The sequence below is a fragment of the Arthrobacter sp. NPDC057009 genome, from assembly GCF_042673905.1.
In the GTDB taxonomy this organism is placed as follows: domain Bacteria; phylum Actinomycetota; class Actinomycetes; order Actinomycetales; family Micrococcaceae; genus Arthrobacter.
Genome location: NZ_JBHUSB010000005.1, coordinates 114392 through 226472 on the forward strand (window position 1 = coordinate 114392; position 112081 = coordinate 226472).

Annotated in this window: 110 protein-coding genes and 1 pseudogene (2 of these 111 cut by a window edge); 60 read left to right on the forward strand and 51 right to left on the reverse strand. The window is 66.3% G+C overall.

Translation table 11 applies throughout. The annotated features are described in order from the left end of the window. From ACFTR6_RS07295 to ACFTR6_RS07320, 6 genes are all read left to right on the forward strand, one after another. Positions 1-216: the final stretch of an ABC transporter ATP-binding protein gene (locus ACFTR6_RS07295; RefSeq protein WP_377957489.1), read on the forward strand. It extends 1518 nt beyond the left edge of the window; the window shows 216 of its 1734 coding nt (coding positions 1519-1734); its start codon lies beyond the left edge, outside the window; it ends in the stop codon at positions 214-216. Continuing rightward, positions 213-2273: an ABC transporter ATP-binding protein gene (locus ACFTR6_RS07300; protein ID WP_377957392.1), complete on the forward strand. Its 2061-nt coding sequence runs from the start codon at positions 213-215 to the stop codon at positions 2271-2273. Before ACFTR6_RS07295 ends, ACFTR6_RS07300 begins: the two co-directional genes overlap by 4 nt. A 56-nt stretch (positions 2274-2329) precedes the next feature. Then, a complete protein-coding gene (locus ACFTR6_RS07305; RefSeq protein WP_377957393.1) occupies positions 2330-2758 on the forward strand; it encodes an acyl-CoA thioesterase in 429 nt (142 codons plus the stop codon). 32 nt (positions 2759-2790) lie between these two features. Next, the gene (locus ACFTR6_RS07310) at positions 2791-3033 is read left to right on the forward strand and encodes a hypothetical protein (RefSeq protein ID WP_377957394.1); all 243 of its coding nucleotides are present in this window, start codon (positions 2791-2793) and stop codon (positions 3031-3033) included. Between the two features lie 54 nt (positions 3034-3087). Next, on the forward strand, positions 3088-5319 hold the full coding sequence (locus ACFTR6_RS07315) for an McrB family protein (protein ID WP_377957395.1): 2232 nt from the start codon (positions 3088-3090) through the stop codon (positions 5317-5319). Between the two features lie 142 nt (positions 5320-5461). After that, positions 5462-6664 carry a restriction endonuclease gene (locus ACFTR6_RS07320; RefSeq protein ID WP_377957490.1) on the forward strand — a complete coding sequence of 401 codons (1203 nt, stop codon included), beginning with the start codon at positions 5462-5464 and terminating at the stop codon, positions 6662-6664. Here the strand turns inward: ACFTR6_RS07320 and ACFTR6_RS07325 are convergent. Then, a complete protein-coding gene (locus ACFTR6_RS07325) occupies positions 6661-7080 on the reverse strand; it encodes a hypothetical protein (RefSeq protein WP_377957396.1) in 420 nt (139 codons plus the stop codon). The two genes, ACFTR6_RS07320 and ACFTR6_RS07325, sit on opposite strands and share 4 nt — an antisense overlap. A 347-nt stretch (positions 7081-7427) precedes the next feature. Between ACFTR6_RS07325 and ACFTR6_RS07330 the strand changes: the two genes are divergently transcribed. Beyond that, entirely contained in the window at positions 7428-7976 is a 549-nt protein-coding gene (locus ACFTR6_RS07330; protein WP_377957491.1) for a TetR/AcrR family transcriptional regulator, read from the forward strand. 54 nt (positions 7977-8030) lie between these two features. On the opposite strand, the gene ACFTR6_RS07335 is transcribed toward ACFTR6_RS07330, so the two are convergent. Next, positions 8031-9698: a sensor histidine kinase gene (locus ACFTR6_RS07335; protein ID WP_377957397.1), complete on the reverse strand. Its 1668-nt coding sequence runs from the start codon at positions 9696-9698 to the stop codon at positions 8031-8033. A 101-nt stretch (positions 9699-9799) separates the two neighbouring features. On the opposite strand from ACFTR6_RS07335, the gene ACFTR6_RS07340 reads away from it, so the two are divergent. Further along, positions 9800-10555, forward strand: a complete 756-nt coding sequence (locus ACFTR6_RS07340; protein WP_076798683.1) for a response regulator transcription factor — start codon at positions 9800-9802, stop codon at positions 10553-10555. A gap of 21 nt (positions 10556-10576) precedes the next feature. Here ACFTR6_RS07340 and ACFTR6_RS07345 read toward each other — a convergent pair whose 3' ends face one another. Then, entirely contained in the window at positions 10577-11002 is a 426-nt protein-coding gene (locus ACFTR6_RS07345; protein ID WP_076798682.1) for a very short patch repair endonuclease, read from the reverse strand. A gap of 26 nt (positions 11003-11028) precedes the next feature. Continuing rightward, positions 11029-11463, reverse strand: a complete 435-nt coding sequence (locus ACFTR6_RS07350) for a pyridoxamine 5'-phosphate oxidase family protein (RefSeq protein ID WP_076798681.1) — start codon at positions 11461-11463, stop codon at positions 11029-11031. Between the two features lie 183 nt (positions 11464-11646). Between ACFTR6_RS07350 and ACFTR6_RS07355 the strand changes: the two genes are divergently transcribed. The 15 genes from ACFTR6_RS07355 to ACFTR6_RS07425 all read left to right on the forward strand — a co-directional run bounded on the left by ACFTR6_RS07355 (position 11647) and on the right by ACFTR6_RS07425 (position 25688). Then, a complete protein-coding gene (locus ACFTR6_RS07355; RefSeq protein ID WP_377957398.1) occupies positions 11647-12327 on the forward strand; it encodes a DUF6318 family protein in 681 nt (226 codons plus the stop codon). 39 nt (positions 12328-12366) lie between these two features. After that, positions 12367-13233: a hypothetical protein gene (locus ACFTR6_RS07360; protein ID WP_377957399.1), complete on the forward strand. Its 867-nt coding sequence runs from the start codon at positions 12367-12369 to the stop codon at positions 13231-13233. Positions 13234-13329: 96 nt separating this feature from the next. Then, the gene (locus tag ACFTR6_RS07365) at positions 13330-14403 is read left to right on the forward strand and encodes an alkene reductase (protein ID WP_377957400.1); all 1074 of its coding nucleotides are present in this window, start codon (positions 13330-13332) and stop codon (positions 14401-14403) included. Positions 14404-14588: 185 nt separating this feature from the next. After that, positions 14589-15110 carry an alternate-type signal peptide domain-containing protein gene (locus tag ACFTR6_RS07370; protein ID WP_377957401.1) on the forward strand — a complete coding sequence of 174 codons (522 nt, stop codon included), beginning with the start codon at positions 14589-14591 and terminating at the stop codon, positions 15108-15110. 87 nt (positions 15111-15197) lie between these two features. Then, on the forward strand, positions 15198-15800 hold the full coding sequence (locus ACFTR6_RS07375; protein WP_377957402.1) for a hypothetical protein: 603 nt from the start codon (positions 15198-15200) through the stop codon (positions 15798-15800). Continuing rightward, positions 15787-16434: a signal peptidase I gene (locus ACFTR6_RS07380; RefSeq protein ID WP_377957403.1), complete on the forward strand. Its 648-nt coding sequence runs from the start codon at positions 15787-15789 to the stop codon at positions 16432-16434. Before ACFTR6_RS07375 ends, ACFTR6_RS07380 begins: the two co-directional genes overlap by 14 nt. Continuing rightward, positions 16431-16907: a hypothetical protein gene (locus tag ACFTR6_RS07385; RefSeq protein ID WP_377957404.1), complete on the forward strand. Its 477-nt coding sequence runs from the start codon at positions 16431-16433 to the stop codon at positions 16905-16907. The genes ACFTR6_RS07380 and ACFTR6_RS07385 overlap by 4 nt, the downstream gene beginning before the upstream one ends. A gap of 52 nt (positions 16908-16959) precedes the next feature. After that, positions 16960-17691: a GntR family transcriptional regulator gene (locus tag ACFTR6_RS07390; protein WP_377957405.1), complete on the forward strand. Its 732-nt coding sequence runs from the start codon at positions 16960-16962 to the stop codon at positions 17689-17691. Between the two features lie 286 nt (positions 17692-17977). Further along, complete coding sequence (locus ACFTR6_RS07395) at positions 17978-18973, forward strand: sugar phosphate isomerase/epimerase family protein (RefSeq protein WP_377957406.1); 996 nt, start codon at positions 17978-17980, stop codon at positions 18971-18973. 52 nt (positions 18974-19025) lie between these two features. Continuing rightward, positions 19026-20801: a dihydroxyacetone kinase subunit DhaL gene (gene dhaL, locus ACFTR6_RS07400; protein WP_377957407.1), complete on the forward strand. Its 1776-nt coding sequence runs from the start codon at positions 19026-19028 to the stop codon at positions 20799-20801. After that, positions 20798-21280, forward strand: a complete 483-nt coding sequence (locus ACFTR6_RS07405; RefSeq protein WP_076798672.1) for a ribose-5-phosphate isomerase — start codon at positions 20798-20800, stop codon at positions 21278-21280. Before dhaL ends, ACFTR6_RS07405 begins: the two co-directional genes overlap by 4 nt. Before the next feature lie 2 nt (positions 21281-21282). Next, positions 21283-22251 (forward strand): 3-hydroxyacyl-CoA dehydrogenase family protein, encoded by a 969-nt coding sequence (locus tag ACFTR6_RS07410; protein WP_076798671.1) that lies wholly within the window; start codon positions 21283-21285, stop codon positions 22249-22251. Between the two features lie 171 nt (positions 22252-22422). After that, positions 22423-23190 (forward strand): SDR family NAD(P)-dependent oxidoreductase, encoded by a 768-nt coding sequence (locus tag ACFTR6_RS07415; protein ID WP_076798670.1) that lies wholly within the window; start codon positions 22423-22425, stop codon positions 23188-23190. 209 nt (positions 23191-23399) lie between these two features. Further along, positions 23400-24803, forward strand: coding sequence for an MFS transporter (locus ACFTR6_RS07420; RefSeq protein WP_377957408.1), 1404 nt, complete (start codon positions 23400-23402; stop codon positions 24801-24803). Positions 24804-24860: 57 nt separating this feature from the next. Further along, a complete protein-coding gene (locus ACFTR6_RS07425; RefSeq protein WP_377957409.1) occupies positions 24861-25688 on the forward strand; it encodes a triose-phosphate isomerase family protein in 828 nt (275 codons plus the stop codon). Between the two features lie 52 nt (positions 25689-25740). Here the strand turns inward: ACFTR6_RS07425 and ACFTR6_RS07430 are convergent, their stop codons facing one another. From ACFTR6_RS07430 to ACFTR6_RS07440, 3 genes are all read right to left on the reverse strand, one after another. Further along, a complete protein-coding gene (locus tag ACFTR6_RS07430; RefSeq protein ID WP_377957410.1) occupies positions 25741-26421 on the reverse strand; it encodes a hypothetical protein in 681 nt (226 codons plus the stop codon). Beyond that, positions 26418-27389: a hypothetical protein gene (locus ACFTR6_RS07435; protein WP_377957411.1), complete on the reverse strand. Its 972-nt coding sequence runs from the start codon at positions 27387-27389 to the stop codon at positions 26418-26420. The genes ACFTR6_RS07430 and ACFTR6_RS07435 overlap by 4 nt, the downstream gene beginning before the upstream one ends. Positions 27390-27479: 90 nt before the next feature. Next, on the reverse strand, positions 27480-27776 hold the full coding sequence (locus tag ACFTR6_RS07440) for a hypothetical protein (protein ID WP_076798665.1): 297 nt from the start codon (positions 27774-27776) through the stop codon (positions 27480-27482). Positions 27777-27946: 170 nt separating this feature from the next. On the opposite strand from ACFTR6_RS07440, the gene ACFTR6_RS07445 reads away from it, so the two are divergent. From ACFTR6_RS07445 to ACFTR6_RS07455, 3 genes are all read left to right on the forward strand, one after another. Next, complete coding sequence (locus ACFTR6_RS07445) at positions 27947-30643, forward strand: Tex family protein (RefSeq protein WP_377957492.1); 2697 nt, start codon at positions 27947-27949, stop codon at positions 30641-30643. Between the two features lie 97 nt (positions 30644-30740). Then, positions 30741-32648, forward strand: coding sequence for a gamma-glutamyltransferase family protein (locus ACFTR6_RS07450; RefSeq protein ID WP_377957412.1), 1908 nt, complete (start codon positions 30741-30743; stop codon positions 32646-32648). A gap of 117 nt (positions 32649-32765) precedes the next feature. After that, positions 32766-33086 (forward strand): hypothetical protein, encoded by a 321-nt coding sequence (locus ACFTR6_RS07455; protein WP_076798662.1) that lies wholly within the window; start codon positions 32766-32768, stop codon positions 33084-33086. A 132-nt stretch (positions 33087-33218) separates the two neighbouring features. On the opposite strand, the gene ACFTR6_RS07460 is transcribed toward ACFTR6_RS07455, so the two are convergent. From ACFTR6_RS07460 to ACFTR6_RS07470, 3 genes are all read right to left on the reverse strand, one after another. Continuing rightward, positions 33219-35273 (reverse strand): DUF222 domain-containing protein, encoded by a 2055-nt coding sequence (locus ACFTR6_RS07460; RefSeq protein WP_377957413.1) that lies wholly within the window; start codon positions 35271-35273, stop codon positions 33219-33221. A gap of 136 nt (positions 35274-35409) precedes the next feature. Then, positions 35410-36270, reverse strand: a complete 861-nt coding sequence (locus ACFTR6_RS07465) for an SDR family oxidoreductase (RefSeq protein ID WP_087874447.1) — start codon at positions 36268-36270, stop codon at positions 35410-35412. A gap of 7 nt (positions 36271-36277) precedes the next feature. Continuing rightward, on the reverse strand, positions 36278-37252 hold the full coding sequence (locus ACFTR6_RS07470) for an MSMEG_6728 family protein (protein WP_377957414.1): 975 nt from the start codon (positions 37250-37252) through the stop codon (positions 36278-36280). A 166-nt stretch (positions 37253-37418) separates the two neighbouring features. On the opposite strand from ACFTR6_RS07470, the gene ACFTR6_RS07475 reads away from it, so the two are divergent. Further along, positions 37419-38045, forward strand: coding sequence for a hypothetical protein (locus ACFTR6_RS07475; protein WP_377957415.1), 627 nt, complete (start codon positions 37419-37421; stop codon positions 38043-38045). A 237-nt stretch (positions 38046-38282) separates the two neighbouring features. Here ACFTR6_RS07475 and ACFTR6_RS07480 read toward each other — a convergent pair whose 3' ends face one another. Further along, positions 38283-38951 carry a transglycosylase family protein gene (locus ACFTR6_RS07480; protein ID WP_076798657.1) on the reverse strand — a complete coding sequence of 223 codons (669 nt, stop codon included), beginning with the start codon at positions 38949-38951 and terminating at the stop codon, positions 38283-38285. Between the two features lie 226 nt (positions 38952-39177). Beyond that, a complete protein-coding gene (locus tag ACFTR6_RS07485) occupies positions 39178-41829 on the reverse strand; it encodes an ABC transporter (protein ID WP_377957416.1) in 2652 nt (883 codons plus the stop codon). Positions 41830-41979: 150 nt separating this feature from the next. Between ACFTR6_RS07485 and ACFTR6_RS07490 the strand changes: the two genes are divergently transcribed. After that, the gene (locus tag ACFTR6_RS07490; protein WP_377957417.1) at positions 41980-43002 is read left to right on the forward strand and encodes an adenosine deaminase; all 1023 of its coding nucleotides are present in this window, start codon (positions 41980-41982) and stop codon (positions 43000-43002) included. A gap of 189 nt (positions 43003-43191) precedes the next feature. Here the strand turns inward: ACFTR6_RS07490 and ACFTR6_RS07495 are convergent, their stop codons facing one another. Then, the gene (locus ACFTR6_RS07495; RefSeq protein WP_076798654.1) at positions 43192-44085 is read right to left on the reverse strand and encodes a glucose 1-dehydrogenase; all 894 of its coding nucleotides are present in this window, start codon (positions 44083-44085) and stop codon (positions 43192-43194) included. A gap of 315 nt (positions 44086-44400) precedes the next feature. On the opposite strand from ACFTR6_RS07495, the gene ACFTR6_RS07500 reads away from it, so the two are divergent. Further along, the gene (locus ACFTR6_RS07500) at positions 44401-44682 is read left to right on the forward strand and encodes a DUF2630 family protein (RefSeq protein WP_076798653.1); all 282 of its coding nucleotides are present in this window, start codon (positions 44401-44403) and stop codon (positions 44680-44682) included. Positions 44683-44801: 119 nt separating this feature from the next. On the opposite strand, the gene ACFTR6_RS07505 is transcribed toward ACFTR6_RS07500, so the two are convergent. Next, complete coding sequence (locus tag ACFTR6_RS07505) at positions 44802-45101, reverse strand: hypothetical protein (RefSeq protein WP_076798652.1); 300 nt, start codon at positions 45099-45101, stop codon at positions 44802-44804. 269 nt (positions 45102-45370) lie between these two features. Between ACFTR6_RS07505 and ACFTR6_RS07510 the strand changes: the two genes are divergently transcribed. Then, a complete protein-coding gene (locus ACFTR6_RS07510; RefSeq protein WP_377957418.1) occupies positions 45371-46246 on the forward strand; it encodes a glycosidase in 876 nt (291 codons plus the stop codon). 73 nt (positions 46247-46319) lie between these two features. Here ACFTR6_RS07510 and ACFTR6_RS07515 read toward each other — a convergent pair whose 3' ends face one another. Next, complete coding sequence (locus tag ACFTR6_RS07515; protein WP_377957419.1) at positions 46320-47516, reverse strand: mechanosensitive ion channel family protein; 1197 nt, start codon at positions 47514-47516, stop codon at positions 46320-46322. A 223-nt stretch (positions 47517-47739) separates the two neighbouring features. Between ACFTR6_RS07515 and ACFTR6_RS07520 the strand changes: the two genes are divergently transcribed. Both ACFTR6_RS07520 and ACFTR6_RS07525 read left to right on the forward strand, forming a co-directional pair. Continuing rightward, positions 47740-48507, forward strand: coding sequence for a hypothetical protein (locus ACFTR6_RS07520; protein WP_236783115.1), 768 nt, complete (start codon positions 47740-47742; stop codon positions 48505-48507). Between the two features lie 81 nt (positions 48508-48588). Further along, positions 48589-48891 (forward strand): acylphosphatase, encoded by a 303-nt coding sequence (locus tag ACFTR6_RS07525; RefSeq protein WP_377957420.1) that lies wholly within the window; start codon positions 48589-48591, stop codon positions 48889-48891. A 30-nt stretch (positions 48892-48921) separates the two neighbouring features. Here ACFTR6_RS07525 and ACFTR6_RS07530 read toward each other — a convergent pair whose 3' ends face one another. Together ACFTR6_RS07530 and ACFTR6_RS07535 are read right to left on the reverse strand one after the other, a co-directional pair. Then, entirely contained in the window at positions 48922-52707 is a 3786-nt protein-coding gene (locus ACFTR6_RS07530) for a TM0106 family RecB-like putative nuclease (protein WP_377957421.1), read from the reverse strand. A gap of 134 nt (positions 52708-52841) precedes the next feature. Beyond that, positions 52842-53144 carry a DUF1540 domain-containing protein gene (locus tag ACFTR6_RS07535; protein ID WP_076798646.1) on the reverse strand — a complete coding sequence of 101 codons (303 nt, stop codon included), beginning with the start codon at positions 53142-53144 and terminating at the stop codon, positions 52842-52844. 328 nt (positions 53145-53472) lie between these two features. On the opposite strand from ACFTR6_RS07535, the gene fdhA reads away from it, so the two are divergent. Next, positions 53473-54684 carry a formaldehyde dehydrogenase, glutathione-independent gene (gene fdhA / locus ACFTR6_RS07540; RefSeq protein WP_076798645.1) on the forward strand — a complete coding sequence of 404 codons (1212 nt, stop codon included), beginning with the start codon at positions 53473-53475 and terminating at the stop codon, positions 54682-54684. Between the two features lie 144 nt (positions 54685-54828). Beyond that, positions 54829-55125 (forward strand): hypothetical protein, encoded by a 297-nt coding sequence (locus ACFTR6_RS07545; RefSeq protein WP_377957422.1) that lies wholly within the window; start codon positions 54829-54831, stop codon positions 55123-55125. Between the two features lie 25 nt (positions 55126-55150). Here ACFTR6_RS07545 and ACFTR6_RS07550 read toward each other — a convergent pair whose 3' ends face one another. After that, a complete protein-coding gene (locus ACFTR6_RS07550; RefSeq protein ID WP_076798643.1) occupies positions 55151-55885 on the reverse strand; it encodes an HNH endonuclease family protein in 735 nt (244 codons plus the stop codon). 336 nt (positions 55886-56221) lie between these two features. On the opposite strand from ACFTR6_RS07550, the gene ACFTR6_RS07555 reads away from it, so the two are divergent. Further along, a complete protein-coding gene (locus ACFTR6_RS07555) occupies positions 56222-56767 on the forward strand; it encodes a YceI family protein (protein ID WP_377957423.1) in 546 nt (181 codons plus the stop codon). A gap of 103 nt (positions 56768-56870) precedes the next feature. On the opposite strand, the gene ACFTR6_RS07560 is transcribed toward ACFTR6_RS07555, so the two are convergent. After that, entirely contained in the window at positions 56871-57602 is a 732-nt protein-coding gene (locus ACFTR6_RS07560; protein WP_377957424.1) for a GntR family transcriptional regulator, read from the reverse strand. A gap of 148 nt (positions 57603-57750) precedes the next feature. Here ACFTR6_RS07560 and ACFTR6_RS07565 point away from each other — a divergent pair, with 148 nt between their 5' ends. From ACFTR6_RS07565 to ACFTR6_RS07600, 8 genes are all read left to right on the forward strand, one after another. Continuing rightward, positions 57751-59160 (forward strand): MFS transporter, encoded by a 1410-nt coding sequence (locus tag ACFTR6_RS07565; RefSeq protein ID WP_377957425.1) that lies wholly within the window; start codon positions 57751-57753, stop codon positions 59158-59160. Next, entirely contained in the window at positions 59157-60182 is a 1026-nt protein-coding gene (locus tag ACFTR6_RS07570) for an L-idonate 5-dehydrogenase (protein ID WP_377957426.1), read from the forward strand. The genes ACFTR6_RS07565 and ACFTR6_RS07570 overlap by 4 nt, the downstream gene beginning before the upstream one ends. Before the next feature lie 95 nt (positions 60183-60277). Next, positions 60278-61489 carry a D-mannonate dehydratase ManD gene (manD, locus tag ACFTR6_RS07575; RefSeq protein ID WP_377957427.1) on the forward strand — a complete coding sequence of 404 codons (1212 nt, stop codon included), beginning with the start codon at positions 60278-60280 and terminating at the stop codon, positions 61487-61489. Positions 61490-61527: 38 nt separating this feature from the next. Next, on the forward strand, positions 61528-62484 hold the full coding sequence (locus tag ACFTR6_RS07580; protein WP_377957493.1) for a PfkB family carbohydrate kinase: 957 nt from the start codon (positions 61528-61530) through the stop codon (positions 62482-62484). A gap of 86 nt (positions 62485-62570) precedes the next feature. Further along, on the forward strand, positions 62571-63956 hold the full coding sequence (locus ACFTR6_RS07585) for a mannitol dehydrogenase family protein (RefSeq protein WP_377957494.1): 1386 nt from the start codon (positions 62571-62573) through the stop codon (positions 63954-63956). Then, entirely contained in the window at positions 63949-64575 is a 627-nt protein-coding gene (gene eda, locus ACFTR6_RS07590) for a bifunctional 4-hydroxy-2-oxoglutarate aldolase/2-dehydro-3-deoxy-phosphogluconate aldolase (protein WP_377957428.1), read from the forward strand. The genes ACFTR6_RS07585 and eda overlap by 8 nt, the downstream gene beginning before the upstream one ends. A 101-nt stretch (positions 64576-64676) precedes the next feature. After that, positions 64677-64874, forward strand: coding sequence for a hypothetical protein (locus ACFTR6_RS07595; protein WP_076798641.1), 198 nt, complete (start codon positions 64677-64679; stop codon positions 64872-64874). Positions 64875-64909: 35 nt separating this feature from the next. Further along, the gene (locus tag ACFTR6_RS07600; RefSeq protein ID WP_377957429.1) at positions 64910-65980 is read left to right on the forward strand and encodes a serine hydrolase domain-containing protein; all 1071 of its coding nucleotides are present in this window, start codon (positions 64910-64912) and stop codon (positions 65978-65980) included. A gap of 110 nt (positions 65981-66090) precedes the next feature. Here ACFTR6_RS07600 and ACFTR6_RS07605 read toward each other — a convergent pair whose 3' ends face one another. From ACFTR6_RS07605 to ACFTR6_RS07620, 4 genes are all read right to left on the reverse strand, one after another. Then, entirely contained in the window at positions 66091-67287 is a 1197-nt protein-coding gene (locus ACFTR6_RS07605) for a TerC family protein (protein ID WP_377957430.1), read from the reverse strand. Between the two features lie 143 nt (positions 67288-67430). Next, positions 67431-68183, reverse strand: coding sequence for an ArsR/SmtB family transcription factor (locus ACFTR6_RS07610; protein WP_377957431.1), 753 nt, complete (start codon positions 68181-68183; stop codon positions 67431-67433). A 170-nt stretch (positions 68184-68353) separates the two neighbouring features. After that, positions 68354-70138: a RecQ family ATP-dependent DNA helicase gene (locus ACFTR6_RS07615; RefSeq protein ID WP_377957432.1), complete on the reverse strand. Its 1785-nt coding sequence runs from the start codon at positions 70136-70138 to the stop codon at positions 68354-68356. Positions 70139-70320: 182 nt separating this feature from the next. After that, on the reverse strand, positions 70321-70641 hold the full coding sequence (locus ACFTR6_RS07620) for a DUF1508 domain-containing protein (RefSeq protein ID WP_076798639.1): 321 nt from the start codon (positions 70639-70641) through the stop codon (positions 70321-70323). A 165-nt stretch (positions 70642-70806) separates the two neighbouring features. On the opposite strand from ACFTR6_RS07620, the gene ACFTR6_RS07625 reads away from it, so the two are divergent. From ACFTR6_RS07625 to ACFTR6_RS07655, 7 genes are all read left to right on the forward strand, one after another. After that, a complete protein-coding gene (locus tag ACFTR6_RS07625) occupies positions 70807-71223 on the forward strand; it encodes an ester cyclase (RefSeq protein WP_076798638.1) in 417 nt (138 codons plus the stop codon). A 400-nt stretch (positions 71224-71623) separates the two neighbouring features. Next, positions 71624-72697 (forward strand): TM2 domain-containing protein, encoded by a 1074-nt coding sequence (locus tag ACFTR6_RS07630; RefSeq protein WP_377957433.1) that lies wholly within the window; start codon positions 71624-71626, stop codon positions 72695-72697. 720 nt (positions 72698-73417) lie between these two features. Continuing rightward, entirely contained in the window at positions 73418-75397 is a 1980-nt protein-coding gene (locus ACFTR6_RS07635; RefSeq protein WP_377957434.1) for a hypothetical protein, read from the forward strand. Positions 75398-75884: 487 nt separating this feature from the next. Next, positions 75885-76658: an SDR family oxidoreductase gene (locus ACFTR6_RS07640; RefSeq protein WP_377957435.1), complete on the forward strand. Its 774-nt coding sequence runs from the start codon at positions 75885-75887 to the stop codon at positions 76656-76658. Between the two features lies 1 nt (position 76659). Further along, positions 76660-77775, forward strand: a complete 1116-nt coding sequence (locus ACFTR6_RS07645) for an L-idonate 5-dehydrogenase (RefSeq protein WP_377957436.1) — start codon at positions 76660-76662, stop codon at positions 77773-77775. Continuing rightward, a complete protein-coding gene (locus ACFTR6_RS07650) occupies positions 77775-77996 on the forward strand; it encodes a hypothetical protein (protein ID WP_087874464.1) in 222 nt (73 codons plus the stop codon). The genes ACFTR6_RS07645 and ACFTR6_RS07650 overlap by 1 nt, the downstream gene beginning before the upstream one ends. After that, entirely contained in the window at positions 77980-78528 is a 549-nt protein-coding gene (locus ACFTR6_RS07655) for a hypothetical protein (RefSeq protein WP_076798632.1), read from the forward strand. The genes ACFTR6_RS07650 and ACFTR6_RS07655 overlap by 17 nt, the downstream gene beginning before the upstream one ends. A gap of 23 nt (positions 78529-78551) precedes the next feature. Here the strand turns inward: ACFTR6_RS07655 and ACFTR6_RS07660 are convergent, their stop codons facing one another. The 10 genes from ACFTR6_RS07660 to ACFTR6_RS07705 form a co-directional block, all read right to left on the reverse strand. Next, positions 78552-79157, reverse strand: coding sequence for a TetR/AcrR family transcriptional regulator (locus ACFTR6_RS07660; protein WP_087874465.1), 606 nt, complete (start codon positions 79155-79157; stop codon positions 78552-78554). A gap of 25 nt (positions 79158-79182) precedes the next feature. Beyond that, positions 79183-79791, reverse strand: coding sequence for a TetR/AcrR family transcriptional regulator (locus ACFTR6_RS07665; RefSeq protein WP_377957437.1), 609 nt, complete (start codon positions 79789-79791; stop codon positions 79183-79185). A gap of 5 nt (positions 79792-79796) precedes the next feature. Then, positions 79797-80969, reverse strand: a complete 1173-nt coding sequence (locus tag ACFTR6_RS07670; RefSeq protein ID WP_157365108.1) for a pyridoxal phosphate-dependent aminotransferase — start codon at positions 80967-80969, stop codon at positions 79797-79799. Between the two features lie 125 nt (positions 80970-81094). Further along, positions 81095-81892, reverse strand: a complete 798-nt coding sequence (locus ACFTR6_RS07675) for an SDR family oxidoreductase (protein ID WP_377957438.1) — start codon at positions 81890-81892, stop codon at positions 81095-81097. Positions 81893-81984: 92 nt separating this feature from the next. Next, on the reverse strand, positions 81985-83013 hold the full coding sequence (locus tag ACFTR6_RS07680) for a biotin-dependent carboxyltransferase family protein (protein WP_377957439.1): 1029 nt from the start codon (positions 83011-83013) through the stop codon (positions 81985-81987). Further along, a complete protein-coding gene (locus tag ACFTR6_RS07685; protein ID WP_377957440.1) occupies positions 83000-83773 on the reverse strand; it encodes a carboxyltransferase domain-containing protein in 774 nt (257 codons plus the stop codon). Before ACFTR6_RS07685 ends, ACFTR6_RS07680 begins: the two co-directional genes overlap by 14 nt. A 45-nt stretch (positions 83774-83818) precedes the next feature. Then, the gene (locus ACFTR6_RS07690; protein WP_076798626.1) at positions 83819-84622 is read right to left on the reverse strand and encodes a LamB/YcsF family protein; all 804 of its coding nucleotides are present in this window, start codon (positions 84620-84622) and stop codon (positions 83819-83821) included. A gap of 101 nt (positions 84623-84723) precedes the next feature. After that, positions 84724-86073 carry an MFS transporter gene (locus ACFTR6_RS07695; protein ID WP_087874470.1) on the reverse strand — a complete coding sequence of 450 codons (1350 nt, stop codon included), beginning with the start codon at positions 86071-86073 and terminating at the stop codon, positions 84724-84726. A gap of 48 nt (positions 86074-86121) precedes the next feature. Next, a complete protein-coding gene (locus ACFTR6_RS07700) occupies positions 86122-86754 on the reverse strand; it encodes an RraA family protein (RefSeq protein WP_377957441.1) in 633 nt (210 codons plus the stop codon). A gap of 158 nt (positions 86755-86912) precedes the next feature. After that, positions 86913-87458, reverse strand: coding sequence for a gluconokinase (locus ACFTR6_RS07705; RefSeq protein ID WP_377957442.1), 546 nt, complete (start codon positions 87456-87458; stop codon positions 86913-86915). A 142-nt stretch (positions 87459-87600) separates the two neighbouring features. Here ACFTR6_RS07705 and ACFTR6_RS07710 point away from each other — a divergent pair, with 142 nt between their 5' ends. Together ACFTR6_RS07710 and ACFTR6_RS07715 are read left to right on the forward strand one after the other, a co-directional pair. Then, positions 87601-88551 (forward strand): 2-hydroxyacid dehydrogenase, encoded by a 951-nt coding sequence (locus ACFTR6_RS07710; protein ID WP_377957443.1) that lies wholly within the window; start codon positions 87601-87603, stop codon positions 88549-88551. A gap of 207 nt (positions 88552-88758) precedes the next feature. Then, positions 88759-89118: a LuxR family transcriptional regulator gene (locus tag ACFTR6_RS07715; RefSeq protein WP_377957444.1), complete on the forward strand. Its 360-nt coding sequence runs from the start codon at positions 88759-88761 to the stop codon at positions 89116-89118. Positions 89119-89146: 28 nt separating this feature from the next. Here ACFTR6_RS07715 and ACFTR6_RS07720 read toward each other — a convergent pair whose 3' ends face one another. The 3 genes from ACFTR6_RS07720 to ACFTR6_RS07730 all read right to left on the reverse strand — a co-directional run bounded on the left by ACFTR6_RS07720 (position 89147) and on the right by ACFTR6_RS07730 (position 92051). Then, the gene (locus ACFTR6_RS07720; protein WP_377957445.1) at positions 89147-89701 is read right to left on the reverse strand and encodes a hypothetical protein; all 555 of its coding nucleotides are present in this window, start codon (positions 89699-89701) and stop codon (positions 89147-89149) included. A 269-nt stretch (positions 89702-89970) separates the two neighbouring features. Continuing rightward, complete coding sequence (locus ACFTR6_RS07725) at positions 89971-90402, reverse strand: DUF3592 domain-containing protein (protein ID WP_377957446.1); 432 nt, start codon at positions 90400-90402, stop codon at positions 89971-89973. 77 nt (positions 90403-90479) lie between these two features. Then, positions 90480-92051, reverse strand: a complete 1572-nt coding sequence (locus ACFTR6_RS07730; RefSeq protein WP_377957447.1) for a serine hydrolase domain-containing protein — start codon at positions 92049-92051, stop codon at positions 90480-90482. 130 nt (positions 92052-92181) lie between these two features. Between ACFTR6_RS07730 and ACFTR6_RS07735 the strand changes: the two genes are divergently transcribed. Then, positions 92182-92784 carry a GNAT family N-acetyltransferase gene (locus ACFTR6_RS07735; RefSeq protein WP_377957448.1) on the forward strand — a complete coding sequence of 201 codons (603 nt, stop codon included), beginning with the start codon at positions 92182-92184 and terminating at the stop codon, positions 92782-92784. A gap of 89 nt (positions 92785-92873) precedes the next feature. Here the strand turns inward: ACFTR6_RS07735 and ACFTR6_RS07740 are convergent, their stop codons facing one another. The 3 genes from ACFTR6_RS07740 to ACFTR6_RS07750 form a co-directional block, all read right to left on the reverse strand. Next, a complete protein-coding gene (locus tag ACFTR6_RS07740) occupies positions 92874-93245 on the reverse strand; it encodes a glycerophosphodiester phosphodiesterase (RefSeq protein WP_377957449.1) in 372 nt (123 codons plus the stop codon). A gap of 136 nt (positions 93246-93381) precedes the next feature. Then, a complete protein-coding gene (bfr, locus tag ACFTR6_RS07745; RefSeq protein WP_377957450.1) occupies positions 93382-93873 on the reverse strand; it encodes a bacterioferritin in 492 nt (163 codons plus the stop codon). Continuing rightward, positions 93860-94063: a bacterioferritin-associated ferredoxin gene (locus ACFTR6_RS07750; RefSeq protein ID WP_076798617.1), complete on the reverse strand. Its 204-nt coding sequence runs from the start codon at positions 94061-94063 to the stop codon at positions 93860-93862. The genes bfr and ACFTR6_RS07750 overlap by 14 nt, the downstream gene beginning before the upstream one ends. Positions 94064-94464: 401 nt before the next feature. Here ACFTR6_RS07750 and ACFTR6_RS07755 point away from each other — a divergent pair. The 3 genes and pseudogenes from ACFTR6_RS07755 to ACFTR6_RS07765 all read left to right on the forward strand — a co-directional run bounded on the left by ACFTR6_RS07755 (position 94465) and on the right by ACFTR6_RS07765 (position 96744). Continuing rightward, positions 94465-94872 (forward strand): annotated as a pseudogene (locus ACFTR6_RS07755) (Tn3 family transposase). A gap of 350 nt (positions 94873-95222) precedes the next feature. Beyond that, positions 95223-95576 carry a metal-sulfur cluster assembly factor gene (locus ACFTR6_RS07760; RefSeq protein ID WP_253250609.1) on the forward strand — a complete coding sequence of 118 codons (354 nt, stop codon included), beginning with the start codon at positions 95223-95225 and terminating at the stop codon, positions 95574-95576. 634 nt (positions 95577-96210) lie between these two features. Further along, positions 96211-96744 carry a flavodoxin domain-containing protein gene (locus ACFTR6_RS07765; RefSeq protein WP_377957451.1) on the forward strand — a complete coding sequence of 178 codons (534 nt, stop codon included), beginning with the start codon at positions 96211-96213 and terminating at the stop codon, positions 96742-96744. Positions 96745-96763: 19 nt separating this feature from the next. On the opposite strand, the gene ACFTR6_RS07770 is transcribed toward ACFTR6_RS07765, so the two are convergent. From ACFTR6_RS07770 to ACFTR6_RS07790, 5 genes are all read right to left on the reverse strand, one after another. Next, on the reverse strand, positions 96764-97714 hold the full coding sequence (locus ACFTR6_RS07770) for an SAM-dependent methyltransferase (protein ID WP_087874480.1): 951 nt from the start codon (positions 97712-97714) through the stop codon (positions 96764-96766). Between the two features lie 52 nt (positions 97715-97766). Beyond that, on the reverse strand, positions 97767-97916 hold the full coding sequence (locus ACFTR6_RS07775) for a hypothetical protein (protein WP_157365107.1): 150 nt from the start codon (positions 97914-97916) through the stop codon (positions 97767-97769). A 143-nt stretch (positions 97917-98059) separates the two neighbouring features. Beyond that, the gene (locus ACFTR6_RS07780; RefSeq protein ID WP_076798614.1) at positions 98060-98923 is read right to left on the reverse strand and encodes a sugar phosphate isomerase/epimerase; all 864 of its coding nucleotides are present in this window, start codon (positions 98921-98923) and stop codon (positions 98060-98062) included. A 9-nt stretch (positions 98924-98932) separates the two neighbouring features. Further along, entirely contained in the window at positions 98933-99751 is an 819-nt protein-coding gene (locus tag ACFTR6_RS07785; protein ID WP_377957452.1) for a potassium channel family protein, read from the reverse strand. Between the two features lie 30 nt (positions 99752-99781). Next, the gene (locus ACFTR6_RS07790) at positions 99782-100819 is read right to left on the reverse strand and encodes a helix-turn-helix transcriptional regulator (protein WP_377957453.1); all 1038 of its coding nucleotides are present in this window, start codon (positions 100817-100819) and stop codon (positions 99782-99784) included. A 201-nt stretch (positions 100820-101020) separates the two neighbouring features. Between ACFTR6_RS07790 and ACFTR6_RS07795 the strand changes: the two genes are divergently transcribed. The 3 genes from ACFTR6_RS07795 (at position 101021) to ACFTR6_RS07805 (ending at position 103002) form a co-directional block, all read left to right on the forward strand. Next, positions 101021-101419, forward strand: coding sequence for a DUF1304 domain-containing protein (locus ACFTR6_RS07795; protein ID WP_377957454.1), 399 nt, complete (start codon positions 101021-101023; stop codon positions 101417-101419). Positions 101420-101606: 187 nt separating this feature from the next. Continuing rightward, positions 101607-102224 carry a DUF1326 domain-containing protein gene (locus ACFTR6_RS07800; protein ID WP_377957455.1) on the forward strand — a complete coding sequence of 206 codons (618 nt, stop codon included), beginning with the start codon at positions 101607-101609 and terminating at the stop codon, positions 102222-102224. After that, entirely contained in the window at positions 102202-103002 is an 801-nt protein-coding gene (locus ACFTR6_RS07805) for a DUF2182 domain-containing protein (RefSeq protein ID WP_377957456.1), read from the forward strand. Before ACFTR6_RS07800 ends, ACFTR6_RS07805 begins: the two co-directional genes overlap by 23 nt. A gap of 47 nt (positions 103003-103049) precedes the next feature. Here the strand turns inward: ACFTR6_RS07805 and ACFTR6_RS07810 are convergent, their stop codons facing one another. The 4 genes from ACFTR6_RS07810 to ACFTR6_RS07825 form a co-directional block, all read right to left on the reverse strand. Beyond that, positions 103050-104129, reverse strand: a complete 1080-nt coding sequence (locus ACFTR6_RS07810) for a hypothetical protein (protein WP_377957457.1) — start codon at positions 104127-104129, stop codon at positions 103050-103052. Positions 104130-104158: 29 nt separating this feature from the next. Then, complete coding sequence (locus ACFTR6_RS07815) at positions 104159-105106, reverse strand: DUF1524 domain-containing protein (protein ID WP_377957458.1); 948 nt, start codon at positions 105104-105106, stop codon at positions 104159-104161. Positions 105107-105528: 422 nt separating this feature from the next. Continuing rightward, positions 105529-106974, reverse strand: a complete 1446-nt coding sequence (locus ACFTR6_RS07820) for an SLC13 family permease (RefSeq protein ID WP_377957459.1) — start codon at positions 106972-106974, stop codon at positions 105529-105531. Positions 106975-107003: 29 nt separating this feature from the next. Next, entirely contained in the window at positions 107004-108122 is a 1119-nt protein-coding gene (locus ACFTR6_RS07825; protein ID WP_377957460.1) for a PrpF domain-containing protein, read from the reverse strand. Between the two features lie 241 nt (positions 108123-108363). Between ACFTR6_RS07825 and ACFTR6_RS07830 the strand changes: the two genes are divergently transcribed. Beyond that, complete coding sequence (locus ACFTR6_RS07830) at positions 108364-109302, forward strand: LysR substrate-binding domain-containing protein (RefSeq protein WP_377957461.1); 939 nt, start codon at positions 108364-108366, stop codon at positions 109300-109302. 1 nt (position 109303) lies between these two features. On the opposite strand, the gene ACFTR6_RS07835 is transcribed toward ACFTR6_RS07830, so the two are convergent. The 3 genes in view from ACFTR6_RS07835 to ACFTR6_RS07845 are tightly spaced (each overlapping or abutting the next) and all read right to left on the reverse strand, a layout consistent with a single transcriptional unit that may run on beyond the window. Next, positions 109304-110116 (reverse strand): ABC transporter ATP-binding protein, encoded by an 813-nt coding sequence (locus ACFTR6_RS07835; protein ID WP_377957462.1) that lies wholly within the window; start codon positions 110114-110116, stop codon positions 109304-109306. Further along, a complete protein-coding gene (locus ACFTR6_RS07840; RefSeq protein WP_377957463.1) occupies positions 110113-111204 on the reverse strand; it encodes a FecCD family ABC transporter permease in 1092 nt (363 codons plus the stop codon). The genes ACFTR6_RS07835 and ACFTR6_RS07840 overlap by 4 nt, the downstream gene beginning before the upstream one ends. Next, a protein-coding gene (locus ACFTR6_RS07845) for a FecCD family ABC transporter permease (protein ID WP_377957464.1) crosses the window boundary here: on the reverse strand, positions 111201-112081 show its 3' portion. The gene runs 187 nt beyond the window's last position; the window shows 881 of its 1068 coding nt (coding positions 188-1068); its start codon lies beyond the right edge, outside the window; its stop codon occupies positions 111201-111203. Before ACFTR6_RS07845 ends, ACFTR6_RS07840 begins: the two co-directional genes overlap by 4 nt.

Below are 112081 nucleotides of genomic sequence, written 5' to 3' on the forward strand. Positions count from 1 at the left end.
GACGCCCGGCTGCGTGCCGCGCTCAAACGCACCACCGCTGATGCCACCGTCATTATCGTCGCGCAGCGCATCTCCACCATCACGGAAGCGGACCAGATCCTGGTGCTGGACAACGGCAGGATCGTGGACCGGGGAACGCACGAGGAACTCCTCGAAACGTCGCCCACCTACCAGGAAATTGTTGAGTCCCAGCTGAGCGTGGAGGAAGTGGCATGAGCGCCGACCGGAAGGGCGGCCAAAACCCCGCCGAAAACTCCACGACGGCAGCAGACCAGGGCGCAGTGCTGGAGGATGACGACTTCGTGGAGGAGGAGTACCAGCCGGGTGAGGCCGACGGCGGCATGTTTGGTGCGATGCCGGCCAAGAAGGCCCAGCATTTCTGGCCCTCGGCCAAGCGGCTCATGGGCCTGCTGAAACCGGAAGCCGCCGGCATCTACGTCGTCGTCGGCATGGTGATCATTTCGGTGATCCTCAACGTCATTGCCCCCAAGGTGCTGGGCCAGGCCATGGACGTTATCTTCGGCGGCGTCGTGGGCAAGCAGTTGCCCGCAGGCGTCAGCAAGGACCAGTTCGTCGAGGGACTGCGGGCGCAGGGGCAGAACAACTTCGCGGACATGGTCTCCCGGATGGAGCTCGTGCCCGGAACCGGCATCGACTTCCAGAAGCTGACCGTCCTGATCTCAGCCGTGCTGCTGATGTACTTCGTGGCCAACATCTTCCTGTGGCTCCAGGGCCACATCCTCAACAGGATCGTCATGAAGGTGATCCGGCAGCTCCGCGACGACACCGAGAAGAAACTCAACCGGCTGCCGCTGAACTACTTCGACACCCGCCAGCGCGGTGACGTGCTCTCCCGGGTGACCAACGACGTCGACAACGTCCAGCAGGCGCTGCAGCAGGCGTTCGCCCAGCTCATCAACTCGGTGCTGACCGTGCTCGGCATCGTCATCATGATGTTCATCGTCTCGTGGCAGCTGGCGCTGATCGCCCTCATCGCGCTGCCGCTGTCCGGGGCTGCGGCCGGCGTGATCGGCGCGCGGAGCCAGAAGCTGTTCGCGGCGCAGTGGAAAAACACCGGTGAGCTGAACGGCCAGATCGAGGAGTCCTTCTCCGGGCACGACCTGGTGCGGGTCTTCGGCCGTGAGGCCGACATGCTGGAGCGCTTCGAGGAGCGCAACGAGGCCCTGTACAAGGCCAGCTTCGGCGCACAGTTCGTGTCCGGCATCATCTTCCCCGTGATGCAGTTCGTCTCCTACCTCAGCTACGTCGGCATCGCGGTGGTGGGCGGCCTGCGCGTCGCCTCGGGAAGCATGAGCCTGGGCGACGCCACGGCCTTCATCCAGTACTCACGCGAGTTCACCCAGCCGCTGGGGCAGATGGCCGGCATGGCCAACATGCTGCAGTCCGGCGTGGCATCGGCCGAGCGGGTGTTCGAGTTCCTGGACGCGGATGAGCAGGACACCGAGACCGCAACGCAGCACCTGCCGGCCAAGACCGATGGCCATGTGGAGTTCCAAAACGTCACGTTCAGCTACACGCCGGAGAAGCCGCTGATCGAGGACCTGTCCTTCACTGCCAAGCCGGGCCATACTGTGGCCATCGTGGGCCCCACCGGCGCGGGCAAGACCACCCTGGTGAACCTGGTCATGCGCTTCTACGAGCTCAACTCCGGCTCAATTACGCTCGACAACGTGGATGTCACCCAGCTAAGCCGCGCCGAGCTGCGGTCCAAGGTGGGCATGGTGCTGCAGGACGCCTGGCTGTTCGGCGGATCCATCTATGACAACATCAGGTATGGCAACCTGGACGCCACCGAGGACCAGGTCATGGCGGCGGCGAAGGCCACGTTCGTGGACCGCTTCGTCCGGGCACTCCCCGACGGCTACAGCACCGTCATCGATGAGGAGGGCAACAACGTAAGCGCCGGTGAAAAGCAGCTCATCACCATCGCCCGCGCCTTCGTGGCCAACCCCTCGCTGCTCATCCTGGACGAGGCCACCAGCTCCGTGGACACGCGCACCGAACTCCTGGTGCAGAAGGCCATGGCTGCGCTGCGCACGGACCGGACCAGCTTCGTCATCGCCCACCGCCTCTCGACCATCCGCCACGCCGACACCATCCTGGTCATGGAGAACGGCAAGATCGTGGAGCAGGGCAACCACCACACCCTCTTAGCCGCCGAAGGCGCCTACTACCGGCTGTACATGTCGCAGTTTGCGGGCGCTGATGCCGAAGAGATTCCCGTGGACGACTCGACGGCGGTGCGCAGCTGAGCGCGCACAAGGCCGGAGGCCACCCGGCTCCCCGGCGCATCGAGGTGCCCGTGCCCATGCGCTGGGGGGACATGGACGCCTATGGGCACATCAACAATGTCCAGATCGTGCGCATGCTGGAGGAGGCCCGCATCGCCGCCTTCGGCCCGCCCGCCGGTGCCGGGCTGCCGGGGATCGATCCCCACGTGTCGCTGTTCAACACCGTTCCCCAGGGCACCATGGCGCTCGTGGTGGACCACTGGATCCGGTACGTGAAGACCCTCGAATACCGCAACATTCCGGCGGTGGTCCAAGTGTGGGTCGGCGCAGTCAAGGGCGCCAGCTTCGATATCCACTACCTTGTGCAGGACCCGGTAACTGGCGACGATTGTGTGAAGGCCTCAAGCCATTTGGCCTTCGTTGATGAAGCCACCGGAAGGGTGCTGCGGCTGAGTCCGGAACAGAAGCAGCTGCTGGAGCCCTTCATTGAGCGCAAGGAGCATTGACCGTGGGAAAGCGGAACCTGGGAAGGAAAGACATGGCCTGGAAGAAGAAGTCCTGGAAGGAGCTTCCCCCTGCCGCCCGCATCGGCACCATCGTCGTCGGAGCTGCGCAGCTCGCCTACCTCACGGCGGCCCAGCGCGACCTCTCACGCCGCCCGGCCGAGCAGATCCGCGGCTCCAAGTTGTTCTGGCGGCTGGCAACCCTTATCAACTTCATCGGCCCGAGCTGCTATTTCGCCTTCGGCAGGAAGCGGCTGCCCGCTCCTACCCGGAAGTAGCCTTACCTTCGGGCATGGTGCTGGTGCTCAGGTTAACCCTGTAAATTTGAACGCATGACCCCCGCCCCAAAGCCTGCCATGCACCGCGCCCTCGGAGTCTCCAAAGAGATCGAGGAAGCCGCCTGGTTCGTGCTTGGTGCCGGTCTGCAGGGCAGGCCGTCGGCACTGGACGGCCGCACGCAGACGTGGACAGCGGAGGCCGCGGCGGAACTGCTGGAACGGCTCGAGCGGGGAGTCGCCGACGCCAAGGCGCCCATGATGACCAACCTGCGGCACAACCTGGCGGACGCGTCCCCTTCCGCGAAGCAACTGGCCGTGGAGCTCCTCTTCCTGCAGTCGCTGCCGCTGGCGCACGAGGTCAAGTCGCTCAAGGTCAAGCGGGCCCGGGTCGCCGAGGCAGCGTCCTGGCTGGAGCCGCCGCTCGAGCTCCCCGAGGAGCTGTACCGTGGCATGACCGACCACGGCGTCATCCGCGACCGGACTGCGGAGTTCAACTGGACCATCTGGGACCACCTGAAGTGGCTTTGCCGGTTCGTGCATCACGTGGACCGTCAGTCCACCGCCGTAATCAGCCAGGCGCTGAAGGATCCGCTGGCCTTCCACCAGCTGGCTGCGGGCACGCCGGAAGACCAGCCGGCCATCCGGCGCAGCATCGAATACCTCGCCTGGCCCAGCTACTTCGAACCGGTGGTGGCCGACATCGAACGCCAGGAGATCAGGGACGCCTTCGCCTCCCTCGTCGGCGGCGCGAAGGGGGACAGCGAGGAGGAAATCACCGCCGACATCCGCCGCATCCGCCTGCACCTGGACGAGCAGGCAGGCCAGCGCATCGACTGGTACTCCCGGCAGCTGGTGAGCCAGTGGCGCAAGGTCGGGGACCCGGGCCGCCGTGCCTGGCTGCTGCGCACCCACCACGACAACGCCGAGCTCCTGGCTGCCTGGCACGCAGAGGAGAAGGTGACGCTCGACGTCGAACACCTCCGCCTGCTTGACCCCGGCGTAACGGCGGGGCTGGTACAGCACGCCGTTGACGAGGACTACAAACACCTCGGCTACGTGGAGCGGGAGGACACCAAAACCGCCATCTTCGCCTTCCTGACAGTGATGAAGCCCGGCGACCTCGCGCTGTACCAGAGCGCCGGTACCGTGCGCATCGGCGTCGTGCTCGGGGAGCCGGACCATAACGGCGACAACCGGCGGCTGCGCCGCAAGGTGCGCTGGTTCGACGAAGCCCACGCCATGACCGACCTGCCGCGCCACATCCAGCGCCAGCTGGCCACGTCGGGCATCGTCGTCGACGTGACCCGGGTGGTGCAGGCGCTGCAGGCGCTGCTCCCGGCGGAAGCGGAAACCGAGCCCGACGCCGACGCGTCACCGGCCACCGTCGCCCTCCCCGTGCTGGGCGGCTTCCGCCCCGTCACCAAGGAGTTCGCGGACTCCCTCCACATGGAGGTGGAGCCGCTTCAGGAGATTGCCGACCTGCTGGAGGAGAACCGGCAGCTGGTCCTGTACGGGCCGCCGGGAACGGGCAAGACCTACCTGGCCAAGCACCTCGCTGCGGAACTGGCGCAGGACAGCACCGACGAGCGCGTGAAGCTCGTCCAGTTCCACCCCTCCTATGCCTACGAGGACTTCTTCGAGGGGTACCGGCCGGACAAGACGGACGAGGGCCAGGTCTCCTTCAAGCTCGTGGCCGGTCCGCTGCGCCGGCTCGCGGAGGAGGCGGCGAAGCCGGGCAACGAGTCGAAGCCGCACTTCCTCATCATCGACGAGATGAACCGGGCGAACCTGGCCAAGGTGTTCGGCGAGCTGTACTTCCTGCTGGAATACCGCGATGACCGGATCTACCTGCAGTACAGCCCAAACGAGCCGTTCACGCTCCCGGACAACCTGTACATCATCGGCACCATGAACACGGCGGACCGCTCCATCGCGATGATGGACGCCGCAATCCGCCGCCGCTTCGCGTTCATCGAACTGCACCCGCAGACCGAACCGGTGAAGGGATCGCTGCTGCGGTTCCTGGAAGCACGGCAGCTGGACACCACGCCGGCGCTGCTCCTCGATGCGCTCAACCAGGCGATCGATGAATGGGACCGCGACCTCATGATCGGGCCCTCCTACTTCATGAAGAAGGCCGCGCAGACCCCTGCCGGCCTGCGCCGCATCTGGAAGTACGAACTCATGCCGCTGCTGGAGGAGCACTACCACGGACAGCTGAACCGGGCCCAGCTTGAGGAACGCTTCGGGCTGGACCAGTTGCTGGGACGCCTTGCGGCTCGCTAGTCCCGCCGGCCTCGGCGTGACGGCGGGTTCCGCAGGGTCGGCGGGCTTTCGTGCCCCCGCGGGTTTCCCGACGGCGGCCGGTTCCGGCGCCGCTGCCCGCGGCAGCCGCGGCAGCCTTGGCTCCGTCCCGGGCAGGCGGCACATCGTCCTGGACGAGCTCTCCGGCGGCACCGTGGAGAAGCTCGACCCGGACAGCGCCGCGTTCGTGAACTCTAGCGGCCTGGCCAAGGCAACACCCATGGGCATGGGGCTGTTCCGGATCGAGACCCTCGGCAGAGTGGGGTCGGTACGTACTCCGCAGGTGCAGCTGGATGTGCGGCCCAAGGGCCGGCTGGGTCTGAACCGGCTGCTTTTCCTGCTGAGCTACGCCGGCGACCAGGGCTTCCGCGACGATACCGTGGAGGCGGACGAGGACGCCGAACTGTGGAGTGCCCTGGCGGCATCCCTGGCGCAACTCGCCGAGCGCGCCCTCCAGCGTGGCGTCCTGCAGGGGTACGTGACCGTGCACGACTCGCTCCGCACGGTAAAGGGCCGCATCCGGATCTCGGACCAGATCTCCCGCCGGCCGGGAATGCTGGTGCCGCTGGAAGTGTCATACGACGAGTTCACTGAGGACATCCCGGAAAACCGCATCCTGCGCGCCGCCCTGGACCGCATGTCCCGCGTCCCGGGAGTCCGCCCGGATGTCCTGAGCCGCCTGCGGCAGCTCAAGGGAAAGCTCGACGACGTCACCCGCCTCCACGCGGGCGCTCCGCTTCCGCCGTGGCGGGCCAGTCGGCTGAACCTCCGCTACCACGCCGCCCTGCGGCTCTCCGAGGTCATCCTGCGCAATGCATCCGCGGAAGCGGGGGAGGGGAAGCAGCAGACGGCATCGTTCGTCGTCGACATGGCCCAGGTCTTTGTGGATTTCGTCGGTGCGGCGCTGCGCCGGGCCATGGCGGCCTTCCCCGGCGAGATGAGGCTGCGGTACAACGCGATGCTGAACGAGGCCGTCCGGGACTCTGACCGGCTGACCGTGAACCCGCACGCCGTGCACCTGCTGGGCGGCCGGCCTGTGGTGGTGTACGACGCCCAGTACCGCGCCGGCAGCGATCAGGGCGCGTCGCTTACGGCGGACCATTTCCAGATGCTGGCCTACTGTACGGCGTTGCGCGTTCCCACGGCATGGCTGATCTACGCCGGAGCGGGCGAGATGAAGCTGAGGAGCATCCTCAACACCGACATCGACATCGTGGAGTTTCCGCTGGATCTTTCGCGGCCGCCATCGGAGATCCTGGCAGCCGTCGCCGACCTTGCCCAGCAGTCCTGGGGAGAAGTGGTGCGCCAGGCGAGCCTGGGCCGCTAGACCCGCTGTTCCTCCGGCTCGCCGTGAGGTGCAGAACCGTACACTTCGGTGCTTTCCACCTCAGAATCGTGGAGCTCGGAAGCGTGCAGCTCTGAATCGTGCAGCGCATGAAGATGCTCGAGGAGGGCCTTTTCCGGGGACCCGACGTTGTGCGCAAGACACTGCCGAAGCCGTTGCCTGGCACCGGCGCAGGCTGGATCGCTGTCCTCCAGCACAGACGCAATGATGCCCAGGACCTGCCACCGCAAGGAGTTGTTGTTGGGGCGGTCCACGTCCACGCCTTGGTCGGGAGGGCCATCTGGCAACGCATTCTCTGACGGGGATGAGAACGGCTCAGCCACCCGGAAGTCGGCCGCGTGGAAATACGCATCAGAGTGGAGAAAGTTGTGGGCGTCCCACCGGAGATAGTCTGCCATGCTGACAGTCCAACTTTCAGGTATGCCTCAGTGTGAGGCAGTGACCGGGCAGGACCATTTGCCTAGGCGCCTGCAACTGAAGACCATGCACTCAAACAGGAGCAGAAGCACCCGAAAACTGTACGGACTTACTAAGAACAATATCCCAAGACAGACAGGTCTGTCTCGCCTTTTGCGATAGAATAATCGCAATGGCAGAGGTACCCAGCTCCCAGCAGTGGAGCGCCGGGAGACCACCTTCCGGAATGCTTCAGACTGGGCCGCAGCCGGCCGCCACTGAAGGTTTCCCGTTCACAACGGGAGGACGGACGATTGGCGAGGAGATTGCGGCGTCCGGTGTTGCCAGGATGCGCGAACGGATCGTGAACTCCGCGTATGACCTCTTCGCCCGGCGCGGCATCCGGGATGTCGGCATCAATGAACTCATCAGCAGCTCGGGCGTCGCAAAAGCCACCTTCTACCGCCATTTCGCCTCTAAGGATGAGCTCGTGCTGGCGTTCCTCGAGAAACGCGACCAGGTTTGGACAGTCAACACCATCATGGGGGAGGCCCGGCGCAGGGCGGACGCTCCCGAGCAGCAGCTGCTCGCCATCTTTGACGTCTTCACGGACTGGTTCCACCGCACGGACTTTGAAGCCTGTTCCTTCATCAATGTGCTGCTGGAAATGGGCGCCTCCCACCCGCTGGGTCGGGCCAGCATCGACTACCTCGCCAAGATCCGGGAACACGTGAAGCAGCTCGCGGACGAGGCCGGGCTGCAGCGGACTGACGATTTCTCCCGTTCATGGCACATCCTGATGAAGGGCTCGATCATCTCGGCGGCGGAGGGCGACCTGGACGCGGCCCGGCGTGCGCGCCGGCTGGGCAGATGGCTGATCGAGGACCACCGGGCATAGCAGCGAAGGGCGCAGCACCCGGACCTGTCCGCTACGGATAGCTCGATGCAGAACTCAGTTCTGCACGGGCACCGCGAACGTGAACGTGGTGCCTTTCCCCACCTCGCTGGCGAGCGAGACGCGCCCACCGTGGGCTTCCACGATGGCCTTGCTGATGGACAGGCCCAGCCCGACGCCGGGAATCGTCGAATTGCGGACGGCCGCGGACCGGAAGAACTTGGCGAAAACCTCCTCCTGGTCCTGCTGGCTCATGCCCATGCCCATGTCGCTCACGCTGCATACCATGTGGCCGTCCTCGGACCGCAGCGACACCACTACGTCGCCGCCGTCGGGAGAGTACTTGATCGCATTCGAGACGAGGTTGTCCAGCACCTGGGAGATGCGCGCGGCATCGATCTGGGCCTCAAGCGTGGCCGGCGCGTCGGCTCGCAGCTGGATGCCCGATTCTGCGGCACGCGGCAGGGCGGCGGTGACGCTGGTGCGCACCAGCTCAGCCACGTTCACCGCCTCCGGGGTGACCAGCAGCTGGCCGTTGCGGCTGGAGAGCAGATCTGAGACCAGTGTGAGCAGGCGTTCCGAGTTCCGCCGGATGATCTCCAGCGGGCCGCGCTGGGAGTCGGTGAGATCGTCGTCGTCGTCCAGCAGAAGCTCAACGTATCCAAGAATCGAGGTGAGCGGCGTACGGAACTCGTGCGAGACATTGGAGACGAAGTCGTCCTTGGCGGCCAGCGCGTTGACCAGCTCGGTGACGTCGCTGAACACAATGACGGAGCCGGCGAAATTGCCGTCCTGGTCCTGCATGGGCCGCGCGCTGGTGGATATGGCGCGTTGTTCGACTCCCGCTCCGAGCCACACTAGGTAGTCGGTGAATTCCTCGCCGAGGATCGCCCGCCGGACGGGCCGCTGGTCGGTGGGGACCAGCGTGGTCCGGTCGGCGGCGAAAACCAGCAGCTGGGATTCGTTGGGATCGTCAATGGTTGGCGGCGTGGCCAGCTGGTGATGCTTGCGCTGCTTGCGGTTCATCAGGATGTCATTGCCCTGGGCGTCGACGGCGAGGACGCCCAGGTGCACCGTGTCCAGAACAGTGTTCAACAGCCGTTCCTGGCGCTTGCTTCCGGTCAGCACACCGCGGAGCTGGGAGTCCTTCTCCTCGAGATCCCGCTGCTGCCGGACCATGCTGAGCGTCATGACGGACACTGTGACTCCAATACCAAGCATCATTACTGGCAGCAGGAAGGAGCGCGCAAGGTCCGGACCTGAGACGTCGCCGCGGAGAAACAGCGGTACCCAGATGATTCCCAAAGGGCCGAAGAAGGACAGTGCCACTGCCGTCTTGGGGAACAGCCCGGACGCGCATAGCCAGATCACCGGAAAAACCGCCATCAGGCTCAGTCCCGTCAGGCTGTCCTGGCCTCCCTCCCTGCCGAGGGAAATCGAAACCAGATCCAAGAGTGGTATCACCAGGAAAGAGGGGTAGGGAAGCCGCTGCCAGGGCACGGCAAAACAGAGGATCAGTATTACCGCCTGTGACAGCAGAAAACTGATGAAAAGGGGATTTAGCAGCGTTTCTGGGAAGAACGCCAAGATAAGAAAAGCCGTGATTCCTACCGTGACGGACAGCGGCATTTGGCTCAGCATCACCCTGCCCCGCAGGGAATACTCGTGGAAAGGCCGCCGGAAGAACCGGATCCGTCCGGATGAGTCTTTCCAGGTACTGCTCATGGGCGATGGTCCATCTGGACGGGGCGTGAGAAACGCATAGGAGCAGGATATCCGCCGGGAGCTATACTGCAGACGGGATGTAGCGGGCTGAGGGGGCTGCGATGGGTGATACACGCGTAGGACTGGTCATTGAGGATGACCACGATATTCGCGAATTGGTGCGCGTTGTTTTGACGCAGGCGGGCTTTGAAGTGCGTGCCGCAAGCAGCGGAGCCGAGGGTGTTCTCGCCGCCAAGGAACTTGACCCGGCGGTCATCACGCTCGACCTCGGACTGCCGGACATCGACGGCTTCGAAGTCGCCCGGCAGATCCGCCAGTTCTCCGACGCATACATCGTTATGCTCACTGCACGTGCAGAAGAGCTGGATACCCTGATCGGACTTGAGTCGGGTGCAGACGACTACCTCACCAAGCCGTTCCGTCCCCGCGAGCTGCGTGCCCGGGTTGCGGCCATGATGCGCCGCCCACGTTCGACGCCGGACCTTGCCGAAGAGGGCGGCTCACCTGCCGCCGCTGTGAGTGAGGCGCGGAAGTACACCCACAACGGCCTGGATCTGAGTTACGAATCCCGCACCGTTGCCGTTGACGGCCATGAATTGAGCCTGACGCGCACCGAGTTCGACCTGCTGCATGCCCTGCTCGAGGCGGGCCGCATGGTCCGTACCAAAGCGGACCTGGTGCGCCGCCTGCGGGACGAACCGTACGACGTCGGAAGTTACATCAGCGAAGCGGACGAGCGGTCCGTGGAAGTGCACATGGGCAACCTGCGCAAGAAACTCGGCGATTCCGCACAGAATCCGCGCTGGCTGCAGACCGTCCGCGGCGTGGGCTACCGGCTGGCTCCCGCCGAGCACTGAGGCCCGCGGCCTCGCTCCCGATCAGCCTGCTGCGAGAAACGTCTCCAGCTGCTGCTCCACGGCGGAGAGGTCCCTGAGCTCGCACTCCCAGACGGTGAGTACGTCCCAGCCGTCGTTTTCGAGCTGACGGCGCTGGCTGGCGTCGCGCTCCCGCGTGCGGGTGCGTTTCGTTTCCCAGAATTCGGCGTTGGCCTTGGGGGAGTGCTGGCCCACCTTGCAGTCATGGAAGTGCCAGAAGCAGCCGTTGATGAAGATCACCTTGCGCCGGCCGGCGAAGACGAGATCGGGGTTTCCCGGCAGCTTGACGCCGCGCGAGGCCCCGTGCAGGCGATACCGGTAGCCCTTGGCATGTAGGAGGCGGCGCACCAGCAGCTCGGGCTTGGTGTTCTTGCCCCGGATCCGGGACATGTTCCAGCTGCGCTGCTCAGGTGTCAGCCGGTCCGCCATGCTCCCAGTCTAGGCCGGCGGCCCCGCTAGAAATCGCGCTCCGGCTGCTCGCCGAACTGGAAGTGCCGGCCGGTCACGGAGCCCGGATCGATCTCGACGTAGAAGTCCTTGAGCGTGGGCACCCAGGATGCGAGTCCCAGCTCCTCGGCCTCGGCAATCTCCGCTGACTTGCTCAGCACGCGCGCAGTGCCGCGGAGTACCACCGACCACGCCTGGTCCGACATGATGCCGTCCGTCTCGAAGAGGACCCTGTCGTTGATGGTGACCTGGGCCAGCTTGTTGCCCGGCGCCGTGCGGAAGTACAGCTTTCGGCGGCTGGTCACGTAGTTGACGGGGAAGATATCCGGCTCGCCCGCCACAGTGACCACGAGCCTGCCGTGCTTTGTGTTTTCCAGAAGCTGCCAGCATTGCTCTTCGTCGAGGATCAGGATGGGATCGCCGTCGGTGTGGTTGAACATCATGCGCTCCATTCTTCTACGGGCTGTAGAAAAAGGATAGGGGTACGGAGAGATTTTCCCAGCAACACTGTTGAGGCGCCATGGGGTAGCCTGTGGATAACTTTGAGCCGGAAAGTGTGACCTCGGTTACCCTTTAACCATTGTTCGGACACAGATGTCTTGAAACCTATCCGGGGGGATTAGCGCATGACTTCTCGTACCTGCTTTTCTGAACGCCTCCGCTTGTCCGTGTTCTCCGCCGTCGCTGTGTCCGTCCTTGCGCTCACCAGCTGTAGCGGTGGAGGCGACCCTCAGGCCGGACCGACTGCCTCTGCTGTGGCGTCGCCAGCCCAGTCCACGCCCGGTTCGGCATCCGCCACGCCCAGCGCCACCCCGACGCCTAAGCCGACACCCGTCTACAAGCCGGCCGACGCAAAGGGCAGGGCGCAGAACGTGCCCGTGCCGGTCAAGCCACCCCTGGCCGACAAGAATACGAAGGAGGGCCTGGAGGCGTTCACGAAGTATTGGTATGAGCTCATGGGTTACGCATATGAAACCGGAGATCTCAAGCCAGTTGATGCTGTCACTGCAGCTACATGCGCGTCTTGTGTCAGAGTCCGGCCGACGATTCTGTCGTGGAATTCCGATGGCAGATGGATAGAAGGCGGGGCTTTTGAGATATTCGATGCAAGCACAAAGTTTCGTCCGGATGCCAATGGCAATCAGCAGGTCTTTGTTCAATACCATCGACTCGCCACAAGTTATCGTGAGCCAAATGGAGCCATCAAGCAATCTTTTAAGCGGTCTAACTTGCTGGCCGATATCTTTCTCGCTAAGTACCGAGATGACGGTTGGTTTGTTAGAAACGTTGACCGTGTGGGTGGTTAGATCATGGTCGCCTGGGGGAGGCGAGTTGTACTCCAAGTCGTGACTTTCGTGCTGTTTGCATCGACATCCTTCGCTGGTGCCGGGGCGGCTACAGCCGATGAGCCGATCGTTGATTGGGCTGAGTCAGGTGTGGGCGTTTGGCATCAGGATGAGACGGGAAATTGGGTTGACTTGCCTTTTGAAGTTCCCCAGATTCAAAAGGCGTACAAGTACGAAATGCTGTGCATTCGCAATAACCAGAATGACGTTGACGCGGCGTGTATCGCACGGGCCAACTGCGATGCTGGCAAAGATGGACGGCCCGTGCGGTGGTACGAGCGCTTTTTGAGTGGGCCGCCCAACGTCTGGAGTCCGATTCGTCCAGACCGTTGCATTTACACTGAGGATCCGAGTGACGTGCTCGGTAGGATCGCTGCCCAAATCCAGCGACGTTTCGAGCAGCTTCCTGTCGATGCAGGCACTCTGGGTATCCAGCCGCGACCTCATACTTTGAGGGGCGCTGAGACCAACTTCTATGCGGAATCCTCCGAGCAGGTCTTCGACGTGACAATGCTTGGCCAAAAGGTCCACATCATCGCCAAGCCCGTCCAATACCGGTGGGACTATGGCGATGGAGCTTCACTTGGTCCGACTACCACCATGGGCGGCCCGCTCCCTCAGGACCGCTGGGGTGAGAAGACCAGGACCAGCCACGCCTACGCCGCAACAGGCGACTTTAGCGTCGTGCTCACCACATACTTCCAAGGGACCTACTCCGTGAACGGCGGTCCGGATCTTCCCATACCCAACCAAGGTCAGTTCAGCTCTCCACCCCAAACGGTGAGTGTCTGGCGCTCTGTCACGCGCAACTACGCCGACGATTGCCTCGCAAATCCGCAGGGTGAAGGCTGTCCGTCGACTAGGTGAACCGCGCGAGTAGGTGAACTGCAGCACATGCGGAATAGTTGCACGCGCGCCACAGTTACAGCTGGTGAACCTGATGCATTGTGAAAGGAACTCCGCATGCTGTTTTCCCCGCTGACACTCGGCGAGCACGAACTCCCCAACCGCCTCGTCATGGCACCCCTGACCCGTGTTCGCACCGGCAAGGAAGGCGTACCCGGCCCACTCGTTGTGGAGCACTACCGCCAGCGCGCGTCTCTCGGTCTCATCGTCAGCGAGGGAACCTACCCCAGCCCTGCCGGCCGTTCCTACCCCGGACAGCCCGGACTGGTAACCGCCGAGCAGATTGCAGGCTGGAAGAAGGTCACCGACGCCGTGCACGCCGAGGGTGGCCGGATCTTCGCCCAGATCATGCACGGCGGACGCGTCTCGCATGAGGACATCAACGGCGGCCACCGCGTCGTGGCTCCCAGTGCAATCGCCGTCGAAGGTGAAACTCGCACCTACAACGGCAAGCAGCCGCACCCCGTGCCGCACGAGCTCTCCATCGACGAGCTGCCGATCGTCCGCGAGGAAATCGTCGCGGCGTCGCGTAATGCCATCGAGGCAGGGTTCGACGGCGTTGAGCTGCACTCCGCCAACGGTTACCTTCTCCACGAATTCCTGGCGCCGAACACCAACGTCCGCACCGACAGCTACGGCGGCTCACCCGAGAACCGTGCCCGCTTCGTCATCGAGACGGTGAACGCCGTCGTGGAGGCACTCGGCGCCAACCGCGTCGGCATCCGCATCTCGCCCGAGCACAATGTCCAGGGCATCGAGGAAACCGATGCCGCCGACGTCCGGGCAACCTACGAGGTGCTGGTCAACTCGATCGCCCCGCTGGACCTGGCCTACCTGAGCATCCTGCACGCCGACCCGACCGGCGACCTGGTCCAGGACCTGCGGTCGCGCTTCAACGGCCCGTTCCTGGTCAACACCGGCTTTGGCGTCATCACCACCCGCGAGGAGGCTTTCTCGCTCGTGACCGATGGACACGCGGACGCCGTCGTGGTGGGCCGGCCCGCCATCGCCAACCCGGATCTCGCCCGCCGCTGGCGTGAGGGCCTGCCGCTGAACGAACCTGATCAGTCCACGTTCTACGCCGAGGGCGCGAAGGGCTACACCGACTACCCGGTGTACCAGCCGGCCTAGCCTCCTCTGCTCGAACGAGCCGTGATCCACTGATGGCGCCGCCCCTTCACCCGGGGCGGCTCCATTGGTTTAACGGGCAACGTTCTTGAGTGAATCTTGACGCTTTGGCGCATGGATACCTGAGCGGGGGACGGCATTGTTCTTTCCAGGGGAAATCTATCCATCACTTCTTGAAGGGTCTCACCATGAAGAACAGCGCACTGATCAAGGGAACCGCCGCCATCGCCGTTGGTGCAGCGCTGCTGCTGGGTGGAGGTGGCACGCTGGCCTCCTGGAACGCCTCCCAGTCCGCCACTCCCGGCACGGTCGTAGCCGGCGACCTGAACCTCGTCAAGAGCGGAACCGGAGTCTGGACGGATGGTTCCGATAACCCGGTCAGCATCTCCAGCTACAAGGTTGTCCCGGGCGACAAGCTCACCTACACCCAGGTCCTCGACGTGACCCTGACCGGGGACAAGATGGCAGCCAACATCGCCGCCACAGGCACGGGCGCGGTGAACGGTTTCGACCCCGCCAACGTCATTGTCAGCGAGCCTGTCCTGACTGTCGACGGCGACCGTGTTGACAATCCGCTGACCACTTCGGCAACGGTCACCGCCACTATCACCTTTGAGTTCAAGTCGGCCACCACGGGCCGCTCAGACGCGACCAAGTCCTACAACTTCGGCAACGTCGCCTTCACCTTGAACCAGATCGCCCCCGCGTAGCCGTTACGAAAACTGCTTCCGGCCGCTTCCCCCAAAGCGGCCGGAAGCTCCACGTCAGCAGTAGTCGACTGAGGGTCAGGAGGAGCCATGGGCATCCCACGCCACCTGCGGGCCGCGGCACTTGTCGCCGCGGCAGTCCTCTTGGGCCTCCTGACCGTTCAGGGCAGCTACGCACTCTGGTCGGCCGCTGCCGCCGCGGCGCCGGGCACGGTGACGTCAGCATCCTTCGACGTCAACCTCGCCGGGGCGCCTTCCAACCAGGTCACAAGCATGACAGTGGCAGGGACTCCCGCAAGCCTGGCGGTCACTACCCAGTCAATTCCCCTGGCCGCGCTGATGCCCGGAACCGCTGTCTACGCCAGCGTTACCGCCACGAACAATTCCGACGCCGGTGGCCAGTTCAACATCCGCGTCACCTCAGGCGCGGCGGTGCTTACCAACGCCGGGGGAGGCAGCTTGGCCACGTACCTCACCGTCAGCGCCAAGTCCGCAACCAGCGCGGCCGCGTGCGGCACGACGGGGTACACCGGCCTCACACCGGTAACAGTCCCGAAGGGCGCCAGCACAACACTGTGCTTTGAAGTCAGGCTCGCCTCCAACGCTCCAGCCGCCGTGAAAGGACAAGCCGTGAGCATCTCGATCCCTCTCACTGCAACGCAACTTTGCGGGGTGCCCAGTGGCTGCGCCTAGCATTCTTACGACGGCGGATGCGTCCGCTGCCCGTCCCGCTGACGGTGCGGATCCAGGCGACGCCGCCCGGGACAACACCCGCGATGCAGTCCGCCCGCCCCTCCGCTGGCTCGCGGCGGCAGGCAGAGCCGTCAACTTCGTGCTGCTGATGGTCGCGGTGTTCGCCGCCCTGGTCCTTATCCTCGTCCCGAAGGCCACCGGCTCCGAGACCTACGCGGTGCTGACGAACTCGATGGCGCCCAAGTACTCGCCGGGCACCTACCTGGTGGTCAAGCCCGCTGCTTTCAGCGAACTGAAGGCCGGGGATGTCATCACGTTCCAGCTGGAATCGGGAAAGCCCGCGGTGGAGACGCACCGCATCATTGGCTTCGGAACCACCCAGACGGGGGAGAAGACCCTCATCACCAAGGGCGACAACAACGACACCAACGATCCCAACCCCATTCGCGAGCCGCAGGTGAAAGGCAAGCTCTTCTACGCCGTCCCATATGTGGGCTATGTTGCCAACGCGCTGGGGAACTCCGACCGCGGCCTCTGGGTGACGGTGGGTGCTGCCGGCCTCATCGGATACGGCGCACTGCTCATCTTCCGGAACGTCCGCAGCCGGCGCCGCGAAGCAGGCGCGGCGGCATGAAAACTCCCGACGTCGTCCAGGCCAAAGTCCCCGGCGCAATGCTGGCGCTCTTCGCTTTCATGCTGACGGTGCTGCTGGGCATCGGCGGGACCTCCGCCGTCGCCTTGTGGCAGCAGTCAGCGACGGCGAACCTGACGGTCTCGGCCGCTGACTGGTCGCCGATTTCCGTCGCCTGCACCGAGGGCTCAAACAACAGCAACAGGTCCCTGACCTTGACCGTAACCACGGTAGGCACGGTGAATCAGCAGCCGCTCATCTCCTCCCGCAGCCTCTCCGGCTCCTACGGAACCGAATCCAGCGTGGGATCGTCCATTGTCCTCCAGCCGTCGTCGCCGCTGGTGACCTCGGCCATAGGCTCGGCCAGCGCGGGATTTGCTGTCCGGGTGCGAGCCCAGGTTGACGGGCAGTGGGTGTCCGCTGAAATCACCACACTGTCGGTCAATACAAATAACTCCAAGATCTTCTGCGCCTGATGGCAACGTCACGGGTGCAGCCCTCCCTGAGGCATCCCTATAGGATCTGATCATGCAAAAAGCGTCCAACGGCACCCGCGCCGGCAGCCGGCCCGAGGATCAGACCGGGCGCAAGGGAGGCCGGACCGTCAGCCGCCAGGTCCTGGCCGACCACGTCTACGAGGAGCTGCTGGCCTCACTGATGGACGGCAGACTGGAACCAGGCGCGGCCGTCAGCATTGACGGAACCGCCCGCGAGCTGGACGTTTCCCCGACCCCTGTCCGCGAAGCACTGGCCCGCCTGGAACACACGGGCATGGTCCGCAGGGTGGCGCTCAAGGGGTATCGCGTTGCACCGGTCTTCACCCGGGAGGACTTTGCGGATCTCATGGAGGCCCGGCTGGCGATCGAGCCCGTCAACGCCCGCCTCGCCTGCGCGCGCCTGAACCCGCGCCGCCTTGCCGAGCTTGAACAGACAGTCGAGGACCTGAAATCTGCGCCGCGCGGCCCGTCCTTTGTGGAGTACAAGGACTATCTCGAAGCCGATGAGCGCTTTCACCAGCTGATCGCACAGCAGACCGACAACCAGTTCATGGTGGGTGCCTATGCGGCCCTGGGCGGACAGGTCCAGCGCTTCCGGCTTTTCGGCGGTGTGGGCATCACCGACGCGGAATACGCCATCGCCGAGCACCAGTCCGTCCTGGACGCGCTGTCCAGCGGCGACCCGGACAAGGCCGAAGCGGCCATGGCGGCGCACATCCAGAAGGTCCGCGAACGCGCAATGGCCGACGCCCCCGAGGAGTAGAGCCGGGCCCGCCCCGGAGGAATAGAGCCGGTGCCACCAATGTAAGCAGCAGAGGGTGTTTCCAGGTCTGGGAACGTCCTCTGCTGCTACCTAGTTGGGAGAGGCGTAGCGTGGAAGGTGCAACGACCCCGGCTTCCAATGTGGGCCGCTTCACACGCCGGCTTCATCCCTATAGGATCTTCGATGATCGCCCAGAAGAACACAGCGCTTGAAGATGTGACCTTGACAACTGCTACTAGATAGTAAATCCTATAGGAAACAGGATTCCACGAGGGAGTGAATACGAATGGCTTACACCGCCGACAACTGGCCCATCACCGCCGCTCTGCTGCAGTTCCCGGGCGTTGACGCCCAGGGCACCCACATCAACGACGCCGACGCCTCCGCCTGGGCCGAGGTCTTCACCGAGGTCAAGGAAGCAGGCTTCGCCAACGCCGACCTCACCGACAGCTGGGTCCGCCCCGGCGACCTGAGCAAGGAGCGCCTCGCCGAGTTCAAGCAGACCGCCGACAGCGTCGGCATCGGCATCCCGGTCATCTCCGCCATCCGCCAGAGCATCATTCAGGAGGGCAAGTGGGAGGACAACCTGGCCTACAGCCACCGCACCATCGATGCCGCAGCGGAACTCGGCTGTGAAGTCGTCTCCTTCGGTCTGCACCAGGCAATCACCCCGGAGCAGCAGAAGCAGCTCTGGTTCTGGACCGTCGAAGGCTACAAGGATCCGGTCGGGAACAAGGAAGCCTGGAACAACGCCGTCTCGCGTTTCCAGGAACTTGGGCGCCACGCTGCTGAGGTTGGCATCCTGCTCTCGCTCGAGATGTACGAGGACACCTACATCGGCACCGCGGACTCCTCCGTGCAGTTCGTCCAGGACATCGGCCTGTCCAACGTCGGCCTCAACCCGGACCTCGGCAACCTCATCCGCCTGCACCGGCCCATCGAGGACTGGCGGGAAATGGTTGCCAAGACCCTGCCGTACTCCAACTACTGGCACATGAAGAACTACATCCGGGACGAGGACGTGGCCCGCGACATGTACGTCGCCATGCCCGCCCCGATGGAAAGCGGCCTGATCAACTACCGCGAGGCGTTCAAGGTGGCGCTCTCCGTTGGCTTCCAGGGCATCCTGTGCACCGAGCACTACGGCGGCGACGGCCTCTCCGTGACGGCCAGCAACCAGGACTACCTGCGCCGCCACGTCCTGCCCAAGAAGGACGGCTACGCCCTCGGCCAGAGCCAGGTGGCGCAGGGACGGCAGCAGCCCGCCGCCGTCGCCCGCTAAAGGCGCCTCACTAGAAGCAACCGATCATCCAACCCGGATTCAATGAGGAACCATGACTCAGATCTTCGACAATCCCGCTGATTTCGCAGATGAGGCGCTGGACGGCTTTGTCGCCGCCAACCGCGGGTACGTTGCCCGCGTGGACGGCGGCGTAGTCCGCTCCACCGAGATCCCCGCCGGCCAGGTGGCTCTCGTGGTGGGCGGCGGCTCCGGCCACTACCCGGCCTTCGCCGGCCTGGTCGGGCCCGGCCTGGCCGCCGGTTCCGCGTGCGGCAACATGTTCGCGTCCCCCGCCGCCGGACAGGTTTACCGCGTGGCCAAGGCAGCCAACGCCGGCGGCGGTGTGCTGCTCAGCTACGGCAACTACGCCGGTGACGTGCTGCACTTCGGCCAGGCGCAGCTGCGTCTCAATGCAGAGGGCATCGAGACCCGCACGGTGCTGGTCACGGACGACATCGCCAGCGCACCGCTGGACCAGATCGAGAAGCGCCGTGGCATAGCCGGCGACCTGACCGTCTTCAAGATCGCAGGCGCCGCCGCCGAGGCCGGCCTGAACCTCGACGAGGTGGAGCGCTTGGCCATCAAGACGAACTACCGCACGCGGTCCCTCGGCGTCGCCTTCGACGGCTGCACGCTGCCCGGCGCCACCGAGCCGCTGTTCCACGTGCCGGCCGGCCAGATGTCGCTTGGCCTGGGCATCCACGGCGAACCGGGCATCTCCGAGCACCCCATGCCCACCGCCTCTGAGCTTGCTGAACTGCTGGTGTCCCGGCTGCTCGAGGACAAGCCGGACGACGCCAGCGACCGCGTGGTTGCCATCGTCAACGGCCTGGGCACCGTCAAGTACGACGAGCTGTTCCTCCTTTTCGGCAAGGTCGAAAAGCTCCTCAACGCCGCCAACCTGACAGTCGTTGAACCGGAGTGCGGCGAGCTCGTAACCAGCCTGGACATGTCCGGGCTCTCCCTCACCCTGCTGTGGCTCGACGACGAACTCGAGCAGTTCTGGGCCGCGCCGGCGGACACCCCTGCCTACCGCAAGGGCAACACCGCGCCGCGTCCCCGCCGCGAACTCACCGGCACCGACGAGGCAGCAGAAGCGGAGACCGAAAAGGCAACCACGGCGTCCGCCAACCTGGGCCGGCTGGCAGCCGCCGTCCTCGCCCAGGTGCGGGACGTCGTCGTCGAACATGAAGCGGAACTGGGCGACTTGGACGCGATTGCCGGCGACGGCGACCACGGCATCGGCATGCGCCGCGGTGTTGACGCGGCCGCCGCCGCCGGCGAGCAGAACGCCGAAGCCGGAGCCTCGGTTGAGCGCGTGCTCACCGCCGCGGGCGAAGCCTGGAGCGAGCGCGCCGGCGGAACCTCCGGCGCGCTTTGGGGGACGGCCGTCATGGCCGCAGGTCTCGCGCTGGGCAACCGGGAGTCGTACGACGCCGGGGATGCGGCCTCCGCCGTGTCCGCCTTCACGAACGCCATCACCGAACTCGGCAAGGCAGAGCCGGGGGACAAGACCATGGTTGATGCCCTGCTGCCATTCCGGGACGCGTTCAAGGACGCTTTCGACGGCGGGACCTCCCTTGCCGGGGCCCTCACCAGTGCCGCTGCCGCCGCCACCGAGGCGGCCAGCCGGACCGCGGACCTGCGCCCCCTCAAAGGCCGGGCCCGCCCGCTGGCTGAAAAGAGCCTCGGCCACCCGGACCCCGGTGCAATTTCGTTCGGACTGATTGTCGAGCGGGTTGCCACCTACCTCGCATCTGAAACGGCCGATTCCACACCGGCCGTATCCCACATGGCCCCGACGGCCGGAAACGGAGCAACAGAATGAGCAACACAGAAGGCTGGCGCATTGTCATCGGCAACGATGAGGCCGGCGTCGAATACAAGGAAGCACTGAAGGCCCTGTTGGAGGCCGACCCGCGTGTTGCCTCCGTCGAGGACATCGGGGTCGCGGCCAACGACTCCACCGCCTACCCGCACCTGGCTGTGGCCGCGGCCCGCAAGGTGGCCGAAGGTGAAGCGGACCGCGCGCTCCTGATCTGCGGCACCGGCCTCGGCGTGGCCATTGCCGCGAACAAGGTGCCCGGCATCCGTGCCGTCACCGCTCACGACAGCTACTCCGTGGAACGCTCCGTGCTCAGCAACAACGCCCAGGTCCTCACCATGGGCCAGCGCGTCATCGGGCTGGAACTTGCCAAGAAGCTCGTGGGCGAATGGCTGGGGCACCGCTTCGATGTGAACTCCTCCTCAGCCGCCAAGGTTGACGCCATCTGCTCGTACGAACCCGACTACACGAAGGCCGACTGAACATGACTGAAACACCCACCAGCTCACGCAAGTTTGCCGTCGTCGGCTCCGGCTACATGGGCGGCGGCATCGCCCAGGTGCTCGCCCTTGGCGGTGCCCGCGTTGCCCTCGCTGACGTGTCCGCCGAGGTGGCGCAGAAGAACTACGAGCGCCTGCTCACCGAGTCCGACCAGTTCGTCGCCGACGGCCTGTTCCCCGAAGGCTCCACCGAGATCCTTAAGCAGAACCTCTGGGCCGCGAAGGACATCGAGGAGGCCGTGGCGGACGCCGACTTCATCGAGGAGGCCGTGCCTGAGGTCATCGCCATCAAGCACGAGACCCTGGCCCGCATCAGCGCTGCCGCCCGTCCGGACGCCATCATCGGCTCCAACACCTCCACGATCTCCATCGCCGAGCTGTCCCAGCCGGTGGCCAACCCGGAGCGCTTCCTCGGCGTGCACTTCTCCAACCCGTCGCCGTTCATCCCCGGCGTGGAGATCATCCCTCACGAGGGCACCTCCACCGAGACGGTTGCCGCGGTCCGCGACCTGGTCCACTCCGCCAACAAGGAGACGGCCGTGGTCAAGGACGTCACCGGCTTCGTGCTGAACCGCCTGCAGTACGCGCTCTTCCACGAGGCCGCGCAGCTGGTGGAGCAGGGCATTGCGACGGCAGAGGATGTGGATACCCTGGTCCGCACCACCTTCGGCTTCCGGCTGCCGTTCTTCGGTCCGTTCGCGATCGCCGACATGGCCGGCCTGGACGTCTACAACTTCTGCTACAAGTCGCTGCAGACCGACTTCCCGGAGCGCTTCGCCACCCCGAAGATCCTCACGGACCTCGTCGAGGCGGGCAAGCTGGGCACCAAGACCGGTGCAGGCTTCCTCAACGTTCCGGCCGAACGGACCCCCGAGCTGATCGCCTACCGCAACAAGGCCTACGTTGCGATGCAGAAGCTCATCGAGGAACTCGGCCCGGCACCGATCAACTAAGCCCCGATCCACTAACGCACCGATCAACTAAACGCCGATCCACTAACGCACCACAGCAGGCGGGCGCTGCCCCGGGCAGCTGCCCTCCTGTTGTGCTGCCCGATTTCCTCCGGTTGCTGCCGGTGATTCCGCCCGGCAGCAACCGGTCCCTTACCACTCAGGAGAACATATATGAGCACTTTTCCGTCCGAACGCACGGCCATCGTCACCGGCGCCGTCTCCGAGCGCGGCATCGGCCGGGCCACGGTAAACTACCTGGCGGAGCAGGGCTGGAACATCGGCATCATCGACCTCGACGACGCCCTCTGCCAGGCCACGGCCAAGGAGATCGCCAGCCAGTACGGTGTGAAGGCGCACGGCGTGGGAGCGAACGTCGCCGACGAGGCGTCGGTCCGTGCGGCCATCGACTCGATCGAGGCTGAGCTGCCTCAGATCGTGGCCCTCGCGAACGTTGCCGGTGTCAGCTCGCCGGTCCCGTATCTGGAACTCGAGGCCGCCGAATGGGACCGCGTGCTCAACATCAACCTCAACGGTGTCCACTACGCCACCCGCCGCGTCGCCGAGTCCATGGTGAAGAACGGGATCGGCCGCATCGTGAACATCTCGTCTGTTTCCGCACAGCGCGGCGGCGGAACGTTCTCCAAGACCCCGTACTCCGTGGCCAAGGCCGGCGTGATCGGCCTGACCCGCTCCACGGCCCGCGAACTGGGCGAGTACGACATCACCGTCAACGCCATCTCGCCCGGCCCCATCGACACCGACATCATGGGCGGCACCCTCAGCCAGGAACGCAAGGACGAACTGGTCAAGGACCTCGTGGTGAACCGCGTCGGTTCCACCCGGGACATCGCCGCAGCCATCGCCTTCCTCATCAGCGAGGACGCCGGGTACATCTCCGGCCAGACGCTGAATGTGGATGGCGGTCTCTACATGCACTAGGAAGGACCACAATGCTTAGCTCGTGGACCAAGGAACGCAAGATCTACCTGGCCGTCGGCGTCCTCGCCTGCCTGGCCGGCGTGCTGCTCATCGCCTTCGGGATCTGAGTTTTTCGCTGTAACAACCTGATTTACCCGGAATCCGTTCCTCCCGGACGGGTCCGTTCGCTGTGCCCTGATTTGCTCACTTTTACTCAAAGAGGAGTTTGAATGACTGTCACATCCACATCCGCCACGAAGGAGCTGTTGGAGTCACCGGTTCTCAAATCGGCCATCTCCAAGGCATCCTTCCGGCTCATGCCGATGCTTGTCATCCTGTACATTGTTGCCTTCCTGGACCGCACCAACGTGGGGTTCGCCGAGGCTGCGCTTGAGGCGGACAAAGGCATCACCGCAGGCGCCTACGCGCTGGGCGCCGGCATCTTCTTCATCGGCTACGCGCTGTTTGAAATCCCCAGCAACCTGCTCCTGACCAAGTTCGGCGCCAAGGTGTGGCTGGCCCGCATCGCCGTCACCTGGGGCATCGTCTCCGCCTGCTTCGCCTTCGTCCAGGACGAGGTCTCCTTCGTGATCCTGCGGTTCCTCCTCGGCGTGACGGAGGCCGGGCTCTTCCCGGGCGTCATCATGTTCCTGGCCGCCTGGTTCCCGAATAAGGTCCGCGTCAAGATGTTCGCCATCTTCTACCTGGCCCAGCCCTTCTCCCAGATGATGGGCGCCCCGCTGTCCGGCTGGCTGATCAACATCGGCGACCAGGTTCCCGGCGTGCAGGGCTGGCAGGTCATGTTCTTCGTCGAAGGCATGCTCGCGGTCGTGGCCGGCATCGCCGCCTACTTCTTCCTGATCAACAGCCCGCAGGAGGCCAAGTTCCTCAACAGGGACGAGAAGAAGGCCCTGCAGGACGTCATGGCCCTCGAGGACAACGTCAAGGAAGAGTCCGGTCCCCGCGGCGTCCTTGCCGCCATGAAGAACGGCCGTGTCTGGTACTTCACCGTCATCTACTTCTGCCTGCAGATCGCCGTCTACGGCGTGACCTTCTACCTGCCGCAGCAGGTGGCCCAGCTGACCGGCCAGAAGGTGGGTCTCGCCGTCGGACTTATGGCCGCCATCCCGTGGTTCTTCGGCATCTTCGCCTGCTACTTCATCGGCAAGGCTGCCAACACCGTGATCCGCCGCCGCACCTGGGGCACCGGGCTGTTCATCTCCACGGGCCTGTGCATCTTCGGTTCCGCCTGGGCGGGAGCCAACCACCTGCCGGCGCTGGGCATCGTGTTCATCACCCTCGCCGTGTGCAGCTTCCTCTCGATCGGCCCCATCGCGTGGTCTTACCCCACGGCGTTCCTCACCGGAACTGCCGCCGCAGCGGGCATCGGGCTCATCAACTCGCTGGGCAACCTGGGCGGCTTCGTCGCCCCGATCCTGCGGACCACCGTCAACCAGGTCACCGCCTCGGACACCGGCACCATGGGCGTCTACGCGCTCGGTGTGCTGCCGTTCCTCGCAGCGATCATGATGTTCGGCACCCGGAAGTTCAAGAACAAGGCGGACGACCTGCTCGGAACCGACGCTGCCGGCATCGCAGGCACTGCAGAAAAGCAGCCCGTGCTGGAAAAGTAGCCAGCAGCAAAGGCGCAGCAACACCATTCAGCACCACCAGCAAAGGCAGGAAACCCCGTGACCCAGCTCAGCCAGGCCATCAAGGACCCCGGCACGACTTTCGTCGGCGTCAGCACCAAGATGTACCTCGGCTACCGGGACAGCCTGCGCTGGCTGGATGAACTGCGCCAACAGGTGGACGCCCGCCCGGCCCTCGCGGCCGGGCGGGTGGTCCCGTTTGTGATTCCCTCTTTCCCCGTGCTTCCAGCGGCAGGGGAAATCCTTGCCGGGTCGCCGCTGGTCCTGGGTGCCCAAAACTGCGGCTGGGCCGACGGTCCGTGGACTGGTGAGCTCTCACCGTCGCTGCTCGCCGAGCTGGGCGTGGGACTGGTGGAGATCGGGCACGCAGAACGACGGCGGCACTTCGCTGAGGACGACGCCATGATCGCGCTCAAGGTCAGGGCGGCCGACGGCGCCGGCGTCACCCCGCTGCTCTGCGTGGGGGAGGAGACGCGCGCTTTATCTGATGGCGGTGCCGGCGCCGGCAGCACCGATGGCGGCAACACGGCCGGCGCGGAAGCCGCCGCCCAATTCGTCTACGGCCAGATCGAGGCCGCCGCCGACGGCGACTGGGACCTGGCAGCCCGCCTGGTCATCGCCTATGAACCTGTCTGGGCCATCGGCGCAGCCGAGCCCGCCAGCGCGGAGTACGTGTCCGCCGTCGTACGTGTTTTGCGGGAGCTGCTCGGTGCCCACGCGCTGCAGGACCTCCCTGTCATCTACGGCGGTTCCGCGAAACCCGGCCTGCTGCCCAGCCTGGACGGTGTCTCGGGCCTCTTCCTCGGCCGGTTCGCCCACGACGCCGCGAACTTCGGGAAGGTGCTGGATGAGGCCCTCCGAGGTTAGCGGCGGGGCATAGCCTTCCCACATCCAGGAAATGCGGCGACTGGCTACTGCGTTACGGCGTGACAGTGGATTGCGGCGTCGATGGCGGGTCAACCGATGTTGCCGGCGGCGAGGGCACGTCAGTGCCGGTGTAGGTGGGATCCGGGCCAGGGGTGCTGGTGCCCGTAGTCGGCGACGGTTCCGGTGTGTCAGCTGACGTTGTGATAACCGGCCCTGGCGTGGCGGTGGCTGCTGTGGTCCGGCCGTCCAGGTAAACGACTGCCAGCGGTTTTTCCTCTTTCGAGCGCAGAACCACTTCAGCCTTCGAACGGCCATCACCGCCGGGCTGGAACGAGAACACGATTCGGCAGCTCTGGCCCGGACCGAGATCAGCGCCACTGCAGGTATTGCCTGTGATGGAGAAGTTGTCCTGTCCGGCGAGCGTGGACAGGGTCACCGACGATATGGACAGGCCTTCGTCGCCTGCCTTCACCTCCAGTTCTTCCGTCTCAGGAGTCCGTGAATCAGCCGGCGCAGCAAAGGCGAGCGTGCGTGGGGGCGGCGCGCCCTGCGGCAGAGGTATGCCGCTGGGCTCGGGTTCGCCGGAGGGCCACGGCGGAACGACACCGCCGGCCGGCTGTCCACCGGCAATAAGAGTCACCTGGCTCGAAGCCTGGCCGGGATCGCAGCCGCCCAACACCATGGTTAGGACCGCGAGGCCGGACAATACGAACAGCGGCGAAAATGTGGTCATCGGCGGGGAACTCCTCCCGGGGCGAACTCAAGGCGTATATCCGGACTGTCCGTAAGAACAACAGCTGTACCCGACTCCCTGGACCAGCCCTCGGACAGGAGGAGGTATTTCCCGCCGGCCGTCATGATGAGCCGGAGCCCTGTGTACCTGAACCGGTAAGCGACGTCACCACCCGGCATCCTTTGCTCCATCACCGGACGGGAAATAGCCAGCGACTGCTTGCTGAAAACGGTCACCAGCGGACGTTTACCGAGATCGCGGACTACATCCAGGGCCCGGTTGCTGCCAAGCGCCGACGCGAATTGCGCGGACGCCCAAAAAAGATTCAGGACCACGATCGAAACCACGAGCCAATAGCAGCGGTACTCCCACCGGGGGATACCGGTCCGGGGCGGGTGCTGCTGTGCGGCGTAGAGCCGGCGCAGCAGGAAAAACCCGAAGGCTGCCACCGCAAGCCCCCCGCCCTGAAGGAATGAAGGCACCAGGTAGGGGGACACGAACTGCACCGGGACAAACATTGCCCAGATCCCCAGGACGGCGGCGGATATGCCGGCAACAAGCGCCGTTATGCCAGCCCGCCGCAGCGCGGGAAGCGCGCGCCCGCGTCTGCGCAGCCCTGAGATTCCAGCATGCAGCAGCAGCGCCGCCAGTACCAGGAACAGGATTGCCGCAGCGGGAATATAGATGGCGTCGACGCTGCGCAGCACGTAATCGGCGGTGGTAAGTCCCAGGATGGTGTGGTCGATGCCGAAGTGGGCGAGCCGGGAGCTCGTGTAGGTCCAGCCGAACACGAACAGCAGGCCGGTGACGGCTGAGAGCGCCGGAATGGCGACGCCCAGCCACTCGAGCAGCGTATGACTGGCCCCGGCGGCCGCGGTTTCAACGTCAGCCGCGGGCGACGGCCGGACAGAATCCCGGGAGGAGCGCCGTGCGGGACCATCGGTGGCCGGGCGCTTCGCTGAACGCACCCGCTGGTTTCTCACCGGGCATCAACCCCTGGGAAACTCGTGAAGACCATTCATGTCGCCCTTCCGGCGCGGCGGTGCCATCAGACTCCCTCAGAGGAATGCCTCGCGGCCCGTCCCCTCGCTGAGCACGAGTTCGCCGTCCTCAATCGACACAAGGAGGCTCCGCGGCCTGCCGTGGAGCTTCATTTCCGCACTGAGATTGCGGCTGGTGACTTCAACCCCCACCGTTGCGCCCTTCGCCGGGAGTTCAATGGAGACTTCCTCGGCCATCCCCAGGAGCTCCCGGGTGGTGACATCGCGGTCGTACCGGGCCTCCTTGCCGTTGACCGTGATGGCGACTTCATCGTCATCGAAGCCGTCCTGAAGAATGATGAGCAATTCCTGCATGATGCACCGCCTAAGTCGATGACCTCCGCTGCATACAGTCACTACACCACTTAAGGTCGGCCGTGGGTAGTGCGGTTTGGTCCGGCGCTGCAACCCGGGATCGGCCCGGATGGGGCCGGGTAGGGCAAAATGTTCTGGTGACCCAACAGCCGCAGCCCCCTGCCACGCCCATGCCAAGTCCCGCCACCGCCGCCGGGACAAAGCCGAAGGACACCCCCGCGCCCCGGCCGGGCAGCCAGCCCGATGATCACGTGGCCGCCCGCATAGCGGAGCAGATCGCTTCCGAGCTCGGCGTGAAGGCCTGGCAGGTTAAGGCAGCCGTGGAACTGCTCGACGGCGGGTCAACCGTTCCGTTCATCGCCCGCTACCGCAAGGAAGCCACCGGGACGCTCGACGACGGCCAGCTCCGCGAGCTCGACGAGCGGCTGCGCTACCTCCGTGAACTGGAGGACCGCCGTCGTGCTGTCCTGGAGGCAATTGCCGCGCAGGGGAAGCTGACCGCGGAACTCGAAGCCGCCGTCGTGGCCGCCGATACGAAGTCCCGGCTCGAGGACATCTACCTGCCCTTCAAGTCCAAGCGGCGCACCAAGGCGCAGATTGCGCGCGAGGCCGGGCTCGAACCGCTGGCAGACGCGCTGCTCAAGCGCCCCGAACTCGACCCCGAGCGCGAGGCGGCCAAGTACCTGAACCCGGACCACGCCGTCGATGACGCCGCTGCGGCGCTCGCCGGTGCCCGGGCAATCCTCGTGGAGCGCGTCGCCCAGGACCCGGATCTGGCGGAGAACCTGCGTGAACGGCTGTGGACGCAGGGCCGGATGGTGTCGCGGGTCAAGAAGGGCAAGGAGTCCGAGGGGCAGAAGTTCGCGGATTACTTCGAGTTTTCGCAGGCGCCGTCGGGGATGCCGTCGCATCGTGTCCTCGCTCTGTTGCGCGGGGAGAAGGACGGCGTGCTCGAGCTGGACCTCGCCGAAGCGGACCCGGCCGACGACGACGCTCTCGCCGCCGCCCGCACCCGGTACGAATCTGCCGTGGCCCGGTTCCTCGGGGTCGCCGACCGCGGCCGGCCCGCCGATTCCTGGCTGCTGCAAACCGCGCAGGTGGCGTGGCGCTCCCGAGTTCTTGCGCGGCTCACGGCTGACCTCCGTGGACGGATGTTTGCCGCCGCGGAAGACGAGGCCGTGCGCGTTTTTGCCGCCAACCTGCGGGACGTGCTGCTGGCGGCGCCCGCCGGAAACCGCGCCACGCTGGGCCTCGACCCCGGGCTGCGGACCGGCGTGAAGGTGGCCGTGGTCGATAAAACCGGCAAGGTGGTGGCCACGGACACGGTCTATCCGCATGCCCCGGCGCGCAAGTGGGACGAAGCGCTGGCGACGCTGACCCGGCTGGCGCGGCAGCACGCCGTCGAACTCGTGGCCATCGGCAACGGGACGGCGTCGCGCGAAACGGACAAGCTGGCGGCCGAACTGATCAAGCGGCTTGCCTCCGCTGGTGACTCGGGCACAGGCCCGGGTACCGGTGTGGCCGCGCCGCAGAAGCTGGTGGTGTCTGAGGCGGGTGCGTCCGTGTACTCGGCATCCGCTCTTGCCGCCGCCGAACTCCCCGGCATGGATGTCTCGCTGCGCGGTGCGGTGTCCATCGCCCGCCGGCTGCAGGACCCGCTGGCAGAGCTGGTGAAGATCGATCCGAAGTCGATCGGCGTGGGCCAGTACCAGCACGACGTCACGGCATCGAAGCTCGACCGAAGCCTGGACGCCGTGGTTGAGGACTGCGTGAACGCCGTGGGCGTGGACGTGAACACGGCCTCGCCGGCGCTGCTGAGCAGGGTGGCGGGCGTCGGGCCGCTGCTGAGCGAGAACATCGTGAAGTACCGCAACGAGCACGGGCCGTTCGCCAAGCGCAGCGAGCTGAAGAAGGTGCCCCGGCTGGGTGCCAAGGCGTTTGAACAGTGTGCCGGCTTCCTGCGGATCACCGGGGGAGCGGAGCCGCTCGACGCCTCCAGCGTTCACCCGGAGGCGTACTCTGTGGCGCGGAAGATCCTGACGGCGGCCGGTGCCGGGCGTGGTTCTGGTGGTTCGGGGGCTTCGGGAGGGGCGGGCGGGCTCGCTCCGCTGGCCGACGCCGGCCGGCTGAACCCTGCCGATTTCGTGGACGGAACCTTCGGGCTTCCGACGGTGCGCGACATCATCGCCGAGCTGGAGAAGCCGGGACGCGATCCTCGCCCGGCGTTCAAGGCGGCGGCGTTCTCTGAGGGCATCGAGAAGATCTCCGACCTGAAGCCCGGAATGGTCCTCGAGGGAACCGTCACCAATGTGGCCGCGTTCGGCGCGTTCGTGGACGTCGGGGTCCACCAGGACGGGCTGGTCCACGTGTCGGCCCTCGCCAACCGGTTCGTCGCCGATCCGCGCGAGGTGGTCAAGTCCGGACAGGTGGTCAGGGTGAAGGTGCTGGAGGCTGATCCGGAGCGGAAACGCATTTCGCTCACGCTCAGGCTCGACGACGAACCCGGGTCGTCCGGTGATCGGCCAGTTGGGGGCAGGCAGCCTGGGGGACGGCCGGCTGGGGGATCGCAGCCTGGGGGACGGGGCGGGCGGGACCGTGACCGTGGCAGGGACCGCGACGGGGGCCGCGCCACCGATGGGGGCCGCGCCGCCGGCCACCCGGCAGGCGCCGACCGCGACGGCGGCCGGAACCGTACGGGCGATTCTGGCAATGCCAGCGGAAAGCCCGGACCGCGCCAGGGGAATGATCCGGGCCGCTCGGCGGGCGACCGGAACAGCAGCCGGCGGCAGCCGAAGCAGTCCGGCCAGCCAGCCCAAGCTGATACCGCCATGGCCGAAGCTCTGCGGCGGGCCGGCCTGGGCAAGTAGGGTCGCGCGGTTCACGTAGTCTCTGGCCTGTCGGGCGGAGCGTGTCGCGCGCGCCCTATCCGTGGTGCGGCGGAAACCGGTGACTACAGTAGCCCCTATGAGTTTTACGAGGCCGGAGACTTTTACCACCCGTCCTACGCTGCAGGGCACGTTCGGCATGGCCGCCAGCACCCACTGGCTCGCGACCGGCACTGCGCAGGCCGTGTTGGAGCGGGGTGGCAACGCGTTCGATGCGGCCACGGCGGCCGCCTTCGTGCTGCATGTGGTGGAGCCGCACCTCAACGGGCCCGGCGGCGACATGACCGGCGTCTTCAACACGGCCGCGGAGCCCGGGAAGCCGGTGATCCTGATGGGCCAGGGTCCGGCCCCGGCGGGCGCGACGGTCCAGCACTTCCGTGGGGAAGGCCTGGAACTGGTGCCCGGATCGGGTGCGCTGGCCGCGGCGGTTCCCGGCGCCGTCGACGCCTGGCTGTTGCTGCTGCGGGACCACGGAACATGGGAACTGGCCGAAGTTTTGGATTTCGCCATCCGGTACGCGCGCGACGGCCACCCGGTGTTGGCGCGCGTGTGCGGCACGATCTCGGCTGTGGCGGAGCTGTTCCGGGAGCACTGGCCCACGTCTGCCGAACTGTGGATGCCAGAGGGGCGCATCCCGGAGGAAGGCGACCTGGTCCGGAATCCGGCGCTCGCACGCACTCTGCAGAGACTGGTGCAGGCCGGCGCCGGCCTTGGCGAGGCATTTGCGGCAGAACCGGCCCACACCCGCGAGGAGCGTATCGACGCCGCCCGCCGGGAATGGCGCGAGGGCTTCGTGGCCCGGGCTGTGGCCGAAAGCGTCCGCACGCCGCACCGCCACTCGTCCGGAACTGACCACCGCGGCGTCATGACGATGGCCGACATGGCCGGCTTCCGCGCGTCGTACGAGGAAGCGGCCACGTTCGAGTTCCGCGGGCACACGATCGCCAAGACCGGCCCGTGGGGGCAGGGGCCGGCCCTGCTGCAGACGCTCGCGATCCTGGCCGGCTTTGACGAGGAGCGCCTCGATCCGTCCACGGAGCTCGGGGCGCACACTATCCTGGAGGCCCAGAAGCTTGCACTGGCGGACCGCGAGGCTTACTACGGCGACGACGACGTCCCGCTCGGTTACCTGCTGTCCGAAGAGTACGCGGCATCCCGCCGGGAGCTGATCACGGACGAGGCGTCGCACGAGTTCCGTCCGGGTTCAGTTCCCGGCCTTGAGCCGTACGTTCCCGCGCTTCGCACCGAGTACGTCCCGCCTGCGCTGTCGAATGACGACGGCGGCGCACCCGCTTTGGGAGGTTCTGCCTCTTCCGGCCGCGGACGTTCCGCGGCTGCCGCCGCCGGCGTAGGGGAACCCACGATCGGGGAACCAGACGTGGCACGCAACGGGGAAACCCGCGGCGACACGTGCCATATCGACGTGGTGGACCGTTGGGGCAACATGGTTGCGGCAACGCCGTCCGGCGGCTGGCTGCAGTCGTCCCCGGCAATCCCCGAACTCGGGTTTTGCCTGGGCACCCGCTTGCAGATGACATGGCTCGAGCCCGGCACGCCGTCCACGCTGACGCCGGGCAAGCGCCCGCGGACCACGCTGACGCCGACGCTGGTGCTGCGCGGCGGCGTTGCGGTGTCGGCGCTGGGCTCGCCGGGGGGAGACCAGCAGGACCAGTGGCAGTTGCTGTACCTGCTGCGGACCATCGTGGGCGGGTACTCGCCCCAACAGGCCATCGACGCACCGGCGTTCCACACGACATCGATGCCCGGGTCCTTCTGGCCGCGCACCTGGGAGCCTGGCGGTGCCGTCGTCGAGGATCGATTGGGCGATGACGTTATCGCAGGGCTCGAGCGGCGGGGACACCGGATCACCAGGGCAGGCGACTGGACGCTGGGACGGCTGTCCGCCGTCGTACGCGATCCCGGGACCGGCGTGCTGCAGGCTGCCGCTAACCCGCGCGGTGCACAGGGATACGCGTCCGGACGGTAGGAACGGAGTCACTCTCCCGGGGAGGTTCGGTGTGCCGCGGGCCCCCGTGAGCGGCTCATTCCCCATCAGCGGCGGGGCAGGGTTTCTGGCACGCCGGTTATCTGCAAGGCTGGGGGAATGAACTACTTCCTGGAGTACACGATTCCCCCTGCCCCCGATGACGCCGAATTCGAGTTCCCGCACGACGAGATTCAAACCGGGACCACCATCCCGCTCTCGGAGACCAATGCCGAGGTAGTGCACACCCCCGCCCTTCCGGCCCGCACCGGGATCATCGGAGCCACCGTGCCGGAGGCGAAGCTGGAAGCCGAGCAGCTCATCACCCACAGCCGGGCAACCGAGGCTTCGCTGTACGAAGATCCATCGAATTCGCTGCAGGCAGGCGTGGGCACCCTTGTTGCCACATTCACGGAAGGCAGCGGCTGGCAGGACGTATAGCAGCCGCAAGTTTCGTTCCATCGGAAGCGCCTGGTCCCGGTTCTTTGGGGCTGGCGCTTCCGCGTTTTTCGACCCTGTTTTCATCGGCCGCGAGTTCATTCCGCGTGTTGAACGCGGCGTCATTCCGGGTGTTCATGTTTTGTGGTGGTGGTTTTGTCGGGGTTGTTGGCGGGGGTCGATGTGGGGTGGCGGGATGAACCAGGGGGTGCCGTTTTTGACGTGGATTTTCCACTGTTCTTTATGGATGAGGTGGTGGTGGGCTGTGCAGAGGAGAACGCCGTTGTCGGTGCTGGTGGGTCCGCCTTGTGACCAGTAGGTGATGTGGTGGGCTTCGCACCAGGTGGCGGGGATGGTGCAGTTGGGGAAGGCGCAGCCTTGGTCGCGGGCGTTGAGGGCTTTGCGGATGTGGGGCGGGAAGATCCGGGTGGTGCGGCCGATGTCGAGGATGCGGCCTTGGCTGCTGAGGAGGACGGGGATGATGTCGGCGTCGCAGGCGGTTTTGCGGATGGTGGAGGCGGTGACGGGGCCGGTGTAGGTGAAGGTCCCGCTGCCGGTGGGTGTGCCGGGTTGGCCGTTGCCGGGCCAGTTGATGCCGGGAAGGCTGGTGATAGGGGTGGGTTCGCTGTCGTCGGCCTGCCAAGTCTGCTGGTCGGTGCCGGGAATGAACGCGGATTCCGGGGCGCCGATCTGCCAGGTGTCCTGGTCGGTGCCTGCCTGGGGTTCCGGGGCGTTGGTGTGCCACGTGCCTGGACTGGAGTCTGCTAATGGTCCCATGTCGCTGGTTTGCCCGTTGCCTCTGTTTGCGTAGCGGGGGCCGTTGGCTGCGGTGGTTTCGATGCTGTTGAGGAGGTCCTGGTAGGAGACGGTGACCATGACCTGGGGGCGGAGCCCGCCGGTGGCGGGCAGGGTTCCGGTGGCGAGGGCCGCCTTGCTGGCGCCGACGAGGCCGTCGAGGCGTTGTTGGGCCAGGGTGCGCCGGTCCAGATCCGGGAGCGGGGCAGGGGCGTTGAAGGCCTCGTCCAAGTCGACAGCGGTGGCGCTGCCCGTGTTTTCGCCGTCGCCATAGCTGTCGTTGCCGCCGCCGTCTTTATTGCCGTTGCCGTCTTCTCCGCGGTTGCTGCCGCTGCTGGTGGTGTCGGGTGTGGTGGTGCGGGGGTTGGTGGCGGTGTTCATGACGGTGGTGAGAACTTCGTATTGGTCGGTGGTGGCGTGGATTTCGAGGTGGTAGAGGCCGCCGCGTTTGGGGCGGATGAAGACGCCTTGGCGGTGGCGGAGGTTTTCTTCGGAGGGTTCGGTGCCGTCCTGGTCGAGGGCGTCGATCCAGCGGTGGGCGATGCGGGTGAGGAAGTCCTGGTCGTTTTCGATCGCGGTTTGGGTGAGGTTGCGTTCCATTTTGGCGAGCGCGTCTGGATCGGGGATGTGGCGGACTTTGTCCAGGGCGGTGGTGATGGTGGTGCCGGCGCGGGAGGAGATGATCCCGGCGGTGAGCGCGGCCGCGGTTTCCTCGTGTATGGGCGGCATGGGCCGGCCGGCGAGTCCGGTGCGGGGGAGCACGTCGCCGGCCAGGGCGAGCCTGCGGCGTGCTTCGGCGCTGCTGATGCGAAGCCGGGTGCGGAGGAAATCAACCGTGTTGCGGGACCCGTCGTCGGCCGGGGACCAGGCCACCGCGCGGGCAGGGACCGTCAGCGGGTCAGCGGAAGACGGGGCATCAGCAGGGCTGCCGACGGCGGCGGCCTCGGAGGGCTGAGCGTCTGGGGCTGCAGCGGTTTCGGGTTCATTGCCCCAGCCTGTGGTCCAGCCGGCCGCGCGGTTGGCTGCTTCGGCGGCGCTGATCGCCTCGGCCCGCGTCCGTTCCACCGCCGCGGCAGCCTGTAGCTGAAGGTACTCGATGCGGCGGGAGAGCTGTTCGGTCAGTTCTGCGAAGTCGGCTGCTTCAGGGAAACTGGCTGCGGCGAGCTCTTCCTCCGCCGCAGCGACTGCGGAATCCAGGAGCACCAGGCCCGCCCGCAGGTCAGCAGTTGCCAGCGCAGCGCCGCCGTCGGACGTGCCCTCGATACGGGCGCTGGACGGGGAAGCCGCGGCCGGAACGCTGCGAAGCCCCCGGCCCCGCAGCGGAGCAGCAGCATTCAGGCCGGAGACGTCAGTCCCGCCCGCGATGTCCGCTCCATGCTCCCCGATAGCTTCCATGGGTCTAGATTGTCAGCGGGGTCTGACATTTTTAGACGTGATAAGGGTCACTTGGGACGAAAAGGGAAAAATTTTTTGAAAAATTTTTTCGGTGCCCGCCACTTCGGCCTCACCCCTTCATAGGGCGGTGCCTAAGTTACGGGTGGCGGACTCCGACGCCGGCCAGAATGTCTCGGTAGCCTTCGCGGAAGGATGGGTACTTGAAGGAAAACCCGGTTCCCCGAAGCAATGCATTGCTGCACCTCTTGTTGCCGCCCCGTGCATCGCCGAGGGCAGCCGTCGGCGGGACGGCCATCCCCAATTCGGTTGCCAGGAAGCGCAGGACGTCGCCCAACTCGGCCGGATCGTTGTCCACGCCCAGGTACACCGGAGCCGGCTCGCCAGACATAGTGCACAGATGCACGATGGCGCTGGCGGCGTCGTCGCGGTGGATGCGGTTGGTAAAGCGCGGTTCGGCAGGAATCACGGCGGTACCGGTTCGTACCTGGTCGATGAGCCTGGTGCGGCCCGGCCCGTAGATTCCGCCAAGCCTCAGCACGACAGGTGTCGTGCCGGTTCCATCGAGCCGCTTCAGCAGCAGGTCCTCGGCTTCACGCATGATGCGGCCCGAGAACCCGCCAGGCTCCGGCGTAACGCTTTCGTCGATCCACGCGCCGGCGGCGTCGCCGTACACGGCTGTGGATGAAACGAAGAGCACGCGTTCCGGCGTTACGCGGTCCCGGGCAAGCGCGTCGAGAACATGCGCAACCCCGTTCACATAGGCGCTTCGATATGCCTCTTCCGTGGGGCCGTCCGCAGCCACTGCGATGACGACGGCGGTAGTGTCCGCCGGGACAGGCGGCAGTTCAGCTGTGCTGAGGTCCGCAGCGGCGCCGTCGATCTCAGCTGGCAGTTTGTCGGGTGAACGGCGCCAGCCGACAACCCGGTGTCCGGCAGCAGAGAACTGCAGCCCCGCTTCCGTGCCGAGGTCGCCGCAGCCGGCGAGCAGGATAGTCATGGCCGACTCAGAGCGCCGGGACGGGGAAGAAGACGCGGGGATCCTGCAGCAGCGCCGGGTAGTCGAACTCTGACCGGTCGATGATGTCGGTGACCTTGAAATTGCGTCCGAAGCGGCCGTCGTCAAGGGTGATGGGACGGCCCAGGACCATTCCGACGGCGAACTTGCCGCCGCCGTCGAATGGTACGGCCACCGGCGACTTGCCGGGCAGAGTTGAGAAGGCTGCCTCCTGGCGCTGCCGCTTGCGCGACGGTTTCTTGACCAGCGGCCTGGCCGGGGCCTTTTTGGCCACTTTGGACGGCCTGCGCGACGTTTCCTCCGCGTAGACGAACTGGTAGTCGTCGTCGGAATCGCCGACGCCGCCGGAACTGGCGCCCCCGGAATCGGAGGAGGAACCGGCACCCGCACCGCCCGGGGCGCCAGCAGCGGAAGCCCGGCCAACAGCCGGCAGCCCCACCTTGTCCAGCTGTTCGGGGTCGCCGTGGCCAACGTGCTCGCGCAGAATCCAGAGAACGTCACCCGCGGGGTCCTTTGGCAGGAACTCGTGACGGGGCTCCGGCCAGACGTACTCCAGCCCATGCTCCGTCCCGGGGAAGACCTCTTCGTAGAAGTGCGGGTCCTTGCGGATCAGGTTGGAGCGGTGGCTGAGGTGGAACTCGGGGTCCCCGAGCCACGGCGGAAGCAGGATCTTGGCGGCGTAGTCCGGATGGGCAGCCTGCGGAGCGAACTCGCGGATATTGTCCCGTGTGGTGTCGGCGAAGCCGCGCTTGGTCCATTCGTCCACCATGGCCAGGCCGTACATGGTGAGTGCAGGAACGTGCCCCATCCACATTCGAATGGCGGGGTGTGACTGCCATCCGTATTCCGGGATGACCAGCGCGCGGAGTGTCTGCAGTGCTTCGACGCGCTGCTTGCCCAGCCGGGGTGTGTCCAGCGCGGCCGCGCTTTGCCGGAAATCGGGATAGGGGAGGAAGGTTTGCATCCCTTCAGTCTGCCGTCCTTGACGCGATGTGCCAATTGAAGTGCCGCGCGGCACAGACAGCACCCAAAATGGACATCCGGCTGCTCACAATGTGGACGCCTGGATGCGGAAGGTTGATTAATCCACTAAGATATCGGAAACCTCAACAGCGTCCGGAAGCAAATTCATGACTCTTACCTCTCCCGCGCCCCTGTCGTCCGCCCCTGCAGAGGGGAATTCACACCTTTCACAGGAGCCTCAGCTGTTCGTCCCAAAGTACGGTCAGATGCTGGGCGCCGACGCGAACGGAATTCTCGTTCTCGACGAGTTTACGCTGGACCCGGCTGCTGCGCGCAAGGACCAGCACCGCTTCCGCACCGCGCTTGCTTCCGTTGCACTGACCCTGCGCCGGCTCGTCGCCCTGCGCGTTTTCATCGCAGTGGTGGCCGTCGCCAACCTGCCGCTGTTCCTGATGTCCACCGGCTGGTGGATCTACGCCGTTTCGTTGGCCCTGGTCATCGGCGTCCACGCTGCCGTGAACTGGCTGAACAAGCATGAGCCGCGCGTCAAGCAGCGCCATGCGCTCGAACTGCACCTGCACCGCGAACGCAGCGACAACTACCGCAAGATGCGCGATGCCATGAAGTTCGTCATCGACAGCCCCGCGCGTGTCAACGAGCACCTCTACCTCGAGCTGCTGCACGCCAAGCGGGTTGCCCTGCACATCGCCTCCGGCACCGTTGCCCTCCTGGACACCAGCGACGACGCCGCCTGGAAAGTGCGCATCGTCCGGGAGCTTCCTGCCGCGGCGTAGCCGTTTACCGGCGGCTCCGGCCGTCACGCTGTAGAGAATAAAAGTACGACGCCGGGCGTCCCCACTTAAGGGGGCGCCCGGCGTCGTTGCATCTGAAGATCGGTGCATGAAAGGCAGATGCAGCGACGGCAGCTTCAGCGAAGCCGGGCACAACCCCCAGACGCAGCGAAGCCGGGCGGCCCCGTAAGGGACCGCCCGGCGTCGAGCTTTAGCCGCTAAGCGGCCTGATCAGCCAGATTAGGCCGGCAGCTGCAGAACCTGTCCGACGAACACGAGGTTCGGGTCGCTGATGGTGTCAGCGTTGGCGTCGGCAAGGTGCTGCCAGCCGCCGTGGATGCCGAGCTTGTCGGCGATCTTGCTCAGGGTGTCGCCCTCCTGGACCGTGTAGGTCTCGCCGCTTACGTTGATGGCGGCAGCGTGACGGGCCTGGACCGGTGCTTCGGCCACGGGAGCCTGGGCGACGGGCGCGGTCTGGACCGGAGCCTGGACGGGCGCGGCCTGTACTGTCGAGCTCTGCGGCTGGATCTGCGGTGCAGGAGCGCCACCGCCACCGGTCAGGCCGAGCTTGGCCGAGCAGGCGGGCCATGCGTTCCAGCCCTGGGTTGCCTGTACCTTTTCGGCCACGGCGATCTGCTGGGCGCGGGAAGCGTCCTGCGGCGCACCGGTTCCGCCGAAAGCAGCCCAGGTCTGCGGGGTGAACTGCAGGCCGCCGGAGAAGCCGTTGCCCGTGTTGATGGCCCAGTTGCCGCCGCTCTCGCACTGTGCGAGGGCGTCCCAGGTGGAGGCGCTCGTAGTGGTGGGCGTTGCGGCGTTGGCCGCGGTGGCGGAGAGGGCCAGGGATGCGGCGGAAACGGCGGCCAGGGTCACTCCACGGCGCGCGGCAGTGCTGATGGTGGATTTCTTCATTTTGGGATGCTCCTGAGGCCACCCGCGCTCGGTCCGTCCCCGGACGTTTTCGCGCTACTGCCCGCCCCTGACGAACTAGAGGTCATTTCGGTGTCCGCCGGCCGGGCAGTAAATGGTGGAGGCGGCACCGGGCATTCATGGGCCCGCGTCGCGCGCGGGCATGTGTCCCACCCTAAACGGGTCGCGCTCCGTTATCAAATCGAGATGTTTGGGTTCGATCCAGGGTTTAGTTCCGTCCCCCGAGCGCGGATGCCAAATAACGGGCAGTCCGGCTGTCGGGTGAACCGGCCACGTCGGCGGGCGTTCCGGAGGCCACGATCCTGCCGCCGGCGTCTCCGCCGGCCGGCCCGAGGTCGATCACCCAGTCTGCTTCTGCCACCACGTCCATCTCGTGCTCCACCACAACCACTGAATTCCCGGCGTCGACGAGGCGCTGCAGCTGCGCCATGAGGAGCCGGACGTCGGACGGATGAAGCCCGGTGGTGGGCTCATCAAGCAGGTACAGCGTGTGGCCGCGGCGTGCCCGCTGCAGTTCGGTGGCGAGTTTGATGCGCTGGGCCTCGCCGCCGGACAGTTCGGTGGCGGGCTGTCCGAGCCGCAGGTAGCCCAGCCCGACCTCCCGCAGTGTCTGCAGGCTGCGCGCCGCCGGGGCAATGTCCTGCAGGAATTCGGCGGCGGCGTCCACAGTCATGCCCAGGATCTCGGCCACGTTCTTGCCGCGGTAGGTGACTTCCAGCGTTTCGGGGTTATAGCGCGACCCGTCGCATTCCGGACAGGGGCCGTAGCTGCCCGGCAGGAACAGCAGTTCGACGGCGACGAAGCCCTCGCCCTGGCAGGTCTCGCACCGCCCGCCAGCCACATTGAAGGAGAAGCGTCCGGCCCCGTAGCCCCGTGCGCGGGCCTCGTCCGTGGCCGCGAATTCCTTGCGTACGGCATCGAAGAGCCCCGTGTAGGTGGCCAGGTTGGACCGGGGCGTTCGGCCGATCGGTTTCTGGTCCACGGTCACCAGCCGGTCCACGTGGTGCAGGCCGGTCACGTTTCCAACACTCAGCGGCGTGCCGGGGTCGCCGCCGTTCATGGGCTGGTCGTCGTCGGTGCCAAGGGACCCCGCGGAATCTGTGCCCGCGCCTCCGTGCAGTTCAGATCCGACCACCCCGGCCAGGACGTGGCTGACCAGCGTCGACTTGCCCGAACCGGAGACGCCAGTGACCGCCGTCAGCACCTGCAGCGGGAACGAAGCATCGAGGCCGCGGAGGTTGTGGCGCGTGATGTCCTTCAGTTCCAGCCAGCCGGCAGGCTCCCGACGGCGGCTGGTCTGGTCCCTGCTGTCAGGCCCGCTGCCGTCCGATTCAGTACCACCCGGCGAACCGCCGCCAGCGGCGCCGTCCGGAACCAGGAACGGGCGTGTGACGGAGGCCTCGACGTCGGCCAGGCCGGCCACGGGGCCGCTGTAGAGCACTTCGCCGCCAGCCTCTCCTGCCCTTGGCCCCACGTCGACGAGCCAGTCGGCGCGGCGCACAATGTCCATATTGTGCTCCACCACGAAGACGGAGTTGCCTGACGACTTGAGCTGTTCCAGCACCGCCAGGAGGGGTTCGGCGTCGGCGGGGTGCAGCCCGGCGGACGGCTCGTCCAGCACGTAGACCACGCCGAACAGGCCCGAGCGCAGCTGGGTGGCGATTCGGAGGCGCTGCATCTCGCCCGGCGAGAGGGTCGGCGTCGACCTGCCGAGCGCAAGGTAGCCGAGCCCCAGGTCCAGCAGGACTGTGATCCGCTGGAGGAGGTCGCGCGTGATGGCGACGGCCACCTCGTTGCGTTCACCGGCGGACTCCTTGCCGGGATTCAGCTTCCGCGAGGCGGTGCCGGCGGCCTTCAGCTCGGTGGTCGGGCGGATGATGTCCGCCAGCTCGGCCATCGGAACTGCGTTGAGTTCGGCGATGGTCCTGCCCGCGAATGTCACGGCCAGGGCCTCGGGGGTGAGTCCGCTGCCGCTGCACCGGCGGCAGTGGCCGGTTTCCATGAAGCGGAGTACCCGTTCGCGCATCGTGCTGCTCTTGGAGTCTGAAAGCGTGTGGAGCACATGGCTCTTGGCGCTCCAGAACCTGCCCTTGTACGGCTTCTCCACCCGGTCCCGCTGGGGCGTGATCTCGACGACGGGCTGCTCGTCGGTGAAGAGGATCCAGTCGCGGTCCTTCCGGGGCAGGTCCTGCCACGGGGTGTCGACGTCGTAGCCCAAGTGGATGAGGATGTCGCGCAGGTTCTTGCCCTGCCACGCGGTGGGCCAGGCCGCGATGGCTCCCTCCCGGATGCTCAGGGACGGGTCGGGGACCATCGAGGCTTCAGTCACGGTGTGTGCCACGCCGAGGCCGTGGCATTCGGGGCATGCGCCGGCGGCGGTGTTGGGCGAGAAGGCGTCCGAGTCCAGCGGGCTGGCCCCGGCCGGGTAGCTGCCGGCGCGCGAGAACAGCATGCGGAGCGAGTTGGACAGCGTGGTCACCGTCCCCACCGTGGAACGGCTGCTCGGTGTGCCGCGGCGCTGTTGAAGCGCGACGGCGGGCGGCAGCCCCGTGATCATCTCCACCTTGGGATTGTGGCCCTGCTGGATGAGGCGGCGGGCATAGGGGGCCACGGACTCGAAGTACCGGCGCTGGGCCTCCGCGTAGATCGTCCCGAACGCCAGCGAGGACTTACCCGAGCCCGAGACGCCCGTGAAGGCAACGATCGCGTCGCGCGGGACGGCCACGTCCACGTTGCGAAGGTTGTTCTCCCGGGCACCGCGCACCCGGACGAAGCCGTCAACAGAATGGTCGGCTCCCGGGCCACTGTCCAGGGACCAGTCCAGATCGGCTAACGGGTCAGCATACTCTTCAGTCCGCATCTGATCGACTCTAGCGGTTGTGCCCGGTCCGGGGACTATTCTGTCGGGGTGAACACTTACGACGGCGCCGCCGAATCCACTGATTCCACTGTCCTTTCGGCCGGAACTGCGCCTTCACCTGGCACGCCGCGAACTACAGAAACTGCGCCGGTGACAGAAACAGCGCCATCGGACGAAGCGGAGGTGACGGCGCCCCCGTTCCCGTCTCCCCTGGCTGAGCTGCATTTGCATATCGAAGGGACGCTGGAGCCCGAGCTGATTTTCGCGCTCGCGGAGCGCAACGGGATCGAGCTGCCATATGCGAACCTGGACGAGCTGCGCAGCCGGTACGAGTTCACGGACCTGCAGTCCTTTTTGGACCTTTACTACGCCAACATGGCGGTCCTCCGGACGGAGCAGGACTTCGCGGACATGACCCGGGCCTACCTGTCGCGGGCCGCGGCGGCCGGGGTGCGGCACGCGGAAATCATGATGGATCCGCAGGCCCACCTCTCGCGGGGTGTCTCCCTGGAGACGTGCGTGAACGGCGTGGCCTCGGTCCTCGCCACCTCCGAGGAGGAGTTCGGCATCTCCACCCTGCTGATTGCCGCCTTCCTCCGGGACCTCTCCGAAGACTCCGCCCTCGAGGTCCTGGACGGGCTGCTCGCGATGAACGCACGGATCGCCGGCATCGGCCTGGACTCAGCGGAGGTGGGCAACCCGCCGTCGAAATTCACCCGGCTGTTTGCCCGGGCGGGCGAAGCAGGCCTGCGGAAGATTGCCCATGCAGGGGAGGAGGGCCCGCCGTCGTACATTGTGGAGGCGCTGGACGTGCTGGGAGTGGAGCGCATCGACCACGGGATCCGGTGCATGGAAGACGCGGACCTTGTGGAGCGGCTGGTCACCGACCGTGTGCCGCTGACGGTCTGTCCGCTGTCGAACGTCAGGCTCCGCGCCGTGGACACGCTGGCGGTCCATCCCCTGCCGGCCATGCTGGCGGCCGGACTCAACGTCAGCGTGAACTCGGATGACCCGGCCTACTTCGGCGGCTACGTCGACAACAACTTCGAGCAGCTCGAGTCGGTCCTGGGGCTGTCCGAATTCGACAGGGTCAGGCTCGCCGCGAACTCCATCAGGTCCTCGTTCGCCAGTGAGGAACGGAAGCAGGAACTCCTGGACGAACTGTCCAGCTAAGGCTCGCTCCAGCTAAGGCTTAATCCAGCTAAGGCTCAGTCGGGCCGCAGCAATTTTGCTCCACTATTCCGGGGCCGTGCCGCCGCCGGACCCGGGTCATCCGCTCGGTCATGCGGTATTCCCGGGTCCGGCAGCGATGCTGCTTTTTGGAAAGCGGTGCAGAAATGTGCTGCGGCCCGCGGCCGGTCGCTACGGGGTCGGGCTGCCGCCGTTGACGTTCAGCGTTTCGCCCACCACGAAGCTGGACTCCGCCGAGGCCAGAAACACGTACGCGGGGGCGAGCTCGGCAGGCTGTCCGGCGCGGCCCAGGGGAGTGTCCTTGCCGAACTCGGGCAGGGCTTCCTTCGGCTGGCCGCTGCTGACCTGCAGGGGTGTCCAGATGGGGCCGGGAGCAACGGCGTTCACCCGGATGCCCTTCGGCGCCAGCTGCTGTGCCAGTCCCTTCGTGAAGTTGTTGATGCTGGCCTTCGTGGTGGCGTAGTCCAGGAGCGTCGGCGACGGGTTGTAAGCCTGGATGGACGTGGTGTTGATGATCGTGGAGCCGGCCGGAAGATGCGGCACCGCGGCCTTGGTGAGCCAGAACATGGCGTACACGTTGGTCTTCTGCGTGTGGTCGAACTGCTCGTCGGTGATCTGGCCGATGTCCTCCTGGGCCACCTGCTTGCCGGCGTTGTTCACCAGGATGTCCAGACCGCCCAGTTCCTGCAGCGCGGCGTCTACCAGCTTCTGGCAGGTCGCGGCGTCCTTGAGGTCGCCGGGCATCTTCACGGCTTTTCTGCCGGCCTTCTCAATCAGATTGGCGATCCTGGCGGCGTCCTCTTCCTCCTCGGGGAGGTAGGAAAGCACCACGTCGGCCCCTTCCCGGGCGAAGGCGATCGCCGTCGCTGCACCGATGCCGGAGTCTGCGCCCGTGACGATCGCTTTCCTGCCATCAAGGCGGCCGGTGCCGCGGTAAGTGTCCTCGCCCAGGTCGGCCTTGGGGTCAAGCTTCGCGTCCAGGCCGGGCTCGGGCTGGTGCTGCTTGGGCGGCTCGATGTGCTCGTAAGCGGTGACGGGGTTCTTGAAGGTGTACTGGTCGGTCATGGTTCTCCTCCGAGGTGGTGTTGAACGCGGACAGGAACATCGGGCTCGACTCGGTGCCTGATGTTCAAGGGCAATGCTAAGCATGCTTACCGTCTACCCTAGCCAGACGACGGCAGTGCCGCCAGTGGTGCCTTGTGGCCATTGCGAAAGGGTGACCGGGAAGCTCTTCCGCCGACTGCATCAGCTGATTAGGCTGGCAGTCCCGGCCCCTCGAATGGTTGGGAAGGCGGTTGGATGGGGCGGCGGTTGGTTGGGGCGGCGGTCCCAGGCTGCGGCTCCCATGAGCGTGCACCGGCAAACCAAGGAGTGAAGGCGATGGATAACCAGGACATTCTGCAGCGCATCCAGGCGCTGGTTGACGAAGAGCATCAACTCCGTGAGCCGGCGGCGGCAGGTTCCGCCGGCGGCTCGGGGGATGCCGGCGCGGGCGGCGCTGCGGGTGATCAGGACCGTCTTGCCCGCCTGGCGCAGGTTGAGGCCGCCTTGGACCAATGCTGGGATCTGCTGCGGCAGCGCCGGGCGAAGGCGAAGGCCGGCGAGGATCCCAATGAGGCGGATGCCCGTCCGCCGAGTGAAGTGGAAGGCTACGCGCAGTAGCCTGGTCGGCAACGCGGAAGGGCAGCCGTGGATGGCCGCCCTTCAACGTTGCTGAGGCGCCTGCCTGTGCCTGCAGCTAGTTACTGGCCGGTGTCTATTACTGCCGGTGTCAGTTGCTGCTACTGCTCCTGGCCGCTGTGCAGGCCGTCGTCGCTGCTGTCCGCGGCGGCCGTGTCCCGGGTGTCGTCGGAAAGGTCCATGCTGCCGCGGGCTTCTTCCATGGTGGGGCCGCCGGACGGAACGCTGTAGCGCTCCGGGCGGATACCGTGCGACTGCTCCTCGATAAGTGCCTGCTCCTCGCTGAAGCGGATGGCGTTGGCGTCATCACCCGCGTCGCCGGGAACGTCGTCACGGAGCTTCGAAGGGTCCGGAACGATAAAGCCGTCTGGGTTGCTGCTGTGGTCACTCACTGAATTCATCCCTTCCGTTTGGTGCTTCGCTCTATATGGTAAGCCTACTTTCCATTCCTCCCGCCGGGAAATGGCGTGCTCGCACGGGCGGGGGAGGCGGGCCGGGAAGTCGGCCGGGAAGGGCGCCGCGGGCCTGCCAGAAGCGAGACCTGCGGCTCAGTTTGGGTGTAATCCCCGTCATAGTCGGTCACGACACACAATGTTTACCTACTAAAGTCGCCAGATTCGCCCCGCGCTTGGCAAACTACTGTGGGAACAATCGCTCTGTAAGGGGAACCATGCGCAAGACTGCCGCTGAAAACACCAACATCCGCCTTAAGGCCGTGCTGGACGTTCTGTCAGAGGGGGTGTTGTCGGGTGAGTCGCAGAACGCCGGCGCCGTACTGGCTGAAGCCCTCGTCCGGGTTCCGCTGAACGCCTACGAAGCTGAACTCCTCAGTGGCGGCATTCCCCGTGGCCACAAGTCGCTGACCACCGCCACGGCCAAGCTGGTCAAGGCCGGTTGGCTGGTCAAGGGACGCTCCGGCTGGACCATCACCGAGAACGGGCAGCGCGCTACCGTCGCCTTCCCGGACGCCGCCAGCTTCTCGGCAGCGCTCGACGCCGGTACCCCGGTCCCTGCCGACACGCCCCTTCCGGTGGCCGCACCCGCCAAGCCCGCTGCCGAGAAGGCGCCGGCGAAGGTCGCAGCCGCAAAGGCAGAGAAGGCTCCGTCCAAGGTCGCCAAGGTTGCGGACAAGGCCGCCAAGCTGATCGAAGGCGCAGTGGCTCCCGTGGCCAAGGCCGTGCAGCACAAGGCCGAGGCTGACGCCGAAGCGCAGGCACCCGCCGTCGAAAGCTCCGTGGAAACCGTCGACCAGCCCGCAGCCGTGGCTGTGGCCGGCGACTTCAACACCCTGCTGGGAGCCCCGGAGAACTGGGCGCCGCAGTACGACGAAGCACAGATGAAGCTGGACACGCTGGACCAGCTGTGGAAGCTCTCGGCGGAAATCCCGGCCGGTTACTACAACTTCAAGATCGCCCTCAACCGCTCCTGGGATGAGAACTACGGTGCGTTCGGCGCCTTCGACGGTGCCAACCACGAGTTGCACCACGTCGGCGGCCAGCTCACCATCCGCTACGACCACCGGACCCGGGACATCACCGTCAACTGATTCCCTCCGGCTCGAAGCCCCGCTGCAGCTGATGCTGCGGCGGGGCTTTTTGCCTTCACGGGGCCTGGGCTCCCTAGCCGTGGGCGGAGAGAGTCTTTTCGCGGTCCTCGAATGCCTGCTCGCCGGGTCCGGTAAAGGCGCGGGATCGTTGCACGGCCTCTATGGAGCCGGTGAAGAGCTGGGAATCGTGCGGGTCGGATGGCGGGCGGTGATGGGCTTCCAGCTGGGGGTGAGGCCGCCGCGCCGAAGCCTGGGACTGGGCCGAGCCGGCTGTTTCCCAGCGCAGATGCGGCAGCGCCTGCGGGTGTTCCTGCTGCAGGAAGCGGACCAGCTTCTCGCGGATGAGGCAACGCAGATCGAAGAGTGAGGCGCTGTCCGCCGCACTGACGAGGATCCGGACCCGGACAAAGCCGCTGGTGGCATCGGTGACCTGGAGGATGCCCACACGCTCGTCCCACAGGTCGGTGCCGGCCAGGAGGGTCTTAAGCTCCGCGCGCATGGCCTCGACCGGGGCGCGCCAGTCGAGATCGAACTCGACAGTGCCCATGACATCCGACCGCCGCCGCGTCCAGTTCTCGAACGGCGTCGTGGTGAAGTACGTCGACGGCAGGATCAGGCGGCGGTCATCCCAGATGTGGACCACTACGTAGGTCAGCGTGATTTCTTCAATCCGGCCCCATTCCTTGTTCACCACCACCACGTCGTCCACCCGGATAGCGTCGGTGAAGGCGAGCTGGACTCCGGCGAAGACGTTGACGAGCGAGGACTGCACGGCGAGGCCTGCCACGATGGAGAGCAGTCCGGCGGAGGCCAGTATGCCGGCACCAAGTGCGCGCACATCCGGGAAGGTGAGCAGGGCGATGCCAAGTGCGAGGATCACAACAAGCGCCACGCCCACGCGCCGGGCAAGGAGCACCTGCGTGCGCAGCCGGCGGGCGCGGCGGTTGTCCGCAACATCCACGCTGTAGTGGGTGAGCATGAGTGATTCAATGATCAGCAGCACTGCCACCACCAGCCAGGCTGCGGCCGCGATCAGCGCGATCAGCAGCACTTGGTCCACCGTTCGGCGCCATGGCGCGTCCTCCGTGGTGAGGGCCAGGGCGACTCTGACGCCGATCAGGCACAGCGTGAGCCGCAGCGGAACTTTGGCCCGGCGCGAGGAATCGTGCAGCGCGGTGAGCCGGCGGTTGAGCCGCAGGACGGCGCGCCGGAGCAGCCAGGAGAGGACCAGTCCGGCGGCCAGGGCCACTGCGATTGCGAGGAAAGGCATTGCTTGGTCTAGAAGGTCTGGCATGTATCAACCCCTACCAACCTTCTTCGTTTGAGTGGAAATTTGCACTCCACCGGCTTTGCTGCCTATTCGGCGGTGCCGGGCCCTTGCGGTCCGGTTCGTTATCGACCACAACACTTTGGATTCAGTAGTCTCGATCACTTTCCCGGCCAAGGGGTGGAAGCCCAGAATGGGGAGCACGTTCGCAACTCGAGGAGGAGCCTTGCGCCATTCAGGGATTTTGTCCGGGGCCGCCGTTTTGGCTGCCGTCGTTGCACTCGCCGGCTGCGGGGCGCCTGCTTCGCCGGGCGGCGGAGGGTCTGCGGCACCGGAAACATCAGCATCCTCGGATGCTGCAACGGCCAGCGGAACTGCAACGGCCAGCGGAACGGCAACGGCGACTGACAGCCCGGCGTCGGCCACCGCCACGGCGTCCGCCACGTTGCCTGAGGGCTGGAAGACGTTTACGACGTCGGACGGCACGCTGGCGTTTGATCTTCCGTCCGAGTGGATCATCAAGGACCCTGCCGGAGAGACGCCGCAGGGCGGCGGCGTGTTCGTGGAGGTGCGCACCCCCGCAGGCAAGTCGATGGCCACGCTGCGTACCAACATGGTGACGGGCGCGGAATGCACCAAGAAGCAGCCCTATGCCATGTATGAATCGGAGCCGCTCCCGGCGTTGAAGCATTCTGGGAGCACGCCGAGGTTCACGTTCGAATCGCGGCAGGACGACACCGTCACCGATCCCGCCAAGATGACGCTGCTGGCCTACGGCATCACCTCGGCGCCCGAACCAACCGGTCCCACGGCCTGCCCGATAGCCCATTTCTTCGGCTGGCCGCCCAGCGGCGCAATGTTCGGCGGCGTCTACGACCCCTTTGACACGACCCCGGGGAACCCGCCGCACATCGACACGCCCCAGGCCTACATGGAGACCCCCGAATACAAGAACATCCGCGGCATGATCACCTCCCTCCGCCCTGCCGGATAACTGCCCTGCCGGATAAGTGCCCTGCCGGGTCCCGCTGGCCGAGCCTGTCGGTACCCTGCCGGCCGGGGCTACATTGGTTCCATGACTGACTCGAAGGCAGCCGACCCGGACAGCGTCCGCCTCACCGCACGGGTTACCGGCATGGTCCAGGGAGTGGGGTTCCGGTACTGGACTGCTCGCAAGGCCGACGAGCTGGGGCTGACCGGTTCAGTCAGGAACGACGACGACGGTTCGGTCGCCGTCGTCGCCGAAGGCCCGCAGCCCGACATCGTGGAATTCCGGCGGTGGTTGGGTTCATCCCAGGCTCCGGGCAGGGTGGCGCACGTCGACGAGAAGGTTTCGCCGGCCGAAGGCGGATTCCGGAGCTTCCAAGTGGTCAGCTGAGTTCCTGAAGGCTGGGTTCAACCAGCCGGTTCAGCCCTGGCTGAGTCCCAGGAACGCCCCGAGTTCCTCAAGCGCGAACGGCCGTGACGGCATGTAGTTCGTGAGCTCGGGGGAGCGGACGATCACGGCCCGCCACTGGCCACGGGACACCGCCACGTTGATGCGGTTGCGGTTGAGCAGGAACTCGGCTCCGCGCGGTGCCTCAGCAATCGCCGAGCATGCCATGGACACTAGCACCACGGGCGCCTCCTGGCCCTGGAACTTGTCCACCGTTCCCACCCGCACATCCGCCAGGCCCTCGTGGTCCAGGGCGTGCCGGATGGCCTGCACCTGGGCGTTGTATGCGGCCACCACCAGGATGTCCTTGGCTTCCAGCCGCCGGACCGGCTCGTCCTTTCCCGGCGTCCACTTGAGCCCGATGTGCTCGCGTGCCAGTCCGACGACCGCTGCCGCCTCCTCCGCTGAACCTGTGGTGTTGCCTGCATGCTGGACGAGGACGGTTTCCACGCCGGGCGGCACGCCGTCGAGATGGCGCCGGGATGCCGCCGGTGCGGATTCCAGCCGGCCGTCGTAGCTGAGGACCGAGACCTTGCGGCACAGCTCCGGATGCATCCGCCAGGAATCGGCGAGGAAGTAGCCGAGCTCGGCGGGCATCGTGGCATGCCCGGCGGACAGCCATCCGAGCGCGGACTCGTCAACGGGCTCCGGATGGGAGCCCTGGGTGACCTGGGGAAGCTGCTGCGGGTCTCCGAGCAGCAGCAGCCGCTGGGCCGACCGGGCCACGGCCAGGGTGTTGGCCAGCGAGTATTGGCCGGCCTCGTCAATGACCAGCAGGTCCAGCGCCCCCGCAGGCACGTGCCTGCCGGTCATGGTCCAGGCCGTTCCGCCCACCAGGCAGCCGCCGTCGGTCTCCAGGAGCCGGGCGATGTCCTCGTCGGCCACGCACGTCCACGGCACATCGTGCGGCTGTGAAAGCCTCTTGGCCACCAAGGCGCGGTCCACCCCCGCCTTTTCGATGGCCGTGCAGAGCATGTTTTCGACGACGGCGTGCGACTGGGCGACCACGCCCACCTTCCAGCCGGCCTGCACGAGCCGGGCTATGACGTGGGAGCCGACGAACGTCTTCCCGGTACCCGGAGGTCCCTGCACCGCGAGGTACGAGCGGTCCAGGTGTTGCAGTGCCGAGGTTATGGCCGACACGTAGTCGGCGTTTCCGTTGGCGTCGTTGCCCACTGCGGGCAGGCCCTGGACGCCGGCCAGCCGGGGTGCCGATCGGCGGAGGATGTCCACGCCGGCATGCTTGGGAAGTTCCGGCAGGGATGAACCGACGAGCTGTGCGAGTTCCGCCAGCGCCGCCTCGATGCTGATGGTGGGAATGGGGCGGTCGTCGGTCAGCGCCATGGGCAGCTGGAAGTACGGCGGTACCTTTCCCGTGGACTTCTCTGTGATGGTGATGACGGTCCGGCCAGGCTGCTGGGGATGGTCCTCGACGGCCTCCACCAGCGTCCCGAAGATGCCGTCGCGGGAGGGCGGCGTGCCGGCCGCGCCGGGCGCTGCAGCGGTGCCTGCCGGCTGACCTGCAGCGCGGCGCGGGGTCCGCCCGCCGTCGACCTCGCCGAGCCCGTCGGGCAGCGGGTCCTCGAACATCCGGAACCAGGTGGAGCCGGGCTTGAACTCCGAGCCTTCGCTCATGATCCCCGTGAGCCGCAGGGTGCGGGACTCCGTCCGGGCCCGGGGGGTGGGCGGCGCCCAGTCCGAGACCACCTCGGCGGCTTCGACGATGAACACGTTCCGCTGGTCCCGCCACCTGTCGACCTCGGCTTCGAGGCGGTCGAAGTGCTCCCACCAGAACTGTTTGCGCTCCCGGCGGTGATAGCCGGTGGCCGCGGCGACCATGGCCACTGCCTGCTCGTCGGGCGTCAGCTCGCGGTGGTCAGGAATGGCGTCCATGAAGGCGCGCAGGGCTTCTTCCTCCGGCGACGGTTCCCCGTCCGGAACAGCGTCCGACGGCGTTGGGGAACCGTCCGCCGTCGCCGCTCCGGAGGCTGTCCCCGCAGCCGCCGCCATCGCCGCGCCGGCTGCCGTCCCGGCGCTGACCCGGTCAGGAGCGGCAGGCGCATTACCGCGCAACTCCAGAAGCCAGTCCCGAAGGCGGAGCGTGGAGAGGCAGTCGTATTGGTTGTAATCGGAAATTGAGGCCAGGATGGCGGCTGCTACCGCCTGCGTTTCCGGGCCGGCGTCGCGCGCCTCGCAGTAGGCGGCGTAGGCCACGACGGAAGCGCCGGCATCCTTGACGTCACCGGACCGCAGGTGGTCACCCATGTACAGGGGCTCGAGTTTCTTGATGGAGTATGAGGCCTCGGAAATCCGGAGTGAATGCCGGACCGTGGCGTAGAGGTCCACCAGGAGCCCGTCCCGCAGCCACGAGTCCACCACATCCTCGCCGGCAACGTGGTTCAGCGAAAGGTTGCGCAGGGCTGTCTTTTCGTAGGGCGCGTAATGGTAGACGTGCATGTCCGGATACCGCGCCCGGCGTTCCTCCACGTAGGCGAGGAAGTCCAGGAAGGCCTGCCGTTCGCCTGCACGCGAGTGGGCCCAGAATGGCCGGAACACCGGGTCCTGGCCCGGCGGATCAGTGGGCAGCGGTGCCTCGATCACGCCGAAGAGGTACTCCAGGCCCCACTGTCCGGCCGGGTCCTGCCAGAGGGGGTCGCCTTCGAAGTCGAAGAAGATGTCGCCTTCACTCGGGGCAGGGATGCCGCCCAGCGCGTTGTCCGCCAGCACCTTGTACGTCACGGTGTGGGGCTGGCCGTCCTTCACGAAGGTCCGGGAGCCGTCGGGTTTCTCCAGCCCGGTCTGCATCCTGGCCTGGTCACGCAGGCGCCGGCGTGAACCTGTGGCCAGGTGCAGAGGCAGTTCGGCGAGGGCATCGATGGTGGTGATGCCGTCTGCAGCCAGCTTCTTCCGCTGGACGGACGACATGCCCGCGACCATCAGCAGGTCCCGGTGCGCGGCCACCTGCTCGGCGCAGTAATCGCACCTGCCGCAGTAAGTCACGCCGGGCTGCTGCCACGCCACGGGGGCGTCCGCGTTCCGGTGGGCCGCGGTGAGTTCACGGAAGCGCGCCCGCCGCTCGCGGTACACAGGCAGCAGATCGGCCAGTGAGTGGGAACTGCGCTCCATGTTGCCCAGCACCAGGGTGACGCGCGGGGCGGGGTCCAGCCCGAGCCCGATCAGCTGGTCGCCGTACGCGGCCAGCTGCAGCAGAGCGCCCACTTTGGCGTGCCGCGCCAGCTTCGTGTCCCAGACCGCGTACCGCGGGTGGGCATTCCGCTCCTGGCCAGACAAGGACGGGCCTGCCGGGCCAGCCGCCCCCCGCACGGCGTTCTCAAATGCAGGGTCCTCCTTCACCAGGAAGTCCGCGTAGCCCATGAACTCGCCGTCGAAGAACGTGGCCTGGAAGACGACGTCGGCACCGGCGCGGAGGACAGCGGCGGTTTCCCGGGCTTTGTCCGCGAGATCCGCCCTGCTGGTGGTTCCGCGGTCCATCGAGTAAACCCCCGTGCCGCTCGCCTCGTCCCAGACCCCGTGGGCGTCGATGAGGCCGGCAAGCACCTTGTGCTCGTGGAGGTCGCCGAGCTTGCCGGCCCGCGCCTGCATTTCGTCGGCGGGAAAATCGGCCTTGGGGGAACGGCCCAGCTTCTCGTCGAGGATCCGGAGCGTGCGGTACTCACACTCGCTCGCGGCCACGAGATCGCTGGCGGAGAACACCAGGTCAGCAGGTGCTCCCGGCGTGGTTGGATCGAGCAGGAACATGGGGCCTCCCCATTGGCAGCCTTGCTCCGGGACGGTTCCCGGTGCGCTGATTTGAATCTAGCAAGAGGCTATGACAATCAAGCGCCGCCGGCCGGGAGCTGCAGCCAATGGGGGACCCTACATGCCTGTGCGGGTCAGTGGACGGGATTCTTGCCGTTGTGGGAGTAGGTGAGGCAGTCGGCGTTGTCCGGCCCGGGGCCAACGTGGACTTCCGGTGCCTGGCACATGAGGTGGTCGTTGTGGACGCATTCGGACCGCTGGCAGGCTCCGACGCCGGCGAGGACCTTCGGAAGGCCGCCGTGGATGCCGGTATCGATAAACGTGGCGCAGGAGGCGTGGTCAGTGGTTCCGGCGACCGTGATGGCCTCGGCGTTACATTCGGAGTGGTCGTTGAAGGAGCAGTTGGTGACGCTGCAATCTGCTACATGCGTGCTCATGGGATTCCTCCAAAGTTTCGGACGCCCCGGCTGGGCGACTCGCTGTTCCCAAACTAGGCCCGACGGGCGGCATCAAAAAGACCCAATTGTGTTGCGTAATTGCCCTAATTCCTGCAATCCAACCCCTGAGTGCGCGCTCTCAATTTACTGCCCGGCACCCATGGACCATGTGGCGGGTCCGTTCTAGACTGGCGTCACCCTCCACCTTTTAAGGCCCGACGGCGTCGTCCGGCCTTTCAGGGGAATGCCCTGGAGGGCGCATCACAACACTCATGAATTCACCGCCGACTCTTCACGGGGAAGGGTCTGTGACGCCAGGAGGAAAGAGATGGAAGGGAACAAAGCCGTTGCCTACAAGGGACCCGGCAAGGTGGAGGTCATCGACATCGATTACCCCACTTTTGAACTTAAGGACGGGCCGGGTGTTAATCCGGCCAACGTGGGGCGCCAGGTTCCCCACGGCGCGATCATCAAGACAGTAGCCACCAACATCTGCGGGTCGGACCAGCACATGGTCCGCGGGCGGACCACGGCACCGCCGGACCTGGTGTTGGGCCACGAAATCACCGGCGAGGTGGTGGAAGTTGGGCCCGGCGTCGAATTCATCAAGGTCGGGGACATCTGCTCCGTGCCGTTCAATATTTCCTGCGGCCGCTGCCGGAACTGCAAGGAGCGCAAGACCGGCATCTGCCTCAACGTGAACCCGGACCGGCCGGGCAGTGCCTACGGCTACGTGGACATGGGCGGCTGGGTGGGCGGCCAGGCCAACTACGTGCTGGTGCCGTACGCGGACTGGAACCTGCTCAAGTTCCCGGATAAGGACAAGGCCATGGAGAAGATCCTGGATCTTGCCATGCTCTCGGACATCTTCCCCACGGGCTTCCACGGCGCCGTGTCGGCGGGGGTCGGCGTCGGTTCCACCGTATACGTCGCGGGTGCCGGTCCGGTTGGACTGGCAGCGGCGACAAGCGCGCATTTGCTGGGTGCCGCCGTCGTAATTGTGGGCGACATGAACAGCGACCGGCTGGCGCAGGCCCGCAGCTTCGGCTGCGAGACGGTAGACCTTACCAAGGGCGGGCCGCAGGAGCAGATTGAGCAGATCCTGGGGGTGCCCGAGGTGGACTGCGCCGTGGATGCCGTGGGCTTCGAGGCGAAGGGCCACGGCCAGGGTGCCAAGGAGGCACCGGCCACCGTGCTGAATTCGCTGATGGACATCACAGCCGCAGGCGGCGCCCTGGGTATTCCCGGGCTGTATGTGACGGGTGACCCGGGCGGCATCGACGAGGCAGCAAAGAAGGGTGCACTAAGCCTGAGCCTCGGCACGGGCTGGGCGAAGTCGCTGAGCTTCACCACGGGGCAGTGTCCGGTGATGAAGTACAACCGGCAGCTGATGATGGCCATCCTGAACGACCGGGTGAGCATCGCCAAGAACGTCAACGCCAAGCCGATTCCGCTGGAGGAGGCACCGAAGGGGTACGCCGAGTTCGACGCCGGTGCAGCCACGAAGTACGTGCTGAACCCGAACGGATACCTCAGCTGACACAGCGACGGAGCTGAGGCAGGGCAGCGGTGCGGGCCGCCTGCAGTTCCGGCCGAGCGGCCGGGGAGCAGGCGGCCCCATTGCCGTCATGGCGGAGGAGGACCAGACTCATGGAACGGCCCACCTAGCCACAGGAGGAGATCCATGAACAGCCAGCCTGATGAAACACCCCTCGAAGTGCCGGAGACCGATGCGTTTGAACAGCGCCAAGCGGCGGGCGGGGAGTCCGGGGAGGAGGAGCAGCAGCCGTTGCCTGTGGACGTTCCCGAGGCGGACGCCCTGGAGCAGCGGACTCCGCTGAGGTCCAACGGTCCGGGAGCAGTCCCCGAGCTCTCCGCCGAGGAAGCGGCTGAGGCAGACGCCATTGAGCAGGCCGCGGGTACGCCCGGCAACGACGAGGAAGACTACCCGTTCGCGGGTGAGCTGCCGGAGCAGGGCTGAGCGGCGCTCACTTGCTTCCGGCGCCTTATTTGCTTCCCGCGACCGTGCCGCCGCACTGGGCCAGGACTGTGGCCATCGCGGTACGTTCGGCCTGGGTCACCCACAGCTTGTACTTGGCCTTGACCGAAATCTGGCGCGCCACGTAGGGGCAGCGGTAGGCCCTGCTGCCCGGCAGCCAGGTGGCGGCGTCGCCGTCGGACTTCTGCTGGTTGGCGGGGCCGGAAACGGCCAGCAGGTTCAGGGGATCGTTGGCGAACGCTGTCCGCTGCGCCTTGCTGAGCCCTTGGGCGCCCTTCTGCCATGCGTCACTGAGGGCAACGACGTGGTCGATCTGGACCGCGCTGCTGGTTTTGTTGCCGCGGGTGAAGGCGATGGTTGTGGCTGTGTAGGGATCCGCCAGGGATCCGGTCAGGACGATGCAGTCCTTCGTTCCCGGCTTGAAGGTGGTCCTTTTGAGGTCGCGGGCCAGGATGTCGTTGCGCGTGTCGCAGCCGTTGTGGTCAGTGTCTGACCAGGCCGGGCCGAATTCCTCCCGGTCGTAGCCGGTTTTCGGTGCGCGGCCCTTGACGGGCAGGGCGGCGAGGAGGTCGGCCGCTTTGGCGTACCCTGCTGTGCTGCCGGCTGACCCGCCAGGAACAGCGTCCGACGTCGGCTGCCGGGTTGCGCTGATGACCCCGCCACAGGCTGTGGTGGCCAGGATGACGGCGGCAAGGGCCCCGGCTGTGAACCAGTTCCTTCCGCGGGGTGGTGCGTGGTGCAAGTCGGTTTACTCCCGTGGCGCTGGTTCTCGATTCAACGATCGACTGTACTGGCCGGCCGGATGGAGTTGGCGGTGCCACGCGGATAGCTGCCCAAAACTGATGTGCCCAAAACGCGGAGAGCCCCGCACTGCCAAATCGGCTTGCGGGGCTACTCCTAGCGGCAGGACCACCCCGGATGGGGGATACGCGGTGGGCCTGCTCCTAGCCTAGGGGAGGTTTCCTGAAAATTGGCTAGGAGTATCTGGTGAAGGTTCTCATCCTTGACTTCCCCGCCCGCCTAAACCAGTGTTGAACCCGCACTGACCAGCAGGTTTTTCCTTCAAAGGAGATGCGCCATGACTCTTCCCGCAGGCCTGACCCCCGGCATCTGGACACTCGATATGTCCCACAGTGAAATCGGCTTCAGCGTCCGGCACGCCGGAATCAGCAAGGTCCGCGGGCGGTTCCGTGAAGCAACCGCCGAAGCCCATGTGCGGGACTCCCTGGCCGACTCGTCATTGCACGCCACCGTGAAAACCGCCAGCTTCGACTCCGGCGACGCCAACCGTGACGCCCACGTGAAGAACGAGGATTTCTTCGACGTCGCGAAGTTCCCCGAGATGACCTTCAAGGGCACGCACATCGATGGCGACGGCGAGGACTACACGCTGACGGGCGACCTCACCATCAAGGGCATCACCAAACCGGTTGAACTCGAGGTCGAGTTCAGCGGGGTTGCTGTCGACCCCTTCGGCGCCACCCGCGCCGGCTTCTCGGCCGAGGCCGAAATCAGCCGCAAGGAGTTCGGCCTGACCTGGAACGCCGCGCTCGAAGCAGGCGGACTCCTGGTCAGCGACAAGGTGAAGATCAACCTCGAGGCCGCCCTGGTCAAGCAGGCGTAGGCCGCACATCTCAACTGCCGGCCCGTCGGGGCCTAACATCCAGCGGCGGCCCCTTTGCGACCGAGCACGCGGAGGATGTCAGACCCGACGGGCCGAACGGTGTTTAGGAAAGCCGGGCGATGCTGCGCCTTACTGGGCGCGAGGCTGTGCCGTCCGAGAAGAGCTCGGGCGATGATGCCTGGATGCGCTTGACGTCCTCGAAGACGCCGCGCAGGTGCAGCCGCAGTGAGCTGTCGGCTTCGGGGCGGTTGTTGGCTTCGAGCGCGTCCACCACCGCGGTGTGCTGGTCGATCAGCGTGGACACGGGCCGGGTGTCGATCAGGCTGAGGCGCCGAGCACGATCCAGGTGGGCTTTGGCCGAGTTGACCGCGGTCCACGCGGACTCGTGCCCTGCCAGCCGCAGGAGCTCGCGGTGGAAGTCCTCATCGAGCCGGAAGAACTCCTCGACGTCGCCGGCAGCTTCCGCGTCACGCTGCGCAGCCAGGATCTCCCGAAGCCCTGCCAGGCCCGCGGCGTCGACCACAGCGTCCTGTAGGGAAGCGCATTCGATGGCCTCGCGGACGAATTGAGCCTCAGCCACACGGCCCAGATCCACCAGGGAGACGAACGACCCTATCTGTGGGAACACCTGCACCAGGCCTTCCTCGCGCAGCAGGATGAGGCTTTCGCGCACGGGCGTCCGGCTGACGCCCAGTTCCTGGGCGAGCTCGTTCTCGGAGAGCGGCTCTCCAGGAGGGAGCTGCAGGGAAATGATGCGACGCCGGAGTGTGTCCAGTGTCTGATCCCGCACGGAAAGCCGCGGAGAGTGCCCTTTTTCAGGTCTGCCGGTTGCCATGCATCCAGTCTAGCCACCCTTGACAAACTAGAATGGTAGTGCTTGTATGGTAGTCAGCAAGCCACCGCCGGACACCTCTACGTCCCCGGCCACTATCAGGCAGAAACTCTCCAACTCCCCTTCTTCATCGCCTGCAAAGGAGCAATTGATGACCGAGAGCATCGCACCGCCCTCAGCCAAGACCGAAACACGGACCACCCGCGACCTCGCGAAGGTGGCTGTCTCGGGCTGGCTGGGAACCGCCATGGAGTTCATGGACTTCCAGCTCTACTCGCTGGCCGCGGCCATCGTCTTCAACAAGATTTTCTTCCCGGACGTGAGCCCGGTCATCGGCCTCATTGCAGCGATGGCAACCTATGGCGTCGGCTATGTGGCCCGCCTTGTAGGCGCCGTCTACTTCGGCCGGATGGGCGACAGGATCGGCCGTAAGAAGGTCCTCTTCATCACTATCGCCCTGATGGGTGCGTCCACCACCCTGATCGGCGTCCTGCCCACCTACGCCATGATCGGCATCTGGGCGCCCATCCTGCTCGTTGCGCTGCGCCTGATCCAGGGCTTCGGAGCCGGCGCCGAGATCGCGGGTGCCACGGTGATGCTGGCCGAGTACGCCCCGGCCCGCCGTCGCGGCCTCATCTCCTCGCTTGTCTGCCTCGGCACCAACTCCGGCACGCTCGCAGCCTCCGCGCTCTGGGCCATCCTGGTGGCAGTGCTCTCCGAGGAGCAACTGCTCAGCTGGGGCTGGCGCATCCCGTTCCTGGCCAGCTTCCTGCTGATGATCTTCGCCGTCTGGATCCGCCGCTCCCTCAAGGAGAGCCCGGTGTTCGAACAGCGTGAGGACGTCGTGGACGGCGTCGCAATCGCCAAGCGCGACCTTGCCGCCGAGACGGCCAGCGATGCCACCCAGTCCCGGAGCACGACCCACTCCACCAGCACGATCGAAGCCGCACTGCACCAGCGCAAGGGCAAGTCCTTCCTCATCGCCCTCGGCCTCCGCTTCGGACAGGCCGGCAACTCCGGCCTCATCCAGACCTTCCTCATCGGCTACCTGGCCACCGTGCTGCTCATGAACAAGTCCATCGGCACCACGGCCATCATGATCGGCTCGATCATCGGCTTCGCCACCATCCCGCTGATCGGCATCCTGGGTGACCGCTTCGGCCGCCGGCCGCTGTACCTGGTGCTGAGCACCCTCACCGCGCTGTTCGCCATCCCCATGATGCTCATGGTCACCAGCGGGGACCCGACGCTCGTCACGATCGGCGTCGTCGTCGGCCTGAACCTGGGCGTGCTGAGCCTCTTCTCGATGGAGAGCGTCACCATGGCCGAATTCTTCGGAGCGCGCACCCGCTTCACCCAGCTGGCACTGGCCAAGGAGATCGGCGGCATCCTTGCCACCGCCATCGGCCCCATCCTCGCCGCTACGCTCACCGCCGTCACCGGACACTGGTGGCCGCTGGCCGCCATGCTCATTGGCTACTCGCTCATCACGCTGGTGTCCGCCGCGGTCGGCCCCGAGGTCCGCGGCCGCGACATGGTCCGCCTGGAAGACGCAGTATGAAAGCCGTAGTTGTCCACGGCGCCAACGATCTCCGCATCGACAACCGTCCCGAGCCCGTCGCCGGGCCGGGGGAAGTGGTCCTCGACGTCGAATGGGGCGGGATCTGCGGCTCTGACCTTTCCTACTGGCGCCACGGCGCCTCGGGAACCGCGCAGCTGAAGGCCCCGCTCGTCCTCGGCCACGAGGTGGCAGGCCGCATCGCCCAGCTGGGCGACGGCGTCGAAAACCTCGACGTCGGCCAGCCGGTCACCGTCCATCCCGCCGAACTGGTGGGGGACGGGATCATGCCCGAGCGGCTCAGCGGCCGGACCAACCCGTACCCGCAGATCCGGTACTTCGGATCGGCAGCCTTCGATCCCCACACCGACGGCGGCTTCAGCGAACGGAAGCTGGTCCGCGCGTCGCAGATCCGTCCGCTTCCGGACGGCGTGGACACCCTGCGTGGGGCACTCGCCGAACCACTCGCCGTCGCCCTTCACGCGGCTGGCCGCGCCGGTGACTTGACCGGCCGGGACGTGCTGGTCAACGGCGCCGGTCCGATCGGCTCGCTGGTGGTCGCGGCCGCCAAATACGCGGGTGCCCGGACGGTCATCGCCACGGATATCAACGACGCCTCGCTGAAGATCGCGTCGGCCATGGGCGCTGACGAGGTCCGCAACCTTTCGGATGGGGCGACGCTGCCGGAGGACATGGAGCTCGTCTTCGAAGCCACCGGCATCCCGGCTGTGTTGGGCGGCGTGCTCCGGGCCACGGCCCGCGGCGGGACCATCGTCCAGGTGGGCAACCTGCCCGGCGCGCCGGCCCCGGCCGCACTCGGAGACCTCGTGACGCGGGAGATCACCTGGATCGGCTCGTACCGGTTCGCGGACGAGATCACCGACGCGCTCAAGGCGATGTCCGAAGGCCTGGATGTTTCACCCGTCATCACCCACAAGTTCGGCATCGACCAGGCCGCGGAAGCCATGCGGGTCTCCGCCGACCCTGCCGCCGGCAGCAGCAAGGTCATGCTCCGCCTCTCCTGACCCAACTGACTCGCAGTAGATGTCGTTCTGAGCCCTCAAAACGACATCTACTGCGAGCTACTTGAACGCCTCCCACGAAGTAAAAGGACCAGCCAGTGAAGATCACCGACGCACGCGTAGTGGTTTCGTCGCCAGGACGGAATTACGTCACGCTCGTTATCGAGACCGAGGACGGGATTACCGGCATCGGCGACGCCACCCTCAACGGACGTGAACTCGCTGTGGCGTCCTACCTGTCCGAGCACCTCTGCCCGCTCCTGATCGGCCGCGACGCCCGCCGCATCGAGGACACCTGGCAGTACTTCTACAAGGGTGCCTACTGGCGCCGCGGACCGGTGACCATGACAGCGATCGCCGCGATCGACGTCGCGCTTTGGGACATCAAGGGCAAGGCCGCCGGCATGCCGGTGTACGAACTGCTCGGCGGCGCGGCCCGCGAGGGCGTCATGGTCTACGGCCACGCCAGCGGCTCCTCCCTTGACGATCTCAGCGCCGACTTCCAGCACCACCTGGACCTCGGCTACAAGGCCATCCGCGCGCAGGCTGCCGTGCCGGGGCTGGAGAAGACCTACGGCATCGCGCCGGTGGACGGCAAGACGTACGAGCCCGCCAGCGGCAACATCCCCCAGGAGGACCTGTGGGAGACCAGCGCGTACCTGGACTTCGCGCCGAAGATGATGGCGCACGTGCGGGAGCAGTTCGGCTACGGCGTCCACGTCCTGCATGACGTGCACCACCGGCTGACACCGATCGAGGCCGGCCGCCTGGGCGCCTCGCTGGAGCCGTACCGCCCGTTCTGGATCGAGGATCCGACGCCGGCCGAGGACCAGTCCGCGTTCCGCCTGATCCGCCAGCACACCACCACGCCGATCGCCGTCGGTGAGGTGTTCAACTCAATCTGGGACTGTCAGCAGCTGATCACCGAACGCCTGATCGACTACATCCGCACCTCCGTCTCGCACTCGGGCGGCATCACGCACCTGCGCCGGATCTTCTCCCTGGCTGACCTGTACGGCGTCCGTTCCGGCTCGCACGGCGCCGGCGACCTCTCGCCGGTGTCCTTCGCCGCCGCCCTGCACGTGGACATGAGCATCCCCAACTTCGGCGTCCAGGAGTACATGGGCCACCGCGAGCCCGCCAACGAGGTGTTCAAGACCTCCTACACCTTCACGGACGGCTATATGCACCCCGGCGACGCCCCCGGCCTGGGTGTTCAGTTCGACGAGGAAGCGGCCGCCGCGTTCCCGTTCGACCCCAAGTACCTGCCCATCAACCGCCGCCTCGACGGGTCGGTGCATGACTGGTGACTAACCCGACAGAAGCAAAGCCGTTTGACGTTGTCGCCATGGGGGAGATCCTCCTCGAGGTGGCCACCGACGTCCCGTTCGGGCACGGCGTTCCGGCGCAGCTCGGCATCTCCGGCGACGCGCTGAATGTGGCCGCAGCAGCCGCTGCGGCCGGTGCCCACACCGCGCTGCTGGCAGTACTGCCCGACGACGACCTCGGCCAGGCGGTCGCCGCACGGATCGCTGAACTCGGCATTTCCACTGAACTGCTCAGGTTCCGCCGCGGCCAGCAAGGCGTGTACCTGGTGCACTGCGACCCCGACGGGCAGCGCGAGTTCTCCTATGCGCGCAGCGGCAGCGTCGGCTCCACCCTGGGGCCGGACGACGTCGACTCCGGCGTGTTCGCCTCGGCCGGCGCCGTGATCGCCGGCGGCATCGCCTGCGCCATCTCGGCGACCTCCCGCGCCGCCGTGTTCCGGGCAGCCGAGGTGTCCCGCCGCTTCGTCTTCGATCCCAACTACCGCCCGCGGCTCACCTCGCTGGAGGACGCGACGGCGGCCGTCACCGGGCTTGCGCCCCAGGCTTTCCTCGTGACGCCCTCGTTTCCCGGCGAGACGTCCGCGCTGCTGTGCACCGCCACGCCCGCCGAAGCCGCCGCCAAGTTGCGCTCACTCGGCACCGCCAACGTCGCCGTGACGTGCGGGTCCAAGGGCATCCAGCTGGAAAGCGGCACCGAGTCGGCATGGATCGACGCCATTCCTGCACCGGCGGTGGTGGACCAGACCGGAGCCGGGGACGCCTTCGTGGGCACGCTGACTGCGCGGCTGGTGCTCGGCGACACCTTTCCCGAGGCTTCCCAATACGGGGCCGCCGCGGCATCACTCGTGGTGAGCGGCAAGGGCGGCACAGGCTTCATTCCGAGCTTCGAGGAGACCCGCGCCCACGCCCTCGGGGCAGAGACCCTCGGGGCACAGGCCTTGGGGACTCCGGAAGGGGATCTCTCGTGGCACGCCTGAGCAATGGCACCCTCGGCAGCGGCGTGCCCGGCGGCGCCGAGTTCCCCGGCGCCGCGCTCCGGGTCAACGGCCTGAAGCCCGGCATCGTGCACCTCGGCCTGGGTGCCTTCGCCCGCGCACACACCGCCGTCTTCACCGAGAACGCCATGCTGGCCACCGGGGAAACCGGCTGGGGCATTACCGGTGTCACCCAGCGCTCGGACACCGTGGCACGGCAGCTCGCACCGCAGGACGGCCTGTTCACCGTGGCCGAACGGGGCGAAGGCGCGGCGCCGCTCCGCGTGGTGTCCAGTATCGTCGACGCGATCTCCGGACGGGACAACCCTGCCGCGGTGGTGGACCGGATCGCCGCACCGGAGACGCTGGTGGTCACGCTGACCATCACGGAGAAGGGCTACCGCATCGACCCGCAGACGGGCTCCCTCAACCTGGAGGACGCGGAGGTCCGGGCGGACCTTGACGGGTGTGCGCCGCTCACGGCCATCGGGCAGATCGCCCGCGGGCTCCAGCAGCGTTCCCGCACCGGTGCCGGTCCCCTTACCGTGGTCTCGTGCGACAACCTTCCCGGGAACGGCGAACTGACCCGGACGCTGGTCCGTGCGTTCGGTAGTGCACTGCCGCCTGCCGAGTCCGAGCCGCTGCTCGCCTGGCTGGATGCCAACGTCACGTTCCCCAGCACCATGGTGGACCGGATGGTGCCGGCCACGACGGCGGGTGACTTGGACGCCGTCGAACGTGAACTGGGGCTGCGGGATGAGGCCGCCGTGGTGGCCGAGCCGTTCATGCAGTGGGTGATCGAGGACAACTTCGCCGCCGCCCGCCCGCGATGGGAGGACGCCGGCGCGCTGTTCAGCAGCGACGTCGCCGCCTGGGAGGCGGCGAAGCTGCGGCTGCTGAACGCCAGCCATTCGCTGCTGGCCTACCTCGGCCTCGCCGCAGGTAAGGAAACCATCAGCGACGCCGTCGCCGAGGAGGCGTTTTTCACGGCAGCCCGGCGCATGATGGCCGAGGACGTCCTGCCCACCATCCAGCTCCCGCAGGGCCTGGACGCGGACGAGTACTGCGCCCAGGTGTTGACCCGGTTCGCCAACCCCGCCCTAGGCCACACCACGGCCAAGGTGGGAAGCGACGGATCCCAGAAGATCGGCCTGCGCCTCCTCTCCACCGTGCGCGGCAACCTCGACGCCGGCCGCGAACCCCGGTGGGCGGCGCTCGCCGTCGCCGCCTGGATGCGACACGTTGCCGCCACCTCTGCGGACGAGCTGAACGATCCCCTCGCTGCAGAGCTCTCCGTGGCGCTGGCCGCCTCGCGGTCCGCGGCTGACGTGGTCCCCGCGCTGCTGGGCTGCCGCAGCGTCTTTCATCCCGAACTCGCGGCACACCCCGGCTTCGCGGGCCTCCTCATCCACTGGTACAGCATCATCGACACGCACGGGCTGGACGGCCTGAGAAATGAGATCACCCATGGCTGACGCCACCAACGTTCTGAACGTTTCCCCGGTCATCCCCGTGGTGACCATCGAGGACCCGCAGCATGCGGTTCCGGTGGCCCGGGCCCTGGCCGACGGCGGCGTCCGGATCATCGAGCTCACGCTGCGGACGGACACGGCACTGACCTCGCTGAAGGCCATCGCCAACGAGGTGCCGGACATCCTGGTCGGCGCCGGCACCATCCTGAGTCCGGGCCAGGCGGACGACGCCGTGGCGGCCGGTGCGCAGTTCCTGGTCAGCCCGGGCGTCACTCCGGCGCTGCTGGACCACATGCTATCCCTCGAGGTGCCGGTCCTGCCGGGTGTGGCCACGGTGGGCGAGGTGATGGCCGTGCTGGAGCGCGGGCTGGACACCATGAAGTTCTTCCCGGCCGGTCCTGCCGGCGGCCCGTCGTACCTGGCCGCCATCGGGGCGCCCGTCCCGCAGGTGACGTTCTGTCCCACCGGCGGCATCAGCCTCGCCACGGCACCCGACTACCTCAAGCTGGCGAACGTCAGCTGCGTCGGCGGCAGCTGGCTGACGCCGCGTACCGCCGTCGAACGCGGGAACTGGCAGCAGATCACTGACCTTGCGCGGGAAGCTGCAGCGCTCCGCGCCTGATACTCAGTGGTAGCCATGCCCGGTGGGCGGGCGTAGAGTCGGGAAAGACCGGTCCCAAAACCGGTCCAGCCTGAACAGACGCACAACCAAAGGAGTTCACCATGAACTTGGGCAACATGATCAGGAATGCCGCAGGAAAACTCTCCGGACGGACCACGCACGGAACCACCGGCGGATACACACGCGGATACACGCGGGGCACCAGGCCCTACACCACCGGACGTACGCCTTCCATGGGCCGCGGCCGCACCGTTGAAGGACTCGGCGACAAGATCCGCCACTTCCTCCACAGGCACTAATTGCCATGCCCGCGTCGCCGTGACTGAATGGCACCGTGAGCGAATTGCACGGTGAAAACGTCGGTGACCGCATGGCCGGCGAACGGTCTGCCGGCGACGCAGAGGTCCATGGCGACGCACGACTATTCGAACAAGTACGAAAGGCCCTGGGCCGCGGACACCCGGTGTTTGCCGCGGCCACTGTTTCCGCAGGGGAGGCTGCCGTGGCGAGTCGCGGCGCCTCCCTTGCTGCTGACTTCGAGATCGGTTCGGTATCCAAGGGGATCACCGGGTTGCTCTATGTTGACGCTCTAAACCGGGGCGAATTGCGTCCGGACACCGTGCTGGGGGATCGGTTGCCGCTCGGCGACTGCCCAGCCGCGGCCGTCACCTTGGCCTCCCTGAGCCGGCATTCCTCCGGCCTGCCGCGGCTGCCCCGTCAGTCGGGCACACTCCGGCGCACGCTTGCCCTGATGCTGCGCGGCGCCAATCCCTACGGCGAGACCCTGGCGGAACTGCTCACCCAGGCCCGGACTGTTAGTCTCTCCGTTCCGCACCCGCGCTACTCCAACTTCGGCTTCGAGCTCCTGGGCCATGCCGTCGCCGCCGGAGCTGGCCTGCGCTTCCGGGACCTTCTCCGCGAGCGGCTCGCAGTTCCGCTTGGGCTGGATTCTGTTTACGCGCCCGCCACTGCCGCTGAGGTGCGTCCGACGGCAGTCGCCGGCCGGAGCCGGTCAGGCAGAGTGATGCAGCCGTGGACCGGTGAGGCGGTTGCCCCGGCCGGCGACATCCGTGCCTCCATCACCGACATGGCCAAGCTTGTGCAGGCCCTGCTCGGCGGTTCAGGACAGGACGGAGCAGGGACTGAGGGCGGAGCGCCGGGCCTTGCGGCGCTGGAGCCGGTGGCGAACTTCGCCGGACCGGCCGCCCGTATCGGAGCCGGCTGGATGACCCTGGAGACGAAGGGCCGCACGGTTACCTGGCACAACGGCGGCACCGGCGGTTTCCGCTCCTGGGTGGGACTGGACCGGAAGGCGGGGACCGGCGTCGTACTTTCGACGGCGACGGCGGCACCCGTGGACCGCCACGGCTTCCGGCTCCTGGCGGACCTCCCACCCGCGCCCTAACCTCGCAAGTCCGCACCGGCCCCTGCCCTCGCAAGCTCGGGCTGGGGCCCTCGCCGGAGCGGCTCCACAGCCAGGGAACCCTGCGGGAGGGACCCCGGATAGTGTGGGGGTTACTTTTCGCCGGCGCGCTCCAGTGCCTGGTCGTGCTCTGCGTGTGCCTGGCGGATGAGGTTCATGAACTCGATCTCGTTCCGGATCAGCCGCTTGTACTTCTCCGGGAGCCTCTTGAGCTCCTGTTCCTCGTGGACCAGCTTCTGGAAGATCCGCTCGCGTTCGGCAATGTCCGTCTCGTAGTTGAGGTCCACATATGTGGTGGCGTGCCGCCTGGCGCCGGAGACCATGGTCTTGGCCTTGCCCTTGGGGCTGAGCAGGGAGCCCACGATGGTGACGATGAGGACGCCGAGGATCACGCTGAGCGACGTGCCGGTGCTGATCTCGATGACGTTGACATGTTGGCCGTCGTTGATGAACGGCAGGTTGTTTTCGTGCAGGGCGTGCAGGATCAGCTTCACACCGATGAAGCCGAGGATGGCGGCGAGGCCGTAGGAGAGGTAGATGAGCCGGTCGAGGAGTTCGTCGATGAGGAAGAACAGCTGCCGCAGGCCCATCAGCGAGAACGCCGTGGCCGTGAAGACGATGAACACGTTCTGCGTCAGGCCGAAGATGGCCGGGATGGAGTCCAGCGCGAACAGAATGTCCGTTGCGCCGATGGCCACCATTACCAGGAGCATCGGCGTGAGGACCTTCTTGCCGTCCACCACGGTGAAGAGCTTGTCGCCGTCGAAATGCTCGGATGCCGGGAGGAACTTCTTGGCGAGCCGGACGGTGAGGGTTTCGGTTTCCTCGTCGTGGTTGTCCGGCTTGAGCAGGTTGCCTGCGGTGACCAGCAGGATCAGGCCAAAGATGTAGAACACCCAGGCGAAGCTGTTGATCAGCGCCGCACCGAGGAAGATGAAGCCGGTCCGGGCGAGCAGCGAGAAGACGATGCCGAACAGGAGCACCTTCTGCTGGTCGGCGCGCGGCACCTTGAAGCTGGCCATGATGATGAGGAAGACGAAGAGGTTGTCCACGGACAGCGCCTTCTCCGTCACGTAGCCGGCGAAATACTCGGTGCCCATCTTGGTGCCGCCGAAGAGCCAGACGCCCAGGCCGAACGCGAGGGCCAGGCCCACGTAGAGGGCGGACCAAATTGCTGATTCCTTCAGCGACGGGGTGTGGGCCTTCCGGACGTGGAAGAAGAAATCGAACACCAGAAGCGCGGCGATTCCGGCGATCGTGAGGATCCAGACGATAAGGGGAACTTCCATGCTGCCTCTTTCCTGAAGGTCATTCGGGCGGAGCGCTTGGAATCAACCCTACAGAGCCTTCCCAACTGACTGGCAGTTGTTGCCGTTTTGAGGGTCCAAAACGGCAACTATTGCCAGTCAGTTGGGGCCGCCTATCCGGGGACTCAGCCGTACATCAGCGAGCCTGGCGTGGTGAGCCTTTCCCCGGTCTCGAGCCACGTCTTCAGGCCGGAGAGGATCATCGGCCAACCGCCGTAGAGCTGATCGTTGGCGCCTTCACGCAGTTGGTCGTGCGTGACGGTGAGGTGGCAGGAGTCGTCACCCACAGACTCGATTTCCCAGGTGACCCGGGAGGTGCCCTCGGCCTTGACGTCCTCGCCCCAGAGCGCGCGCATGGTCTGCACCAGCCGCCGCGGGGGATCGACCTCGAGGTTTTCGCCCTCGCCCAGGAGGTCACCTCCGTTGGGGCGCATCTCGAACCGGGATCCCGGCGACCAGTCCGATTCAATGTTCATGCCGAACTGGTACTTGCTGCGGATATTGCTGTCCGTGATGGCTTCCCAGAGCCGTTCCGGAGTGGTCTTGATGTAGATTTCGAAGATCTTTTCCATGGGACTTTCCAATCGGGTCTTGAGGTCGCTAAGCGCAGCGGCCCATGGTTCTGCATATTTGCTCACCCAGCGGTCATGGACGAGCCTGATGGGCACCGGATTGAGGAAGTGCAGTTTCTCGCGGCCGCGGCGCCTGGTCACCACGAGGCCGGCCTCTTCCAGGATCTTAAGGTGCTTCATGACGCCGAACCGGGTGATCTCGAACCGGGCCTCCAGTGCGCCGAGGGTCTGGCCGTCCTCGCGGAAGAGCGCGTCCAGCAGGTCCCTGCGGATGGGGTCGGCGAGAGCCTTGAATACGGCGTCCACACGGCCAGAATAGGTGACCATTTGGTCACATGTCAACGGCTCCCGAGAGAGGCGCTACGTCCCCAAGTAACTCGCAATAGTTGTCGTTTTGACGCCCCAAAACGACGCCTAATGCCAGTCAGTTGGGTGGGCAGGCGGCGGTTGGGTGACAAGGGGGAAGGACGACGGCGTCACGTGGCTAGCGTCAGCAGCTTCCCGTCCGTGACGGCCTGGCGGGAGAGCGTCTTGTAGCCCTCCTGTTCGAACAGCACCGTGATCACGTCCTCCTCGTGGCGCATCACGATGCCCGCGCCCCACTCCTTGTGCACCACTGCGGACTGGAGCGGGAACGGTTCGCCGCCCGCGGCGGCGGCAGCGCCGTCGTCGTAATCCTCCTCATAAGCCGAACCGTCGGCGCAGTTGTCGCAGTTGCCGCACGGCTCGGGCAGGTCCTCGCCGAAGTAGCCCAGCAGGAATTGGCGCCGGCAGGCGTCAGTCTCCGCGTAGCCGCGCGCCATCTCGATCCGCGAGCGGTCCACGCGCTGGCGTGCTTCTGCGAGTTCGACGGCGTGCTCCACCACCTTGGGCAGTTTGGCGTCCGTTTCCAGCCGGATGCCGCGCTTGAGGGTCTTGACGGACCGCGTCTCCTGCAGCTGGTTCAGCAGGCCGGTGAGCCGGCGCGTGGGGATGCCGGTTTCCGCGGCCAGCGCCTTCTGCGTGACGGGGCCATCGGCGGCGCGCAGGGCGGTGAGGGCGGCGAGCAAGGCTTCCTCGTCCGGCTTGTGGGTGCCGAAGAACTTGCGCAGGCCCAGGTCCTCGGGCCGGTAGTGCAGGACGGCGGAAGCCGGTTCGCCATCGCGGCCCGAGCGCCCGATCTCCTGGTAGTAGGCGTCCAGGGACTCGGGAATGTCGGCGTGGATCACGAAGCGGACGTTGGGCTTGTCGATGCCCATGCCGAACGCCGTGGTGGCCACCACCACGTCCAGTTCGTCGTCGAGGAACTGCTGGTGCACCTCGTCCCGCTCGCTTTGCTTCCGCCCGGCGTGGTACGCCGCGGCACGGAGCCCGTGCTCGGCCAGCTCCTCGGCGTAGGTTTCGGTGTCCTTGCGCGTGGCGGCGTAGAGCAGTCCCGGACCCTTCCGACGGGCATGCAGCTCGGCGGCCTGCTCCACCACCGCGCGCTGCTTGTCCCTGTCCTCAAGGTGCCGGACGACGTCGAGCCGGATGTTCGGCCGGTCGAAGCCGTGGACCAGCACCAGCGGGTCCTTCATGCGCAGGCGCTGCTGGATTTCGTCACGCACCGGGGGAGAGGCGGTGGCCGTCAGCGCGGCAACGGTCGGGTTGCCCAGCTGCGCGCGGACCTCGCCCAGGCGCAGGTAGTCGGGGCGGAAGTCGTGTCCCCAGGAGGAGACGCAGTGCGCCTCGTCCACCACGAACAGCGGAACATCCAGCGCCACCAGCCGTTCCACGGTCTCCGGCTTGGCCAGCTGCTCCGGGGCCAGGAACAGGAACGCGGCCTCGCCCCGCTCGGCCGCATCCCACGCCTCCTCCACCTCGGAATCCCTGCGGCCCGAGTTAATGGCGACGGCGGTCGCCCCGCCCAGGTCTTCCAGCAGGCCGTCCAGCTGGTCTTCCTGCAGGGCGATCAACGGGGAAACCACGACGGCGGGACCGCGCCTTGCGCTGTCTGCAGCGGTTTCGCCGTGGCCGCCGTGGATGAAGAGCGCGGCCACCTGGTAGATGGCCGACTTGCCGTAACCGGTGGGCATTACGGCGAGGACGTCCTGGCCGGAGACAAGGGCGCTCATGCCGGCGAGCTGGCCGTCGCGGAGGTGGGAGAGGCCGAGCCTGTCGGCGGCGATGCGGCGGAGGGCTTCGGCTGGACCGGGGTCGGCACTGGTGGCGGCGGCTTCAGAGGCTGCGCCAGTTGGGGCGGCTTCGTGACTTCCCGTGGCAGGGGCGAGGGCTTCGGTCATGGTGGCAGCTCCATAGGGGCGTTCCTGGGGCCGGGTGTCTTCAGCCGTGAATCCACCCTAGTCCCAGGCCCGCCCCAACGTCATGCCGGCCGGGTCAGGCCGCCCGGGGGTCAGCCCCAGTTCAAGCCCGCCGTGTCAGGCCGGTATAAGCCCACCGCACTCGCTCAGTCACGGGAGACCCGTCAGTACGGCCGGCCCCCTCGGAATGATGGTCCTCGGACCGCTTCGGCCCGGTCCGCTGCCGGGAACCGCGTGTGGGAGTGGAGCCTTACGGCTGCGTGGCTGAGCCTGGACTTGGGGATGATGATTTCACCGTGGCCGCCACGGCTCATGTCGCGGATGAGGCCTGTTCCGGCGATCTCCCTCGTGTAGGAAATTCCGGCAACAGCCGCCTGCTTGGTGGGGTACTCGACCGAGGTCGCCACCAGGTTCCCTGTGCCATCCAGAAGCCTGACCCGGAAGCCGCCGCCCGAAGCATCGATGATTTCGAAGTGTCCAGCCATGACAATGCCCTCCGTTCGTGGTGCGTTTCCTGGTATGTCCCCTAGGTACATTTTGAACCCATTCCTGCCCGGACGCGCCGCTGATTTCGGGAAGCAATTGGCCATTGATGCGGCACCGGGGCGAGAGGACAATGCAACTGCCATACACCTGAAAGGAGACGGAAAATGGCTGGCGGAAATGGACTGATCAAGCGCTTTTACACTGAGGTAATCGTCGGCGGGAACTTCTCACTCATCGACGAGCTGGTAGCGGACGATTACGTCGATCATGAGGAAGCTCTGCCTGGGCAGCCTGCTGGCAAGGAGGGCGTGCGTTTCTATGCCAATGCGGTGCGGACCGGCTTCCCGGACATCACAGTCAAGACAACCGAACCGGCGCTCGCCGACGGGAATCTGGAAGCCGGCTATGTGACGCTGGCCGGGACGCACTCCGGTGACTTCGCGGGCGTCCCGGCGTCCGGCAAGACGGTTGAATTCTCGGGCACCGACATTATTCGCGTCGAGGACGGCAAGGTCACCGAACACTGGGGTTCCACCGACACCCTGAGCCTCATGCAGCAGATCGGAGCGGTTCCAAAGTAAGGCCGGGATCCAGCCCGAACAGAGAGAAAAAGTACGACGACGGCGGGCGGTGGCCGTCGTCGTCGTACGTCTTAACGGCGCGTCGCCGGGGACGCGCCGTGGCGTCCCCGCCTGCCCTCCGGAAGGCCTGTATTATCCCTTCAGGGGGCGGTGACGCCAAAGCGTCAATCGGGGGGTCAGCAGCAGATGTGCAAGCCATGAAGCCTTAAGAAAACAGGCCAATTGAAGCCATGTGCCCGCCGCCCGGCGACGTGTCATTCACCACAGGATTTCCGCTCACGCGGCGTTCTTATCCGGTGAACTAACAAGCCTTCCGCCCCACCCCTCAGCACTGCCCACCCTTCTTCCTCACTCCGCCACCTCGGTGACCCCTGCCGTCGCCTGCCCTGAAAGGACCGCAATGAGCCTCCCCGGCCCAACCCCTCCGCCCTCCGACTACACCACCTACGGCGCGCCGCAGTATGCGAACGGGCAGTTGTTGGACGGGCAGATCGCTGGGCAGGCGTCTCCGGGGCAGTACGGAACCTTCCCCGGGCAGTATGGAGCGGAGCCGCAGAAGTCCTTCGTGGCCACGTGGCTGTTCTCGCTGCTGCTGGGCGGGCTGGGCGTGGACCGCTTCTACCTCGGCAAGATCGGCACCGGCATCGCCAAGCTGCTGACGCTGGGCGGCTTTGGCATCTGGTCGCTCGTGGACCTGATCATTACCCTGGCCGGAAGGCAGACCGACAAGAACCGCCGGCCGCTGGCGGGGTACGCGCAGTATAAGAAGGTGGCCCTTCTGGTGACGGTTGTCCTTCTGGTGGTCAACCTGGTGATCGGCGTGTTCGCCGGCATTGCTGCTGCCGCGCTCGTTCGGCAGGCTGCCACGCCGCCGATTGTGTCCGCGGCGCCGGTGACCCAGGAGAGCGCCGCTACTTCCGCCGAGCCGACCACCACAGGTGAAGCAGCGGCAGGGGAGGACCGCCCGCACCTCGAGGCGCAGACACTGACCGGCAACGGCGATGCCGTCAAGACAGTTGACCTTAAGGGACTCCCGGCCGTGGTCACGTTCACCTGCGAAGCCTGCAGCGGCAGCACGTCGCTCGAGACCAACGGTGCGGAAATTCTGCTGGTCAACACCACCGGCGAGTACACCGGCTCGCACCTGGTGGACACCAGCGCCGGCGTGCCCACGACTGAATTCAACATCAGCGCCGACTCCGCGTGGACGCTGAAGATCGAGGACATCGACAGCGTGCCCTCCTCGACGGAAAAGGTGTCGGGCCACGGCGACCAGGTTCTGTTCTGGGACGTGCTCACCGACAAAGCGGCCATCACCAATAAGGGTGAGGGCACCTTCGTGGTGCAGGGCTTCGGCAGTGAGGTTCCCGAGCTCGCTGTCAACAAGGCCGGTGACTACAGCGGCACCGTGACCCTCACCCCGGGCTTCGTCCAGGTGAACTCCGACGGCGATTGGACCATCACGCCGAAGTAGCACGTACGGGGTCTGCCTCAGGGGCCGAGCCCCGCAGTAGAAGTGGCCAGTGGCCCCGCCGGACTCGGCCTTATTCCCCGTCCGGCGGGGTCATCTGCTTAAAGGAAAAACAGCAATTCGGTCTTTCCCTTTATTCCGGCCGGGAGCACAATTTGCATGCAAGCCGCACAGTGCAGTGGGGCTTCGAGGCTGGCGAAAGAGATGTGCGAAGAATTTTCCGGGGCCTCTGCTACGGGTGCCGAGGCGACTTCAAGAACCGGGTCTGAACGACGCCTTCTGCCCGGAGGCAGGGCCCTGACATTAGGTGTGCTGCTGGGATCGGCCGGACTTTGCCTGTCGGTGGGAGTGCTGACGGGAAGCGCTTCAGTTCCCGGCAGTGCCGCCGCAGTTGCAGCAGCAGCCACACCCACGCCGACTTCCGGTTCAACGCTCTCGCCTGCCCCGACTTCCGGCCCGGCGGCGACTTCCGCTCCGGCAGCAACGGACAGCATCAGTTTTCTGTGCGGAGAGGCCGCCGGGCTGACGGCTGGCAACAAGCCCGAGGAGGCTCTCGCCCTGATCGAAAAGGTCCGGGGCCAGGGACGCAGTCCCTCCCTGACCGCCACAACGGCCTGCGAGGAACAGCGGCTCGCGGCGGTAGCCAAGACTCGGCAGCAATCTCCAGCTACGACGCCCCCCACCAACATCGTTCAGGACCTGAACGTTGGCTGGGACGGGTTCGTGAAGAATGTGCTTAACCCAGCGACCGGCGCTGGACTTGGTTTGCTTGGGCTGGTCGCCGCCTTTCTCTTCCTTGGACGGCTGCTGGTTTACTTGCCGAAAATCCCTTGGGTCAAGATCAAGCCGGGTTACCGCGCTGCCTTGGTTCTCGGTGGGCTCGCGGTCATCGTTGTGGGCTCGTGCGCAATAGTGAAGTCGCTTGCCGACGACAAAGGCGTTTTCGCGGTCGGGACGCAGATACAAGTGGCACTTGCAGGCCTGCTGGCACTGGCCGGCTCGCTCGCGCTGGCCCTCTATTTCAGCAGCAGGCTGCGGATAGCCCTGGACGTGCGCGACCCGGAGGGCGACACCCGGAAGGTTGATGTGTCACGCGTCGGTGCTCTGCTGCTGGAGCTTGGTTCCGAGCCGCCGCGCGGGATGGAGGTTCCTGAAGGTTCCGACACCACTGACCTGGGCAACGGCGTGCTGACCGTAATGTTCACCAATAAGGTTCTGGCTGCACTGCAAAAGATTCTGGCCTACGTCTTCAATGTCACACCGTGGCGCGCCGTGGTGGCGTCCGGAAATGACAACTCGGTGACCGTTGCCATGTCCCGCAATGGTTTGGGCGTAGGGGCGGCGAACATCGACAGGGCAACACTTGGCCTGCCTGCCGGCAAGGCGGCGGGAACCCCGGCAGGACAGGATGCACAGGCCAAGAGCGGGACTGATGCAACCCTTGATCTGCACAAAATGGCTGCCGCGTTCATCCTCGTGACACTGGCCGGAAAGCATCACGGGTTCGAGGGACTGTGCGGCACCACCAGTTGGCGGAGTCTTGGATGGCACTGCATAGGATCCGATCATGGAGTCGAGGACGAACAGGCCAGGAAAATGCTCGGCGCTGCCGTGGAAGACGACCCCGGCAGCCTGCTCGTCGAGGTTGCCTTCCAGAACAGGATGTACCGCAAGAGCACCGAGCAGGCGGAAATCCGGCAATACGCCGACTGGCTGCTGCAAAGGGCCGAGGACATCAACGGGAAAATCGTTCCCGGAGAAACCGCCCTCACTGGCCTGCTCTACCGTGTTGAGCTGACTTTTATCAGAATCGTTTTCAACCTGCCACGGAAGGGGAACGATTTCCTCCAGTTGGGACCGACTGCACAAAAGATCGCCCTGGACTTGCTGCAGGAACTCGCGCCGAGGAAGCGAATGCCCCTGCCTGTACCGCTGGCCCACTCGATTCGTCTGGACGCCGCGCTGGTGTACTACGACCTGCATACCCTAGGAGTTCCGGGCACGCCTGTTGAGTCTTACAGGGGCCTGTATGACGAGGCACACGCTTCGATAGCGCCCCGAACCGCCTACAGTGCGGCTTGCAGCCTTGCCAGGAGGGAAGGCGTTAACGGCCGAAAGGAAGTGCAGGAGAGGCTCCGCTACGCATTTGTCGATCAGGAATGGAGGGACTGGGCACGGAAGGACCCGGAGTTTGAGGTGCTACGAAAGGACAAGGGCTTCCTTGAATTCCTCGGCGTGAAGCCACGGGGGGACTTCTGGAAGCTGGAAGCGTTCGAGCCCTACGAGAAGCGCCTGCGCGAAGCCGGCATCGCAAGGCCAGGCGACCTGTACCAGAAGGAAGTGGGGCAGAGTGGCATTAGCGCCTACCTGAAGGTGAGTCCGCTGGTGCTTAAGCGGCTATGCAGGCTGGCTGCGCTCGTCCGGAGGGCCCAGGCTGTACGCGCCGAGGGGGACTCCTTGGCGGTTCATCCGTACCGGGTGGAAGTGGTGGGCGCGCTGGTGCAGGCCGGCGTCGAATCCCCTGAGGAAATTGACGACGAGTGGCTCAAGGCGGCTGTGCCAGGTGCAGGTGCACTCGATGCTGACGCCGGCGATTTCGTCGAGGGGCTCCGGAAAAGCATTGAACAGCGGGTCCTGATAGCTCCGGACACCCCTCAGCTGAAGGCTTGGTTGCTTCGGCTGAAGGGGACTCGCGAAACATGAACCGGACCCCAACTGGCTCGCAGTTGTTGTCGTTTTGACGCTCGAAAACGACAACAACTGCGAGCTACTTTTTGCCCGCGCAGGAGGCGCGGCGAATGACAGCGGTCCCGCCGGACTCCTTCCGTCCGGTGGGGCCGCTGTCATGTCTGTCCTGCCGCCAACTACCTGAGCGCTGCGCAGAGATCGATCTCCATCGTCCTCGAATTCCGCAAGGGTCCTCGATGCCGCCGTCGATGCCGTGAAGGTCTTGCCTGTCACCGGATTCTCGGGGTCGGGACTGTAGTTGATGTACGTGAACTCGTTACCCCCGGGGCGGACATAAAGCGGCCGGCGCACCGCTGGCGAGGTGGATAGCGGCAAGAATATATACTCAAATGAGAAAAAATTCTTGTATTTAACTAAACCCCCGCATAGGCTGGGAAAGAACCAAATTTCGCCGCTGCAGGGAAGCGCGGCGCCTTACGAGGCAGGCATGAAGGAAGCGCTGATGAACACTACCCCTTTTGATCTGACGGGGCGCCGCGCACTCGTCACCGGCTCCTCCCGGGGCATCGGCCAGGCATTGGCGGGCGGCCTGGCCGCGGCCGGTGCCAGCGTGGTGCTGCACGGGCTCGACGCCGAACGGCTGGAGCGGACGCACAAGGATTTCGCCGAGCGCTTCGGCCCGGACCGCGTCGATGCAGTGGCCTTCGACATCACGGACGAGGACTCCGTCGCGGAAGGCATTTCCCATATCGAGGAGAACCTCGGCGGGCTGGACATTCTGGTCAATAACGCGGGAATCCAACACCGGGTCCCGTTGCTGGACCTCGCGCTCGAGGACTGGAACCGGGTTATCAACACCGACCTCACGAGCGCCTTTCTGGTGGGCCGCCAGGTAGCGCGCCGAATGCTGCCGCGGGCCCGGGGCAAGATCATCAACATCGGTTCCGTGCAGTCGGACCTGGCACGCCCGACCATCGGGGCCTACACCGCGGCCAAGGGAGGCCTGCGGAACCTGACGCGCGCCATGACCGCTGAATGGGCGGGCGCGGGGCTGCAGGTCAACGCCGTCGCACCCGGCTACATCCACACCGAGATGACGCAGGCCCTGGTGGACGATCCGGAATTCAACAGCTGGATCTGCAAGCGGACCCCGGCCGGCCGGTGGGGAACCGTGCACGACCTCATGGGTCCGGTCCAGTGGCTTGCCTCTGATGCTTCGGCGTACGTCAACGGACAGACCATCTTCATCGATGGCGGAATGACGGCGGTGGTCTGAGATGAGCGGGGAAACCATGACGTCAGGAGCGGCACTCGTAGTGCACGGCGTCGAAGACCTGCGCCTGGATCCGGTGGAGCCGGCGGAACCGCGGACCGACGAAGCCGTCGTCGAAATCGCCTACGGCGGGATTTGCGGGTCCGACCTGCACTACTGGCTGCACGGGGCCGCCGGTGAGTCGATCCTTCGGGAGCCGCTGGTGCTGGGACATGAAGTGGTGGGCACAGTCACCGAGGCGGCGGCCGACGGGTCGGGTCCGGCAGCAGGCACTCGGGTCGCCGTCCATCCGGCCACACCTGGCGGCGACGGCGCCCGCTATCCGCAGGACCGTCCCAACCTGTCCCCGGGGTGCACCTACCTCGGCAGCGCAGCCCGGTACCCCCACACCCAGGGCGCATTCAGCCGGTACGCGGCACTGCCCGCCCGGATGCTCCGCCCCCTGCCCGACGGGCTGACGCTGCGGGCGGCCGCCCTGGCAGAGCCTGCCAGCGTCGCCTGGCATGCGGTCGCCCGCGCCGGCGACGTCCGGGGCAAGCGCGCCCTGGTGATTGGCTGCGGGCCCATCGGCTGCCTCGCCGTCGCCGTCCTCAGGCGTGCGGGCGCGACGGAAATTGTCGCCGTCGACGTTCATGAGGAGCCGCTGAAGCGGGCGCGCCTGGTGGGTGCCACCGGCACCATCCTGGCGTCCGACGCCGATGCTATCGCCGCCGTGGAAGCCGACGTCACCGTTGAATCGTCCGGGAACCACCGCGGGCTCGACTCGGCGATCCGCGGAACGATGCGCGGCGGCAAGGTGGTGATGGTCGGACTGCTCCCGAGCGGGGCCCAGCCGGTGGCCATCTCACTCGCCATCACCCGTGAACTGGACCTTCTCGGCTCCTTCCGCTTCAACGGCGAAATGGACGAGGTCCTCGCCGCCCTGGCCGACGGGAGCCTGCACGTGGAGCCCGTGGTCACGCACGAGTATGACTTCAACGAGGCCCTTGAGGCATTCACCACCGCGAAGGACGCCAGCCGCTCGGGAAAGGTGCTCCTGCGGTTCACGGCCGACTTGAATGCCGGCGGCACCCGTGCCGCCGGCACGGACAACTCAGTCACGGACACAGGGGAGAACTGATGCTGCACAGCATGGGCACCACGCCGGGCGCACCTGCCGGCCGGGAACGGGTAACAGCAGTGACCGGCAACCACTGCCCGGTCAGCGGCATGTGGGAACCTGCGGGCGAGGAAGGCGGACGCCGCCGCCTCCTGGAGGGCACTGTCATGCCGGCCTTCCGCAACACCGCCGCACAGTGGAAACTGCTCGAAGGCCTCCGCAGACGTGACCTACGTTCCTGAGGCACGGCCCCGCCGCGCCGTCCGGATCAGTGCCGCCCAGGGCCGTACAGCCCTGGGCGGCGCTGCCGTGGGCGCAGTTGCCAGTGGGTACACGGAAGCCGAACAGCGGCTTGCAGCGGCCAGGATGTCGCGCGCCCACCGGCAGAGCCGGCTGCGCACCCTCCTGAACCAGAGGAATGAAGCCATCGGTGCGGCCCTGACGGGCCGTGTGCCGGCAGCGGCCATTGCCGCCACCACCGGGCTGAAGCTGACCGAGGTGAAGAAGCTCGGCCGTGCCTACTCTGACTCGTACGCTCCGGACCTCTCCCGGGAGCAGCATGTTGCCGTGCTGTCCGCCCTGGCGGAACAGCTGCGGGCGGTGGAGGAAGAAAAGGAAAGTGCCGAGCGGCAGCTGCGGGCCGACGTCGTCGATGTCCTGCGGAGCGGGAAAATGGACGTCTTCCGGATTGCCGCACTGACGGCCGTAACGGCCGAGCGGCTGCGCGAGCTAACGCGCGGAACGGGACTGCGCACGGAAAACTTCCGCGCCTGAAGTTTCAATGCAGAAAAGACGTCCTACCCGTCGGAAGCGGGGCTTTCCGCGCGGGAGCGGTCGGCGCTCCAGCCGGTCATGGCACCCTTGAGTGCGGCGACGAGGCGCTCCGTTGCCTGGTCCTTCGTCAGGCCGACGGTGTTGATGAGGTCGAGGATTTCACGGGGGTCGAACAGGATGTTCCAGAGGAACATCGCCTCGTCGCCGAGCGGCTCGAGGCCGAGCTCGTCGCAGGTTTCGCGGAGCGGCCGTTCGAGAGCCTCCGCCTGGACGGTCAGGTAGAAAGCACCTTTGCGCAAGCGGGCCAGGTAGCCCTCACCGGAACGGGTGTAGAGCATGGCGCCGCCGTGCCTGGTGACCAGGTCCACCCATTTGCGGCTGACGGCGGTCAGCAGTTCCAGCCCCGTGGCGTCCTGCTTGAGGCTGAAGTCCCGCAACTTTTCACCCACGCCGAAGCGGTACTCCGCCAGGACGTCCTCGACCGAGGGGAAATGGCGGTACGCCGTGGCAGTTGAAATCTCCGCATGCTTGGCGATGTCGGTCATGCTGATGGGACCCCGCCGGGCAGCAAAGAGCTGGCCCGCGGCCTTTACGAGTTGTCGTCGGTTGCGCTGGGTGTCGCTACGCATGGTTGGGTCCCCTCTCGGTACTCACCTAGCTTAGGGCCTTTGCGGCGGCCCATCCTTTGAGGGCCGCGGTGAAGGTACGGACCAGCCGCTCCGACGCCTGGACAGCCGTCAGGTCGAGGCTCCCAATGAGGTCGAAGATTTCACGCGGGTCGAAGAAGACGTTCCACAGGAACAGTGCCTCGTCGCCCTGGCCCTCCACTCCGAGGGCGCGGGTGACCTCCTCCAGCGGCCGTGCCAGCGCGTCGGCCTGCACGGTGAGGTAGTAGGCGCTGTCCCGCATGCGGGCAAGGTAGCCTTCGGCGGAGCGTGTGTGGACCATCGAGCCGCCGTGCTGAACCACCAGCTGGACCCATTTCCGGCAGACCAGCTCGAGCAGTTCGTAGCCCTGCGCTTCCTGCGCAGCGCTGAACGTCAGCAGCTCGCGCCCCACCTCGAAGCGGTACGCTGCCAGCACGTCATCCACCGATGCGAAATGGCGGTACGCCGTGGCGGTGGAAATGCCTGCCTCGGCGGCCACGTCGGCCATGGACGCCGACGAGCCGGCGCCGAAAAGGGCGCCGGCGGCGTTGACCAGGAGCGTCCGGCTCCGGAGCGTGTCGGGGCGGAGCCCCGCGGCGGGATCGGCGACCGTCATCGCGGTTACCGGAGGGCGGCCAGGCCGGCCGCCAGGCGTTCGACGCCGGCCGTGATGGCTTCGGCGCTGGCGGCGTACGAAAGGCGGAGGTGGAATTCGCCGTTCCGGCCGAATTCGCTGCCCGGACGGACCGCAACGCCGAAGTCGCGCAGGTGCGCCACCATCTGTGCCGCCGGAAGGTCGACGTCGTACTTGGGGAAGAGGTAAAAGGCGCCTTCCGGTGAACTGACGGTGAGTCCGGGAATCTTGCGCAGGCCGCTGGCCATCAGCTCCCGGCGCTCCGAATACGAGGCGTGCATGCGCTCGATGTCCGGGCCGCAGGTTTTCAGGGCGGTCAGGGCGGCGAGCTGGACAGCGGTGTTCATGGACCCGTTGAACGTGTTGTGGACGCGGGCGGCCGAGGCGATGACCTCCGACGGGCCCCACAGGTAGCCTACGCGCCACCCGGTCATGGCATAGCTCTTGGAGAACGTCTGGCAGTAGATGGTCCGGCCGCGCAGGCCCTCGATTTCCAGGGCGGAGACGAAGGGCTCCGGTGTGTAGACAAGGTCGCTGTAGGCCTCGTCGGACAGCACGAGGGTCTCGGTGCCGGCCACCATGTCGGCAAGGGCCTCGAGCTCGCGGCGGGAGTGGACGATACCCGTCGGGTTGGAGGGGTTGCAGAAGACGAACAGCTTGGCGCCTTCCAGTGCCGTGGCCAGTGCTTCCAGATCCCAGTGCAGGTCCTCAGCGAGCGGCACCGGAACGATGGTGCCGCCGGCCATGCTCACCAGGTCCGCATAGAGGGAGTAGGTGGGGTCCGGGATGACGACCTTGTCGCCGGGGTTGACGATGCCGAGGATCGCGGCGGAGAGGCCGGCGGTTCCGCCCTGGGTGATGAGCACGTTGCCCGGGCTGGCCACTCCGTCGAGGAGCCGGCCGATACGGGCGGCCAGCTCCTCGCGAAGCACCTGCTCGCCGAGCAGCGGCGAGTAGTGGGTGTGGCCCTCTTCCAGGGCCTGTGCGGCCGCGGCGCGCACCTGGGCGGGGGTGTCGAAGTCCGGTTCGCCCATGGCCAGGGATACGAGGTCCCCCTTGGACTGCGGCTGCTGGACGCGCAGGGACGTGCGCTGGACGCGCAGCACGGCCTCCGAGGGCTGGAAGGCGCTGACGAGGGTGGCGGCTGGTTCGAGGGTCATGGTGGTCCTGCCTGAAGTAGAGGGATGGGTTGATGGGGCGACGGCGGCGGCGCCCCTGGTGTTCGAAGACGCGGTGTTTGGGGACGTGGAGACGGCTGCCGTGGCGACGGAGATGCGGCGGCGCTTCATCGCTGGGGGATGTCCTCGGCGGGGGCGCCGGTCCAGCGGCTGATTTCGATGTCTCCCGAGGTGTCGCGCTGCACGGTTGGGGCGATGATCAGTTCCTGGACCACGGTGCGCTGCGGCAGCGTGGCCACTAGGTGGATGGCGCGGGCCACGTCCTCGGGCTGGACCATGGCGTCGCGTTCCTCAGCGTGCGGCGGGCGTGCCCGGTTGTCCAGGATGGGGGTGGCGGTTTCACCGGGAAGGATGGTGACGGCGCGCAGCCCCTCGTTGCGGAAGGTGTTGTGCAGGTACGTCATGAAATTCCGGACGGCTGCTTTGGCCGCGCCGTACGCGGCGCCGCCCAGGAGGTTGGGGTTCACAGCCGCCAGCGAGGAGACCGTGATGATGGTGCCGGTGTTCCGGGAGAGCATGTCCGGCAGGACGGCCTGGGTGAGGAGGTAGACGGCGTTGAGGTTGACGTCCAGGACCTCGTTCCATTCCTCCTGGCTGATCCAGCGGACGTTGAGAACCTTGCTGGCGCTGCCGGCGTTGTTCACCAGGATGTCCACGGGACCAAGCGAGGAGCGGACGTCCTCGATGAGGGCGTCGACCTCGGCCTTCGACGAGATGTCGGCGGCCTTGACGATCGCGTGCCCGCCGTCGGCTGTGATGGCGGAGGCGACGTCGTCGAGCACCTCACTGCGCCGGCCCACCAGGACCACGCTCGCGCCCTCGGCGGCGAGAAGTGCGGCGGTGGAGCGCCCCATGCCGGTGCCTGCACCGGTGACTACGGCCACCTTGCCTTCGAGAAGTGCCACTTTACCGCTCCTAAATGCAGTGAGATTGATGCTTCATATGAGAAAAGTTTCTCATCTTTTGGTTGGCTGGGTCAAGCGCCCCTTTGTCGGGCTCAGGCCGCGGCTGGGGTGGCGGCCAGCACGGACGCGTGCGGTAGCCGGACGGCGGAGAACAGGCTGCGGACCCGGTCCTCGAGGGCGGCGAGCAGACGCTGCTGTTCGCGGTAGCTTGCGACCGCTTCGTCGTTGCTGACCCAGCGGAAAGTCATCTTCTGGCCGGGGCGGGCCTGGGCCAGCATCGGCAGGGATGCCTTGGTGGCGAAGGCGACGATCGGGTAGCCGGCAGTAAGCGTCCGGTACCGGCCCAGAATGATGAGTTCGTCGCCGTGCGGGATCTCGAACGCGCCGATGGGGACGCCGTGAGACACGATTTCGCCGAGTCCCTCCGGATGGACCACGGGGCCGTCCAGCCGCAGGCCCACATGGTTCGATTTGGCGGTGACGGTGTATTCGCGGGAGGCCAGCAGGTCCGTGATGCCGGGTGCGGCGGCCGTTTCCGGGCCCTCGACGATGTCGATGCGCCATGTGCCCGGGCTGAAGGACGGGACGGGCACGGGCAGCCGGAAGAGGGGCTGGGACAGGTAGGGATGCTCAAACCCCGCATAGCTGCTGGTGAGCTGAAGATCCTGCCCGACGCCGATCTGCTGCGGAAAGCCCATGCGCGCTTCCGGTGCGGCGCTGCCCATGAAGAGTCCGGTGGCGAGGGACCCGCTGAAGGCCAGGTAGTTGCGCATACCGCCCCGGGCATTGGCGATGAGCACCCGCGCGCCGGCGGGGACGCAGACCGGCTCCCACATCGCGGCGGCCCCCCCGTTGACGGTCACGTCCGCAGGGGCGCCGGTGACGGCGAGCAGCACCGGAGCGTCTGGAATGAAGCTGAACCTGCCGCCCATGATCTCGATGCACGTGGCGGAACGGAGGTTCCCCACGAGGATGTTGGCCACCGACGCGGAATGCTGGTCGGCCGCGCCTCCGCAGGGCACGCCCATGTACTCGGAGTGTTCCCGTCCAAGGTCCTGGAATGTCGAAAGCCAGCCGGCCTCCCGGATCTTCAGTCCAACAGTGAGTTCAGCGGTTGCCATCGGTGGTCTCCCTGGAAGTTGATGCCCGGAGGAACCGGCCTTCGAGCGCGTCCCAGTCGCTTTCCGGGATGACCCGGAAACGCACGCGGTCACCCGGGATGTAGGACGTGGCCGGGTCTTCCCGGATGTCGCACACGGTCAGCGGGGTGCGGCCGATGACTTTCCAGCCGCTCGGGCCGGGGAAGGGCTGGATGATGGCGCTGGTTCCGGCCACCATCAGCGATCCAGGGTCCACGTTGGTGCGCGGTTCCCGGCAGCGGCTGACCTGGCCGGGGAACGGGAGGGTCCCCATCATCGGAGCCATCGCGGACGCGAGCAGGTTGATGGAGAGCTCCGTGGTCTCCAGGATCCCCAGCACGGCCTCCTGGCTGATGCCCAGCTCGTCCGCGACGCCGGGAAGGTCGGGGGAGAAGGCCTCACTGACCACTACCGGGATCTCGAAGAATTCGGGAGAGCGTCCCGGGGCGCCGCCCGCAGCAGCGCTGCCCGCAGCGGCCAGCCGGATGGTCTGCGCGAGCTGGCCGTGGCTGACGGCCAGGCAGTCGAACTCCACCAGCACCGAATCCACGCCGGCCACCACGTCCAGCAGCCCGTGCGGCTGCAGTTCGAACACCAGCTCGCGCAGCCGGCGGCTTCCGGCCTGGCGTTCTTCCGCCGTGCCGGAAGCCGCCTTCAGCATCAGCGCCGAGTCGCCGAACGGTGTCGCCTCGATCTCGAATAATCGTTGCGTCGGCTGCTCGGGCGCTGGCTGGGTGTTCATGGTTCCTTGGTTTGTATCAGGTGTGCAGATGGTGAAGGTTAAAAACTAGGCAGCGGCCCGGCGTGCCTTCTCGGCGAGGACTTCCTGGAGGCCGGTGGCCGTGATGCCGGCGGCCTCGAGCGCCTTGCGGAGCGCGGTGCCGTTCTCGAGGACCTGCGGATGGTCGCCGTGGAGGAGGACCACGTCGGCGTCGTGCCCGAGCGGAACCACCTTGCCAGTGACGGCGCGGACGGTGCCTTCGGTGACCACCTGGACCACGCGGCGGCCGATTTCCTCGGGGTCGTGCAGGAGGGCGCCCTCGGTGTTGCGGGAGACCGGCATGCCGTCCTCGCCGTAGCCGCGGTCGGCCAGGAACACGTAGCCCACCTCGAGGCCGCGCTTGCGGGACTCATCGGCCAGCAGACCGTTCTGGCAGATCACGATGTAGGAGGGGTCGTAGGCCTTGATGGCATCGGTGATGGCGCGGGCGTGCTTGGCGTCGGTCTGGGCGATGCTGCCCATCCGGCCGTGCGGGGCCACGTGGCTGATCTTGCCGCCGTGGATGCGGGCGAAGGCGTCCAGCGCACCGATCTGGTAGAGGACGTCGGTGCGGATTTCCTCTTCGCTGGCCTCGATCAGGCGCCGGCCGAAGCCCACCAGGTCGGGGTAGCCGGGGTGCGCGCCGAGTTCGATGCCGCGCTCCACGCAGGACTTCACCGTGGCATCCATGACGCGCGGATCGCCGGCATGGAAGCCGCACGCAATGTTGGAGGCCGTGACCAGGCCCAGGAGGGCTTCGTCGTCGCCGATGGTGTAATTGCCGTAGCTTTCGCCGAGGTCTGCGACGACGGCCACTGAATTGATGCTCAAGGTTTGCTCCCGGTGGTTCAGATTGTGGTGCTTGTAGTCCGACGACGGCGGCCGGCCGGCTAGGGCGGCAGGCCGCCGTCGTACGTTTTTGCAGTTGTTGCCTAGTGCGTCTGCAGCGGCAGTCCCTTGGTTTCCTTCAGGAAGAACACGGACACCAGGGTGATGATGGCGGTGCCGATGGCGGCGTAGGCGGGGACCATGCTGTTGCCCGTTGCCTTGATGATCTCGGTCATGACCAGCGGGGCGCTGCCGCCGAAGATGATGGTGCTGATGCTGAACCCGATGCTGTAGGCGGAGTAGCGGACGGTGGTCGGGAACATCTCGGTCAGGACCGTGTGGACAACCGCGGCGTGACCGGAGAAGGCGATGGCCATAACTACGGTGGCGACGCAGGCCAGGACCATGTTGCCGGTGGTGATCATCGCGAACATCGGGTAGGACACCACCGCCATGAGGACCGCGGAGAGTGCCAGCACGGGCTTGCGGCCGATCCGGTCGGAGAGGCGGGCCATGAGGGGGATCGAGATGATGATGGCGATCAGGCTGAAGGCGGTCACGGTCAGGGCCTGGACCATGCTGAAGTTGTTGCCGCTGCCCAGCTGGGTCTTCAGGTAGGTGGGCATGTAGGCGAAGAGCAGGTAGTAGCCGGGGCCGTTGACTGCCGGGAGGAAGATGGTCAGCGCGATGGCCTTGAGGTGGCGCTTGGACGTCAGGGCTGCACGCAGCGGGTTACGCTCCACCTCATTGCGCTTGCGCAGTGCGTCGAAGTGCGGCGTGTCTTCCATCTTGGAGCGGATGTAGTAGCCGATGTAGCCCAGCGGCAGGGCGAACAGGAACGGGATGCGCCACGCCCAGCTTTCCATGGTGGCGTCGCCGAGGGTGGTGATGAGTGTTGCGGACAGTGCGCTGCCGAACAGGAGGGCGCAGAAGGAGCCGACGGCGATGAAGCTCATGCTGAAGTTACGGTGCCGGTTGTGGGCATACTCGCCCACGAAGGCCATGGCGCCGGCCACTTCACCGCCGGCGGAGAAGCCCTGCAGGATGCGGAAGAGGATCAGCAGCGCCGGTGCGGCCCAGCCGATGACGGACGAGGACGGGATGAGGCCGATGCAGGCGGTGGCGCCCGAGATGAGCAGCAGCAGCATGGCGAGCAGGTTCTTTCGTCCCAGCTTGTCGCCAAGATAGCCGCAGATGACGCTGCCGAACGGGCGGGCCAGGAAGCTCACCAGGAAGCCGACGTTCGTCAGCAGCAGGGAGCCGAGGTCCTTCGAGCCCATGATGTTGATGGCCAGGTACGTTGTCAGGAGGCCGTAGATGCCATAGTCGTACCACTCCACGAAGGAGCCCATGGTGCCGGCGAAGGTTGCCTTGCGCACCATCTTGCCGTCAGCTGTGACGACCTGTACTTGAGCGGTGTTGAGGTCCACTGAATCCGTCGATGAATTAGTCATAGGAGTTCTCTCAGTCTAGGAGGGTCCCTGTTGCGGGAGAAGCTTGGATTAGCTGTATTCGCGCGTGACTTCGGCCGTCATTTCGGCCTCGTGCGCGGCGACTTCGATAACGCGTTCCAGGATTTCCGCGGCGCGGGCCTGGGGGATGATGACGACGCCGTCGTCGTCGGCGGCGACGATGTCGCCGGGGGAGCAGACGATTCCGCCGATGGCCACCGGTTCGCCGATGACGCCGGGGCCGTTCTTGAACGGGCCTGCGGGGGTGGTGCCCCGGGCGAAGACCGGGAACTTGATTTCGGTGATGGTGGCGCGGTCGCGGATGTAGCCGTCGATGACGGCGCCGGTGGCGCCGGCGGCCTCGAAGCGCTGGGACAGCTGCTCGCCCACCAGTGCGCGGTGCTCGTGGCCGAATCCGTTGATCACCACCACGTCGCCGGGCTCGATGTAGTTCAGCGCCTCGATGACGGCCGCGTTGTCGCCCGCCGCACCCAGGACCGTGAGTGCCGAGCCGACGCAGCGTGCGCCGGACCAGACGGGGTTGATGTTGCCGTCCACGAGGCCGAGGCGTTCCATCGCGTCGCCGATGTTGGCCACCGGGAACTTCTCGAAGGCCTTGACCAGCTCACGGGACGGGCGGGTCCACTGCGCGGTGCGGACGGTGAGTTCGAGCGTTGTTGCCATGGGGGTTCAGCCTTTGGTTCTGGAGGGTGGAATGCACTGGCGGTACTTGAGATGCCAATCACATATGAGAAAAGTTTCGCGTTTCTTTTTCCATCCGTCAACCCTTTTCTGTTTCCGGGATGTAAAAGGTTGCGGGCGGGGCCTGCGAGGGGTTTTGATTAGGCGACTGACCGACTGGCGGTGGTGCCGCCGTCGTTCGTTAGCGCCAGGCGCACCTGCTCCACGAGGGTGGCGGGGGACTCTCGGATGTCCAAAAGGATGTGCGGTTCGTCGGACTCGAGGGGCTCAAGCGCGGCGAGCTGGGAAGTCAGCATGGCTGCCGGCATGAACTCGTGCTGCCGGCCGGCCACGCGGCTGGTCAGCGTTTCGGCGCTGCCCGTCAGGTGCAGGAACAGCACCTCGCCCGCTGCGGCCCGGAGTTGGTCGCGGTAGCGGCGCTTGAGGGCGGAGCAGGCCACGATGATGCCGCTGCCGTCACCGGCGCCGTCCCTAAGGGTCCTGCCGATTTCGGCAAGCCAGGGGTGGCGGTCGGCGTCGTCCAGGGGAATGCCCGAGCCCATCTTCTGCTTGTTGGCGGCGGGGTGGAGGTCGTCCCCGTCGATGAATGTCAGGCCGAGCCGCCGGGCGAGCAGGCTGCCCACGGTTGACTTGCCGCAGCCCGATACGCCCATCACCACAATGGGTGGAAAAGTCGTCTTCGTCATTGATGGATCCTTCCGGCGGCACCCTTGCCACGCCTGCGTCTTGATGCGATGATGATCGCATATGAGAAAAGTTTCGCAGATTCGAACCGGGTGGTCAACAGAGCCTTTCCCGCGGTCTGCCACTTCCGACAAAGGACTCCGAATGCCTCCCATCAGCACCGTCAGCTTTCCTGACCAGGACCTCCTCGCCCGCCTGTCGCCGCTTCCGGAGGGCATCAAGGGAGCTGTGTGGGACCTCAAATCAGACCCGGAGGACGTCGCCCTGGCGGAGATTGACGCCGTGGTCCTGCCCTACCTCAATGCGGGTGCTGTGCTGGGTTCACTCTCCAAGGCGAGCAACCTTCAGCTGGTCCAGACGCAATCCACCGGTTACGACGGTGTGCCGGAGGCTGCAGGTCCGGCGGCCGCCGTCGCCACCGCTGCCGGGGTCCATGCTGCGGCGACGGCGGAACTCGCTGTCGGGCTCATCCTGGCCAAACTCCGCGGAATCGATGCCGCGGTCCGGGACCAGCAGGCGGGCAACTGGAATCCGCAGCGCCGCCCATCCCTGGCGGACCGCCGGGTGCTGCTCCTCGGCGTCGGCGGGATCGGGCACGAAATCGCCAAGCGCCTGGCGCCGTTCGAGGTGGAGCTGACGAGGGTGGGCAGCAGTGCCCGCTCGGACGGGTACGGCCAGGTGCACGCCGCCGCGGATCTTGTTTCCCTGGCCGCGACGCATGATGTCCTCGTAGCCGTGACGCCGCTGAGCGATGCGACGCACAGGCTGGTCAACGCCGAAGTCCTGGCCGCATTGCCGGATGGCGCTTTGGTGGTGAACGTGGGGCGCGGGCCCGTGGTGGACACCGAAGCCCTGACCGCGGAGGTGCTCTCCGGACGGCTACACTGCGCCCTCGACGTCGTGGACCCGGAGCCGCTGCCCAGTGACCACCCGCTGTGGAGGTCCGAGAACGCGCTGATCACACCCCACGTCGGCGGCAACGCCTCTGCGTTCGAACCGCGGATCGTCAAGCTCCTGGCCAGCCAGCTCGAAGCCCTCGCCGCAGGCAACCGCCCGGCAAACCTGGTCCAGGAAGGGCCTTTCGCCGCCGGCTGAACTTGTCGAAACCGGGTCCCGCTGGATGAGCCTGCCGGAAAGCCAGGCTCCGCCGCGCGACGAATCGCCAAAAATGGCCGCTGGAAACGCAATCAGGCGGCCGTTTTTGGTAAACCGGCGCCGAGGTTCCAGTGGCTCCGGCGGAAGCCCCCGGATACCGTTCTGGCAAGACCGTTTACTAGAACGGCATCTGGGTACCGTAATCCCATGCAGAAGATATCGATCGACGCCTTGGCAAGGCAGCAGCTCGAGGCCGCCGTCGCCTCTCCCAACGGGCGGGCGGCAGACACCGTCTTCGGCGGTCATGAGAAGGTACTTCGCCAAACAGTGATTGCCATGAAGGCCGGCGTCCAGCACAGCGAGCACCTGAACCCCGGGGAAGCAACCCTCTTCGTCCTCCACGGATGCATCCGGCTCCTGTCCGACGACGCATCGTGGCAGGGAAAGCCCGGGGACCTGCTGATCGTCCCGGACGGACTGTACAGCGTCGAAGCCGAGGAGGACTCCGCATTCCTCTTCACGGTGGGCAAGACCGACGCCGGAACCGGAGCCTACGAAAGCCGATAAGAGGAGTCGGGGTTCAGAAGGCCCCGGTTCAGGGGACCGGCATGACGTGGACGATGATGACCTGCACGTCCTTGGAACCGTCGTAGCGAAGGTCGTAGTTCACCAACAGGCCCGTGGCGTAGCCCGGCTGAATGGAGAAGTCGCTCTTGCCGCCAGGATCCCGCTCGGTGGAGGTGATCCAGTTTTCGGCGGATTCATTATCAATGCCGTAGCGCTTGACCCCGTCACGGATGAGCTCGGAGAGCTCCTCCGCGGATCCGGCGGTCAGGAAGTACGTGACGGAACTGAAGTCCGTCCGGGTTTTCCCGGAAAGAAAGCGGAGCCTGTCCGTCTGCGCGGTGATCTCCCCGGTCGGTCCCACAATCGTGAGATCGATCTTGCCTGCGCCCTTGGTGTTGACCTCGGGCCCAAAAACTTCGCCTGCGCCCACCTTGACGGCGGACTTCTCCAAGGTCCCGGAGCGCATGTCCAGCCGCGCAGTCTTGCTCGCCTTGATCTGTTCCACGCCGGCCTCATCGAGAGTTGAGAAGGCACCCGGGGCAAGGGTCGCCGTCGTTGTGGGCGTCCTCGGCCCGCTCGTCACGGTGCAGCCGCTCAGGAGAAGGCCGGCCGCCAGCAGAGCGGCAACGACCGGAATGTTCTGTCGGCGACCGCCAGCCCGGTATTGCCTGGAGTTTAGACGTGCCGTGCTACTCACAAAATCCCCCTGTTGCTGTGTCATCTGCCGCCGAGTGGTCAATGGTGAGGAGGCTCAGGGCGGCAAAGAGACCTTTTAGCTCTCCAGATACGGCGGCGAGGAATCTTTTTCACAAAGTTGCTCCGGGTTCTCTGTGGCGGGTGGCGGGAAGAGGGTCAGCCCAGCGGAAAGACGCCGATGAACCAGAACAGGGCGACGGCAAAGACAGCGAAGAACGGTATCAGGCACCCCAGCGCGGTTCTCGTCTGGGAGGAGACATGGAATGACTCGTTGGGGTTGGCCGGGTTGTATGCCACCTCTATCGGCGATCCCGGCGCCGGCTGCTCGGCAAACGACACATCGGATTCACCGGTGAAGGGCGTTCCGTGCGGGCCGATGAACTGGTAGCTGGGCCAGAAACGGCGGTTCCGCGTCATGTTGCCGGTGCCGCCGCTCCAGCCGTTTCGGCTGCCGGTGACGGTGGCCTGCACACGGGGCCAGTCAGCGGTCCGCAGTTCGTGGCGCTTGGTCTTTCTGACCGTGTGGATGATGGAGTAAGCGGCGCCGGCAACGAACAGCGCCCAGATGGCGTACAGCATGATTTTCAAGAGACCCCCAAGCTCACCCAGCAGTATATGTTCATCGGCTGCTCCATAACGGCCGTTTTGGCGCCGCAAAACGGCCGTTATGGAGCAGCCGATCGAGACACTGAGCGGGCACGCACCTCGGACAGCAGCCAAACGGTCCGCGCGAGTGGCCAGGTGAGGGCCAGGGCGAGTGCCGGGACCAAGGTGATTCCGACGTCGGGAAACTGGTAGACAATGACGGGCAGCTTGGTATCGAACCGGGCGGGGGCATAGATGAAGCACAGCCACAGCACGAATGCGTCGAGAACGAGCGCGGCGGCTGCCCCCGCCAGGGGCAGCCAGCGGGTACGGGCCGCTGCTGACCGGCGGCGCAGGACGGCGAGCGCCAGGTACAGGCTCAGCAGTTCCGCCAGCAGCAGCGCCAGCGCCACCGCCCAGCTGTAGCGCTGCAGCCAGTCCTCCTCCAGCACCGCGGGCTCCGGGGGAATTCCGTGGAGTATCCGGAGGACGTTGGTATCGATTGACCTCAGCCGCGACGGCGCAGACGTGTCATTGCCGTTGATGACCAGGGCGAGGCCGATGCCCGAGGACGGGACCATGGCCACGTAGGTGTGCGAGTTGCCCCATTCGCCCTGGTGCTCCACTATCGGCAGCGCCCGGCTACTCTGGCCGACGGATCCCGACAGCGAGAGGGTGTACCAGCCCATGGCGTACCCCGTGAAATCATCAACCCGGGTACGCCGCTCCAGCAGGGCGTCCACACTCTCCGGCCGGAGGATGCGGCCGTTGCCGATCCGGCCCTTGTTCAGGAGTGCGATCAGCTCCCGCCCGAGGTCCTCCGCCGAGGCGTACATGGTGCTGGAGGGCACGCCGGCGGCGGGCGCAGGAACATCGGTCTGGCGCCAGAAAGAACCAAACCACAGCGAATGTCCGGCCGCCATGTTGTCCGCCTCGGCAGCTGACCGCGCGGTGTGGCTGTGCGCCATGGCCAGCGGCCCGAAGACATGCTCTTCCATGTAGTCCCCGAACGGCCGGTTGGTTACCGTCTGTACCAGGAGGCCAAGGATGTTGTAGTTCGCGCTCGCATAGCGGAACGATTCACCGGGGGTTCCGGCCAGAGCGGAATCCGACAGGGCGCGCACGCTGTCCTCGAGGGCCGCCGGCCCCTGGGCGCTGGAGGCTTCGAATGCCGTGTCCGTGGACGCCATGCCGCTCGTCTGGTGCAGCAGGTGGCGGACGGTGATCGCGGCTGAACGGCTGTCCTTCAAGGTGAACCAGGGCAGGTAGGTCCGCACCGGCTCGTCCAGCCGCAGCCTGCCGGCCTCCACCTGCTGCATGACGGCAATGGTGGTCAGGGTTTTGCTGGTAGAGGCGAGCAGCACGGGCGTCTGGATAGTCATCGCGCGCCCCGAGTCATCGGCGCGGCCCAGAGCCGCGGCGTGCACCTGCCGGCCGTCCCTGACCACGACCACCGCGGCACCGGGAATCCCGATGGAATCCATCTGGTCCTGCAGAAAGGCGTCCACCAAAGCGAAGGACTCGTCGCTTGCCACCGGCGGAGGCTCCGGCGGCACGGGAGGCACCGGCGCCAGCAGGCCGGAGCCGGTGAGCAGCCCTGAAGCCAGCAGGCACACCAGCCAGCGGCGCGATGACCTCTGAAGAATTCGCATGGCCGCACCTGCCCTTGGGCTGTCCGTGACTTCACGGTAGGGCCAGCCCGGGTAGAAGACAATAAGTGGAAACAGCGCATATTGCCGGCTGCACCAAGCAACCCCGAACCTTCAGGAGACAGAAGACCCGATGAGAGTCACCACGACCACGCTCGAAATGCTTGCCCCGCCGACACAGGAGGCGCGGGCCTTTCCCGAGGAAGTCCGGTTGGACCGGGCAGTCGCCGTGTCCCCGGAGTACGCGCGGTTCCTCTACGGGCTGGTCGGGGGTCCATGGCACTGGACTGACCGGCTCGAGTGGTCCAGGCAGCAATGGGCCGACGAGCTAGGTGTCCCCGGTGCTGAATTCTGGATCCTCTACGGCGAAGGCGTTCCCCTCGGCTACGTGCACCTGCACCCAAAGCCCGCCCACCAGGGCACGGACATCGAGATCCGCTACTTCGGCCTGACGGAACAAGCCATCGGCCGCGGCCTCGGCGGACGCCTCCTGGAACACGGGATCCAGGCGGCCTGGTCACTTTCGGAACGGTTCGAACTTCCGCCGGTCACCAGGGTTTGGGTCCACACCTGCACCCTCGACGGACCAGCTGCCCTCGCCAACTACCAAGCCAGGGGCCTCGTTATCGTCGGTGCGGAAGACGAGGACCAGGACGTCGACGTTCAGCCCCTCGGCTCCTGGGTCTCGACCGGCGGACCTGTCGGCGCCGGCCAGCACTCAGCTGACCAACACTGACCCGTTCCGGGACTGCTTCCCGGCCCGCCCGCAAAGTGCGGGCCGCCCCCATAAGGGAACAGCCCGCCGTCGTACGTTCTGGCTGGAAGCTACAGCGAGTAAGCCTTCGGCAGCTTGTGCCCGCGTTCCGCCATGAGGGTGCGCAGGCGGGTGGGGTAGTCGGTGATGATGATGCCGTCCACGCCGAGGTCCATCAGCTTGGCCATGTCCGCGGTGGTGTTCACGGTCCACGGGATCGCCGGCAGGCCGAACTCGTGGGCTTCGGCGATCATCTGCGGGTGACGGAGCGGAACGTGGGCCTCCAGCGACTCCTCCGTCCGCTCGCCGCGGCCGCCGCGGTGCGACGGCAGGCCGAACGAGCCGTTGCTCTCGTTGGTCTTGATGGCAGTATCTTTCGCCCTGGGCGTCGTCGTTCCGGTAGCGTTCGACGACCGCTGTCCGGATGCTCCTATGGGAGTCAAATCGTCTCCGACAAAAAGCCTCAACGCATGAAGAACGCTCGTATCCCGGTCCAGACCGTCGTCTCGGAACCGTCTTCTCGATCTTGGTCTTAACGTCGCGCCGCTTCCCGCATCGACTGACCGGCAGCCGGCCGGGTCAGCCCTCCGGGCCGGTGCCGGCCGCGATGTGCTGGGCGAGGTACGCCTCGACGCCGACGCGTTCGATCGCGTCGAGCTGCCCCTCGAACCAGTCCACGTGCTTCTCCTCGTCGCGGACCATCTCCTCGAAAACCGCGGCGGTGCCATGGTCACCGAGCTCGTGGCACTCCTTCGCCGAGGCGTTGAACTGCTTAACGGCCGCCTTCTCGCTGGCGAGCCCGAGGGAGAGCATCTCTTGCGCCGTCTCTCCGACGGTGATGGCTCCCAGCTTCTGTAGGTTGGGATGGCCGTCGAACAGCAGGATCCGTTTGATCAGGTCGTCGGCGTCGCGCATCTCGTCGATGGACAGGTCATAGAAAACCTTGCCGAGTGTGCTGAGGGCCCAGTTGTCGAGCATCCGGGCGTGGAGGAAGTAGGTGTTCGTGACGGTGAGCTCCAAGGTGAGCGCGTCGTTGAGGAGCTCTGTGATCCGTGGGCTAGCTGGCTGCACCGTCGACCTCCAGGAATGCTTGTTCTTGCTCCCGATACTGGCACAGCAGTGCCTTCACCGTAAAGATGCAGGAACCGCAATCCTGGGCGGCCCCGGTGCTGCGGCAGACGGCCCCGAGCGAGCCGGCACAGTCAGCGAGGGCAGCCTGGATGTCACGGTCGCTGACGACCTTGCAGTGACAGACGATCACGGTGCCCTCCTTCCTCCGGGTTCCAAGGTTAGGGAAGCCTTACCTATTTGTCCATTCGGGGATGCGGCACGCGCCCGGTGGGGCAGCCATCGGTCTCTTGTGGGCCATCTCCGCACGCCCTGTGCCGCTCACGCTGGCGACGAAGACATCAACAGACCGCCCGGCGACACCATTACCGACGACGCGGCCGGGCCCCATAAACGCGAATGTAGTAGGGATGGGATCCAGATACGCCTGAAACCTGCCGTGCCCGCCGCACTTATCGGTCGGTGGGGAGGGTGTTGATGGAGTTTGGCGGTCGGTTTCGGATGGTTTTGTGTGGCGGCGGGTGGTCTCCGGCCGGGCGTGGCCCATGAGTTCGGCGACGAGCACGATGTCGTGGTCCTCGCGCACGAGGTTGGTTGGCCGACCCGGCCTACCGGCGCAAGATCTCGCGGCAACTGAATAAAGGAGAGTCACTGCACGCCCTGAAACGGGATCTGCTCTACGCCCATGAAGGCACTATCCGGGCCCGTCACCTCGAACAATAAACCGAACAGGCATGGTGCCTCACGCATGTCACGAACGCCGTGGTGACCTTTACAACGGGATACTACGGCCTGGCAGTGGAATCGATGCGCCGGACCGGGCGGCGCATCGATGAAGAGGTGCTTGCCCACATCTCTCCGGCACACAGCGAGAACATCAACTTCTTCGGCGCCGTCGACGTCGACATCGACGTCGACATCGAAGGCGACATCGAAGGCGACCTGGCCCAACTCGGCCCCACCGGCTACCGGCCGCTACGGGTACGCGACACCCTCGTCTGACCCCGGACAGCAGTGCCGAGGACGCGTGTTTTCAAGGAGCCTCTTTTAAACTATGATCACAGGATGGTGGTCGCTTAGGTTAGGCTTACCTTGCTTCGCAGTAGACTGTAGCAGGAGTGTTTGAGCTACATGACAAGCGCATGACGTAATGGAAGAGCCTGTTTGTAGACACTCGACGCGGATCCTGTCCCCGACGTGCAGCCGAATCTCGCGGGGCGACACCCTGCTGGGAGTTGCTCAATTTCAGGTTCAGACTGCAGAAACTGTAGAAGTGGACGGCCGGCGCCTTGGGTACCCGCCGGGCTGCGGCCGCTACGCGGTAGCAGCGTGCCACGGCATAAGAAGGAACAGTGTCTGAGACAGAGATCAGCCCGAGAACTGCAGCAAACTCCGTCCCGACGCCCCTTGAGGATGTGGAGGAAGCCCTCAAGGAGGTTTTTGACCCGGAACTGGGAGCCAATGTCGTCGATCTCGGGTTCCTTTACAGTCTTGAGTATGGGCAGGGCAGCATAGTGGTGATCACAATGACGTTGACCTCGGCGGCCTGCCCTTTGGCCGAGGTCATCGAGGAGCAGGTTGGCAGAGCGCTGAACGGCGTTGTCCAGGAATGGCGTTTAAACTGGGTCTGGATGCCGCCCTGGGGACCGGATCGAATCACCGAAGAAGGCCGAGAACAGATGCGTACCTTTGGCTTCAAACTCTAGGATCCCGGTACAAGCTCCCGGGGTTTGAGGGCGGGATTTTTCAGGCTGGACGCTACCAGCGGGAGTTGGGCTGCTTCTCTTCGGTGGTTTGCCGTGGTTGATTGATCCATGCGGGGCTGGGTGGCGAACTCCACCACTCAGCCGGACGTAACCGCACCCCAGCGGGGCGACATCGCCTCCTGCACTTTTTCAACGTCAAACGTTATGCGGAAAGCATGTCAGCCGCAGCTCCTTTTTGCAGAAATCTGTGTCGACAAGCGTGGAGCGCTCTCCTCTGGGAGGCGCCTTGGCGTTAGCTCTCATCTTGCGTGGATTGCTGGGTCAGCCATTGCCGGTATGTCGTCGCGAGGTCATCATTGCGGATCAGGCCTCGTTCGAGGCGGGATATGACGGAGGGCCATTGGCCTAGATGGCCGGGGCGGCCGCTGCGGTCAGGACTTTGCGCATGGTTTTGGTTCCTCCCGGAAATCGGTGGTCGGCGCTGAGCCGCCGACCCGTTCACCCTAGGGAGGCCAGGTGGCCTGCCGCCTGCGGGAAGGTGGCGGCGAGGTTAACTGCATCGAGGGGCCAATGTCCGGTTCCTGCCGGCGCATCTTCCAATCACAATGGGGGTAGGAGAAGCAGGAGGCCCGCCATGACTGTTCTTGTTGCCTATGCAAGTGCGCTGGGTTCCACCCGCGAGATAGCCCAACACATTGCCTCACGCATGGAGGCTGCACGGGTCGGCGTCGAGTGCCGGTCCGTGGACGAGGTCGATTCCGTCTCCGGCTACGGAGCAGTCGTGGTCGGCAGCGCCATCCATAACCAGGCGTGGCTGCCCCCAGCCCTGGAATTCCTCGCACAGCATGGACCCGAGTTGGCCAAACGGCCTGTTTGGGCCTTCAGTGTGGGGATGTCCGAGGGTCTGCCGAAACTGTTCCGGGGTCGTGGCGCGGTCCTGCAGCAGCAGCGCCTGGAACAAACGCAGTTCCAGGCAGTTCCGCTTCGCGGCCACGGTCTGTTTTCGGGTGTCTACGAGGCAAGCCAGTTGTCGGCCCCGCTCCGGGCACTGTTCCGCCTCGCCGGCGGCCGGTTCGGGGATCTGCGCGACTGGGCGGCCATCGATGACTGGACGGACGGGATCACAGCTGAACTCGCCAAACCCGCATCGCACCGCCCTGAGGCATGACCCGGCAAAGCAGCGCGGGCTACGGCAGCCAGGCGGTCACGAAGCCGCCCCGGGACTGGTCCTGGCCCTGGGGATCCGGAGCCGAGCCGGACTGCCCTGTCTCGCGAACACCATCTGCGGAGCCAACGGCGGGATCCAGCGACAGCACCCTGCCGTATCTCGAACACAGGTCCGCCACGCTGTGCCCGGTGCAGCGCCAGCCGGCTGCTTCAAGCAACTCAACGGGGTCCGGCGGATCAGCCCGCGCCAGCAACTGACTCATCGGCAGGCCCGTCTGCTCACTGAACTCGCGCAGCTTGGCCTCGATGTCGTCAGTCTTCGGCAGGGGCACGGCCCGCTCGATCACAGCCCGGGACCGCGGCGCCGACAAGGCTGCAACCTCCCCCAGCACCGCATGTTGGGCGGCGGCGTCGAGGTACGGCAGGAGGCCCTCAAGAACCCAGGTGGCGGGCTCCTGCTGATCAAAGCCGGCGGCCAGAAGCGGCTCCCGCCACGGCAGGGAGAGATCGGCGGGCAGGGAGATCAGATCGCATGCAGGCTGCGCGGAAAGGCGGGCCAGCACGTGTGACTTGAATTCCAGGACGTTGGCGTTGTCGACCTCAATGATCCTGGACCCCGCCGGCCACTCAAGCCGGAAGGCCCGGGTGTCGAGGCCCGCGCCGAGAACCACGGTCTGCGCCGGAGGTGATCCAGACTGCAGGAAATCGTCGATGAACCTGGTCCGCATCCCGATGTAGACGGATGCCAGCAGGAGCGGCTGCTGCAGCGGAGGAGCGGCCGCCGGGTCGGCGGGCCAGAGCGTGGGCAGGTCCAGGTGGGAGCGGGCGGCCACCACCAGGGCTGAAGCGAAGGGATCGCTCACGAGCGGGTCGGGCCGCGACGTTTCGACGGCACGGCCCGCAGCCACCGCAAGTGCCGTCAGCGGCAGCCCCTCGTCCTCGAGTGCTGCGCTGCTGCCGAGCTCTGCCATGGTTGCCCTTCCGCCTGCCGGACCGTGTTGGCGAGCTTACTCCGCCGGCCCGTCAGGCCTGCGTGGCGCTGTCCCACCAACCTTCCCAAGGCGCGGAAGTGAGCTTGCCCTGCGGAAAATCACTACTCGGTCCGGCTTCCGCATAAGAGGAGTTGCCGTCAATGCGCGCGGTAAAAAACAGGTTCAAGGTATTCCAAAGCATGGCTAGTTCCTTTCAAGTGACCTGCGGATGAACCGCTCTTAGGTAGGAATTAGCGTAGCCACGGCATGTTTCGTGGCGTCGATCCAACGTTTCGCTTTTGTATCCGTCTACTCACACGGCAATGCAGAACCCTTGCAGAATGGTCAGGCCAAAAGCATCCGGACCGTGTTGCGCAGCGTGGAGGCAACCAAGGTGTCCTCGAGTTCGGCCACCTTGTCGCAGAAGATTTCCGGGCAGTACCAGCCGTCGTAGCCGGTGGCCTTGCACGCGTCGATCCACTCCTGCAGCGGGATGTTGCCTGCACCCGTCCAGACGTTCCGGGAGATTGACTGGTCAGGGATCTCACCCGGGGGCACGTGCAGGCCGTCGCACACGTGGACGGCCGCGATCAGGTCCGCCGGCAAGGCAGCGATGTCCTCGGGGGTGTCGCCGGAGGCCCAGAAGTGCCAGAAGTCGACGCACAGCTTCGCGTTGGGGCGGTCGATGGCTTCGAAAATCTGCAGTGCCTGGCTGAGGCGGTTTATAGGCGACCAGGCCAGCGGCTCCAGGTAGAGGCTGACGCCGTGGTCGGCGGCGATGTCCGCGGCCAGGGCGACCCGCTGTGCGGTCTCGGCGAGCGCTTCCTTGTCGGCCATGCCCAGGGCACCGCGGAAGCGCAGGTCATCGTCGCCGAGTGAGCCGGCGCGGAACTCCTTCACCACCCGCACGTCCACCGGGCCGGTGCACATCTGCACGAACGGGGCTCCGACGATGCTTGCGACCTCGGACAGCCGGATGGCGTCGCGCTTGAACTGCTCGTCCGGGGCCTCCTGGATGGCGCCGACACCCGAGACCGGGAATCCGTCCAGCAGCGGCACCAGATCATGTCCCGTGTAGCCGGCGTCGAGGAACCGGAACAGCTTGGGCGTCTGGAGTTCGACGGCGTCATAACCGGCCGCCTTGGCCACCGCAATGTCCCGGATGGTGGTCCCGTGGAACGCCGCCGTCGAATTCATGGAGATCTTCATGTTTACCCTTCAGGAGTGCGTGACCAGGTGCGCGAGGCGTCGCAGCTTTGTTAGTTTGTCAGTACATATGAAGGGTGTCAATGGACTTAGCTGGCGGGTATTCGACTCCCCGTCCCGGCGGTGCCTGTGGTGCGTGGAATAGTGTTCGAACACCTCGGACGATGTGGTCCCGGCATGCCCGAACCTGCCCTGCAGATCCCTGGCGAGATCCTCGAGCACGGCCTCCAGCATCCGCCCGGCAAACTGCAGATCGGGGTGGTCGCTGGCCTTGGCTTCCGAAGCAAGTTCCTGGGCGTAGGTGACCGTGGCGGCCAGGGCGCGGCGGCGGTTCAGGGCGGGATACATCTGGAGGATCCAGGAGACGGTGGCCGTCAGCAGGCCGAACCCGGTGACTGCCTGGGCCGCGGAGACGAGCCTGAGCAGGGGATGGCCTGCCACGACCTCCCCGAACCCGACGGTGGATAGAGTCACCATGGAGACGTATACGGCTTCGAGGAAATCGGCCTGCCGGGGAACGCCGTCACCGTAGATGAAATGCTCCGGCAGATGCGGGAGGTAGAGCAGCGCCCATCCCAGGACAGCCATGGTGGCCCAGGCGCCGATGACGGATGCCATGGCCACGGGAGCCGCGATCGACGAGGCGCCGCCGCGGGACAGCTTGGACAGATGCCAGCAGCCGCGCATGATGGTCCTGCACACCGGGCCGGAACCGTGCGGGCAAAGCAGCGTGTAGAAGACGTCGACGAGCATCAGCAGGATCAGCCCGGCCCCGTCACGGGTCCACAAGACGTCCCAGAAGTCCATGGCCTCATCTTCGAATTCCGGCACGCCGCCCCGGGCACCGGACCCAAAGAGGACTCAGGCAAGCAGCTTCGCCACCAGCTCCCCGCGGCTGCCCACGCCCACCTTCTCGAACAGCGACTTCAGGTGGTCATGCACCGTGTAGGGCGAGATGAACAGGCGGCTGGCCATCTCCGCCGTCGTCGCCCCGGCGATGACCTCCAAACACACATCGCGCTCGCGGGCGGTGGCGCCGTACGCGGCGAGCAGCAGGCTCACCAGGTCATGCGTGGTGAGCGGTTCCACCGTGACAACCATCTGCCCGGGGTCGTCCCCGGTGATGAGGCGGCTGGCCTGCAGCACCACCCAGTTGTTGCCGGCGTCGCGCATCCTCCCGCGCGCCGTGCCGGAGGGCGCCGCCCTGGCTCCCGCCACCACGCCGTACAGGACCATGCTGAACCGGCCCGGCGCCGCGTCCTCAAGCTCCGCCAGCCAGGAAGCCGCCGCCGAGGTGCCCGCGCGCAGCTCGCCATGCGGCCCCACCAGCACGATCACCGGACCCTCAGCACTCCGCTGTGCCCGGTGTCCGGCCCGCACCGCAATCCGGCTGGCCGCGGCCAGGGTTGCGGTGAGCGCACCGAGGAACTCCACCTCGCGGTCGGTGAAGTCCTGGCCCTGCCCGCGGAACAGGCTGCCCACACCCCAGCAGGCCTCGTCCACCCGGAAGGCCGCGCGCAGTTCATGCTCCAGGCCCTGCGGCCGCAGCAGGTCGTTGAGGCGTACGCTCCGGACCACGTCCCGGTGCGCGGCGTCGGAGATCCGGGCCACCGGACGCGGGCGGAGAACCAGCTGGGCGAACGTGTTCGGTTCCGAGCCCGTGTACTCGGACTCGGCGAACCGGAGCGCGTACTCCTCCGGCACCGGCCACTCGTGCCAGTTGGTCACAGACGTCATCGCCATTGTGCCGGGGTCGACGCCGGCCCAGCAGGCCTGCTCGAAAGGCACTGACTGCTGCACCGCAGCCTGTGCCGCGGCATGCAGTTCGCTCACGCCCAAACCGCTGGCGGCCAGCGCCGCAATCTCACGCCGGACGCGCTCCGCGCGTTCCTCCCACATACGTCCAGTATCCGTTCGGCCCGCACCGGCGCAATCCCCTTCCCGGGGGATATCGGCCAGCAGCCCAAACCCCGGCGCCGGGGATGGGAAGCCCTCGCACCGCCGTCGTACTTTTTGTTCAGAGGCGCCAAGCCTGGCGTCCAGCACCAGCCGGGAGGCGAACATGCTCCGCTTCAGTCCGTACATCACCAGGAACAGGCCATGAACGCCGCGGCGCAGGTCTTCGCGCTGCTCTCGGCGCTCATCTACATTCTGGTGTTCCCGCTGGAGAGCTTCCTCATGCGCCATCCCGCGGTGCAGAAATTCCTGAGCACGCCGGCGCAGAACGTCCCGGCGGTGATGATGTGGGCCATCCCCACCGGGTTCCGGAACCTCCTCATCGGCCTCGGCGCGGTCGCAGGGGTGGTGGCAGCGAACATGGGGCACACGGCGGTGGGGCACACGCTGGTTATTTACTGCTGCGCGAACATGGTGCTCAGCGGCGCCACCATGGGGCTGGCGGACTGGCTGGGGCACTATCCGAAGAAGGGCGACAGCGTGCCGGGAACCCTTGCCGCAACCGTGCCGGCCCTGATCGCGCTGGTCGCCCTGGCGTTCTGACCACCGTTCTGAGCAGGCGTTGGGACGGTCCGGTGGCCGGCGGTTTTGGCCGAAGCAACAGCTTATTGACACGCAATCCGCGCTGAGTAATCTCCTGCTTAGCAGGACCCTTTCGCCCTGTTTTTCCAGTAGTTTCGGCGCCATCGCCGCTTCTGCCTGGCAACGGCGCCAGCAAGGAGAGTCCTCAATGTCATGGGAAATTTCGGGCAAATATGTCGCCAACTGCGACTGCCAGTTGATTTGCGCCTGCGCAATGGACGGCCCACCCACCGGTAAGAACGGGGAATGCCGGGGTGCGGCGGTCTTCCACATCGCCAGCGGCCGGCTCGATGACACCGACCTTTCCGGTGTTGATTTCGCCTTCTGCAACTTCTTCCCGTCAAACCTCACCGCCGGCAACTGGAAGGTGGGCATCGTCGTCGACAGCGGCGCCTCCGACGGTCAGGCGCAGGCCCTGGAGCGGATCCTCCATGGCGACGAGGGCGGACCGTTTGCCGACTTCGCCGCGCTCTACGGCGAATGGCTCGGCGTCGAGCGCGGGAACGTCACCTTCACCGACAGCGACACACCGTCGGCTTCGGTGGACGGGCGCATCAACCTGGCGATCGAACCGCTCGCCGGCCCGGACGGGGGAGTCACCACCGTCAAGAATGCGATGTACGGATTCGCCCCCGAGTTCGTGATCGGCAAGGGCAAGGGCGGCTCGGACTTCTTCGGCCTCGATTACCAGTCGGTCTACGCTGAGTCGGCGGACTACACCTTCTCAAGCGAGATGGCTGAAGGTGCACCCAAAGGCCGCGCCTGAGCCCCGGCAGCACACCCTGCGCGCCATCGACGCGCGGGAGGCCGGGCTGATCGCAGTCCTGCTCATCCTCGCGGCGGCGGGCTGGTGGTTCACCGCCGAGCGGATGAGCGGGATGGACATGGGCGGCTGGACCCACCCCGGGCCGCTGGACTTCTTCCTCACCACCTGGGTGGTGATGCTGGCCGCGATGATGTTTCCGTCGGTGGCGCCCATGGTGACGGCGTACGCGAAAATCAGCCGCCGCCGTCGGGAAACCGGGCGATATGCCCCGCGGGGTTCCACCTCGCTGTTCGTGGCCGGCTACCTGCTGTCCTGGACGGCGTTCGGGCTTGTGGCGTACGGGCTCTACCAGGCCGTTCTGCAGCTGGCGCCGGCGGCGTTCGCCGCTGATGCCGGCGGACGGTACGCCGCAGCCGGGGTGATCCTGGCGGCGGCGGTGTACCAGCTGACCCCGGCGAAGAACGCCTGCCTGACCAAGTGCCGCACGCCGCTGGACTTCATCCTGCACCGGATGCGGCCGGGGCTCGGCGGGGCGCTGCGCATGGGAATGGAGCACGGCGCCTGGTGCGTCGGCTGCTGCTGGGCGCTGATGGTGGCGCTGTTTGCGCTGGGCATGATGAGCATCGGATGGATGGCGCTGGTAGGCGCGTTCATCGCCGCGGAGAGGATGCTGCCGTGGAAGCGGCTGGCCAACCGGTCCGTCTCGGCGGCGCTGGTGCTCATTGCAGTGGGCATCGTGCTGGTGCCTGGGGCGGCGGCGCCGGGAATGATGATGTAAGCCCTCAGTTGACGACGGGGCCTCACTTGACGACGCCACCGGCGCCGTCAGGCGCCGGACGCGCCGGTCCCGGGGGCCTGAACCGGCCCCCACGAACTGAGCAACGCGAGGCCCGCCGCCACCGCGGCGCTCAGCACCACCGCGCCGAGCCAGAGCGAGACCGGCCAGCGGATCGCATCCGTCACGGCGAAGGCCACCAGTTGGCCCGTCCACAGCAACGCCGCAATGCCGGCGGTGACGGCGGGCAGCGGACGGCCCAGCCAGGCGCCGGGCACCCGGGCCAGCAGCACATCGGCAACGACGGCGGCGAGGGTCGCCCCCGCGGCGCCGGCAATCGAGTAGGGGTGCAGGCCCACCATCACCACCGGCAGCCACGACGCCGCCACCACCAGCAGGGTGACGATGCCGCGGACCGGGCGACGGGCGGCCGAAAGCGTGAAGAGGAACGGCGCGATGATCAGCGCGGTGGTCAGGAAGTAGCTCGTCAGGGTGATGACCACCGGCAGTTCCGACTGGATGCGGCCGGGTGTGCCCACCGGCGCCGGCACGAACAGCGCCGTCGGCCCCGGCCGGACGAACGCGGAGCAGTAGACCAGGAAGAACGCCCCCAGCCCGGTCATAAGGACGACGGCGAAAATCGCCGCCGGGGTCAGGCTGCGGTTTCCGGCGTGCTTCAGTTCCCCTGACCTGCCGGCCGCACGGGCGTTCCGGACGGCCGTTCCGAGGATGAGGAACTGGCTCAAGCCGAGGAGCAGGTGCGTGGGGCTGACCAGGGCGTCCAGCGAGACCTCGATGCCCAGGATCTCGTGCCACAGCAGGTCCAGGGCGCCGGCGGCGGCGAACAGGATGACGCCCGCCGCGGTCCCGCGGTAGCCCGGCGGGATTGCCTGCAGCAGCGGCTGCCCGGGAGTCCGGTTGCGCCCGATCACGACGGCGGTCCACGCCGCCGTGGCCAGCATGCCGGAGTAGAGGGCGGCGTGCCAGGGCGTGAAGAACGTCTCCAGGCCCGGCAGGTTGATGTGCGCCCAGCCGTCGAGGAAAACGGCCAGCACCAGCCACAGCCCCAGGAATTCGGTGACCAGGTCGCGGCGGTTATCTGTCCTGGTGTTGCGCGCAGTTTCGAGCATCGTTGCCCACCTCCACGGAACCTATTCTGTCACCGCGCTGGAACCGGCGGTTCTGAGCCCGGCGCGGCGATCATCCCCACCGTGATGCCGCTGGCGATGCTCCCGGCCTTCAGCGGGATCACCGTGCGCGGGCCGCCAGGCAGGTCGCTGTACCACTGGTCCGATGTGCCGCTACTGCCGCCGAGGAACTTGACGGTGTAGTTGCCTGGCGGCAGCCCGGTCAGTTCGTAGTTCCCCTCCACCCGGACGCGGGTTTCCCGGACCAGTGCATGGTTTGCGTCGTAGGCCTGCACCCCCACCAGGCTGTACAGCGTGCCGGACGGCGCGCCGATTCCTCCAATGATGGATGCCGGACCTCGGCCAGGGCTCAGGCCGAGGTCCGGGACATAGACGGGCTTGTCGCGGCAATAGTTAGAGTCGGCCTCGTCGAGCTCGGTCATGAGCGCCTCGTACTCGGCGGAATCAACGGTGAGATTCCACCGGGCTTTCACCCACACCCATTCCGCGGCGTAATTGCAGCGGTAGCCGTCAATTGTTGGCCACCAACGGGCCGGGTCTGAGGACCCCCGCTCCGCGTTCGTGCTCGCGGTCAGGACCCTCAGGGAGTAGCTGTTGGACAGGTCGTTGGCGAAGTCGCGGCGCTGTTTCGCGGTCCACGCCCAGGCCCCGGAGTACCAGGCTTCTTCCAGCGGGACCATGTGCGCAACGTCCACATCATCCGGGTCCACCAGGACGTTCGCGTCCCATACGGACACCCACTGCGGATAGCGCACGGTGCAGGGAGAAGCGAGCGTTTTCTCGCTGGCCCCGTCGATAATCACCCGTTCGCGGGTGGTGCAGCCGTCGGGCCCGACGGTCGGGTATTCGAAGGCGGACTCATCGAATTCGGGACCTTCCGGTGCCTGCCGGACCAGGGTGTTCAGCAGCGCCTTGCCCGTGGTCACGCCCTCGAAGGGGTACCGGTTCGGCGAGACCACGCTTTGACTGCCGGCCGACTCCGGAAACTGCCCGGCTGGATTGGAAGCACCGCTGCCGCAGAGCGCCAAGAGGCCGGCCGCTACCAATGTTGTGCAGTGCTTCACAGCTCGCTTCATCGCAGTGCCCGGCCCTTTGCGCGTCATGATTGTGCCCGGATCCTACTCCGCCACAGCTGGCTGCAATAGCCCTTAATAATGAATCCATGGCACCTGGTGGCTTGAACCGCAAAAGGCAGGGCGGCTGTGAAAGCCGCCCTGCCATTGGTGCGTACGGGTCCGTTCCTGCGCCCGGCTTTCGGGCTACCTGTTGCGATGGGAATGCAGGGTTGCGGTCCCGTCCGCCTGCCGGATGCGGATCCGGCATCCTGCCTGCCGGCGGTCACCGGCAGGCAGCAACCCTTGTGGGTTCCGCCTGGGGCGGATCACATGATGCCGGTGGGTACCAGCAGTGCCCAGGCCAGGGCCGGGGCCACCAGGACCACTCCGCCGGCGTACATCATCAGCTGCTTGTAGACGCGCTGGCGGTCGTTGTCCCGGGCGTTGGCGACGACGAGGGCGCCGTCGGTGGAGAACGGGGAGACGTCCACCACGGTGGCCGCGATGGCAAGCGCCGCAACGGTTCCGGAAGCGCTCAGCGTGCTGGTGGCCAGCAGCGGTCCGGCCATGGGGATGAAGGCGGTCAGCAATGCGGTGGAGGACGCGAAGGCGGATCCGACGCCGATGACATAGCAGAGAACGAGGGCGATCAGGAGCGGTGCACCCAGTGCGAGGGCCTGCTCGGCGAGGGTGTCGATGACGCCGACGTGCTGGAGCAGGGAGACGTAGGTGATCATGCCCGCCACCAGCAGGACAGTGGACCAGGAAACACCGCCGATGAACGTCTTGTGTTCCTTGATGTTCACGAAGGCCAGGAGGAGGCCGGCGGACAGTGCGACGAATCCGATGGGCATGTGGAAGCCCAGGGTGCACACGAGAATCGCGACGATCAGTGCCAGCGTCAGGATCTGCTGGCCGTGGGGCCGTCCGATGCGAGGGGTGTCCAGACCGACGTACTCGTTGGCGTGCTTCTCGCGGAGCTTGCCCAGGAGGGCGAACAGCACGATGGTCAGCGCTGAAAGGATGAAATTGAGGGCGAAGCTGGCCGAGAAAAGGACGCCCTGGGAGATGGGGAAGCCGTTCTTCCCGGCGATGTCGTGCACCAGGACCCCGGCGACCGAGAGCGGCGAGAAGCCGCCGGCATGGGCTCCGTTGATGACGAACGCCCCCATGACCACCGGGTGGATGCGTGACTCGTAGGCAAGTCCGAGGGCGGCCGGGGCCAGCAGTGCGACGGCGGCGGGGGAGAAGGTGCCCAGTGCCGTCAGGGCGGCAGCCATCAGGAAGAACACCCACGGGAGGAGCGCGGTTTTGCCCCTGACCAGCCGCACGCAGGCCTGGACGATGATGTCAATGGACCCGTTCCTTTGGGCCATGCTGAAGAAGTAGGTGACGCCGATGATCGTCAGGACGATGCTGGCCGGAAACTCCTCGAGGATTTGCTTGTCTGTCATTCCCAGCATGAAGTAGCCGACGCCGAAGGACGCAACCAGCCCCATCACTCCGATGTTCAGTGGCCATTTGGTGGCGACGACGAACATCACCACGAGGATGACGAGCGGGATGATCTGGGTGGCGGTCATGGTCGGCTCCGATTCCGAGGCGGCCGCGGGGTTGAACAAGACACCCCCAAACAGGAGGGCGGCCAGACCCAGAATAGCCGTGGCGACCACCGTCATCAGCAGGATGCGGCGTCGACGGACGGGGCGTTGGGGGAGATCGTCGCGGGTGTCCGTATCCAGGGGTGCGGTTTGTTCTGCCGTTTTAGTCATGATGCTGTCTCCTCATTGAGTGGCGCTGGTCAATTGGTGGCGCTGGCGAGGGAGGCGTCGACGGCGCTGCCGAGGGCCTCGGGGAGGTGGATGGTGGTGGTGGCGAGGGTGCGGGCTGTCCGGTCGACGCCGACGAGCAGCGATCCGTCCCGCTCCTCACTCCAGGTTTCGATGACCCCGGCCGGTGTGCGCAGCCGCAGGGTGGGCTGAACCGTGCCGCCGGTGATGTCGTGCAGTACGGTGCCCGGGGTGCGGGCGGCCAGGGTCAGCGCGATGCTTCCGGTGATGGCCAGCGCCGGATGCGGCTTGCCCATCGAGAGCATCATGACGCTCACGTCGCTTTCCGGGTCGGTCTGGGCCGGCGCAGCGACGATCGCCACCTTCGGGACGGCACGGGCCGCCTCGGCGGGAGTCGCTGCGAGCCCCATGCGTACTGCGGCCTGGCGCCGGATGTGTTCCAGCGTCTCCAGCTGCAGCTCAACCCCGGCGAACCAGTTGTCGTAGCGCTCCGGGTCAAGGCCAAGGTCTTCAGCACGCAGGATCGCCACCGGCGCTCCGGCGTCGACCATGGAGACAGTCCAGGGTGTTCCGTCTGCGGTGACCGTGTCCGCGGCCGATCCTGTGGGAAGCAACCTGCCGGTGGTTTTGCCGGCAGGGTCTTGGAAGCCGAGGCCCACCCGGTATCCGGGGAACGGAACACCCGGCATCTCCGCCTCCGGAACGATCGGCAGCGCGCCGGAAGGCGTGGACACCCGCTGGATGATGATCTGACCGGTGTTGGTGTTCCGGGTGATGATCCGGGTGACATCCCCGGTGGGCACCACCCAGCCTTTTTCGATGGCGTAAAGACCCACCACGGCCGAGCAGTTGCCGCAGTTGCTGCCCCAGTCCACGGCGGCCTCTTCGATGCCCACCTGGGCGAAAGTGAACTCGACGTCGACACCCTCGCCGGCGGGGCGGTGAAGGATCATCGCCTTGCTGGTGGTGGACGTCGCCCCGCCCACGCCGTCGATCTGCCGGTGGTCGGGACTGCCGAACAGCCGGGGAAGCAGCACATCCGGGCTCGTTCCGGTCTCACCCAGCTGCTCCGTTTCGAACACCCAGCATTTGCTGGTGCCTCCGCGCATCCACTCCGCTTCGATCTTCATGGTCCGTCCTTGCTTCTGTTCCGCCCCGACGTGTTCAAGGGGGTTGATTCGAGAATGAGCCAGATCACAAATGAAGACAATGTTGGATTTCTGTTGTCCTATGTAGTGTTTCTTCATTCACATAGGTAGAGCCGACGAATGCCACTTCAGATTGAACCTGCTAAACCCCGGAGGGTCCCCAGGTCCTGCACTACCACTGCTGCCTGCATAGAATGAACCATTAAAGGAGAAGGGTGTACGGATGCTTAACGATAAAGCCCGGGAATTATTCGATATCCGGAGGCTGGCCCTGCTGGTGGAGGTTGTCGAGCAGGGATCGATCACCGCGGCTGCCGATCTGATGCTGTACACGCCCTCCGCCGTCTCGCAGCAGCTGCGCAAGCTCGAGCAGGAAGTCGGCCAGCCCCTCCTCAACCGCCGCTCGCGAGGTGTGGTTCCCACCGAAGCCGGGCAGGTGCTCGCCGGCCATGCCCGCAAGATTGTCGGGCAAATGCGGGCTGCCCAGGCCGACCTGGACCAGATCGCCGGACTCAAGCGCGGCTCCCTGACCGTCGGGACGTTTCCGACTCTCGCCGGATCATTCCTGCCGGTTGTTATCCGTGCCTTCAAGAAGAGGTACCCGGCCATTGGTCTGTCCCTGCGGAGCGCACGCTTTGATGAGCTAGTAGCGGACCTGCAGTCCGGGGTGACCGGGCTTTGCCTGCTTTGGGACTACCCCTGGAACCGCTTTCACGACGATTCCATCCGGATCACGGAAGTCTTCCAGGAAAGCACCGTCCTGCTGGTGTCCCGCGGGCACCCGCTTGCTGACCGCGAAGAGATCCGCATGGAAGAGCTCCGCAAGGAGTCATGGATCGTGCGGGCGGAGGCCCATCCGGTGGTGGAGGTGCTGCAGCGCTCCGCCCATGAGGCAGGGTTCGAACCCACGATCGGCTTCCTGGCCAACGATTACCAGGAAGCCCAGGCGATGGTCAGTGTCGGGATGGGCGTGGCCATGGTGCCGAAGACCGCCGTGGCCCTGCAGCACCCTGACGTCCGGGTGGTCAGTCTGGGCTCCGCCGCCCCCCTGCGTCGGGTTCTGCTGGCCCAGCGCCAGGACAAGGTCTACGCCCCGGCGGAGGTCGCTTTCCACTCCACCCTGCTGGAGATTGCCCGCGAACGGTCCGGTGACTACCTGTAAATCAGGCCGGCGCTGCGTGGCCGAGCGGGATGACATGCGGCCGGCCCTCCGTGGGCTCATTGACCACGTGGGCGTTCAGGTCAAAGACCTCCCGGAGCAGCTCGGGGGTAATCACGTCGGCCGGTGCGCCCTGGGTAATGATCCGGCCGTCCTTCATGGCAACGATGTGGTCCGAGTATCGGGCCGCCAGCGAGATGTCGTGGAGCACCATCACCACGGTCCTGTTGTGCTGGCGGTTCAGCCGGCGGACGAGTTCCAAGACGTCCACCTGGTGCGCGAGGTCCAGGTACGTGGTGGGTTCGTCCAGGAGGAGTATGCCGGTTTCCTGTGCAAGCGTCATGGAAATCCAGGCCCGTTGGCGCTGCCCGCCTGAGAGGTCCTCCAGCGGCGTATCTGCCAGCTCGCGGATGTCCGTTGCCTCCAGTGCGTTCTCGACGATGCCCTGGTCCGCGAGGGAAAACTGCTGGTACCACTTTTGCCGCGGGTGCCTGCCCCTGGACACCAGGTCGGCCACGGTCAGGCCCGAGGGCGCGGACGGTGCCTGCGGGAGGACGCTGATCCGGGTGGCAACGTGCCGGGTGGAGTGCGCGGCAAGGGAGGTACCGTCCAGGAGGACATCCCCGGAACGCGGCGGAAGGAGCCGGCCGAGTCCGCGGAGCAGTGTGGATTTGCCGCACCCGTTGGGTCCGATGATGGAGGTCACCTGTGCGTGCGGGATGCTCAGGGTCAGGTCCCGGATGATGGCCGGGCCGTCGTATCCGAGGCTCAGGTTATCGGCCTTCAGGCCTGCCTGGCTCGTGGTGGGGGTGTTCAACTCAGCCTCCGCTGGTACTTCAGGAGCAGGTGGATCAGGAACGGCGCGCCGAGGACGGCGGTGGCAACGCCCACCGGCAGCGGCACGGCCAGCGCGTTGGCCGAGACGGTGTCCGCGAGCAGGACGAACACCGCGCCCACCAGGGCCGATACCCCCACAGGCGGCGTGACACCGGCGGTCAGCGACCGTGCAATCTGCGGGCTGGCAAGGGCCACGAAGGCAACGGGACCGGCGGTGACAGTGGCAATCGAGGCCAGCAGCACCGCAATGGTCAGGACTGTGAGGCGCACGGCACCGATCCGTACACCGAGTCCGACGACGGTGTCCTCACCGAAGCCGGTCAGCAGCAGCCAGCGGCCGCTGGCAACGGCGGCAAGGATGAGAACGACGGCGGCAATCGCCATGGGCTGGACGGTCGCCCAGTCTTTGCCGTTCAGTGAGCCGGTCATCCAGGTCAGCGCCTGCGCGGCGCTGGTGACGTCGCCCAGGGTAAGGATCCAGGTGGTCAGGCTTGTGGCGAGGCCGGTGATGCCGAGCCCCGCGAGGACGAGCCGGTAGCTGTCCAGGCCCCGGCGGTAGGCGAGCAGGTACACGGCAACGCCGCTGACGATCCCGGCGGCGAAGGCGGCTGCAGGCATTCCCACGGTGGCGGCGATCCCGCTGAGTCCGGCATGCCCGCCGCCGGCAATGACGAGGACAGCCACGGCACCGAGGGAAGCCCCGGCCGTGACCCCCAACAGGTCCGGGCTGGCGAGGGGATTGCGGGCCACGGTCTGGGTGATCGCTCCAGCCGCGGCCAGGGATGCTCCCACCACCACTGCCGCCACCATCCGCGGGGCCCGGAATTCGGTGACCGCCAGGTGGGTGCGGGGATTGGTGGTGTCGCCCAGCAGGGCCCTGAGGACATCGGGATACGGCAGGGGAGTTCCGCCGAAGGCAACGTGCAGGGCCATCGCTCCAAGAAGGACTGCGGCCAGGACGGCTGCGACGACGACGGCCCGAAGGTTGAGCCGAAAGGACACCGGGCCGATCCGCACGGCCCTGATGGGCAATGTGCCCTTGCGCGGCGCCGTTTCCGTGGTGGTCATACTGTGGCCAGCCTGCGTCGGCGGGCCAGGTGGATGAAGAAGGGGGCGCCAATGACCGCCAGGACCACGCCGACGGAGAGTTCGCCGGGCCGGGCGATGACCCTGCCCGCAGTGTCCGCCAGCAGCAGCAAGGTGGCGCCGGTGATGGCCGAGACAGGGAGCAGGATGCGGTAATCCGGTCCGGTGAGGGCGCGGGTGAGGTGCGGGACCAGCAGCCCGGCGAAGGCGATGGGGCCGGCCATGGTCACGGCCGATCCGGCCAGGAGCGTGATGGCCGCGATCCCCGTGGCCCGTGCCTTGAAGACGGAGATCCCGAGCGAGACGGCGGTGTCCGCCCCGAGCGCGAGGGCGTTCAGTGGGCGGATGTTCAGGACCGCGAGCACGGCTCCCGCCAGCACGAAGGGCCAGATCACCCCGATTACGCCGCTGTGCCCCACGAGGGAGCCGACCTGCCAGAACCGGAGTGTGTCCAGGGCCTGGTCGTTCAGCAGGACGATTCCCGCGACGAGCCCGGAGCAGAGGGCGGTGACGGCAGCCCCGGCGAGCACCAGCGTGACGGGTGTGGACCCGTGCCGGGCGGCCGAGCCGATGGCGAACACCAGGACGCTCGCGGCCAGGGCGCCGGCAAAGGCCAGCCCGGCCTGGGTCAGTGCCGGCAGTTCACCTGTGAGCGCCGTCGCGGCGACGATCAGCAGCGCTGCGCCCTGGTTGATGCCCAGCAGGCCGGGGTCTGCTACGGGGTTCCGGGTGTGGCCCTGGACAAGGGTTCCGGCCAGGCCGAGGCAGATTCCGGCCACAACGGCCAGGACGGTGCGGGGCCACCGCAGTTCACGGATGGTGAGGTCCATGACGCTGCCATCGGGGGTCACCACCGCGT

Bases quoted from the DNA above. Each gene is read 5' to 3' on its own strand.
- ACFTR6_RS07300 (WP_377957392.1), top strand. From the start codon at position 213: ATGAGCGCCGACCGGAAGGGCGGCCAAAACCCCGCCGAAAACTCCACG.
- ACFTR6_RS07305 (WP_377957393.1), top strand. From the start codon at position 2,330: ATGCGCTGGGGGGACATGGACGCCTATGGGCACATCAACAATGTCCAG.
- ACFTR6_RS07310 (WP_377957394.1), top strand. From the start codon at position 2,791: ATGGCCTGGAAGAAGAAGTCCTGGAAGGAGCTTCCCCCTGCCGCCCGC.
- ACFTR6_RS07315 (WP_377957395.1), top strand. From the start codon at position 3,088: ATGACCCCCGCCCCAAAGCCTGCCATGCACCGCGCCCTCGGAGTCTCC.
- ACFTR6_RS07325 (WP_377957396.1), bottom strand. From the start codon at position 7,080: ATGGCAGACTATCTCCGGTGGGACGCCCACAACTTTCTCCACTCTGAT.
- ACFTR6_RS07330 (WP_377957491.1), top strand. From the start codon at position 7,428: ATGCGCGAACGGATCGTGAACTCCGCGTATGACCTCTTCGCCCGGCGC.
- ACFTR6_RS07335 (WP_377957397.1), bottom strand. From the start codon at position 9,698: ATGAGCAGTACCTGGAAAGACTCATCCGGACGGATCCGGTTCTTCCGG.
- ACFTR6_RS07340 (WP_076798683.1), top strand. From the start codon at position 9,800: ATGGGTGATACACGCGTAGGACTGGTCATTGAGGATGACCACGATATT.
- ACFTR6_RS07345 (WP_076798682.1), bottom strand. From the start codon at position 11,002: ATGGCGGACCGGCTGACACCTGAGCAGCGCAGCTGGAACATGTCCCGG.
- ACFTR6_RS07350 (WP_076798681.1), bottom strand. From the start codon at position 11,463: ATGATGTTCAACCACACCGACGGCGATCCCATCCTGATCCTCGACGAA.
- ACFTR6_RS07355 (WP_377957398.1), top strand. From the start codon at position 11,647: ATGACTTCTCGTACCTGCTTTTCTGAACGCCTCCGCTTGTCCGTGTTC.
- ACFTR6_RS07365 (WP_377957400.1), top strand. From the start codon at position 13,330: ATGCTGTTTTCCCCGCTGACACTCGGCGAGCACGAACTCCCCAACCGC.
- ACFTR6_RS07370 (WP_377957401.1), top strand. From the start codon at position 14,589: ATGAAGAACAGCGCACTGATCAAGGGAACCGCCGCCATCGCCGTTGGT.
- ACFTR6_RS07375 (WP_377957402.1), top strand. From the start codon at position 15,198: ATGGGCATCCCACGCCACCTGCGGGCCGCGGCACTTGTCGCCGCGGCA.
- ACFTR6_RS07385 (WP_377957404.1), top strand. From the start codon at position 16,431: ATGAAAACTCCCGACGTCGTCCAGGCCAAAGTCCCCGGCGCAATGCTG.
- ACFTR6_RS07390 (WP_377957405.1), top strand. From the start codon at position 16,960: ATGCAAAAAGCGTCCAACGGCACCCGCGCCGGCAGCCGGCCCGAGGAT.
- ACFTR6_RS07395 (WP_377957406.1), top strand. From the start codon at position 17,978: ATGGCTTACACCGCCGACAACTGGCCCATCACCGCCGCTCTGCTGCAG.
- dhaL (WP_377957407.1), top strand. From the start codon at position 19,026: ATGACTCAGATCTTCGACAATCCCGCTGATTTCGCAGATGAGGCGCTG.
- ACFTR6_RS07405 (WP_076798672.1), top strand. From the start codon at position 20,798: ATGAGCAACACAGAAGGCTGGCGCATTGTCATCGGCAACGATGAGGCC.
- ACFTR6_RS07410 (WP_076798671.1), top strand. From the start codon at position 21,283: ATGACTGAAACACCCACCAGCTCACGCAAGTTTGCCGTCGTCGGCTCC.
- ACFTR6_RS07415 (WP_076798670.1), top strand. From the start codon at position 22,423: ATGAGCACTTTTCCGTCCGAACGCACGGCCATCGTCACCGGCGCCGTC.
- ACFTR6_RS07420 (WP_377957408.1), top strand. From the start codon at position 23,400: ATGACTGTCACATCCACATCCGCCACGAAGGAGCTGTTGGAGTCACCG.
- ACFTR6_RS07430 (WP_377957410.1), bottom strand. From the start codon at position 26,421: ATGACCACATTTTCGCCGCTGTTCGTATTGTCCGGCCTCGCGGTCCTA.
- ACFTR6_RS07440 (WP_076798665.1), bottom strand. From the start codon at position 27,776: ATGCAGGAATTGCTCATCATTCTTCAGGACGGCTTCGATGACGATGAA.
- ACFTR6_RS07445 (WP_377957492.1), top strand. From the start codon at position 27,947: ATGCCAAGTCCCGCCACCGCCGCCGGGACAAAGCCGAAGGACACCCCC.
- ACFTR6_RS07450 (WP_377957412.1), top strand. From the start codon at position 30,741: ATGAGTTTTACGAGGCCGGAGACTTTTACCACCCGTCCTACGCTGCAG.
- ACFTR6_RS07455 (WP_076798662.1), top strand. From the start codon at position 32,766: ATGAACTACTTCCTGGAGTACACGATTCCCCCTGCCCCCGATGACGCC.
- ACFTR6_RS07460 (WP_377957413.1), bottom strand. From the start codon at position 35,273: ATGGAAGCTATCGGGGAGCATGGAGCGGACATCGCGGGCGGGACTGAC.
- ACFTR6_RS07465 (WP_087874447.1), bottom strand. From the start codon at position 36,270: ATGACTATCCTGCTCGCCGGCTGCGGCGACCTCGGCACGGAAGCGGGG.
- ACFTR6_RS07470 (WP_377957414.1), bottom strand. From the start codon at position 37,252: ATGCAAACCTTCCTCCCCTATCCCGATTTCCGGCAAAGCGCGGCCGCG.
- ACFTR6_RS07475 (WP_377957415.1), top strand. From the start codon at position 37,419: ATGACTCTTACCTCTCCCGCGCCCCTGTCGTCCGCCCCTGCAGAGGGG.
- ACFTR6_RS07480 (WP_076798657.1), bottom strand. From the start codon at position 38,951: ATGAAGAAATCCACCATCAGCACTGCCGCGCGCCGTGGAGTGACCCTG.
- ACFTR6_RS07485 (WP_377957416.1), bottom strand. From the start codon at position 41,829: ATGCGGACTGAAGAGTATGCTGACCCGTTAGCCGATCTGGACTGGTCC.
- ACFTR6_RS07495 (WP_076798654.1), bottom strand. From the start codon at position 44,085: ATGACCGACCAGTACACCTTCAAGAACCCCGTCACCGCTTACGAGCAC.
- ACFTR6_RS07500 (WP_076798653.1), top strand. From the start codon at position 44,401: ATGGATAACCAGGACATTCTGCAGCGCATCCAGGCGCTGGTTGACGAA.
- ACFTR6_RS07505 (WP_076798652.1), bottom strand. From the start codon at position 45,101: ATGAATTCAGTGAGTGACCACAGCAGCAACCCAGACGGCTTTATCGTT.
- ACFTR6_RS07510 (WP_377957418.1), top strand. From the start codon at position 45,371: ATGCGCAAGACTGCCGCTGAAAACACCAACATCCGCCTTAAGGCCGTG.
- ACFTR6_RS07515 (WP_377957419.1), bottom strand. From the start codon at position 47,516: ATGCCTTTCCTCGCAATCGCAGTGGCCCTGGCCGCCGGACTGGTCCTC.
- ACFTR6_RS07525 (WP_377957420.1), top strand. From the start codon at position 48,589: ATGACTGACTCGAAGGCAGCCGACCCGGACAGCGTCCGCCTCACCGCA.
- ACFTR6_RS07530 (WP_377957421.1), bottom strand. From the start codon at position 52,707: ATGTTCCTGCTCGATCCAACCACGCCGGGAGCACCTGCTGACCTGGTG.
- ACFTR6_RS07535 (WP_076798646.1), bottom strand. From the start codon at position 53,144: ATGAGCACGCATGTAGCAGATTGCAGCGTCACCAACTGCTCCTTCAAC.
- fdhA (WP_076798645.1), top strand. From the start codon at position 53,473: ATGGAAGGGAACAAAGCCGTTGCCTACAAGGGACCCGGCAAGGTGGAG.
- ACFTR6_RS07545 (WP_377957422.1), top strand. From the start codon at position 54,829: ATGAACAGCCAGCCTGATGAAACACCCCTCGAAGTGCCGGAGACCGAT.
- ACFTR6_RS07555 (WP_377957423.1), top strand. From the start codon at position 56,222: ATGACTCTTCCCGCAGGCCTGACCCCCGGCATCTGGACACTCGATATG.
- ACFTR6_RS07560 (WP_377957424.1), bottom strand. From the start codon at position 57,602: ATGGCAACCGGCAGACCTGAAAAAGGGCACTCTCCGCGGCTTTCCGTG.
- ACFTR6_RS07565 (WP_377957425.1), top strand. From the start codon at position 57,751: ATGACCGAGAGCATCGCACCGCCCTCAGCCAAGACCGAAACACGGACC.
- ACFTR6_RS07570 (WP_377957426.1), top strand. From the start codon at position 59,157: ATGAAAGCCGTAGTTGTCCACGGCGCCAACGATCTCCGCATCGACAAC.
- ACFTR6_RS07580 (WP_377957493.1), top strand. From the start codon at position 61,528: ATGGGGGAGATCCTCCTCGAGGTGGCCACCGACGTCCCGTTCGGGCAC.
- eda (WP_377957428.1), top strand. From the start codon at position 63,949: ATGGCTGACGCCACCAACGTTCTGAACGTTTCCCCGGTCATCCCCGTG.
- ACFTR6_RS07595 (WP_076798641.1), top strand. From the start codon at position 64,677: ATGAACTTGGGCAACATGATCAGGAATGCCGCAGGAAAACTCTCCGGA.
- ACFTR6_RS07605 (WP_377957430.1), bottom strand. From the start codon at position 67,287: ATGGAAGTTCCCCTTATCGTCTGGATCCTCACGATCGCCGGAATCGCC.
- ACFTR6_RS07615 (WP_377957432.1), bottom strand. From the start codon at position 70,138: ATGACCGAAGCCCTCGCCCCTGCCACGGGAAGTCACGAAGCCGCCCCA.
- ACFTR6_RS07620 (WP_076798639.1), bottom strand. From the start codon at position 70,641: ATGGCTGGACACTTCGAAATCATCGATGCTTCGGGCGGCGGCTTCCGG.
- ACFTR6_RS07625 (WP_076798638.1), top strand. From the start codon at position 70,807: ATGGCTGGCGGAAATGGACTGATCAAGCGCTTTTACACTGAGGTAATC.
- ACFTR6_RS07630 (WP_377957433.1), top strand. From the start codon at position 71,624: ATGAGCCTCCCCGGCCCAACCCCTCCGCCCTCCGACTACACCACCTAC.
- ACFTR6_RS07640 (WP_377957435.1), top strand. From the start codon at position 75,885: ATGAACACTACCCCTTTTGATCTGACGGGGCGCCGCGCACTCGTCACC.
- ACFTR6_RS07645 (WP_377957436.1), top strand. From the start codon at position 76,660: ATGAGCGGGGAAACCATGACGTCAGGAGCGGCACTCGTAGTGCACGGC.
- ACFTR6_RS07650 (WP_087874464.1), top strand. From the start codon at position 77,775: ATGCTGCACAGCATGGGCACCACGCCGGGCGCACCTGCCGGCCGGGAA.
- ACFTR6_RS07660 (WP_087874465.1), bottom strand. From the start codon at position 79,157: ATGCGTAGCGACACCCAGCGCAACCGACGACAACTCGTAAAGGCCGCG.
- ACFTR6_RS07665 (WP_377957437.1), bottom strand. From the start codon at position 79,791: ATGACGGTCGCCGATCCCGCCGCGGGGCTCCGCCCCGACACGCTCCGG.
- ACFTR6_RS07670 (WP_157365108.1), bottom strand. From the start codon at position 80,969: ATGACCCTCGAACCAGCCGCCACCCTCGTCAGCGCCTTCCAGCCCTCG.
- ACFTR6_RS07680 (WP_377957439.1), bottom strand. From the start codon at position 83,013: ATGGCAACCGCTGAACTCACTGTTGGACTGAAGATCCGGGAGGCCGGC.
- ACFTR6_RS07685 (WP_377957440.1), bottom strand. From the start codon at position 83,773: ATGAACACCCAGCCAGCGCCCGAGCAGCCGACGCAACGATTATTCGAG.
- ACFTR6_RS07695 (WP_087874470.1), bottom strand. From the start codon at position 86,073: ATGACTAATTCATCGACGGATTCAGTGGACCTCAACACCGCTCAAGTA.
- ACFTR6_RS07700 (WP_377957441.1), bottom strand. From the start codon at position 86,754: ATGGCAACAACGCTCGAACTCACCGTCCGCACCGCGCAGTGGACCCGC.
- ACFTR6_RS07705 (WP_377957442.1), bottom strand. From the start codon at position 87,458: ATGACGAAGACGACTTTTCCACCCATTGTGGTGATGGGCGTATCGGGC.
- ACFTR6_RS07710 (WP_377957443.1), top strand. From the start codon at position 87,601: ATGCCTCCCATCAGCACCGTCAGCTTTCCTGACCAGGACCTCCTCGCC.
- ACFTR6_RS07715 (WP_377957444.1), top strand. From the start codon at position 88,759: ATGCAGAAGATATCGATCGACGCCTTGGCAAGGCAGCAGCTCGAGGCC.
- ACFTR6_RS07730 (WP_377957447.1), bottom strand. From the start codon at position 92,051: ATGCGAATTCTTCAGAGGTCATCGCGCCGCTGGCTGGTGTGCCTGCTG.
- ACFTR6_RS07735 (WP_377957448.1), top strand. From the start codon at position 92,182: ATGAGAGTCACCACGACCACGCTCGAAATGCTTGCCCCGCCGACACAG.
- ACFTR6_RS07765 (WP_377957451.1), top strand. From the start codon at position 96,211: ATGACTGTTCTTGTTGCCTATGCAAGTGCGCTGGGTTCCACCCGCGAG.
- ACFTR6_RS07770 (WP_087874480.1), bottom strand. From the start codon at position 97,714: ATGGCAGAGCTCGGCAGCAGCGCAGCACTCGAGGACGAGGGGCTGCCG.
- ACFTR6_RS07775 (WP_157365107.1), bottom strand. From the start codon at position 97,916: ATGCTTTGGAATACCTTGAACCTGTTTTTTACCGCGCGCATTGACGGC.
- ACFTR6_RS07780 (WP_076798614.1), bottom strand. From the start codon at position 98,923: ATGAAGATCTCCATGAATTCGACGGCGGCGTTCCACGGGACCACCATC.
- ACFTR6_RS07790 (WP_377957453.1), bottom strand. From the start codon at position 100,819: ATGTGGGAGGAACGCGCGGAGCGCGTCCGGCGTGAGATTGCGGCGCTG.
- ACFTR6_RS07795 (WP_377957454.1), top strand. From the start codon at position 101,021: ATGAACGCCGCGGCGCAGGTCTTCGCGCTGCTCTCGGCGCTCATCTAC.
- ACFTR6_RS07800 (WP_377957455.1), top strand. From the start codon at position 101,607: ATGTCATGGGAAATTTCGGGCAAATATGTCGCCAACTGCGACTGCCAG.
- ACFTR6_RS07810 (WP_377957457.1), bottom strand. From the start codon at position 104,129: ATGCTCGAAACTGCGCGCAACACCAGGACAGATAACCGCCGCGACCTG.
- ACFTR6_RS07820 (WP_377957459.1), bottom strand. From the start codon at position 106,974: ATGACTAAAACGGCAGAACAAACCGCACCCCTGGATACGGACACCCGC.
- ACFTR6_RS07825 (WP_377957460.1), bottom strand. From the start codon at position 108,122: ATGAAGATCGAAGCGGAGTGGATGCGCGGAGGCACCAGCAAATGCTGG.
- ACFTR6_RS07830 (WP_377957461.1), top strand. From the start codon at position 108,364: ATGCTTAACGATAAAGCCCGGGAATTATTCGATATCCGGAGGCTGGCC.
- ACFTR6_RS07840 (WP_377957463.1), bottom strand. From the start codon at position 111,204: ATGACCACCACGGAAACGGCGCCGCGCAAGGGCACATTGCCCATCAGG.